Origin of the sequence: Lentzea sp. NPDC020367, assembly GCF_044387305.1 — a bacterium.
Classification (GTDB): domain Bacteria; phylum Actinomycetota; class Actinomycetes; order Mycobacteriales; family Pseudonocardiaceae; genus Lentzea.
Genome location: NZ_JBIRVV010000001.1, coordinates 1,123,360 through 1,231,281, shown reverse-complemented (window position 1 = coordinate 1,231,281; position 107,922 = coordinate 1,123,360). Strand labels below are relative to the sequence as shown.

The window sequence follows — 107,922 nt, the reverse complement described above, 5'->3', positions numbered from 1 at the left end:
ACTGGGCCGGGGAGTTCGACTGGCGGGCCGTGGAGGCGCGGCTCAACTCCTTCCCGCAGTTCGTCACCGAGATCGACGGCACGAACGTTCACTTCCTGCACGTCACGAGTCCGAACCCGGACGCGTTGCCGATCATGCTGATCCACGGCTGGCCCGGCTCGGTCATGGAGTTCGTGGACGTCGTGGAGCACCTGCGCGAGGACCACCACCTGGTCATCCCCTCGATCCCCGGCTTCGGGTTCTCCGGGCCGACGACCGAGACGGGCTGGCACTCCGGTCGGATCGCGAAGGCGTTCGCGGAGCTGATGGCGCGGCTGGGCTACCAGCGCTACGGGGTGCACGGCAACGACGCGGGAGCGATCATCGCGCCGCAGGTCGGGCAGGTCGACCCCGAGCACGTCGTGGGCGTGCACGTGACGCAGATCTTCTCGTTCCCCTCGGGTGACCCGGCCGAGATGGAGGGCCTGAGCGAGGACGACTACCGCCGGCTCGGGGTGCTGCAGAACTTCTGGGAGACGATGTCGGGTTACGCGAAGTTGCAGCAGGCGCGGCCACAGAACGTGGCGTTCGCGCTCGCGGACTCCCCCGTCGGTCAGCTCGCCTGGACGATGCAGCTGATGGGCGAGCCGGCCGTCACGAAGGACTTCCTGCTCGCGAACGTCGCGATCTACTGGTTCACCGCGACCGCCGGGTCGAGCGCGCGGTTGTACTTCGAGGACGCGCACCGCGAGGACCAGCCGACCGAGCCGACGACGGTGCCGATGGGCGTCGCGATCTTCCCCGACGACTTCCAGACCATCCGCCGCTTCGCCGAGCGCGATCACCACAACCTGGTGCACTGGTCGGAGTTCGAGACGGGCGGGCACTACTCCGGGCACGACTCGCCGGAGCTGCTGGCGGGCGACCTGAAGGTGTTCTTCGCCAAGATGTAGCGGTGCCGCAGTGGGTGGAAGCAGGGATCTGGGGACTGGCAGGCGGCGGGGCGCTCGTGGTGGGCGCGCTCGTCGCCTGGTTCCTGCGCGTGCCCCGCGACGTCGTGGCCGTGGTGATGGCGTTCGGCGCCGGGGTGCTGACCGCGGCGGCGGCGTTCGAGTTGATGGACGAGGCGGAGAAGACCGGCGGCCTGCTCGCCACCTCCGCCGGTTTCCTCGGCGGCGCGGTCGGCTACGTGCTGGCGAACCTGCTGCTGGCCCGGCACGGCGCGCGGCATCGCAAGCGCAGCAGCAACCAGCCGACCGAGACCGACCAGGCCGGCAGCGGCACCGCGATCGCCGTGGGCGCGCTGCTCGACGGCATACCCGAGTCGGTCGTGCTGGGCGTGTCCCTGCTCAGCGGCGGCGGGGTCGGGGTGGCGATGCTCGCGGCGGTGGTCATCTCGAACGTCCCCGAGGGCCTGTCCAGCGTCGCCGGCATGAAGCAGGCCGGGCGCGGACCCCGCTACGTGTTCGGGGTGTGGGGTGCGATCGCGGTCGCCAGCGGGCTGTCCGCGGCGGCCGGAAATCTGCTGCTCGACGGCGCGTCACCACAGCTCATCGCCGTGATCACGGCTGTCGCGGCGGGAGCGATCCTGGCGATGATCGCGGACACCATGATCCCCGAGGCCTACGAACGCGCCCGCCTCTACACCGGGCTGTGCACCACCGCCGGGTTCCTGACGGCGTTCGTGGTGGAACGGCTCGGCTGACCGGCTGGCGCGCCGCCCGCAGTGGCGGTAGGAGTGCGGTCATGGGTGTTCCGCTGGTGGACTTGTCCGGATGGTTCGACGGCACGCGCCGTGCCGAGGTGGCGGGCCGCGTCGACGCGGCGCTGCGCGAGTCGGGGTTCCTGCTGATCACCGGGCACGGCGTCCCGGACGAGCTGCGCGCGCGGACCCGAGCGCTGACCCGGGAGTTCTTCGCCCTGCCCACCCCCGACAAGCAGCCCTACGCGGTGCGCACGGGCGGGAGGGGCTGGTTGCCGCCCGACGTGCAGGCGACCGGACGCGCCGACGGGGCGATGGCACCGCCGGACCTGAAGGAGACGCTGGCGTTCGGCTCGGACGATCCAGCGGGCGGCGACCCGTTCTTCTTCCGCCCCAACGTCTTCCCCACCCAGGTCCCCGGCCTCGAGGCGGCCGTGACCGAGTACGTGGCGCGGATGCGGGCGCTGTCCGACGAGCTGCTGACGATCTTCGCCGTCGCCCTGGGCGACCCCGGGACCCTGTTCACCCGGCACACCGGCAACGCCTCGTACACGCTCAACGTCAACCACTACCCGCCGCTGCGGCAGGTCGGGTCCGCGGGGCTGGGGCAGTTCCGCATCGGCGAGCACACCGACTTCGGCACCGTCACGATCCTGGACCGCCAGCACGGCGTGGGCGGCCTGCAGGTCCGCACCCTCGACGGGGTGTGGGAGAACGCGCCGTTCGACCCGGCCGCCTTCACCGTCAACATCGGCGACCTGATGGCCCGCTGGACCTCCGACCGGTGGCGCTCCACCCCGCACCGCGTCCTGCCACCCGACGCCGCAGCACCCGACGAGGACCTGGTGTCGCTGATCTTCTTCTACAACACCGACCACGACGCGCGGATCGTGTCGCTCGACGGCCGCTACCCCGAGGTGGGCGGAGGCGAGTACCTGCGGGCCAAGCTCGACGCCATCTCGATCGAATGAGTTCGGCGGGCTAGACCCGCCAGACGGTGGCGCTGCGGGTCTCGGTGCTCTCCAGCGTCAACGGCACCGGCACCTCGTAGCGGGCCTGCGCGGTGAACAGGTCGCGGGGCAGGTGCGCGCGGTCCGGGTCGCCGAGCAGCACGAGCGCGCCCCGTGCGGCGGCCCTGGTCAGGAACGGCAGCACCAGCGCGGTGATCTCCGCGTCGTAGAAGACGTCGCCGGCCAGCACCACGTCGGCGCCGTGGGCGTCGCTGTCGAGCTGGTCACCGCCCAGGGTGCTGACCGTGACGACGTTGGCCACCGCGTTGAGCTCCACGGCCGCGAGCGCCAGGGGGTCGATGTCGTTCGCGGTCACCACCTCCGCCCCGGCGATGGCGGCGGCGATCGCGACCAGCCCGGAACCGGAGGCCAGGTCGAACACCTTCTTGTCGCGCACGAGCCCGGAGTGGTCGAGCAGGTGCCGGGCGAGGGCCTGGCCGCCCGCCCACGGGAACGCCCAGAACGGCGGCTGGTCGTGGTGGGTCAGTTCCCACAGGTCCATCGCCTCGGCCGCGCTGTGCAGCAGCACCTCGGGCACCAGCGGCACCGGGGCCAGCGTCGTGTTGGCGAGCACGAAGTCGGTGAGCGTGGGCGCGGACATGACGGAGAAGCCTACGGGCAGCGCGAACACCGCCCGCAGAGTCGAAAGGCCACACCTTCACATGCCGCCGGCGACCCGCAGGATCGTGCCCGTCGTGTAGGACGCCTCATCCGAGAGCAGCCACGCGATGGCGTTCGCGATCTCGTCGGCCTCACCGGGGCGGCCGAGCGGGATCCGGGAGGCGACGCGGTCGGGGCGGTCGGGCTGACCGGAGAGCTGGTGGATGTCGGTGCGGATCGTGCCGGGCTGCACGCAGTTGACCCGGATCCCGCGCGGCGCGAGCTCCTTGCCCAGTCCGATCGTGAGCGCGTCGACGGCGGCCTTGGTGGCGGCGTAATGCACGTACTCCCCCGGACTGCCCAGCGTCGCCGCCCCCGAGGACACGTTCACGATCGAGCCACCGGTCATCCGCCGCGCCGCCTCCCGTGCGACGAAGAACGCGCCGATGACGTTGACGTCGACCACGCGGCGCAGGTCCTCGGTGCGCAACTCGGCCAGCGGGCCGGACGGGGAGGTGATGCCCGCGTTGTTGACCACGCCGGTGATGTCGTCGCCGGCCGCGTCGAACAGACGCGCCACGTCGTCCTCGTCGGCGGTGTCGGCCCGCACGGCCAGCACGCCGAGTTCCTTCTCCAGCGCCCGCGCCTCGGCGGCGGCCTGGCGGTAGCTGATCACGACCCGGTGCCCGTCGCGCACGAGCCTGCGCGCGGTCGCGGCACCGATACCCCGGCTTCCCCCGGTGATCACCGTTGTCATGCCGCCCACCCTAACCCGTATACTCGGCGCCGGATATACGGGAGCGGATATGACGTTCAAGCGCACGAACCCCCTGGCCCTCGCGGTGCTGGCGCTGCTGTCGGAGCGGCCCATGCACCCCTACGAGATGGCGCAGACCATGCGGGAACGCCACCAGGAGGAGGTCATCAAGCTCAACTACGGCTCGCTGTACACCGTGGTGGAGTCCCTGACCCGTCACGAGCTGATCGCCGCCTCGGCCGTGCAGAAGGCCGGCAACCGGCCCGAGCGCACCGTCTACGCCGTCACCGACGCGGGCACGGCGGAGCTGCACGACTGGCTGCGCTCGCTGATCGCCGAACCGGCCAGGGAGTACCCGCGCTTCGAGGCCGGGATCTCGATGGTCGGGCTGCTGCCGCCGGCCGACGCGCTGGAGGTCGTGCAGCGCCGTGAGGCCGCCGTGGCCGAGCAGCTCACCGCGCTGGCCGTGCTGCTGGAGAAGCTCGCGGGCATGGGGCTGCCGCAGCTCGCGTGGATCGAACTCGACTACCGGATGGCCATGCTGCGCGCCGAACGCGCCTGGCTGTCCTGGTTCGCCACCGCCACCCGCGAGGGCACCGTCGGCGGCTACGACACCTGGGAGGACAGACACCGATGAGATTGCTCTTCGAAGTGACCGGCGTGGTGCACGCGCCGTTGGAGGACGTGCGCGCACGGATGTTCGCCGACGCCGGCGAGTCCGGGTCGCACCGGCTCGTGGACCGCGACCAGGGCGTGATCGCCTACTGGGGCGACTGGTGGTACCGCGGCGAGGACTCGCTGCACCCGCATCCCGAGGGCGCGCTGGTGCGGCACCGCGTCTACAACATCGCCAAGCAGGGCAACTGGGCGCCCTACCTGGCGAACAAGCTGTTCCTCGGCTACCGCGCCAAACTCGAAGCCTCGATGCGCGACCGCGTGCGGCGGCTCGAAGGCTAGAGCTGACCGAAGCGCACGCCGGCGACGAACACCGCGAGCGCGCACAGCACCAGGTTGACCGGCACCGTGGCGCCCTCGCCGCGCCGGATGTGCGTGATCGCGGCACCCACCTGCACCAGCGCGAGGCCGATGGCCGCGATCGGGGTGAGGATCGGCGCGATGCCGGTCAGCCACGGCAGCACAAGCCCGATCGCGCCCGCGACCTCGACCGCGCCGATGCCCTTGACCTGCCCGTCGGTGAAGTCCCCGACCCACGACATGCGCGGCTCGGCCAGCAGATCCTGTTTGGTCTTGAGCAGCTTGGTGAAGCCCGCCATGAGATAGAGGGCCGCCAGCAGTCCCGAGACGATCCACACCGCGAGGTTCATGAACGAAAACCTAGCCCTCGCTCCGCACGACAACCACTGATGTTCGAGGTCACACCGATTGAGTAAGGGTGTCCTTAGTCATCACCCGAACGGCCGTATAGGGTGTGCAGATGAGGTGCTCGATACTCTCCGACTTCGCGGGCGAACCGCTGGCCGGCACGGCCGCGACCGCGACCGCGTGGCTGTGCCTGGAACAGCCGGGCCCGTGGGGCCGCGACGCCCTGCTGGAGAGCCACCTCGACCCCGAACTGGGCGCCGAACTGCAGCGCCGCGCCGCCGGCACAGGCGTGCGCATCCTGCTGATCCGCCGCCCCGGCAAACACGCCGACACCCACGTCCCCGCGACCCGGCGCCTGTACCTGGCCTCGACGAAGCCCGGCGCCTCGTGGCTGGAACAGGCCGACCTGGCCACCCCGGAGGAAGCCCTCGAACTCGACTTCGAGGAACTGGGCGCGGGCCGCTCCACCGCGTTCGGCACCCCGGTCGCCGACCCGTTGCTGCTGATCTGCACCAACAGCAAACGCGACGTCTGTTGCGCCCTGTACGGCCGCCCGATCGCCACCGCGCTCAACCTGTGGGAGTGCACCCACACCGGCGGCCACCGCTTCGCCCCCACCGGCGTGCTGCTGCCCACCGGTCACCTGTACGGGCGAATCGACCACCAGTTGGCCCACCGCGTCGTCACCGAGGGCATCCTCGCCGACCGCTGCCGGGGCCGCTCCTGCTTCACCCCGCGGGGTCAGGTGGCCGAGGTCGCCGTCCGCTCGCGGATCGGCGAGACCCGCGACGTGCTCACCGTCGTCGGCGAGACCGCGGACTCCGCGACCGTGCGGCACGACGACGGACGGGAGTGGCGGGTGGCGCTGACCGAGCAGCCCGTGCCGCCGCGGCCGGCCAGTTGCGGCAAGTCGCCGGACATCGCGATCGCGCTGGTGGCGACGGCGATCGACGAGCTGGTGAGGGTGTGCCGCTAGCCTTGATCGAGTGCCTCGGCTGATCCACCTCAACGGCCCCACCGGCGTCGGCAAGTCCACACTGGCCGCCCGCTACGCCGCCGCTCACCCCAGGACCCTCGACCTCGACGCCGACGAACTCGTCCGCCTCGTCGGCGGCTGGCGCGAGGACTTCTACGGCGCGGTCGACCTCGTCCGCCCGCTCGCACTCGCCATGGCCGCCACCCACCTGGCCTCGGGCAACGACGTCGTGATGCCGCAGCTGATCATGCGCCACACCGAACGCGACAAGTTCGCCCACGCGGCCACCTCCGCGGGCGCCGGCTACGTCGAATTCGTGCTGCTCACCCCACCCGAGACCGCGATCGACCGCTACCGCAACCGCGAACACCACATCGACCACGTCGTCGACGCGCTGGGCGGCGAGACCGTCATCCGGCACAGCCACGAGCGCGTCACCGCCTACCTCACCCCCGGCACGACGGTCATCGACGCCACCGGTGATCTCGAACAGACCTACGCGGCACTGCTCGCCGAACTAAGTTGATCGAATGGGCACCTTGCGCAGCACTCACCTCGTCGGCACGGACCGGCGCCGTGTCCTGGGCCGCGTCCTGCTGGTCCTCTCGCTCGCGTGCGCGGCGATGGTCGCGCTGTCGTTCGTGATCGACCTCGACGGCGCCGAGAACGGGCTGGTCTTCGCGCTCATCCCGCTGGGGCTCAACGCCCCGGCCGCCTTCCTGCTGCTGCGCAAGGCACGCAGGCCCGAGGTGATCGAGCTCCACGACGACGGCATCGCGCACGTCATCGGCGGCGTGACCCGGTTCTGGAGGTGGGATCAGGTGAGCACGATCGACGCCACCGAGCAGCTCGAGCCCGACTGCACGCTGCGCTTCTCCGACGGCGCGATGCTGCACATCAGCGGCACCACGCAGAACAGCCGTCTCATCGTCAGCACGCTGACCACGCACTGCCTCGACGCCACCCGCGCACCGCTGCGCAGCAGGCACAAGCGGTACACGGCGGTGGTCCTCGGTGCTGTCACGCTCGTGACCGGCGCTGTCGCGGTGCTCACCGGGCCGACCGTGTTCACGGTGGCGTGCGGGGTGATGGCGGTGCTCAGCCTGATTCTGCTGATCTCCGTTCTGGTGACCGGCCGGCGTTAGGCACGGTCGCGGAGAACACGCCGATGCCCAGCGCGTAGGGGTCGTTGAGGCCGACGGTCTTCAGCGTTTCGGCCGGCAGGGCGAGCAGGGAGATCGCGACGCCCAGGAAGTAGGCGTCGAGCAGGCCCGTGTCGCGGACCGTGGACGGCAGGCCCGCCGCCTGTTGCAGGGCGGCGCCGGCCTCGGCGTTGGCGAGGACCATGCCCGAGAGCGCCTCGCGCACGCCGGGGCGGCGGACGGCCTCCAGGTAGAGCTCGACCATCGCGAGCATCTGCGTCGGGTCGTCGGCGACCGCGCGGCGCAGCAGGGCCGGGTAGAGCTCGGCGACGTCGGTGGCGGTGATGTCGGGCGGGGTGGTCTCGCGCAGGCGTTGCACGGCGGCCTGGTGCAGTGAGGTCATGCGGGCGGCGCACGCGGTGAGGACGGACTCGCGGGTCGGGAAGTAGTTCTTGGTGGTGCCGATGGGGACGCCGGCCTCGCGGTCGATCGCGCGGTGGGTCAGGCCCCGGCCGCCTTCCACCGCGAGGATCTGGATCGCGGTGTCGCACAGAAGCTCACGACGGCTCACGGTCCGGGACACTAGCAAGATCACCACGGCTGTGGTGTGCCGGGGCGAACGTGCTGGTCCCGGCGGTCGCGGTGAGGACGCCGCGTTCGAGCACGAGGAACAGGCCGCAGACGCAGCGCACGTAGGCGACCGGGCCGTGCGAGGAGACGGCGGTCGAGCAGGGCCAGTGGCAGGCGGGGCAGGTGGCGATCATGAGCCAAGCCTGATGTCATGGTCTAGTGCATTTCAACCCTTACGGCGGGGCGGCCGCCGAGCTCGCCGCGAAGCTGGTCAACGCCGATCCGGCCGATCGGCTGCTCGACGTGCTGAAAGCCTCGGACTACAAGCCGCTGGGCTCGCTCGACGCCCGCCAGGAACGTGACGTACGAGACTGGATCGAACGGCTGCGGCAGGTGTTCCGGGAGCCGACCGTGGAGCTGCTCAACGAGCTGCTGGCCCGATCGTCGACCACGCACTACATCTCCACGCACGACGGACGCGCCCCGCACCTGCACTACGCCCGTGAGGACGCGCCGACCGACGTGCGGCTGAAGGCCTACACGGCGGCGGGCATGGCGGCGTTGTTCTGCGAGGACGCCGGGCGCATCGGCTGGTGCGGCCGCGAGGGCTGCGACACGGTGTTCGTCGACACCAGCCGCAACGGCAGGCGCAGGTTCTGCTCGACCAAGTGCGCGAACCGCGTGGCGGTGGCGAACCACCGGAGTCGTCAGTCGGCGTGAACGCGGTGCCCGAACCGGGCGTTCTCGAACGACGACTCGCCCCCGAACGCGGCGTCCACGAAGTCCTCGCGGCCCCGGAACCACGCGCCCGCGAACGACGAGGCACCCGCGAACCAGGCACGGCGGAACACCGCCCGCCCACCGAAGCGCACCCGTGAGCAGTCCAGCTCGGAGCCGAACCGCGAGCAGGTGAAGTCCGCGCGCCCGGAGAACCGCGTCCCGCGCAGCACCGCCGGACCGGCGACGTGGATGTGCGACAGCTCGCCGTTGCCGCACACCGTCACCCCGCGCAGCCCCAGGCCACGGGCGAACACCGACCGTGTGAGCTGCACGTGCCGTGCGAAGAACGCGCCGCGCGCCTGAAACGTCCCGAGGAACGTCGACTGGTCGAACCGCGCGTCACCGAGGAACCGGGTGCCGTCGAACCGGGCGTCGCGCAGCCGGCACTCCGACAGGTCGAAGTCGACCAGCGTGGTGTGGCGCAGGTCCACGTCGCTGCCCAGCCAGAACCCAGGGCCCGGTCGCAGGCGCGCGGCCAGCGAGGCCTGCAGGACGCTGCGCCACCGCTGGTCGACCGCGGTGCCCGGCCACGGCAGCTCCCGCAGCGCCTCGCACAGCACGTCCAGCGCGGGCTGCCGGTGCTCGGCGCGGCTCTCCCCGTGGGCGACCCAGTCCCGCAGCCCGCCCAGGCGCACATCGGACTCAGGAGCGAGCAGCCGGGCGCGGATGTCCTGCAGCGGCGACAGGCTGCGCGGCGCCGGGCCGGGTGTCCGCCGTCGCCGGCCCCACGTCACCGCCGCGACGGTCAGAACACCGGAGGTCGCTGTGAGCCAGCGCGAGAGAAGGGACATGACTCGATGATGTGACCTGGGTCATCACCCCGGACAGTGGCGGAGTTCAACCCGGTGTTCAACGCCCAGCCCACCGGCCGTGACAGCCGGTGGGCATCAGGGGCGTCTCAGTCGATCACGTTGAGCAGCCGCCGCGGCCAGTAGTTGTCGGCCTGGGAGATGCCGTAGCGCAGGACGCGGTAGGTCGTGCCGTGGACGCTGCGCTGCTCGTAGGCGTGGTACGCGGTCCGGTAGGGGTCGGCCCACTTCTCGAAGATGACGACGTGCCGGCCGTCGGCGGTGTCCCCCGTGGTGTTGACGATGATGTCGCCCCACCGCAGCTCGGCCAGGGAGATCGGCTTGGAGTGCAGGCGGTCGGCGAGGTCGGTGGTGATCTTCCCGGGCTGGTCGATCTTCGCGGCCATCGAGACGTAGCCGGAGCAGTCCTGCCGGTAGCCCTCGAACCTCGCCTGCTGGCTGTAGGGGACCGGGCCGTGACCGGGGCCGGCCGTGAGCCACGACCTGGCCCGGTTGATCAGGTCGGCACGGGTGACGTCCGGGTAGGCGTGCGCGGGCAACGACGACACCAGGGTCGTGCTCACGGCGACGAGGACCGCGGCGGCCATCGCGAGGACTCTCATGCGTGCTACTCCCATTCCGTAGATCACCTGTGGGCGCTTAGGGTCGGTTCATGGAGCTGACGGAGCTGTGTTTCGCCGGGGCGGCCAGGCAGGCGCACGCCGTGCGGTCCGGCGAGGTGAGCGCGCGCGACCTGGTCGCCGAGCACCTGCGGCGCATCGAGCGGATCGACCCGCGGCTCAACGCGTTCCGGCTGGTCTTCGCCGAGCAGGCCCTGGCGGAGGCCACGAGGGCGGACGAACGCAGGGCCGCGGGCGAGGACCTGCCGCTGCTGGGCGTGCCGATCGCGGTCAAGGAGGACATCGCGCTGCACGGCCTGCCCACGACCAAGGGCACGAACGCCGCCCGCACCCCGCAGCCGGCGGACTCCGCGATCGTCACGCGGCTGCGCGAGGCCGGGGCGGTGATCATCGGCCGCACCCGCATGCCAGAACTGGGCCTGTGGCCCTACACCGAGAGCTCCTGGGCCGGTCCGACGCGCAACCCGTGGTCGCTGACGCACTCGCCCGGTGGTTCCAGCGGTGGTTCGGCCGCGGCGGTGGCGGCGGGACTGGCGGCGGCCGCGATCGGCACCGACGGCGCCGGGTCGATCCGCATCCCCGCGGCGGTGACGGGCCTGTTCGGGCTCAAGCCCCAGCGCGGCCGCGTCTCGCTGTCGCCGGAACCGGAGATGTGGGGTGGGCTCGTCGTGGCGGGGCCCATCACCCGCACGGTCGCGGACTGGGCGTTGGTGGCCGACCAGATCCACGGCGCCATGCCCGGTGACGCGCACGTCGCCCATCCGCCGCGCACGAGCTTCACCCAGGCCGCGCGCACCGATCCGGGCCGGCTGCGGATCGGGGTGTCGCTGCGGCCGTGGGGGCCGGGCATCGCCATCGCCGATGAGGTCCGCGACGTCGTGCAGGACACCGCCGCGCTGCTCACCGACCTCGGCCACGACGTGGTGCGCCTCGACCCGCCGATGCGTGACGTCACCGCCTCCACGCAGTTCGCGGCCCGGTACCTGCACAACGCCTATCTCGCGCGCACGGGGATGGAGTTCCCGGACCTCGTCGAGGCCCGCACGCGTGCGGTCGGTGAGCTGGGCCGCCGCATCCCGCGTGGCGCGGTGCGCTGGGCGGGCAAGGACGACGCGACGCTCACCGCCTACGCGAACCGGGTGTTCACCTCGGTGGACGTGCTGCTGACCCCGGCGCTGACCCGTCCGCCGATCCGCGTGGGCGAGTGGGACGGCCGCAACGTCGTCACGGCGCTGCTCGCGGCGTCGCACTACACGACGTTCCTGCCGCTGTGGAACATCGTCGGCAACCCGGCCGCCTGCGTACCCGCCGGCCGCACCTCGGCGGGCCTGCCGCTGGCGGTGCAACTCGTGGGCCGCCAGCACGACGAGTGCACGCTGCTGTCGGTGTCCGCCCAGCTGGAGCGTGCCCGGCCGTGGGCGGACCGGATCCCGTCCGGCCTCGATCATGCGAAATAGGATAGTACGAGTACGGACTATCCGAATCGGTATTGGTCAGAATCCGCGCCGGGACAACTCGTCGAGCAGTTCCCGGTCGGCCACGTGCCGCGACTTGATGTGGTCCAGGTAGTCGGCGAACGCGTCGGGCTGCAGGCCGCGTAGTTGTTCGAGCAGTTCGACCACCAGGTCCTGCTCCTCGATGCCGCGCCGAGCGAGCTCGACCTCGACGATGCGCCGGTAGACCTCGACCGCGAGGCGGCTGCCGTCGTGCACGAGGTGGTTCACCAGTTCCGCGCGCAACGGCGGCCACTCGTCGGTGTGCACGACCAGCGCGCGGATCTTGAGGTAGACGTCGAGGTTCGGGCGGGCGAAGAACGCCTCCCGGCACACCTCCACCGCCCGCTGGGGTGTGCCTCGGCGCAGGTGTTCCTCGACGGCGAGGTCGATCAGCCGCAGCGCCGCGCCTCGCCCGCCCACGGCGCGCAACCCGCGTTCGACCCACTCCAGGGCCTCCTCGGAGCGGCCGTTGTCCCGCAGCACGGTCGCGACCTGCAGGTAGTGCCAGCCCGAGGACAGGTCCTTGGACAGCACCAGCAGTTGCAGGTCGACGTCCTCGGTGTACTCGGCGAGCTCCTCCATGACGCGCAGCAACGCCCAGCGGGCGCGGTCGTAGCGGCCGGTCTCGCCGAACCCGATCACCGCCAGGGGCTCGAACAACGCCACCGCCCGCTCCCGGTACCGGGCGAGGCCGTCGTCGTCGAGCGAGTCGGCGTAGGCGGCGAGGCTGACGTCGGGCGCGTCGGGGTGGTGCAGCTGCAGGTCGAGCAGCCAGTCGGCCAGCCGCAGCGGGTCGGGCCTGGTCTCGGCGCACGCGAGGGCGTGGGTGCTCAGGACGCGATGGGCCAGTTCGGCGAGTTCGACGCGGTGCCGGCGGCTGCCCGCGACACCGTCGGCCAGCTGCGTGACGATCCGCTCGATCAACGCGACCAGCGCGGGGCCGGGATCGGTGACCAGCAACGACTGCAGCTCGACGGACACGGCGGTGAGCGCCTGCCACTGCACCGGCCAGTCGGTGCCCTCGCCGTCGGCCTCGGCGAGCGCGGAGGCCACGGTGGCGGGCAACGAGTCCATCACAACATCATTCACGCGTCACCTGGTCGAGTGCCACCGATGTCGCCCTAACGGATTTAAGGTTCACCGTCGGTGTTCGACTGCCTACAGTTCGGCCAGCTTCCGGGTCAGCACGGCACGCTCGCGTTCGTTGCCGCAGAGACGAATGGCCTGCTCCAGCTCGGTGCGGGCCTCCTGGACCCGGCCCAGACGGCGCAGCAACTCTCCGCGCACGCCCGGTAGCTGGTGCGAGTCCTTGAACGCGTCGCTCGACGCCAGCGAGTCGACGATCGGCAGGGCCGCGGCGGGCCCCTGGGCCATCGACACGGCGACCGCGCGGTTGAGGTCCACGACCGGGGACGGCGCGAGACTGCCCAGCCCCTCGTACAGGGCGACGATGCGGCCCCAGTTCGTCTCCTCGACCGAGGACGCCAGCGCGTGGCACTCGGCGATCGCGGCCTGCAGCCCGTAGTAGCCGTACCCGCGACCGGCGTCGGCGGCCTTCGCGAGCGCGGCCCGGCCCCGCGCGATGGCGGAACGGTCCCAGCGCCGCCGGTCCTGCTCCTCGAGCAGCACGGTCTCGCCGTCGGGACCGCGACGGGCCGGGAACCGGGCGGCGGTCAGTTCCAGCAGGGCCAGCAGGCTGTGGACCTCGGGTTCCTCCGGCATCAACCGCGACAGGATCCGCGCGAGCCGCTGCGCCTCCCCGGCCAGGTCGAAGCGGATGACCTCGTCACCGGAACTCGCGGACGAGCCCTCGGTGAAGATCAGGTAGACCACGCTCAGGACCTGGGCCAGCCGCGCGGGACGCTCGTCGACCGGCGGCACCTCGAACGGCACGCCGGCGGCGCCGAGGGTCTTCTTGGCGCGCGTGATGCGGGCCTGCACGGTCGCGGTGGGCACCAGGAACGCCCGCGCGATCTCGTCGCTGGTCAGGCCGCCGATGACGCGCAACGTCAGCGCCACCCCGGACTCGCGCGAGAGCACCGGGTGACACGAGGTGAACATCAGGGCGAGGGTGTCGTCGTCGATCTGGTCCGGGTCCCACAGCACGTCATCGGGTGCCGGGCCGGGCTCGGCACCGGTCAACGCGCCGCCCTCGGGCAGGTGGTGGGCCATCGCGGCGTACTTCTCGTCACGGGCGCTGCGGCGGCGGAACGCGTCGATCGCGCGCCGCCGTCCGACGGTGAGCAGCCAACCGGCCGGGTTGTTCGGCACGCCCTCGCGCGGCCAGGTCACCAGCGCTTCGGCCAGTGCCTCCTGCGCGAGGTCCTCGGCCAGCGCGAAGTCGCCGGTGTAGCGGGTGAGCGCACCGATGATCCTCGCGGAGTCGATGCGCCACACCGCGGCCACGGCCTTGCGTCCGGTGGGGTCGCTCATGAGGCCAGATCAAACCAAACGTGCGATCAGAGCTGGCCGGTGGACTCGCGCCACGCCCGTTCCTTCTTGATCCACTCGTTGTCCTGCGGGAACTCGTCGATCGTCGGGACGCGGCGGATCTCGGTCTTGAACCCGGCGGCGGTCATCGGGGTGCGCTTGGCCCACCCGATGGCGTCCTCGATGGTGGGGACGTTGATCAGGTAGAAGCCGTTGAACAGCTCCTTGGTCTCCCCGTACGGGCCGTCGGTGACGACGGGCGGTTCGGAGGAGAAGTCGACGACCACGCCCTCCTCGGCGGGAGCGAGGCCTTCGGCGGCGATCAGCACGCCGGCCTCGATGAGCTCCTCGTTGAACCTGCCGACGGTCTCGAGCATCTGGTCGAAGTCGATCTCACCGAGGTTGGCCCACGCCTCGTCGGAGGCCACTCGCCAGATCAGCATGAACTTCATGATGTGCTCTCCCAGTGGTTCGTGCGGGTCCGTTGTGGACCCTTTCACGCCAAGGTCGAACGGGCCGGGCGTTCGATCGACACAGCCACCGGATTTTCTTGAAGTTTTCTGTTTTCGCTGGTGAAACGACTGAGCGGCCCACCCCGGTGATCGGGATGGGCCGCTCGGCGTGTCTGTTGCCTCAGACCTGGTCTTCCGGCTGGTGCAACGACCGGGGCTGCTCGCTCTCGAACTCCGACCCGGCCAGTTCCGGCAGCGGCGCGGAACGGCCGACCGGACGCGGCATGCCGCTGAGCGGACCGGGCACCTCCTGACGGGCCACCGCCTCCGCGGCGGCGACGGCCTCGGCGACCTTCGGGTCGGACTTGAGGTCGAACCAGGCGGCGACCGACTCGTCCTCGTCCTCCGGGCGCGACGTCTCACCCTCCTCGGCGGCCGGCGGCTCATAGCGGAACACGCCGTCGTCACCGGGCGCGCCGAGCATGCGGGCGAACCCTTCGAGGGCCTTGCCGTAGTCGGACGGGATCATCCAGACCTTGTTCGCGTCGCCCTGCGCCATCTGCGGCAGCGTCTGCAGGTACTGGTAGGCCAGCACCTCCGGCGTGGGCTTGCCCGCCTTGATCGCGGCGAACACCTTCTCGATGGCCTTGGCCTGACCCTGCGCCTGCAGGTAGCGGGCGGCACGTTCACCCTGCGCCCGCAGGATCTGCGACTGCCGCTCACCCTCGGCCGACAGGATCGCGGCCTGCTTGCCGCCCTCCGCGGCGAGGATCTGCGACTGCTTCTGGCCCTCCGCGGTCTTGATCGACGACTCGCGCTGGCCCTCGGCGGTGAGGATCATGGCGCGCTTCTCGCGGTCGGCGCGCATCTGCTTCTCCATCGAGTCCTGAATGGACGGAGGAGGGTCGATGGACTTGAGCTCGACGCGGGCCACGCGCAGGCCCCAGCGGCCGGTCGCCTCGTCGAGGACGCCGCGCAGTTGACCGTTGATGTGGTCACGCGAGGTCAGCGTCTCTTCCAGGCTCATGCCACCGACGAGGTTGCGCAGCGTGGTGATGGTGAGCTGCTCGACACCGACGATGTAGTTGGAGATCTCGTACACCGCGGAGCGCGGCTCGGTGACCTGGAAGTACACGACGGTGTCGATGGACACCGTGAGGTTGTCCTGGGTGATCACCGGCTGCGGGGGGAACGACACGACCTGCTCGCGCAGGTCGATGCGGGCCCGCACCTTGTCGATGAACGGCACGATGATGTTCAGGCCGGGTGCCGCGGTGTTGCGGTAGCGGCCGAGGCGTTCGATGACGGCGGCCTGCGCCTGCGGGATGACCAGCACCGATTTGACGGCGATGGTCAGCACGAAGATCGCGATTACGGCCACGACCACAGCGGTGATCGGGTCCAACTCGGTTCACACCCTTCTGCGGGCGCTCACACCGCGGCTATCACCACGGCGACGGCGCCCGAGATCTCGACAACGGTGACGGCTTCTCCTGCTTCGACCACGGACCCGTCGAGGGTGCGCGCGCTCCAGGTGTCGCCGCCGATCTTCACCTGCCCGCCGTGCTCGTCCACCTTGGACAACGCGATGGCCCTGCCGCCCAGCAGCGCCTCGTGGTGCATCCTGATCCCCGAGCCGAGCTGCAGCCGCTTCTTGAGCAGCGGCCGGGCCCCGACGATCAGGCCCACCGACGAGGCCGCGAAGACGAGCACGCTCACCAGGTCGGCGGCACCCAGTGCGGACACGCCCGCCGCGGCCAGCGCGGCGGCGCCGAGCATGACCAGCACGAAGTCACCGGAGAGAACCTCGGCGACGACGAGCAGTATCCCGACGATCAGCCAGATCAGCGCGGCCATGAGCCCATACATACACCAACGGGGAGCACCGGGCTCCGAGATTCACCGTGCTGGGCCCCGGACCGTAACGAAATCGATCAACGGGAGATGATTCCGGCGAAGGAGGCGTGATGGCGAAGTCGGTGAAGTCGAGCAGGGGCCGGTTCGTGTCCGGGCTCGTCCTGGTCGGCGCGATCGTGGGGCTGGTGATCGTGCTGCAGTCCGCGGCCGAGCAGCGGTCCTGGGCCAGCGCCGAGGCGACGGTGCTCGAGCGGATCAAGTCCGGCAAGAGCGCCTCGCTGAAGGTCGAGTACCCGCTGCCCGATGGCGGCAGGCAGGTGCAGATCCTGTCGGAGAACGGGTCCAAGCACGAGCAGGGGACGCGCGTGACCGTGCGCTACGACCTGCGCGACGGCCGGGTCGTGGACGCGGCGCTGGCCGACAACGACCAGGTGTTCTGGGTGCTGGGCGTGATGCTGGGCGTCGTGGCGGTGGGCTCGCTCGGCATGAACCTCATCGCCTGGACTCGCGCGCGCAGGCCCGAGTGATCAGTCCTGGGGCACGGTGACGAAGTCGATGAGCCGTTCGACGGCGCCGAGCAGGTCGGACTCGATGTCGCGGTAGCTGCTCACCGAGTTCAGGACGCGCTGCCAGCCCTCCCACGTCTCGCCCCAGCCCAGCGCGGTGCACACGCCGGTCTTCCAGTCGACGCCGCGCGGGATCTGCGGCCACGCCTTGATCTTGACGGCCGCGGGCTTCACGGCCTGCCAGATGTCGACGTAGGGGTGGCCGGTGACGAGGACGTTGTCGTCGCGGATCTGGTCGACGACGCGTTGTTCCTTGGAGTTCGCGACGAGGTGGTCGACCAGGACGCCGAGGCGGCGGTGCGGGGCGGTGCCGAAGTCGTGGATGCGTTGCGGGAGTTCGTCGACGCCGTGCAGGGGTTCCACGACGATGCCCTCGACGCGCAGGTCGTGGCCCCAGACGCGTTCGACGAGTTCGGCGTCGTGCTTGCCCTCGACCCAGATGCGGCTGGCCTTGGCGGTCTGCGCGCGCAGACCTTCGACCTTGACCGAGCCGGACGCGGTGATCTTCGCCTGCTGCGGCTGCGGCATGGGTTTGACGAGGGTGACGGGCTTGCCGTCGATGAGGAAGCCGGCGGGGTTGAGCGGGAACAGCCGGCGCCGGCCGTGGCGGTCCTCCAGGACGACCTGGCCGTACTCGAACTTCACGACGGCCCCGCAGAAGCCGCTGGCGGGGTCCTCGACGACGAGGCCGGGTTCGGCCGTGATCTCGGGGACCTTCTTGCGCTTCGGGGTCGACAGGATGTCGCGGCCGTAGTCGTGGGAACGCACCGGGGAACCCTAACCGTAGAAGGGTTTGAAGGCGGTGAGCCACTCGTGGACGCGGTCCAGGTCGACGTCGGCGCCGTGCAGGTCGTAGCCGCCGTGCACGAAGTCCAGCCAGTCGACGGCCGGGTCGCCGACGCAGGCACGGGGGTCGATCGCGATCGGGCCGTCGGGGCCTTGCAGGACGTTGCCGGGGTGCATGTCGCCGTGCAGCAGCACGGGTTTGACGTCGTCCTGGGCGAGTTTGCGGGCGCGGTGGTGTTCGGTGGCGTAGTAGGTGCCGGTGCGGCGGGTGAGCACGGTTTCGAACAGGAAGTCGACGCGGGCCTTGAGCGGCGGGAAGCCTTTCGGGCTGGCCTCGTGCAGGTGCGGGACGACCTTGGCGGGGTCTGTGGCCGGGCTGCCGGGCTGGATTCTGCGCAGCAGCAGCGCGCCGCGGGCGAGGTCGGCGTCGAGGAGGTCGACCATCGCGGGGGTGCCGGACCAGGCGGCGAGTGCTCTGGCCTCGTGCACGGCGATGTCGTGGTCCGGGGTGAGCTTGAGGACCGCGGAGGTGCACAGGAACGTGGTGCCGGTGCCGCCGGGCAGGTGTTCGACCAGGGTGAGGCCCCAGCGGGCGGTGAGCGTGGCGACCAGGTCGGGCAGGGCGTCGATCCACCCGGTCACGCCGGTGCCGAAACGTCGGATCAGGCGGGCTCTGGCGGCGTCATCGATCACTCAACTCAGATTAGCGAGTTCGCTCCCGATTGGCGTCGGAACTGGTAGTCGGCCAGCGCTGGGCGCCACAGTCCGTTGGCGTCGAAGCACGTGGAGAGCAGCCGCAGATCGGCTCCGTCGCCGGCGATGGCGACCTTGCCGTCGACGACCCACCGGTTGACCGGCAGCAACGGCACGGGCCACCCGGCCACGACGAGCCGGTCGCACACCAGCCGCTGCAGGCGGCCGCCGTCGTTGTCGACGATGACCGCGGGCGTGTCGAGGTCCAGTTCGCGGACGGTGGCGTGCGGGTAGCGCCGGACCCCGATGCCGGCAAGCGTCGCGGCGCCGGGGCCGATCAGGTCAACGGGCCCGAACCGTCGCGCGAGGCACGAGGCCGCCCACGCGCCGAGTTCGGCGGCGCCCACCACGACAATCCGTTCGAAATAGGTCATGTCCACCGGTTCCCGCATTCACAATTCGAATGTTCACGCAGGTCAGAACGCCTCCAGAAGATAAGGGCACGATCATCCGCGCGTCAAACCCCGGCGGTATCTCAATACGCAAAAATCAATGGGCAAGGAATAGGTCGTGGATGACCGCCACCGTCAGTAGGTGACGGTGATCGTGCGGTCCGGGCCGTTGACCTCGATCGTGCCGCCCACCGGGATGATGACCTGCGGGTCGGTGTGGCCGAGGTCGACGTCGAACACGATCATCGTGTCGGGCGCGTACTGCGCGAAGGCCTGGAGCACCGCTTCGCGTTGTTCGGCGGTGTGGGTGGCGCGGTCGGTGTCCTGGTTGGTGAAGAACCAGGCCTTGGCCCGCCCTACCAAGACGGCCGCGAATCGCCGCAGCAGGCCGCGTTCACCCATGTTGCGCAGGATCCGGTAGACCTCGGTCGCGGACGGCATCTCCTCACTGGTCTCGAAGAACAGGACCTTGCCGTCGTAGTGCTCGGGGGCGTTGATCTCGCGGCCGGCCATCATCAGCCACGACAGGATCTCCAGGTTCCCGCCCCACGACGTGGCCTTGACCGTGGTGTGCGGCTGGTGCCAGATCCAGCCGCCGCTGGGTTCGAGGACGGGTTCCGTCTCGAACGCCCCGGGGTCCTCCCAGGCGCTGTCCTTGTCGCCGTAGGCGGTGGACTCGGTGAGCCGGTACTCCCCCGGCGTGAACAGCGCGGCCCGCAGCGAGTCGGCGGTGGCGGGGTGCATGGCGCCGGGCCGGCCGAACTGGACCATGACGCTGCCGCCGTAGAAGCCGACCATGCCGCGGTTCGCGAGCCACGTCAGCAGGTTGGTGTTGTCGCTGTGTCCGAAGAACGGCTTGGGGTTGGCCTTGATCAGGTCCTCGTCCAGGTGGGGCAGGACGGTGATCTGGTCGTCGCCGCCGATCGTGGCGATGACCGCCTTGATGGACGGGTCGGCGAACGCGGCGTGCAGGTCCGCGGCGCGCTCCCGCGGGGTGGAGCCGAGCTTGCGGGTCGCCGGGTACTCGACGGGGACCAGGCCGAACTCGGTCTTGAGGCGCTGCAGGCCCAGTTCGTGCGGGAGGGGGAACAGGCCCGGCAGGCCCGCGGCCGGGGAGACGATCGCCACGCGGTCGCCGGGCTGGGGCTTGGGCGGGTTGATCAACGACATGGTCGCTGAGCGTAGTAACGCCGGGCGCGGACAGTGCGTCCTTTGTCGCTGCCGGACGCAGATCACAGGAGCTGGTGGCCTGACCCAGAACGTTGGCTGGGCAATTCACGCTCAGCAGGACACCTCGCGACACCGCCCCCACGCCCCCGTACTAGAACGCGGGCCAGGGGATGGCGGGCCAGTCGCCGGACGGTTCGGGGTAGACCCCGGCGGCCAGCAGCTTGTCGGTGCGTTCCCCCACGGCCCGGACCTCGGCGCGGGTCAGGTGGTCGTGCAGCGACTCACCGAGGGCGCCGTCCAGTTCGGATCTCAGGCGGCGCAACGTGTCCACGGCGTGCTCGGGGAGGGGTTCGCGGGCCCAGCCCCACAGGACGGTGCGGAGTTTGGGTTCGGTGTGCAGGCAGATGCCGTGGTCCACGCCGTAGACGGAGCCGTCGAGGGCGTGCAGGACGTGGCCGCCTTTGCGGTCGGCGTTGTTGACGACGACGTCGAAGGCGGACATCTCGGCGATGCGGGGGTGGTCGGCGTGCACGAGCACGGCCGGGTCGCCGAAGCGGTCGTGGGCGTGGAAGACGGGGATCCAGCCGGGTTTGACGTCGTCGACGCTGATGATGTCGACGAGTTCGTCTTCCTCGCGGGTCTCGACCCAGAGTTGGACCATGCCGCTGCCGAACGGGCCGGGGCGCAGCACGGTGGGCGGCACGACGCCGAAGGACGCGGCGGAGATGAGGTAGGTGGCCACCTCGCGGCCGGCGAGCGTGCCGTCGGGGAAGTCCCAGAGCGGCCGTTCGCCTCGCACGGGTTTGTAGACGCACTGGGCGTCGACGCCGTCCAACGAGATCTTGCAGAACAAGGTGGCGTTGGAGGCGTCGACGAGGCGTCCTTCGACCTCGATGCGGCCGTGTTCGAGCAGGTGCAGGGCCGACGAGGTGTCCACGTCAGTCTTCTTCGGTGCGGCGGTAACCGTTTTGCCGCGGGCAGATGTGGCCGTCCGCGTCGAGCGGTTCGGCGCACAGGGGGCAGGGTTTGCGGCCGGCGTTGATGACGCGGTCGGCGCGTTCGGCGAAGGCGCGGGCGGCGGACGGCGACAGGAAGACCCGCACGGCGTCGGGGCCTTCCTCGGTGTCGTCGAGCACGACGGCCTCGTCGACCTCCTCCTCGGAGATCGCGAGGAGTTCGATGACGACCGCCTTGGACTCGGCGTCCCAGCCGAGGCCCATGGTGCCGACCCGGAACTCCTCCTCGACGGGCACGTCGAGGGGCTGGGTGTCGAGGTCGTCGGGTGGCGCGTCCTCGGGGACGTCGGCGCCGAAGCGGCGGTGCACCTCCTCGAGCAACGAGCCGATGCGTTCGGCGAGGACCTGGACCTGCTGCTTTTCCAGGGCGACGCTGATCAACCTGCTCTGCTCTGAGGCCTGCAGGTAGAAGGTGCGGTCGCCGGGCTGCCCGACGGTTCCTGCGATGAAACGGTCGGGTGCGCGGAATACGTGAATGACACGAGCCATGGCAGATACGACCCTAGGCCACGCGGAGATCGTCGGCAGGTCCTCCCCCACCAAACACTCCGCGTATAGGGTCGGGTTGTGGTGAAGATCGCTTCGTACGGGACCTGGACCTCGCCGATCACGGCCGGCGACACCTCCAAACCGGGGGGTGGGTTCCAGTGGGCCGACCTGCACGGTGAGCAGGTGTGGTGGGCGGAGAGCCGAGCGGCTCAGGGCGGCAGAGTGGCGCTGGTGCGCGACGGCGTCGAGGTGCTGCCCGCGCCGTGGAACGCCCGCAACCGGGTGCACGAGTACGGCGGCAGGCCGTTCGTGGTGCTCGAGCAGGACAGGGTGGCGTTCACGCACTGGAACGACCAGCGCGTGTACGTGTTCGACCCCGACGCTCCCGAGCCCACGCCGCTGACGCCCGAGCCGCAACGGCATCACGGGGTGCGGTACTCGGATCTGTCGGCGGGCCCGGACGGCGAGGTGTGGTGCGTGCGGGAGTCCGTCACGGGCGACGCGCGCACCGACGTGCGCCGCGACCTGGTGGCGATCACCCGCTCGGGTGAGATCCGGGTTCTCGGTGCCTCGCACCACTTCATGACCGGCCCGAAGATCAGCCCGGACGGCACGAGGTTCGCCTGGATCGGCTGGGACCACCCGCAGATGCCGTGGGACGGCGCCGAACTCTGCGTCGCCGAGATCGGCTCCTCCGAGCACGAGGTCGTGGCCGGGTCGCAGACCGAGGCGGTGTGCCAGTTCGAGTGGGAGGGCGACTCCCTGCTGGCGCTGACCGACCCCGACGGCTGGTGGAACCTGTTCCGCGTCTCCCCCGACGGCACGCGCAAGAACCTGGCGCCGTGCGAGGAGGAGCTGGGCGGTCCGATGTGGAGGCTGGGCAACCGCTGGTTCGCCACGCTGTCGCCGGGCCGGTACCTGGTGGTGCGGTCGGGACATCTGGCGGTGCTCGACGAACGGTCCGCGACGGTGACCGACGTGCAGACCGATCTGCCGACGTGGGCCGCGGACCTGTCGGTGCGCGACGGCGTGGTGATCTGCGGCGCGGCCGGGCCGACGTCGGACTACGCCGTGGTGCGCCTGGACCTGTCCAACGGCGAGCTCTCGTACCTGACCGGCGGCGAGCAGTCGCCGGAGTCGGCGTACCTGCCGGTGCCGGTGGAGCGGATGTTCGGCGAGATCCCCGCGTACGTGTACGCGCCGTCGAACCCGGACTTCGCCGGGCCTGAGGGTGAGTTGCCGCCGTACGTGGTGCACGTGCACGGCGGGCCCACGGGGCGTGCGTTGCCGAAGCTCGACACGGACATCGCGTACTTCACCAGCCGTGGCATCGGTGTGGTGGCGGTGAACTACGGCGGCTCCACCGGCTACGGGCGGGCGTTTCGGGAGCGGCTGCGCGAGCAGTGGGGTGTCGTGGACGTGGAGGACTGCGCGTTCGTGGCCCAGGAGCTCGCGAAGGAGGGCACGGCGGATCCGCAGCGCCTCGGGATCCGGGGTGGTTCGGCGGGTGGCTGGACGTCGGCGGCGTCGCTGACCTCGACCGGCGTGTACCGGTGCGGCATGGTGGCGTTCCCGATCCTGGACCTGGCCGGCTGGACGTCGGAGGGCGGCGAGACGCACGACTTCGAGTCGCGCTACGTGGAGGGCCTGGTCGGCACGCTGCCGGAGGCCGCCGACCGCTATCGGGACCGTTCGCCGTCGACGAAGGCGCGGTCGGTGTCGGGGCCGGTGCTGTTGTTGCAGGGCCTGGAGGACGAGATCTGCCCGCCGGAGCAGGCGGACCGGTTCGCCGCGGATCTGGCCGGGTCGGGCATCCCGCACGCGTACATCACGTTCGAGGGCGAGCAGCACGGGTTCCGGATGGCCGAGAACATCAAGACGGCGCTGGAGGCGGAGCTGTCGTTCTACGGGCAGGCGTTCGGGTTCGTCCCGCCCGGTGTGCCGGTGCTGGAACTCTCGGAGTGAGTCTGCTCTCCGCCGGGGATCGGGTCGCGCTGGTGTCCCCGGCCGGCCCGGCCCTGGCTTCGAAGATCGACGCGGGCGTGGACGTGCTGCGGTCGTGGGGCCTCGAGGTCACGGCGCCGGTGGTGCGGCCGTGGTCGTTGCCGTACCTGGCCGGGTCGGACGAGGCGCGGGCGGCGGAGTTCGTGTCGGCGTGGCGTTCGGACGTGTCTGCGGTGTTCTGCGTGCGCGGCGGGTACGGGTGTCTGCGGATGACGGACCTCGTGCCGTGGAAGGACTTGCCGCCGCGGGTGTTCGTGGGCTCGTCGGACGTGACGGTGCTGCACGCCGAGCTCAACGCCGTGGGCCAGCCGACGGTGTTCGGGCCGATGCCGGGCACCGCTGATTTCGTCGGCGATCCGCTGGCCCAGTCACGGCTGCGTGCGCTGCTGTTCGAGGGCACACGGTCGTGGACGACGGGCACGCCTGTGGTGGCGGGTACGGCGCGTGGGGTGCTCACGGGCGGGAACGCGGCGTTGCTGGCGGCGTCGGTGGGCGGGCCCCGCTGGGAGCCGCCCGCCGCGGGGGCGATCGCGTTGCTGGAGGACATCGGCGAGGAGGCGTACCGGCTGGACCGGATCCTGACGCAGTTGCTGCGGGCGGGCTGGTTCGAGCCGGTGTCGGGGATCGTGCTGGGGTCGTGGACGGACTGCGGTGACGTCTCGGCGGTGCTGGCGGACCGGCTGTCGGGTCTGGGGGTGCCGATCCTGGGTGACGCCGGGTTCGGGCACTGTCCGGGCTCGTGGTCGTTGCCGCTGGGTGTGCGGGCGGAGCTCGACGCGGGCGCGGGGACGTTGACGCTGGTGTGAGCGCGGGTCACCCGGTGGGCCGCGGCCGTCCGGGTGACGCCGGGTAGGCTTCCCGCCGCCATGAGACCCCAGCCTCAGTGGGCGGCGTTAGACGTCTACGCGTCCAACTCCGACCTCTACGCCGATCCCCGACTGGTGGAACGGGTGGACTACCGGCGTCGCTTCAAGCGGCACCGGCCCCGTACGCAGTCGGTCGTCCTCGCCCCGCACGGCGGCGGTATCGAGGTCGGAACGTCCGAGCTGTGCCTCGCGATCGCGGGTTTGCACCCCGGCACCCGCGTGCCGATCGGCCAGACCCACGACTACTGGATGTTCGAGGGCCTGCGCACGGCCTCGAACGACGAGCTGCACGTGACGTCGTCCAACTGCGACGACCGTGTGGCCCGCACGCTGGTGTCGGGGGCCTCGCACGCGCTGGGCCTGCACGGCTGCACGGCGGCCGCGGCGGGTCTGGAGGACCACGACCGGGCGGTGCTGGTCGGCGGGCGGGACGCGTTGCTGCGGCTGGAGCTGCTGACGCGGCTGCGGCGGGCGGGGTTCCACACGATCGACGCGGTGGACCACCCGATCCTGGGCGGCTTCGACCGGGCGAACATCGCGAACCGCACCCGTTCGCGCCAAGGCGCGCAGCTGGAGCTGACGACTCCCCTGCGCACGGCGATGTTCGAGGAGAACTCGCGCTCGGACCGGCGGCACACGACGACCGAGGTGTTCTGGGACTTCGTGCACGCCTGCCGTGCGGCTGTGGCGGCGCGTGAGGCCCTCAACAACTAGCGTCGACGCCGTGCGCCTCACGTCGGTCACGATCGGCACGTCACAGCCTCGCGAGCTCGCCGGGTTCTACGCCCGGCTGCTCGGCGCCTCGGTGGGGGCGGTGCAGGACGACTGGGCTCAGGTGCGGGTGCCGGGCGGGCTGACGCTGAACTTCGAGTTCGAGGCGTGTTTCCGCAGGCCGGTGTGGCCGAGCGCGGACGGTGCGCAGACGGCGTCGCAGCACCTGGACGTCGAGGTCGACGACCTGGGCGCGGCGGTCGAGCACGCGCTGGCGTGCGGGGCGGTGCTCGCGGCCGTGCAGCCGCAGGAGGACGTGCGGGTGCTCATCGATCCGGACGGGCACCCGTTCTGCCTGTTCCTTTAGACGCGCACGGCGAGCACGCGGCCGCGCCATGTGCCGTCCCGGGCGGTGAAGGCGGACACCGAGGTGAAGCCCTGCTGCTCGTAGTAGGCGACGAGACGGTGGTCCTCGCTGTCGTAGCAGTCGACGCGCAGCAGGCCGACCCCGGCGGCACGGGCTTCGGCGCGGGCGTGGGCCAGCAGTGCGGCGCCGACACCGTTGCCGGCATACGCGCGTGCGGTGACCAGCAGGGTCACGTAGTGCTCGGGTTCGTCGGCGGGCGGCACGTAGTCGTGCGGCGTGGTGGAGGTGATGATCACGCCCGCGGGCACGTCGTCGATCACACCGAGCCACACGGTGCCGGTGGTGGCGAGCCGGGTGATGCGTTCGGCGGTGGCCGGGGCAGCGGACCAGTGGTCGGTTCCCCACTGTCCGCTGCGGCCCTGCGAGGCGAGCCAGTCCTGCGCGTCGTCGAGCATTTTCAAGATCACCGGCGCGTCGGCCGGCCCGCCTCGCGTGACATCCATGTGTCTACAGGTACTTCTTGAGCTCCCGCTTGGCCAGCGACATGCGGTGGACCTCGTCGGGGCCGTCCGCGAGGCGCAGGGTGCGGGTGGCGGCCCACAGTTCGGCCAGCGGGAAGTCCTGGCTGACGCCGGCGCCGCCGTGGGCCTGGATGGCCTTGTCGAGGACCCATTCGGTCATCGAGGGGGTGCCGATCTTGATGGCCTGGATCTCGGTGTGGGCGCCCTTGTTGCCGACGGTGTCCATCAGCCACGCGGTCTTGAGGACCAGGAGCCTGGCCTGTTCGATGCGGACGCGGGACTCGGCGATCCACTCGTGCACGACGCCCTGGGCGGCGATGGGCTTGCCGAACGCGACGCGCGAGGAGGCGCGGCGGCACATCAGTTCGAGGGCGCGTTCGGCCATGCCGATCAGGCGCATGCAGTGGTGGATGCGGCCGGGGCCCAGGCGGGCCTGGGCGATCGCGAACCCTTCACCCTCACCGGAGATGAGGTTCGAGGCGGGAACGCGGACGTCGACGAACTCGATCTCGGCGTGGCCGCCGTGGGCGTGGTCGCCGTAGCCGAAGACGTGCATGGCGCGCTTGACGGTGACGCCGGCGGCGTCGCGCGGGACGAGGATCATGGCCTGCTGGCGGTGACGTTCGGCGTCGGGGTCGGTCTTGCCCATGACGATGAAGATCGCGCAGTTCGGGTTCATCGCGCCGGAGGACCACCACTTGCGGCCGTTGATGACGTAGTCGTCGCCGTCGCGTTCGATGCGGGTGGCGATGTTGGTGGCGTCGGAGGAGGCGACCTCGGGTTCGGTCATGCAGAACGCGGAGCGGATCTCGCCGTCGAGCAGGGGCTGCAGCCACTGCTTCTTCTGCTCGTCGGTGCCGAACATGGCGAGCACTTCCATGTTGCCGGTGTCCGGGGCGGCGCAGTTGAGGGCCTCGGGGGCGAGGTGGGGGCTGCGGCCGGTGATCTCGGCGAGCGGCGCGTACTGCAGGTTCGTCAGGCCCGCGCCGTGCTCGGGGTCGGGCAGGAAGAGGTTCCACAGGCCCTGACGGCGGGCTTCGGCTTTGAGCTCTTCGAGGATGGGCTGGCGTTCCCACGGGTCGGCGGCGTCGTGCAGCTGCTGCTCGAGGACCGCTTCGGCCGGGTAGACGTGCTCGTCCATGAACGTGAGGAGCTTGGTGCGCAGTTCCTCGGTCTTGGCGTCGTAGGCGAAGTCCATTAGAGCTCCTTGTGGGCGGCGGCGAGTCCCTGCCGCACGAGGGGAACGGTGAACGCGCCGAGCTTTTCGAAGCCGGCGCCGACGGTCTTGCCGCTGGCGAAGCGGAAGTGGATGCCTTCGACGATGACGGCGAGCTTGAAGTAGCCGAAGGCGATGTACCAGCCCAGGCCGGAGGTGTCGGTGCCGGTGCGGGCGGTGTAGCGGGCGACGAGCTCGTCGGCGGACAGGAACCCGGGCAGCGAGGTGACGCCGCCGGTGATGGGGTCGTTGTCCGCGCCCAGGCCCGCCCAGTAGACGTAGAGCAGGCCGAGGTCGGCGAGCGGGTCGCCCAGGGTGGCCATCTCCCAGTCCAGGACGGCGCTGATCTCGAGGGGGTCCTGGGTGACGAGCGCGTTGTCGAGGCGGTAGTCGCCGTGGATGATCGCGGCGCGCGGCGAGTCGGGGACGGTGTCGGCGAGCTTGTCGCGCAGTTCCTCGATGCCGGGCAGGTCGCGGCTGCGGGAGGCGTCGAGCTGCTTGCCCCAGCGCTTGACCTGCCGGGCGAGGAAGCCTTCCGGGCGGCCGAAGTCCTGCAGGCCCACGGAGGCGGGGTCGACGGAGTGCAGGTCGGCGAGCACGTCGACGAGACGTTCGGACAGCGTGCGCGCCTGCTCCGGGGTGATCCACGGGCACTGCGAGCGTTCCCGCAGGGCGGCGCCGGGCATCTCCTGCATGAGGTAGAACGGCGCGCCGATGACGGAGGTGTCCTCGACGAGCTGGTGCGCGCCGGGCACGGGAACGTTCGTGTCGGCGAGCGCGGAGATGACGCGGAACTCGCGGGCCATGTCGTGGGCGGTGGCGAGCACGTGACCCAGCGGCGGGCGGCGCAGCACCCACGTGCGGGTGCCGTCGCTGACGCGGTAGGTGAGGTTGGAGCGGCCGCCGCGGAACAGCTCGCCGGTCAGCGGGCCCGTGCCCAGGTGTGCGGCCAGTGCCCGCAGGTCGAGTCCGGGAAGGTCGGTCACAGGTTCACTCCGAGGGTGGCGAGGTGGGCGCGGGTGCTCTCAGCGCTCGTGTGGCGGAACGCGTGCATGCCGACGGACTGGGCGGCCTCGACGTTGATCGGCGCGTCGTCGAAGAACACCGCGCGCCCCGCGTCGACACCGACCTGCTCGAGGGTGTGACGGTAGATGCGCTCGTCGGGTTTGCGCAGGCCGATCCGGCCGCTGATCACGACGGTGTCGAACAGCTCGATCAGCAGGTCCTTCGGGTAGCCCTCGCCCCAGCTGTTGGACAGCAGCGCGGTGTGCAGGCCGGCGGCGCGGGCCTTGCGGACGAGCTCGACCATCGCCGGGTCGGGGCTCGCGCCACCGAACATGCGCTTGAGCAGCCCGTCCTCGTCGATCTTGGCACCGGTGGTGGTGATCAGCTCGGCGGCCAGCAGCCGTTCGAACTCGGGCACCGTCAGCTCGCCGGTCTCCAGGCGGAACACGGGGTTGTCCGGGAGCGCCTCGCGGCTGAGCCACTCGCGCATGATGCGGCCGTAGACGTCGCGGTCGATGGCCTCGGCGTGCAGCCAGGCGCCGACGAACTCGGGCACGGAGACCGTCAGGACGCCGCCCCAGTCGAAGATCAGCGCGTCGACCAGTGGCTGTTGCGGAAGCGTTGTGTCACCCACGACTCGGAGGGTACCGACCGGTCGGTATGTCGGCAACCGGGGAGCGCGACCGCGACTTTCGGCGGATGGGACAAGTTCTCTTTATGCGGTTTCCGGTCCCCTCGGACCCCGATACGTTCGAGCCCGAAGGGGGTCCACATGGCCAGGATCGCAACGGTGGCTTTGGCCGCCGCGATGACGCTCGCCGTCTGCCAGTTCCCCGCCGCTCAGGCGGACGGCGGACGGATCGTGAAGACCGACAAGGGCGCGGTCGCCGGGACGGTGACCAGCACGTACCGCACGTTCGGCAACATCCCGTTCGCCGCTGCGCCGGTGGGTGCGAACCGGTGGCGGGATCCGCAGCCCGCCGCGGCGTGGCAGGGGGTGCGGGACGCGACGACGCCCGCGCCGATGTGCGCGCAGGGCGCAGGGCTGGGGCAGCCGCCCTCGCAGACCGAGGACTGCCTCTACCTCAACGTCACCACTCCGGCGGGCAGTGCGGCGCGGCCGCGGCCGGTGATGGTGTGGATCCACGGCGGCTCGTTCACCAGCGGCGGCGCGTCCATGTACGACGCGCGGTGGCTGGCGACCAAGAACGACGCCGTGGTCGTGACGGTGAACTACCGGCTCGGGGTGTTCGGGTTCTTCGGCTACCCCGGACTCGCCGGCTCCGGGACGTTCGGGATCGCGGACCAGCAGGCGGCGCTGCGGTGGGTGCAGCGCAACGCCCGCGCGTTCGGCGGTGATTCGCGCAACGTGACGGTGTTCGGCGAGTCGGCGGGCGCGTTGAGCGTGTGCGCACAACTGGCGTCGCCGCGGGCGGCGGGGTTGTTCGCCAAGGCGATCATCCAGTCCGGGCCGTGCGGGGTCGACGCGCCCTCACCGACGGAGCCGGGGACGTTCGCGCACCTGTGGAAGCCGCGTGCCGAGGTCGAGCGGTCGGGTGTGGGCACGGTGGGCTGTGCCGACCTCGCGTGCCTGCGGGCGCAGCCGGTCGAGAAGCTGCTGACGGTGCACGACCAGTTCACCTCCCCCGCCTACGACACGGCGGTGTTGCCGATCGACCCGCTGGTGGCGCAGCGCACGGGCCGGATGCACCGTGTTCCTACGTTGGTGGGGTCGACGCACGACGAGATGACGTTGTTCACGCCGGAGGCCTTCCCTCAGCCCGTGCCCGAGGCCGCGTACGGAGCGACGCTGGGCGCGTTGTTCGGCGCGGACGCGGACAAGGTCGCGGCGCGGTACCCGGTGAACGGCAACGGTGACGCGCGGGACGAGATCGCCAGGCTGCTGACGGACAAGTCGTGGTCGTGCGAGTCGGCGGTGACGCGCAGGCAGCTGGACCGGCACGCGCGGGTGTCGAGGTATGAGTTCGCGGATCAGAACGTGCCGATGTTCTTTCCCGGCATGCCGCCGTTTCCCGGCGGCTACAAGGCGTTCCACGCCTCCGAGCTGCCGTTCCTGTTCGACTTCGGGCTGCCGTTGACGGCGGGGCAGCGGCAGCTGTCGGACTACATGATCTCGGCGTGGGGCCGGTTCGCCCGCACCGGTGATCCGGGCTGGCGGGCCGACGTGCAGTCGCTGGCCGCGGGCGCCGTCGGGCCGGCGGACTTCGCGAAGGACCACCAGTGCGAGTTCTGGGGGTCGCTGTGAGAACGATGCTGTCAGCGGTCGTGGCCGCCGTGATGGCGTGCGCGGTGCTGGTGAGTCCTGCCGCCGCGGACGGTGGCGCGGTGGTGCGCACGGACAAAGGCGCTGTGCGGGGCAAGGTGACCGAGGCGGTGCGGACGTTCGGGAACATTCCGTTCGCCGCTGCGCCGGTGGGTGAGAACCGGTGGCGGGATCCGCAGCCTGCCGCGCGGTGGCAGGGGGTGCGGGACGCGACGTCGCCCGCGCCGTTCTGCGCGCAGAACTCGCAGCTGGGGCAGCCGTCGTCGGACACGGAGGACTGTCTCTATCTGAATGTGACGACGCCGGCGGGGAGTGCGGCGAGACCGCGGCCGGTGATGGTGTGGATCCACGGCGGCGGGTTCACGTCGGGGGCGGCGTCGATGTACGACGCGACGTGGCTGGCGTCCAGGAACGACGCCGTCGTGGTCACCGTGAACTACCGGCTCGGGGTGTTCGGGTTCTTCGGTCATCCGGGGCTGGCCGGGTCGGGTGCGTTCGGGCTGGCCGATCAGCAGGCGGCGTTGAAGTGGGTGCAGCGCAACGCCCGTGCGTTCGGCGGGGACGCACGCAACGTCACGGTGTTCGGCGAGTCCGCGGGTGGACTGAGCGTCTGTGCGCAGCTGGCGTCGCCTCGGGCGGCGGGGTTGTTCGCGAAGGCGATCATCCAGTCGGGGCCGTGCGGGCTGAACCTGCCGTCGTTCACGGCGCCGGGTGAGTTCACCGGCGTGTGGCGCTCCCGGGCCGACACGGAGAAGGCGGGCGTCGGCGTGCTCGGGTGCGCGGACGTGGCGTGCCTGCGGGCGCAGCCGGTGTCCACGCTGCTCACGGTGCACGAGCAGTTCGCCTCGCCGTCGTACGACACGGCGGTGCTGCCGATCGATCCGATCGTCGCGCAACGCACGGGCCGCATGCACCACGTTCCGACGCTGGTGGGGTCGACGCACGACGAGATGACGTTGTTCGCGCCGTTGTTCTGGCCGCAGCCGCTGCCCGAGACCGCCTACCAGGACCAGCTGGCCTGGTTCTTCGGTGCGAACGCGGCCAAGGTCGCGGCACGGTATCCGGTCAACGGCAACGGTGACGCGCGCGACGAGATCGCCGAGCTGCTGACCGACAAGGGGTGGGCGTGCCCGTCGCAGACGGCGCGCGGTGAGCTGGGGCGGCGGGCCCGTGTGTCGGGGTACGAGTTCGCCGACCCGGACGTGCCGATGATCTTCCCGGACCTGCCGCCGTTCCCGGAGTACGGGGCTTATCACGGCTCTGAGCTGCTGATGCTGTTCGACATGGGCCAGACGCTGACGCCCGAGCAGCGGAAGGTGTCGGACTACATGATCGCGGCGTGGGGCCGGTTCGCGCGTACCGGTGATCCGGGCTGGCGGGCCGACGTGCAGTCGCTGGCTCCCGGAGCGATCGGCGGCACCGATTTCGCCCTGGATCACCAATGCGGGTTCTGGTCGTCCATTCTGTAGCTCATGCCCGGTTACCGCGGACTCGCCCGCGATCGCGAGTTCCGCACCCTGTTCGTGGCGCACGTGGTGTCGGTGGCCGGGGACCAGTTCGCCAGGGTCGCGCTGACGGTGCACGTCTACGACCGCACCGCCAGCGCGGGCCTCACGGCGTTGACCTACGCGTTGACGTTCCTGCCGGACCTGCTCGGCGGGCCTCTGCTCTCGGGGCTCGCCGACCGGTTCGCCCGCCGCAGCGTCATGGTGGCCGCGGATCTCGTGCGCGCGGCCCTGTTGGTGCTGATGGCGGTACCGGGGCTGCCGTTGTGGGTGCTGGCGGCGCTGCTGGTGACGGTGCAGCTCGCGGGCGCACCCCACGGGGCGGCGCGGGCGGCGGTGCTGCCCAACATCCTGCCCGACGAACGGTATCCGCTGGCCCAGGCCGTGCTGAGCACCGTCACGCAGGCCGCGCAGGTGGCCGGGTTCCTCGGTGGCGGCGTGCTCGTGGCCTCGCTGGGGCCGGGACCGGTGCTGCTCGCGGACGGGGTGACGTTCGCCGTGTCGGCGCTGCTGGTGGGGGTGTTCCTGCTCGACCGGCCCGCGCCGGGCCATCCGCACGTGCGGGCGTGGCCCGCGGATCTGCTCGGCGGGGCGCGGCTGGTGTGGGGTGACCGGCGGCTGCGGGCGCTGGTCGCGCTCGCCTGCGTGTCCGGGTTCTACATTCCCGCCGAGGCACTCGCCGCGCCGCTGGCCTCCCAGCTGGGGGCGGGTCCGGCGGCGGTGGGGGCGATCTTCGGCGTGGTGTCGGCCGGGACCGCGCTGGGCATGGTGGTGCTCGCGCGCGTGCCGGCCGGGCGGGGGCTGCGGTGGATGCCGGTGCTGTCGGTCGTGTCGTGCGCGGTGCTGCTGCCGATGGCGTTGTCTCCGGGTCTGGCGTGGACGTTGGTGCTGCTCGGACTGTCGGGCGCGGCCAGCGGGTATCAACTGCTCGCCAACGCGACGTTCGTGCGCTCGGTGCCCGACGCGACGCGCGGCCAGGCGTTCGGCCTGGCCGTCACGGCGCTGCGGGTGTCGCAGGGGCTGGGGATCGCGGCGGCGGGGGCGGCGGCCCACTGGTGGCGGGTACCGCACGTCATCGCGGCCATCGCGGGTCTGGGGGTGCTGGCCGCGGCCGGCGCGGCGTGGGAGTGGAAGCAGGCCTTCACGCAGGCCGGACACGCACAACCACAAACGTCACCGTGACGGTGGAGGGTGCCGGTCGGGGCACCCTCCTGCGCCACCACGGTTCACACAAGGCTCAGACGGTCCAGTCGGTCGACGCGAACGTCCAGTCCGTCGACGCCATGAACGTCCAGTCGGTCGAACCGGAGCTGAAGGTCCAGTCCGTCGACTTCGCGAAGGTCCAGTCAGTGGAGGTGAAAGTCCAGTCGGTGGACAGCGCGCGGTTCATCATGACCGTCTCCTTGTGGGAATGCGGGGTGTGCAATGAGGGGTGAAAACACGAGGACTACTCGGGGTGAGGTCCCCCACATGGAGCCACGACTTCGCGTGACCCGGTAGCTACAGTGGTTTGTTCCTGATGGTTTTCGGTGGGGGTGGCAGCGTGCCTAGGCTCGACCCGCGCCGGTGGAAGTTATGGTCCCTTCCTCCTGTCGTGCTGACCTACGTCGTGACGATTGCCGTGCTCGCGGCACTCGTCACGCTCGCGACCGCACGGCTTACCCCTGTCGAGGTGCGCCACTGGGCCTGGTTCGCGGCCCTCACCGCGGCAGCGCTCATTCATCTGGAAGCGGCGCGCGGAATCGAACGCATCCGCGAAATCTCCTCTGAGGGTGTCCCTCACGCGCAGATGCAATCGGTGTGGCAATTCGCGGGCGTGCTCGTTCTCCCGATGCCACTGGTCGTCCTGATGGTCGTGACCATCTACCTGCACGCGTGGCTGCGGGTGTACGAGCGCCGGGCTGTTCTCTACCGGAAACTGTTCTCCGCGGCCACTGTCGTACTTGGCTGTGCCGCAGCGCAATGGGTCCTGGCCATGTTCTCCGCCTCAAACCCGTCCGATCTGGACGGACCACGCGGCCTCACAGCACTCGTGATCGCGGGATTCCTCTACTGGTTCGTCAACTACGCCCTGGTCGTGGGCGCGATCATCATGACCAACCCCGAGAACCCGCTCAAGACGGCGCTCGGCCACGCCTCCGACGTCCTCATCGTGACCGCGTCGGTCGGCCTCGGTTCCGGCATCGCCATCATCGCCACCGCCCGGCCGTGGCTCTCGCCGATCCTGCTGCTCACCGTCCTGGCCCTGCACATGGGCCTGCTGCTGCCGCAGTTCCGCGTCGCCGCCCGCACCGACAGCAAGACCGGCCTGGTCGACGCCACCTTCTGGCACGACGTCGCCGAACGCGAGATCGCCCGCGCCCGCCGCCTGGTCTCCACCGTCGGGGTGCTGATACTGGACCTCGACCACTTCAAGCAGATCAACGACACCTACGGCCATCTCGCCGGCGACCGGGTGCTGCGCGCCGTCGCCGACGCCCTCAAACACGCCGTGCGGTCCTACGACCTGGTCGGCCGTTTCGGCGGCGAGGAGTTCGCGGTCCTGCTGCCCGGCGTCGGCACCACCGAGGTCCGCGCCACCGCCGAACGCATCCGCTTCGACATCGCCCGCCTCGAGGTCGAGGTCGTCGACCGCCTCGGCAACACCCGCGTCATCACCGGCCTGACCGGTTCCGTCGGCGCCGCGGTGTTCCCCGACATCGCCACCGAGCTCAGCCCGCTGCTGCTGGCCGCCGACGAGGCGCTGTACCAGGCCAAGAACAACGGCCGCGACCGCGTCGCCACCGCCGCCGCCCGCTAGCCCGCCGCGGAAACGATCTTTCCGCGCGAACTTCGCGAACCCGCCCGGCACGACGGCCGGCTGCGTCTAGGCTTCCCCCTCGATCAAATCCTGGGGGATTTCAATGGGCTACTGGGCCACGGCTTTCATGATGTTCAAAGCCTCGTGGCGGGTGCTGCGCACGCAACCGCGCATCTCCGCCTTCCCGATCTTGTCCGGGGTGACGGTGCTGCTCGTCGCCACCGCCGTCCTGACGCCGGCGTTCTCCGCCGCGCAACGACCCGGCCCAGCGGTCTGGGCGCTGCTCCTCGCGGGATGCTTCCTCGCGATCACCATGGTCACCACGTTCTTCAAGGCCGCGCTCATCTCCCAGGCCAACGTGGCGCTGTGCGGCGAGCACGCCCGCATCGGCGCCGGGCTGGTGGCAGCGGGACGGCGCTGGCCACGACTGCTGACCTGGTCGGTGCTGACACTCACCGCGTCCGCCGTGCTGCGCGCGATCGAGGGATACGCGGACTTCGCCCTGCGGTTCCTCGGAGTGCTCGCCGAGATCGGCTGGAACCTGATCGCCTACCTCGTGCTCCCCGTGCTCACGCTCGAAGACGTGACACTGCGCGACGCGCCGAAGCGCTCCGCCGATCTGCTGCGCCGGACCTGGGGCGAGAACATCGCGGGCTACGCCGGTCTGAGCCTGCTCGGGGTGGTCGCCGCCGTGGCGGGTGTCGCCGTGGTGATCGGCCTCGGCTCGCTGGTCGGCGGCACCACGGCCCTCTACGTCTGCGTGCTGCTGTCCGCGGCGTGGGTACTGCTCGTCGCCGTCGTGCTGGCCACCCTCAACGGGATCTACCAGACCGTCCTGTACCGGTTCGCCGCGCAAGGAACGGTGTCCGCAGTGCTCGGTGACCTCGATCCTCGCGAGTCCTTCCTGACCACCTGAGCTAGCCCGCCAGGAACTCCTCGATCCGCGACGACACCGTCTCGGGGTCCTCCACCCACGGGTAGTGCCCCACACCCTCGTGCACGAACAGCGTCGCGTCCGGGAACAACGCCGCCAGCTCCACACAGCGCCGCACCGGCGAGATCGGATCCACCTCGCACGCGTACACCAGCACCGGATGCCCGAAGTCCGCGATCGCCCGCCGCAGCACACCCGGCACGAACGCACCCTCGGCGTTGTAGCCCAGCGCGACCTCGTACTTCCACTGCCCCAGCTCCGCGTCCGCGTGCGCCCTGGTCCGCTCGTCCCACCGCGCGTACAGCAACGGCGACGCCGCCACCCGGTTGCGCACCGAGTCGTCCCCGGCCGCGTTGCGCTCCAGAGCCGCCGTCGCCACCTCGAACCACGGCTGATCGGCGCGGGTGGCCAGGAACGTGTCCCAGTCGCTCTGCTCCGGCGACAACCCGACACTGCGCAACGCCGGGGTGAGCAGCACGAGCTTCCCGACCCGGTCCGGGTAGTCCGCCGCGTACCCCATCGCGATCCCGGCACCCGCGGAGTGCCCCAGCACGTCGATCACGTCCAGGCCCAGGTGACGGCGCAGCATCTCCACGTCCCGCACCAGCATGTCCCGCCGGTAGGTGAACGGATCCGCCGGCTCGTCCGAGGAGCCCGTACCTCGGTTGTCCAGCACCACCAACCGCCGCGACGCGTCCAGCCCGCCCAGCGTCTCCAGGTACTCCGACGCCCGCCCGGGACCACCCGCCAGCACCACCAGCGGGACGCCGTCCCCTGCTTCTCGATAGGCGAGTTCGGTGCCGTCGAACGAGGTGAAGCGTGCCATGCTGCACATCATGCCGAAGATCGCCACGGCCGACCTCGTCGACCGGCCGCAGCTGCTCGAGTTCCTCGCAACCCGCCACCACGGCGTCCTCATCACCCGCCGCAGCAGCACCGACGGTGTGCAGGTCTCCCCCGTCTCCTGCGGCGTCGACACGCAGGGCCGCATCGTCGTCGCGACCTACCCGCAACGCGCCAAGGTCCGCAACGCCCGCCGCAACCCCCACGTCACCATGTGCGTGCTCTCCGACGACTGGAACGACGCCTACGTCCAGATCGACGGCACCGCCGAAGTCCTCGACCTGCCCGAAGCGCTGGAGGACTTCGTCGAGTACTACCGCTGCATCGCCGGCGAGCACCCCGACTGGGACGAGTACCGCGCCGCCATGCTCCGCCAGGGCAAGTCCCTCATCCGCATCACCATCGACAGCTGGGGCCCCATCGCCACCGGCGGCTTCCCACCCGAACTGGACGCCTGACCCGTGAAGCTCTGGATGAAGATCGTCCTGTGGGTCTACATCGCCTTCAACCTGCTCCAGGCCGTCGTGCTCACCTTCAGCCCCGAACTCACCGACCGCGCCTACCTCGGCGGCGAGATGACACCGACGCGCGCGTTCCAGTGGTACTCCGTCGCCGGCTACCACGTCCTCATCATCGCGATCACCATCATCGCCATGGGACTGAGCCGCGCGACCGACCGGCGCAAGCTCATCGTCCTCAACGCCCTGATGTACCTGTTCTGGGACGCGGGCTCACAACTCGCCTACTGGGGCCGCGAGATCGGCATGGCCACCTCCGACCTGCTGATCAACACCGGCGTCAGCATCGCCACCGGCCTCGTCCTGCTCGCCGTCGCCTTCCTCGACCGCGACCCGGCTAGCTAGACCACGTCCCGCCCCAGCCCGCCGGCTTCTCCAGCAACACGCACGAGCCGCCGTGCGGGCTCTCGATCGACGCGATCAACCCGGTCGGCACGGTCGTGGGCTCCAGCAGCACACGACCGTCCAACTCGGACACCTTCGCGCACGCCGCCGCGACATCGTCCACGGCGAAGTACGTCTGCCAGCCCCGCGCACGCGTCGTCGTCAGCCGGCCCGCGACCGAACGCGGATCACCATGCCGCGCCGACGTGAACAACACGAAGTCCTCCGTCGCCGGATCGACCTCCCAGCCCAGCGCCCCGGTCCAGAACTCGTCGTCCGGCGCCTCGACCATCAACTCGACCCAGCACGGCTCACCGTGCCGGGGAGGCGGCGCCCACGGACCGTGCAACACCCGGCCGGAGTCCACAGAGGAGTTCCCGATCAGGTCACGCGGCTCGTCACCACCGAAGAACACCCGCCAACCCTGGTCCCCCGCAACGACCTGAGCCGCGAGCCGATCACCCACCCAGCCCGAGAACGACCCACCGGGCTCCGCGATCACCGTCCACCCGAGAACACCGGCGAAGAAATCCACCGACGACTCAGGCTCGGCAACGCTCAACTCAAGACGACGAAGACCACAAGACGACACGGAAATCCCATCGGGCGCGGATCAGGAGCGCGCCCCATCCTCTGCTCCGACCACCTGAGACGACAATGCGCCATTCGGCGGCATGCGCTCCGCACTCACCACGTCACGCAGCGGGATCGGCTTGCCGAGGTGGAAACCCTGCCCCACCCGCACACCCAGCCGCTTCAACGCCTCCACCTGAGACGGCCGCTCCACCCACTCCGCGACCGCCGACAACCCCAGCCCGTTCGCGATCTGCACGATCCCCGACACCAGCACCGCGTCGGCGTCGTTGGTCTCGATGCCCTTCACGAACTCGCCGTCGATCTTGATACCCGTGATCGGCAGGTGCTTGAGGTGCACGAACGACCCGAACCCCGAACCGAAGTCGTCCAGGGTGATCCGGCAGCCGAAGCTGCGTAGCTGCGTCGCCAGCGTCACCGCGGCGTCGAGGTTGGTGACGGCCGCCGTCTCCGTGATCTCCAGACCCAGCCGGCCCGGCGCCACCCCAGCCGAACCCAGCTTGTCCAGCACGAAGTTCCCGAAGTCAGGGTCCTCGAGAGTCCGGCCAGAGACGTTGACGTTGAACCGCAACCGCGGATCCGGCTGCGCCACCAACGCGTCGATCGCCGTCGTCAGCACCCACCGGTCCACCTCGAGGATCAGGTTCGACCGCTCCGCCACCGGCAGGAAGTCCGCCGGACCCAGATACGGCTCCTGCTGGTCCTCCAGGCGCAACAACAACTCGTGCCCGAGCACCTGACCCGTCGTCAGCTCCACCATCGGCATGCCGTACAGCGCCAACCCGTTGCCCGCCAACGCCGCCCGCAACCGGTCCAGCACACTGACCCGCTTCACCGTGTCCGCGTAGTGGTTCGGCTCGTACACCGTCACCCGGTCCCGGCCCGCCGCCTTCGACGCGTACAACGCCAGATCCGCGTTCGCCAGCACCAGCTCCCACGAGTCACCAGGACCGAACTCCGCCAGCCCCGTGCTCACCGTGATCCGCGCCGGAGTCCCGATCCCCGCCAGCGGAAAACCCGCCACCGCGTCCCGCAACCCGTCCGCCACCTCGGACGCGTCCTTCGGCGACGCACCCGGCAACACCACCGCGAACTCGTCACCACCCAGACGAGCGATCAACCTGTCACCCAAACGGGACTGCAACGCCGACGCCAGCATCCGCATCACCCGGTCACCCACCGCATGACCACGCAGATCGTTGACATCCTTGAAGTTGTCCAGATCCAGCACCAGAAGCGCACCCGAACCGTTGTTCGCCAGCTCCTGCTCCAGCGCACGCGTCAACGCCCGGCGATTCGGCAGACCCGTCAACGGATCCTGCTCCGCCATCCTCACGAGCTCGTCGTGCACCCGCGACGACTGCGTCACGTCGTGCGCCGTACCCAAAGCCCGCAACGGAGTCCCGTCATCACCGACGACGACCTCACCGAAGCACTCGAACACCCGCTCCTTGCCGTCCGGCCGCAACATCCGATGCGTGTACGTGAACACCGAACCCGTCTTCAGCGCCGCGTCCAGCGTCTCCTCGATCATCGGCAGATCGTCCGGATGCACCAGCTGCGAATAAAGCTCGAAGTCGAACGCCGTCCCCGCCGAGAACCCGAACATCTCCAGCAGGGTGTCCGACCAGATCACCCGATCCTCGCGGATCGACCACTCCCACGTCCCCATGCGCCCCAGAGCCTGAGCCCGGCGCAACGCGTCCGCCTCCTGCGTCACCGTCAACTCACGATCACGCCACGCCGACACGTCCACGACCTCGTACATCAGATCGTCACCCAGCCGCGAGCACCGCACCTCGAGCCACTTCGGACCCGGTACCAGCACCTCACGAGCGGGAGCGGGCACCTCGGGCACCCCGGGGAGCAACGCCGGCAACGACCGGCCGTACGCCTGCTCGACCGGAACCCCCAGCACAGCACCCAACGCGCGGTTGCACCACAACAGGTTCCCGCGCGAATCCGTCACGGCATAGCCGACACCCGCTCGGTCCAGCACCGTGCGGCAGTAGGAGGTCACGCGCGTCATGATCGTCCGATCACCGGACGTAAGCAACCCGCTACGCCGGTCAGTTCGCTGTTGTACGAACGGCTATCTCAGCCGCTCCAAACCCTTCGCCGACTCCACCAGCTCCGCGGCCAGCTTCCTCAGCTCCTCGTTCTCGGCCCCGTCCTGCGCCGCCGTCACCACATCCTCCGCGGCGCACCGCAGCTGGAACAACCTGTCCTGCAGATCCGCCAGCTCGGCGGTGCTCAGCACCACCGCGTCCTCCGGCAGACCACCCCGCTGCAACGCCGCCCTGCGCTCGTACGCGCGCTGACGACACGGCTGCGCGCAGTACCTCCGCGGCCGGCCGATCCTCCCACTCCCCGGCAACCGCCTCCCGCACCACGCACAGTGCCTGGGCTCATCCGCCTCCATGGAGCGCTCCATGGCGCGCGACGGTAGCGAATAGCGGTGTGCGCCATCCAGCGACGCGCCAGAAAGCCAGACCTTCGTAGGGAACCGGACACTACCCGGCGGGCCGTTGGTGCCTGTTTTTGGAGGGGTTTGATCAACTTCCGTCGTTCCAGCCGACGAAAACCTTAGTTTCAGACCGCACTGAAGCAATAGAGAAAAAGAAGAAAGGGTGTCGCCACCCACCGTCCACTCGTGAGCCACCGCCGGAAGGCACACTCTTGTCACGTGACACATCCCTACCTCGCAGGCCCGCGCCCCCGCGCCTTCGCCCACCGCGGCTGGCACGTCGACGACCTCACCGGCATGGAGAACTCCCTGAGCTCCTTCCGCCGGGCCGTGCAGGAGGGCTACCGCTACATCGAGACCGACGTCCACGCCACCTCCGACGGCCACGTCGTCGTCCACCACGACCACACCCTCGACCGCACCACCGACGCCCACGGCATCGTCTCCGACCTGCCCTGGACCGAAGTCCGACACGCCCGCGTCGGCGGCCGCGAACCCATCGCCCGCCTCGCCGACGTCCTCGAAGAACTCCCCGACACGTTCTTCAACATCGACGTCAAGTCCGAGAACGCCGTCGAACCCATCATCACCCTGCTGCGCAAAGCCAAGTCACTGCACCGCGTCTGCCTCGCGAGCTTCTCCGACAACCGCCTCGCCCGCCTCCGCAAGATCGCCGGCCCCGAACTCCTCACCTCCATGGGACCCCGCTCCGCCGGCGCACTCTGGGCCGCCGGCCGCATCCCCCTCGCCGGACTCGCCGTCCGCGGCCAGGTCGCCCAGGTCCCCGTCAGCCAGGGACGCCTGCACATCGTCGACCGCAAGTTCGTCCAGGCAGCCCACCGCAGAGCACTCGAAGTGCACGTCTGGACCATCGACGACGAAGCCGACATGCGCGCCCTGCTCGACCTCGGCGTCGACGGACTCGTCACCGACAGGCCCGACGTCCTGCGCCGAGTTCTCCAGTCCCGCAACAGCTGGTAACAGCTTGGACAGCCGATCATCAGCCGCGTCGGCGGACAAGTACAGTCCGCCGACATGAAGGTCAAGGGCGACGACGCCGCCGACGCCAACAACGCCGGGCGCCGCAAGAAAGAACAACGCGGCTGGGTCTGGTACGACGTGGCGAACTCCGTGTTCCCCACGTCCGTGATCACCGTCTTCCTCTCGCTGTACCTCACGAGCATCGCGACCAACGCCGCCAAGGCCGACAGCGCGCTCAACGGGACCAACCCGTGCGCCAACGACAACGCCTTCGACCACTGCGACGTCACGATCCTCGGCCTGCAGTTCCCCTCCGGCTCGCTCTGGGGCTACCTGCTCTCCATCGCCACCGTGGTCCAGGTCCTCGTGCTGCCCGTCATGGGCGCCATCGCCGACCGCACCCAGAACAAGAAGAAGATGCTCGGCTTCTTCGCCTTCACCGGCTCCGCGGCCACCATCGCGCTCGCCACCGTCGAAGGCACCAACTGGAAGCTCGGCGTCGTCTTCTTCATCATCGCCAACATCTGCTACGGCGCCAGCGTCGTCGTCTACTACGCCTTCCTGCCCGAGATCGCGACCCCCGACGAACGCGACGCCGTCTCCAGCCGCGGCTGGGCCTTCGGCTACCTCGGCGGCGGCGTCGCCCTCGCCATCCAGCTCGGCATCACCCTGTCCGCCGACTCCCTCGGCATCACCTCCGGCGACGCCGCACGCATCGCGTTCGTCATCTCCGGCATCTGGTGGGCGGCCTTCACGATCATCCCGCTGCGCGCCCTCACCGAACACCAACGCCCCCACGGCGCCGAGCACGGCGCCTCGGTGATCTCCGCCGGCTTCAAGGAACTCGGCACGACCCTGCGGCAGGCCAAGGCCTTCCCGCTCACGCTCGCGTTCCTCGGCACCTACCTGATCTACACCGACGGCATCGCCACCGTCGCCAACGTCTCCGCCCAGTACGGCAGCGTCGAGCTCAAGTTCGAACAGCAGACGCTGATCACCGTGATCCTCATCGTCCAGTTCGTCGCCTTCGTCGGCGGCGTCCTGCACGGCTTCGTCGCCAAGCGCATCGGCGCCAAGAAGACGATCCTCGGCTCCCTGATCGTCTGGATCGTCGTGATCACCGCCGCCTTCTTCGTCAAGGCGGGCGACGAAACCTCGTTCTACCTCGTCGCAGCCGGCATCGGCATCGTGCTCGGCGGCACGAACGCCCTGTCCCGCAGCCTGTTCAGCCAGATGGTGCCCCCCGGCCGCGAAGCCCAGTACTTCTCGCTCTACGAGGTCGGCGAACGCTCCACCAGCTGGCTCGGCCCGCTGGTCTTCGCCGGCGTCGGCCAGGCCACCGGCAGCCTGCGGCCCGCCATCCTGGCCCTGATCATCTTCTTCGTCGCCGGGTTCGTCCTGCTGATCTTCGTGCCCGTCCGCCGCGCCATCAAAGCCGTCGGCAACAACGAACCCGCACTCGTCTGACGTCCACTCCACGGTCCAGGGCGGCGCTGCTTTCACCGGCAGCGCCGCCCTTTTTCACGCCCGGACCCGCTGCCGCCGCACCGGCGCCACCGCGGCCAGCACCAGCAACAACCCCAGCCCGGCCGCCGGCACGAAGATCTCGCTCCCCGCGACGACCAGGAACACCAACGGAACCAGTTGCAGCACCGCGAACAACGACAGCGCCCGCCCCAGCACGAAGTCACCACGCACGAACGCGAACACCCGCAACCCGACGGTGATCAGCCCGACCGCCAACAACCCCACCCCCGCGGCGAACCCGCCCAGCACCCCGAGCACCGCCGCTCCCCCACCCCACCAGAGCAGCCTGCCCGCGGGCGGCGTCGGCGCCTCCCGGTGAAAACCCAGGCACAGACACACGAACGTCACCAACGAAGGCAGCTGGAACACGCTCCACATCAACGCGTACTCCGGCTGCCCCAGCGACACCACCGACAACACCGCCGGAGCCGCCGCCGCGACCTTCGCGAGCGTCCGCCGCCCGTTCAGCAACGCCGGCAGCGCCACCAACGGCCCCAGCTCCAGCACCCTGACCGCCGAGAACGGACCACCGACGCCCGCCGCGAGGTTCACGATCGCCGCCACCGCGTAGAACACCCCGAGCAGCAGCCCGAGCATCCCCAGCGCCCGCACGACCTCACCGCGCCACACGACCTTCGCCGGCACGCTCGTGAGCGCCGCCCCCGCCGCGAGATGCGTGCGCACCGCGAGCCCGAGGATCGCACCCGTCTCCCCCCACCCCGGCCAGCTGTGCTCCAGGTCGAGGTCGTCGTCCCGCTCGGCCAGGAAGATCCCGACCATCTCCTCCTCGCGGTCCCGCCGGTACCACCGGGGCAACACCCTCAGCAGCACCCGGTACCGCCGCTCCAGATTGCTCACACCCGACCCGCCCATGCCTGGAGCCCCCTCCCCCTCAGCACCGCGCTCGCCGCCCGCACGTTCGCGCTCAGCCTCGCGACCTCCGCCTGCAACGCCCGCACACCGGAGTCGGTGAGCTTGTAGTAGCGCCGCAGCCGCCCCTGGTGCACCTCCTCGCGGTCGCGCTCGGCGAGCCCGTCCGCCACCAACCGGTCCAGCACCCCGTACAGCGTGCCGACCCGCAACACCATCCGCCCCTCGGACAGCTGCTCCACCGCCTGCACGATCGCGTACCCGTGCAGCGCCTCCTCCGCCAGCGCGGTGAGGACGAGGAACGTCTGTTCGGACATGACCCGACCACTCATGTCGTTGAATATAACGCGGCGCGAGCTATATCGGGAAGCGGAATGACACCGGAGGGTTGACTTCGGTCAACACTGAAGCAATAGAGGTAGCCGAGCCGGGTGGCTGGACGTTCGAACGCTTGGCGGGTGGCCGGGGCGTCCACCAAGTCCGCGGGCCGGATCGCGGGATCGCACCGACAGGGCTGCGCGGCGCCCGTCCCGCTCTCCCCTCACCCGACATGGATGCCAACCGGGCTGGGCGCCCCGTGCCGCGCCCTCTTCGCCCGACGACGGTCTCCCCTGCCGCACTCTCCACACCCGGCGTCGGCGACAACGCCCCACCGTCCCCGCACTCCCCTCGCCGACGTACGCGCCGACCACGCCGGTCCACCGCTCCCCCTCACCCGGCGCCGGGTGAGCCAACCTCCGCCGACCACGCCGGTTCCCCACTCCCCTCTCCTGTCGATGCGTTCTTGCCCGGTCCCGCGTGAAGCGCGGCCAGTCCGGGCGCCTTCGCCTCAGTCAACACTGAAGCTATCGAGTGATCCGAGTCGAGATGAGGTTTGGAACCCGCGAAAAGCGGCTATGCCGTCCCGAAATGGCTGGTCGCACTCGAACGACCCGACGAGGGAGAGGGGAGGACCGTGGGGATTCCTCATGATCGGGATCCAGGCACTAGGGTGACCCGCCGTGGACGCCCTTCCCGATCCGACAGACGCCCTCTCCGCTGTACCTGTCGCTGGTTCCCGGCGCTCGACGCCGGTGGTGGGGCACCTCAAGTTCTTCTTCGGTCCCATGGACTGCGGCAAGTCGACGCTCGCGTTGCAGATCGACCACAACAACTCGCGTCAGGGCAGGCGCGGCCTGCTGCTGGTGCGGCACGACCGGTCGGGCAGGCCGCAGATCTCCAGTCGCATCGGCATCACGCGCGAGGCCGCGGAGATCCGCGACGACGACCTCCGCGCACTGGTGAGGGCGGAGTGGGCCGAGGGCCGGCGCGTGGACTACCTGATCGTGGACGAGGCGCAGTTCCTCTCCCCCGCCCAGGTCGGGCAGCTGGCGGAGCTCGCGGACGACGTTCAGGTGGACGTGTACTGCTTCGGGCTCGCCACGGACTTCCGCGGCGAGATGTTCCCCGGCTCGCAGCGGCTGTTCGAACTGGCCGACGAGCTCAAGGCGATCCAGGTCGAGGTGCTGTGCTGGTGCGGGGTGCCCGGGCGGTTCAACGCACGGGTGCGGGCCGGCCGGGTGATTCGCGCCGGAGACACGGTTCTGGTCGCCGACACGGCTTCGGACACGGAACAGCACCGATCGGGTACAGAGAGCAACGGTGTAACCGAGGCCACGGAAACTACTATCCGTTACCAGGTGCTCTGCCGGCGTCACTTTAGGTTGGGCGACCTAGGCCCTGACGTCGCACAAAGTGGTCAACTTCGGTTGGCGTAGGCGACTACCCACAGGCCCCACTGGGCCATTAGAGTGATGCATGAGCGCAGGAGCTTGATAACGCGTCACGATCCTGTGGCGATCGCATCCATTAGTAGGAAGCCTTCGTTGACGAGTGAAAGACGTCACTGTGGGCGACCATGAGAGCGAACCGGAAACAAACGGAGCAATCCGGGCGTTGCACACGGTGAGCAAGAAGCCTGGGCCCCGGCCCTGAGCCGAGCGAAAGGACACCGCCATGGCCGACCGCGTTTTGCGTGGAAGCCGGCTCGGAGCAGTCAGCTACGAGACCGACCGCAACCACGATCTCGCTCCGCGCCGGGCAGCGCGGTACGCCTGCCCGAAGGGACACGACTTCGAGGTCCCGTTCTCCGACGACGCCGAGTTGCCGCCGACCTGGGAATGCCGTCTCCACGGCACCGAGTCGAAGATCATCGACGGCGTCGAGCCGGAGGTCAAGAAGATCAAGCCGCCGCGCACGCACTGGGACATGCTCCTGGAGCGCCGGTCGATCCCCGAGCTCGAGGAGCTGCTCGACGAGCGGCTCGAAGAGCTTCGCGGACGCCGTACCCGCACGGCCTGATCCAAGGGCCAGCCAGGTCGCAGACGCTTCAAGCCGTCCCGGTCTCCCGCCGGGGCGGCTTTTTGCGCACCTCTTCCGGGCGTCTAGGAGGCCCGTACGGCCGCTGTGATCAAATTCCGGCCCCACCACACGCCCACGGCCGCCAGCACGGCCCAGATCGACAACGCGACGATCGAGCGCGGCGAGCCGAGATCGCTCAGCGCGTCCCCCAGCACGGCGGCGAGCACGGTCGAGGGCACCAGTCCCAGCGCCGTGCCGAGCGCGAAGTCCCTGCCCCTGACCGACGTGACGCCCGCACCGTAGTTCGCCAGGGCGAAGGGCAGGATCGGCAACAATCTGATCACGAGCGTCGCCTCGACTCCCCGGCGCGCGAAGACCTGTTCGAGCACCGCCAGTCGCTCGCCCAGCCAGCCCTTGACCGTGTCGCGGCCGAGTCCGCGGGCGATCGTGAACGCGATCATCGCGCCCGCCGTGAACCCCGCGATCGCGAGTGCGCTCCCCCACCCCACCCCGAACAGCAGCCCCGCGGCCGTCGCGAGGACCGGTTTCGGGAAGAACACCGCCGTGCCGAGCGCGCACACCGCCACGAACGCGACCGGAGCCGCGCTCCCCGCGCCGTCCACCAGTGCGCGCAGCCGTGCGCCGTCGGGCAGGTCCACGAGTTGTGCCGCTACCGCCAGCGCGACGACGAGCAGCACCAGGAGGATCAGGCCCGCGCGTCGCATCAGCCCAACGTACCGGGCAGGCTGGGGCACATGACCGTGCTGCTCCCCTCCGGCGAGACCGTTCCCGCGCTCGGCATGGGCACCTGGATGATGGCCGAGGATCCCGCAAGGCGCGCCGCCGAGGTCGACGCCCTGCGGACCGGCCTCGACCTCGGGCTGAGCCTGATCGACACCGCCGAGATGTACGGTTCCGGCGCGTCCGAGACGCTCGTGGGCGAGGCGGTGGCCGGTCGGCGCGACGAGGTGTTCCTCGTGTCCAAGGTGCTGCCGTCCAACGCGTCCGCGAAGGGGACGGTCCGGGCGTGCGAGGCGAGCCTGCGGCGTCTGGGCACCGACCGGCTCGACCTGTACCTGCTGCACTGGCGCGGCAGCGTGCCGCTGGCCCAGACCCTGGACGGGTTCTCGGCGCTCCTGGAAGCGGGCAAGATCCGGCACTGGGGCGTCAGCAACTTCGACCTGGCGGACATACGCGAGGTGACGGCGTTGCCGGGCTTCTGCCAGACCAACCAGATCCTCTACAACCTCACCCGCCGCGGCCCCGAGCACGACCTGCTGCCGTGGCACGCCTCCACCGGCATCCCGATCATGGCCTACTCCCCCGTCGAACAGGGCAGGCTGCTCGGCTCCCCCGCGCTCGCCGCCGTGGCTCGGCGGCACGACGCCACTCCTGCCCAGGTCGCGCTGGCGTGGGTGCTGCGGCTGCCTCAGGTCTGCGCGATCCCCAAAGCCGGTTCGGCCTCGCACGTGCGGGAGAACGCCCTGGCGCTGGAACTCCGTCTCACGCCCGAGGATCTCGCCGATCTGGACCGGGCCTTCCCTCCCCCTGCCGGGCCGTCGCCGCTCGCCATGCTTTAGTTCCGGCCGTGAGCTGGACCGACATCGAGACCTGGATCGGCGAGAACTCCCCGGCGCTGTACGCCGTGTTGCTGCCGCCGTCGTCCGCTGTGGACATCGCGGACGCGGAGGAGAGCATCGGCTACGCGCTACCCGCCGAGCTCGTCGCGTGGTGGCGGCACTTCGGTGGCATCGGCGAGACGTACGCGCGCTGGGCCGTCATCCCTCCGATGTGGCAGCCGCACGGCCTCGACAACGCGTTGCGCCTGCGCACGGTGATGATGCAGGCGATCAGCGGCATCGCGTTCCGCACGCTCGGCGAGGAGAAGGACTACGAGGCGGCCGCGCTGCGCGAACCAGCCGGCACGCCGTGCGTGGACATCTGGCTGCCCGCGTGGCTTCCCGTCGCCGCGGACGGGTCCGGGCACGAGCTGTTCGTGGACCTGCGCGGCGGGGACCGGCACGGGTGCGTGATGGAGTGGGACAAGTACAGCGGCGCGGACCGCGATCCGTTGTGGCCCAACGTGACCGCGATGCTCGACGACGCGTTGAGCGCGCTGCGGGGCGAGACCGACCATCGTCTGGTGTTCGAGCGCAACGACTTCCGCTGGGAATGAGACGCGCGTCCCACTCTCACCCGGGCCTCACGTCCGGTTCGGTAGCGTGACTCCCCGGTCTTACCAACCAGACACAAGGAAGCGAGGTGAGCGACACATGCCAGGCGACAGTAGCCGGCGCAGGTCTTTCACCTCGCACGCTCGCAGTTCTGGCGTGTGACGCACACCCCTGCAACACAAGGGGAGTCACACGATGCACGTCTTCGACATGACGCTGCGCATTGCCGAGAGCATGGGCCTCGGCGCGTTGATCGGTTTCGAGCGGCAGTACCGCTCGCGCATGGCAGGCCTGCGCACCAACGCCCTCGTGGCGGTGGGCGCCGCACTGTTCGTTCTGCTGTCCGCACAAGGCTTCGACGGCCAGGGCGACCCCACGCGCGTCGCCGCACAGGTGGTGTCCGGCATCGGGTTCCTCGGCGCGGGCGTGATCCTGCGCGACGGCCTGTCGGTGCGGGGACTCAACACCGCGGCCACGCTGTGGTGCGCGGCCGCGGTGGGGTCACTGGCGGGCGCCGGGCTGCACGTCGTCGCGGCGGCCGGCACGGTGGCGATCATCGCGGTCAACGTCGGCCTGCGGGAGCTGGGCCGGGCCGTCGACCGCAAGGAAGAGGACTAGCGCGGCTGGTACGTCAGGCAGTTCGCGAGGTGGTCACCTTGGCCTGCGCCGACTCGCACACTCTGCGCCGTGCACTCCAGCGAGGCGTTGTGCGTGCAGTCGGTGCGGGAACAGGCACCCACCTGCGCGACGACCTTGTCCAGGCCGCCCTTCGTGCCCAGCGGGATGAACGTGCCGCAGTCGGCGGCGCCGTTGTCCCCGCGCACGGTGATCGCGAAGGCGTGGCAGCCGTCGTGGTTGTAGGAGCAGTCGCTCACGGAGCAATCGTGGACGGCGGGCATCGCCGGGTTCTCGAGGGTGGTCATGTCCGCTCCTGCCGTGGTGGGAAAGGTTCGGTGATTCGGACGATGCCACCACGGCAGAAGGCCCGCAATTCGAGCGGAATTAGGCGAGCCTATCCTTTTGGGATTCCGCCGCGCCTATTTCCGTCAGCCGATCCAGCCACGGATGCGTGGGCAGGCCGAGCAGGATCGCGTCGGCCAGCCACCGTCGTTGCTCCGCGCTGAGCTGCGGCAACGCCGCGTCGAAGTCGGCTTCGTCCTTCGGGCGCGGCGAATTCGCCTTGTAGAACAACTGGATCTCCGGCGCCAGGTACGGGATGCCCGCCGGGCTGACGCGGGTGAGCGTGTCGATCCGTCGGCGCACGCGTGGATCGCGCCGGGAAACCCAGTCTTCGCCGGCGGATTCGTCGAGCATCACCTGAACTCGCCATTGTTCGGACCCGGCCGGACGGCACCAGATGTCGTGCACTTCGGCGGGGAGCAGTTCGCCGGGCCGCCACGGGCGCAGCGTTCCCGGCGGGTCGGCGGCCCACCACTCCCAGCCGGCGAGTGCGCGTTGCGCCGCGAGCTGGTCGCGGCGCAACAGCAGCACGTCGATGTCGGCGTGCGGGCGCACCGGGCGGCCGGCCGCCAGTTCGACGGCGTGGCCGCCCGCGATCCACCAGGGAGCCTCGGTGAAGAGCGCCGCGACCTCGGCCGGGCTCAGCGGCTCCCACGGAAGCTCCGTCAGGTTCACCCGTGGTCGAGAACGCGCCGCAGGAACCGTTGCGTGCGCTCCTCCCGCGGCTCCGCGATCACCTGCGCGGGCGGCCCGCTCTCCACGATCACGCCGCCGTCCAGGAACAGCACCTGGTCCGCGACCTTCTCGGCGAACCGGATCTCGTGCGTCACGATGACCGTCGTCCACCCCTGCGACGCCAGGTCCTTGATGACCGCCAGCACCTCCCCCACCAGTTCGGGGTCGAGTGCGGATGTCGGCTCGTCGAACAGCACGACGCGTGGCTTCAACGCCAACGCACGGGCGATGCCGACGCGTTGCTGCTGGCCGCCGGAGAGCTGGTACGGGTAGGCGTCGGCCTTGTCCGCCAGTCCCACCTGGTCCAGCAGGACCCTGGCCTCCGCCACCACCTCGTCCACCGGGCGTTTCTGGGCGACGACCGGGCCCTCGGTGAGATTCTCGAGGACCGTGCGGTGCGGGAACAGGTTGTGCGACTGGAACACCATGCCGCTCTGTGCGCGCAGGCGCTGGCCCTCGGTGCGGCCCGCCTTGCCCGCGGGCAGTGCCGAGAAGTCGACCGACACGTCGTCGATGCGGACGACGCCGCTGTCCGGCGTGTCGAGGACGTTCAGAGAGCGCAGCAGGGTGGTCTTGCCGGAGCCGGACGGGCCGAGCAGGACGGTGGAAGTACCGCGCGGGGTGGTGAAGTCGATGCCGCGCAGGACGTTCAGCTCACCGAAGGACTTCTTGAGCCCGGTGACCTCGATGCGGATGTCGCTCATGCGATCACGTACCTGTTCAGCCTGGTCTCCAGTCGTTTCTGCCCGGCGGACAACGCCACGCAGATCACCCAGTAGTAGAGCCCCGCGAACGCGTAGAGGGCGAGGAACTCGTTGCTCTCGGCCGCGGCCAGCTGGGACTCGCGGAACAGCTCGGTCAGCAGCACGACCGAGCCGAGGGACGTGTCCTTCAGCAACGACAGCAGCGTGTTGGACAGCGGCGGCACGGCGGTCCTGGCCGCCTGAGGCAGGACGATGCGGCGCAACGTCTGCGCGTAGCCGAAGCCGATCGTGGACGCCGCCTCGAACTGGCCGCGCGGCACGGACAGGATCGCCGAGCGGACGACCTCGGCCGCGTAGCCGGCGACGTTCAGCGAGAACGCCACGACGGCGGCGGTGAAGGGCGGGAACTTCAGGCCTATCTGCGGCAGGCCGTAGAAGACGATGAACAGCTGCAGCAGCAGCGGGGTGCCGCGGATGACCGAGATGAACGCCCGCGCCAGGCCCGACAGCACGCGGTACGGCGAGATCCGGGCGAGGGCCACCAGCAGCGCCAGCGCCAGGCCGATGGCGAACGACAGCGCGGTCAGCGGGATGGTGACCTTGACCAGGCCCACGAACATCGGCCACGCGGTCGAGGCCAGGATGTCCCACGTGCTGCGCGGGCCTCGACCCTGCGACAGGTCCGCCGCACCTCCGTCCTGAACGGACACGTCGGCCTTGAAGTACTTCTGGGAGATGCCGCGCAACGTGCCGTCGGCCTTCAGCGCGTCGATCGCGGTGTTCGCCTGGGTCAGCAGCGCCGAGTCGGCCTTGCGCAGCGCCAGGACCTGCTCGCTGCCGGAGTCGCCCGCGTTGCCGGCGATCTCGACGTCCTTCGAGCCGGTGGACGCGAGGTAGTCGAGCACGGCGATGTTGTCGTTGACGATGGCGTCCACGCGGCCCTGCTGGAGCAGCGCGGCGGCCTGGGCGAAGCCCTCGACGGCCTCCACGTTGGCGCCGGCGTCCTTGGCGACCTTGGCCCAGTTGCTCGTGCTGGACTGGGCGGTGGTCTTGCCGCTCAGGTCGGCGAGCGACTTGATCCGGTCGTCGCCGGTGCGGCGCACGACCACACCGCGCGAGAACGTGTAGGTGCTGGACAGGCCGTACTTCGCGGCCCGTTCCTCGTTGCGCGACACCTGGTTGGCGATCAGGTCGATGCGGCCGGAGTCGAGCGCGGGGAAGATCGCGTCCCACTGCGTCTCGACGAACTCGAGCTTCCACCCGGCCTTCGCGGCGATCGCCTTGACGACCTCGATGTCGTAGCCGGTCAGTTCCTGGCTCTGGGGGTCGTGGAAGGAGAAGGGCGGGTAGGTGCCCTCGGTGCCGACCTTCACCACCGGTGGCTGTTGTTGCGCCATCGCAGGTGCGGGGACGACGATCAACAGCAGCAGGAGCAGCACCGCGCCCCTGAACACTTGTCGCATTCGGGCAGGGTAGAGCGAACAGGGCGACCGGCGCTGATGATCCACTATGCGGGACGAGGTGTACGGCATGGCTGCGGTGACCACCGCCGACGGGCAGTTGGTGTCCTATGTGGACCACGGCGGTGACGGCCCCGCGGTCGTGCTGCTGCACAGCTTCCTGATGGACGTGACGATGTGGGCGCCGCAGGTCAAGGCGCTGGGCGACCGCTACCGGCTGATCGCGATCGACGAGCGCGGCCACGGTGCCACGCCCGCCGACGCGCCGTTCGACCACTGGGACGTCGCCCGCGACACCCTCGCCGTGCTCGACGAGCTCGAGATCGGCCGCGCGGCCGTGATCGGCACCAGTCAGGGCGGGTTCGCGGCGCTGCGGATGGCGTTGCTGGCACCGGAACGGGTCATGGCGCTCGCGCTGCTGGGCACGTCCGGGGAGCCGGAGGACCAGCAGGTCTCCGACGCCTACCAGCAGCTCGCGGAGGTGTGGATCGCGCAGGGACCGGGATCGGTGATCGAGGCCGTCGCGAAGATCTGCCTGGGCGACTACGACCCGTCCGAGTGGACGCCGAAGTGGAGCGAGGTCGAGCCGGAACGGCTGCGGCTCATCATGAACGCCCTGGTCGGCCGTGAAGGCGTGCTGGACCGGGCCGCGCAGATCGAGGCTCCCGCGCTCGTGCTGCACGGCACCGCGGACCTCGCCTATCCCGTCGCGAAGGCCGAGGCCCTGGTCGCGGCGCTGCCCAAGGCCGAGCCGCTGGTCCTCGTCGAGGGTGGCGCGCACTTCCTGAGCCTCACGCACGCCGCCGAGGTGAACCCGCACCTGGAGCGGTTCCTCAGCGCGACCCTCTGACGGCCCACGCCTTGGCGGTCAGCTCGATCGGACCTTCCGCGGGCAGACGGGAGCGGAGCAGGTCGCGCACGGCGGCGAGCTGCTCCGGTGGCAGCGTCGCGGCGTAGGCGGGTGCCGCGCCCGTGCCGCCCAGGAACGGTTCCCATAAGTCCGCGAAGTCCCGGAAGACCGTCGGCACGACGATGCCGGTCACCTGGACGTCGCGCAGACCGGCGCCGGTCCACAACGCGCGCAACGGGTCGGCGCCGCTCACCTCGCTGAACCGCAGGCCCTCGTCGTGCGAGGCGGCAGCAGGGTCGACGTCCTTCGCGGCGTCCCAGAACAGCCGCATCATCTGCATGCCGCTCGTGTAGTCCCACAGGTACGAGCCGACGTACGACCCCGCGCGAGCGAACTCCCCCACCGCCTGGGCCGCGTCGGGCACGAACGTCAGCACGAGGCCGCTGATCACGACGTCGGCGGTGCGTCCACCCAGGTCGGTGGCGTTGCCGACCTCGAAGGTCGCGCCGGGCACGCGCTGCCGGGCGCGTTCCAGAAAACCCTCCGACGGGTCGACGCCGGTGATAGCGGCCGGCTGGGCGTGCGCCAGGACGGTCTCGGTCAGCGCGCCCGTGCCGCAGCCGACGTCGAGCCACGTCCGGCCGGGCGGCGCGTCCAGCCAGCGCAGGAACTCCACCGCGACGGGCCGGCTCCACCGGCCGACGTAGCGCTCGTAGGCGTCACCGAAACCCCACACGCGTTGAAGGTACCCTCCGGGAATAACCGGGGGCTGGTCCGGTTAAGCTAGGTGATACGTCAACTAGCGAGGTCGGGTGTGCTGTGAAGATCGCTGTTCTCGGTGCGGGCCACGTCGGTCCCGTCCTCGCGCGCCTAGCCCTGGCCGCGGGTTACGAGGTGGGCATCGCGGGCTCCGGTGATCCCGCGCGGATCGAGATGATCATCGAGTTCCTCGCGCCGGGTGCCGTCGCGCAGTCCGCCTCCGACGCCGTCGCGGACGCCGATCTCGTCGTGCTGGCCATCCCGTGGCACCGGTTCGCCACGCTCGACCCGCGGCTGTTCGCGGGCAAGGTCGTCGTCGACTCGATGAACCACTGGCCGCCCGCCGCGGAGCCGTTGGGCACGAGCGAGGAAGTGGCGGCGCGGCTGGTGGGCGCGCAGGTCGTCAAGTCCCTCAACCACGTCGCCTACCAGGACATGGAACCCGCCGGAGGCCGCGCCGTCGGCCTGGCCGGTGACTCGCCGGCCGCGCTGCAGGCCGTGGCGGCGTTCCTGGAGCGCGTCGGGTTCGACCCGGTGCCGGTGGGACCGCTGGCCGCGGGACGGCTGCTGGAACCCGGCGGCCCGGTGTTCGGCGTCGCGACTCGCAGGCAGGAATTCGAGAACCTCATCAAGGAGCAGTCATGACCACGTTCGGACTCGACACGTTCGGCGACGTCACCCACGACGCGTCCGGCACCCCGCTGTCGCACGCCCAGACCATCCGCAACCTGGTCGAGCAGGGCGTGCTGGCCGACCAGGTCGGGCTCGACTTCTTCGGCATCGGCGAGCACCACACCCCGGACATGCCGTTGTCGGCGGCCGACGTGGTGCTGGCCGCGATCGCCGCCCGCACCTCGAAGATCCACCTCGGGTCGGCGGTGACGGTGCTCAGCTCGGACGACCCGGTGCGCGTGTACCAGCGGTTCTCGACGCTCAACGCGCTGTCGGACGGCCGCGCGGAGGTCATCCTGGGCCGCGGGTCCAGTGTGGACTCGTTCCCGCTGTTCGGCTACGACCTCGCGGACTACGAGGACCTGTTCGAGGAGAAGACGCACCTGTTCGCCGAGCTGCTCAAGGGCGGCCCGATCACCTGGCAGGGCAAGACCCGGGCGGCGCTGCACGAGCAGGACGTCGTGCCGTTCACCGAGCCGTTCCCGACGTGGATCGGCGTCGGCGGCAGCCCGCAGTCCGTCGTGCGCGCGGCGTCGTACGGGTTCTCGCTGATGCTCGCGATCATCGGCGGCCACCCCGCCCGGTTCGCGCCGTTCTCGGAGCTCTACCTGCACGCGCTGGAGAAGTTCGGCCGCGAGCCGTTGCCGATCGGGATCCACTCCCCCGGCCACGTGGCGCCGACCGACGAGCAGGCGCGCGAGGAGTTCTGGCCGCACTACCTCGACGTGATCGGACGGCTCGGCAAGACGCGCGGGTTCTCCACGCCGACGCCGGAGTCCTACGCGCACGAGGTGGGGCCGCACGGCGCGCTGTTCGTCGGGTCGCCGGAGACCGTCGCGACGAAGATGGCGGCCACCATGAAGAAGCTGGACGCGAGCCGGTTCGACCTGAAGTACGGGATCGGCGGGCTGTCGCACGAGTCGCTGACGCGGACGATCGAGCTGTACGGGACGCAGGTCGTGCCGCTGGTGAAGGACATGCTCGCGTGAGGTGAGGGGGCTGGGGTTCCAGCCCCCTCGTGTCACTTCTTGGACGAGGCGATCTCGCACTCCTTGGCGTGTTCCAGGCCGAGTGAGATCGACGCGGCGTCGTTGTTCGGACCGCCCAGCGCGTAGCTGACGATGGTCGAGCCCGGTTCGTTGAGCACCTCGACGTAGCGGACTCCCTTGCCGCGCAGGCACTGCACGACGCGGTTGGCGAAGTCGACGGCCTCGGGGTTGGTGACGTCCTTCTCCCACGGCGGCAGCGGCGACTTCGACTCGCACGCCTGCAGCGCCTTGTCGAGCTCTTCCTTCGTGGGTTCCGGGCGGCCGCTCCCCTCGGCGGAGCGGCCCTTCTTGTCCAGGCCGAAGCTCGCCAGGCACTGGTCGTAGGGGGCGTTGAGCGCGTCGAAGTCCTCCGGGGTCATGTCGAGGCGTTCGCGGGGCCGTTGCTCCTGGGCGGCCGACGTCGCCGCGGCGCTGCTCGGCGGTGTCGAGATCGAGGCGACCTGGGGCTGGGCCTCGGGCTTTCCGCACGCGGCCAGCAACAGCAGCAGGGCCAGGGTGGCCTTCTTCATCGCGGGATTTCCTTTCGTCACGCGGCGAGCGCCTGCGTCGGGGTGAGCCGGGCGGCGCGGATGGAGGGGTAGAGGCCGGCGGCGGCGCCCACGACGAACGCGGCGAGCACACCGGAGGCCAGGACTTCGAGGGGGATGACGAGCGGCCAGCGGTGCAGGGTCGCGTAGCCCGCGACCCCGAGCGCTCCCAAGGCCGTGCCCGCCAGTCCTCCCAGGCCGGACAGCAGCACGGCTTCGGTGAGGAACTGCGCGCGGATGTGGCCGCGGGTGGCGCCGAGCGCGCGGCGCAGGCCGATCTCGCTGCGGCGTTCGAGCACGGAGATCACCATCGTGTTCGCCACGCCGACGCCGCCGACCAGCAGCGCGACACCCGCGAGCCCCAGGAACAGGGCGCTGTAGGAGCTTTGCGTGGCTCGCTTGGCCGCCAGCGCGTCGGACGGGCGGCTCACCTGGACCAGGCCCGGGATCTCGCCGTGGAGCGTCGCGGGCAGGATCGCGCGGACGTCCTCAATGGACTCCTCGCGGGCCTTCACGTAGACGACGGTCGGGTGGCCGTCGAACCCCAGCTGCGTGCGGGCGGCGTCCCAGCCGACCAGCACCGACCGTTCGATGTCGGGCGCGAGCGGCATCGGGCCCAGGACTCCCGTCACGGTGAACCACTTCTCCCCCACGAACACGGCGGGGTGTTCGCCGACGTCCGGGATGCCCAGCCGTTGGGCGGCGACGTTGCCGAGGACGACGTTCGGGAAGTCCGGTCGTGGCAGGAAGTCTCCGCTCTGGACGTGGCCGTTCACGGCGTCCAGGAGGCCGGGGGTGGCGGCGAGGACGGTGATGTCGGAGCTGTGGCCGGGGTCGAGCAGGTCGTTGCGGCGCACACGGGTGTGGGTGTTGGCGACGGCCGCGGCGGCCGTGACCGGGCCGATGCGCTGGACCATCGCGACGGAGGACTGCGGGAACAGCACCGGGTCGTCCTGGCGTGGGGCGGGCTGGGCGCGCAGGAGGTTGGTGCCGAGGGCGGTCAGTTCGTCGAGCAGGGCCTGCTGGCTGGAGGCCGGGATGCCGGTGACGACCACGACGGTGGCTATGCCCAGGGCGATGCCGAGGGCGGACAGGGCGGCCCGGAGTCGGCGGGTGCGCATGCCCAGCGAGCCGAGGGACAGGAGGTCGACGGGTGAGAGACGGGTCATCGCTCGGCCCTCGGGAACCGCACGGTCTCGGCTGCCTGGTCCCCGGTGTCCGCGATGATCCGCCCATCCCGCAATTCCACTCGACGTGGCAACGAGGCGGCGATGTCCCGGTCGTGCGTGATCAGCGCGATGGTCGTCCCCTGGCGGTTGAGCTCCCGCAGCAACTCCAGCACGGCGAGCCCGTTCGCGGTGTCCAGGGCCCCGGTCGGCTCGTCGGCCAGAACCAGCGCCGGGTTGTTCACCACGGCGCGGGCGATGGCGACGCGCTGGCGTTCGCCGCCGGAGAGTTCGGACGGGCGGTGGTCGGCGCGGTGCCCCAGGCCAACGCGGTTCAGCGCCTCCACAGCGAGCGGGCGGCGGTCCTTGTGCCTCACGCCCGCATAGAGCAGGCCGGTGGCGACGTTCTCCGTGGCGGTGAGGCCGTCGGACAGGTGGAACTGCTGGAACACGAACCCCAGCCGGCTGCCGCGCAGCGCGGACAGGCGGCGGTCCGGGAGGCGGGAGACGTCCTGGCCGTCGATCTCGACCGTGCCGGACGAGGGCAGGTCCAGGGTGCCGACGAGGTGCAGCAGCGTGGACTTGCCGGAGCCGGACGGGCCCACGATCGCGAGCAGCTCACCCGCGGCGACCTGCAACGACACTTCGTCGAGAGCCGTCACGCCGCCGGGGTAGCGCTTGGTCACCGAGCGCAGGGCGAGTACCGGGGTCATTGGGCCGTCACCACTTCCAGGCCGTCGGTGACGCCGTCGCCGGAGATCTCGACCTTGTCCTGCGAGTAGAGGCCTGTTCGGACGGCCTTCAAGCCGCCGGAAGGCAACTGGATCGCGTAGCCGCCCTCTTTCAGCGCCACGAGCGCCGCCAGCGGGACGGTCAGCACGCCAGTGCGGCTTTCGGTCGTGATCGTGAGGCGGACGGGAGCGGTGTCCAGGTCCTCGACGTCCGCCGGGTTGTCCGGGGTGACCACGACGTCGGTCTTCGGGCCACCGCCGCCGTTCTCCGCGGTGGTGGCCACCTGCTTCACCGAGGTGACCTTGGCGGGGACGGCGCGGTTGTCCGGGCGCACGATCGTGACCGGCAGGTCCGTCTTCAGCACGCCCGCCTCGGAGACCGGCACCTGCACCGAGACCAGGCGGGTCGTGGGCGTGACCTCGAAGAGTTCCTCCGTGGCGGGCTCGCCGAGTTGGGCCTTCACGGTGCCGACGCGCATCGGGCGGTCCAGGACGAGCACGCGGCCGGGGGCCAGGACGCCGGACTGGTCGACGCCGAGGGCCTTCTGCCACTTCTTCAGGGCGTCGACCACGCGCGGGGTGAGTTCGGCCTTGGCGGCGTCGTTGGGACGGGTGCCGACCGAGTAGCCGAGAGCGGCGAGGTTGTCCATCACCACAGCGACGTCCGAGCCCTTGAGGCCGGGGGTGTCGAGGGCGCGGAACAACGGGGTCGCGCCGAAGAACACGACGACGGGCTGGTCGTCGACGCGGTAGAGCTCCTTGCCCAGTTCGGTGGTCTGGCCGGTCGCCGGGAGCTTCGTGACGGTGCCCGCGGCACCCTTGACAGGACGGGCGACGCCGAAGCCCAGCTGGGCCTGGAGCGTGCGGGTGTTCGTGAGGTCTCCCTTTCGCACGGTCGTGGTCTTCACCGCTGGTGGCGGGGCCGCGGCGGGCTCTGGTGGCCGGGCTCGCACCACCAGCACCACGGCGATGGCGACCACGACGAGCACGGTGGCCGCGATGACTGTCCTGCGCATGCTGTGGATCTTCGGAGGCACTTGTGAGGATCCTGTGTCGAACCGGTGATCGCCGTGAGGGCGTCCTTATGATCGGCCGGTGAGCGCTCTCATCCTGGTCGCGGAGGACGACGAGAACCAGGCCGAGCTGGTGCGCCGGTACCTGGAGCAGGACCATCACCGCGTGCTCGTCGTCCACGACGGACGGGACGCGCTCGACGTGGTCCGCGATCGGCAGCCGGCGTTGGTGGTGCTCGACCTGATGCTGCCGGGACTGGGCGGGCTGGACGTGTGCCGGGCGTTGCGGGCCGGGTCGGACGTGCTGGTGCTGATGCTGACGGCGCGGTCCACTGAGGACGATCTGCTGCACGGGCTCGGGATCGGCGCGGACGACTACATGACCAAGCCGTTCAGCCCGCGCGAGCTGGTGGCGCGGGTGCGGACGTTGCTGCGGCGGGTGCCCGCGGAGAAGCCGGCACCGGTGCTGGAGGTCGGGCCGATCGTGGTCGACCAGCCGCGGCACGAGGTGCGGGTGCGCGGCGAACTGGTCGAGTGCACGCCGGGCGAGTTCGGGCTGCTGGAGGTGCTGGCGTCCGAAGTGGACAGGGTGTTCAGCCGCGAGCAGTTGCTGGAGCGGATGCACGGCATCGACAGCTTCCTGACCACGCGCACGATCGACACGCACGTGAAGAACCTGCGGCGCAAGATCGAGACCGACCCGCGGGTGCCCGCCCACCTCGTCACCGTCTACGGCATCGGCTACAAGCTCACGGCCGGACGCGCTGATGCGCCGTAGCGTCTTCACGCGGCTGCTCGTGGTCGTGGTGCTGATCGCGGTCTGCTCGATCGCCGCGACGGCGTGGCTGGCGACGCAGCTGACCAAGGCGTCGATCGCCCGTGAACAGGGCCGCGAGCTGGCGTCGGACAACACGATCTACACGACTCTGCTCGCCTACGCTGCCGGGCACCGCGACTGGTCCGAAGTGGACGGTTACGTCGAGTCGCTGATGACCGAGCACCCCGGCCGGCGCCTCGTGCTCGTCACCAAGGACGGCCGCACGGTCACCGATCGCGGCGGGGACGGCGGCGAGTTGCCGGCCAAGGCGGCGGCCGTGGTGGATCCGCTGGCGGTCGACCCGGTGCTGGTGCCGGGCGCGCCCGCGGACCGGATCGACAAGCGCGTGCTCGGGCCGTTCCGCACGCCGATCGACTTCCGCGACCGCGAGGACCCCACCGGATCGCTGTTCTGCCTGCGGATGGTCAAGAAGGAGCAGACGCGGCTGGACTGCCGGGAGCGGGACCTGCCGTTCGACACCGCGGCCGACTTCTACGCGTTGCTGGACCTGGAGGACCTGGTCGCCACCTGCCTGGCGCGCCGGTCGCTCCCGCCGGTCGACCTCGATCCCGACTACACGCCGGCGCTCAAGCAGTCCACGGGCGTGCCGCCGCCGGACGAGCCCGCCGTCGCCGCCTGTGTGGCCGCGTCGCGGAAAGAGCAGCTCACGCCGTACGTGGCGCCGCCGGTCCTGCTGTACCTGACGAACCCGACGGGCACGCCGACGACCGCGATCTCGTTGTCGGGCAACGGCTGGCAGGTCGTGGGGGCCGCGGCGGCGGTGCTGCTGGCGGCGATCGGGGTGGCGGCGTTCGCGGGAGCGCGGATCACCCGGCCGCTGCGGGCGTTGACGGCGGCCGCCCAGCACATGTCCGGCGGGGGCGACATCCCGCCGGTGCCGGTGCGCGGGCAGGACGAGATCGCGGGGCTGACCAGGGCGTTCAACACGATGGCCGCCACCAGGGCGCAGGTCGAGCAGGCGCGCAAGGCGATGGTCAGCGACGTCGCCCACGAGCTGCGGACGCCGTTGAGCAACATCCGGGGCTGGCTGGAGGCGGCCGAGGACGGGGTGAGCGACCTCGATCCGGCGCTGATCACGTTGCTGCTCAAGGAGGCGCTGGTCCTCCAGCACGTCGTGGACGACCTCCAGGACCTCGCGGTGGCCGACGCGGGCTCCCTGCGCCTGACGCTCGAACGGGTGAACGTCGCCAGCGCGTTGGAACAGGTCCAAGCGGCGCACGACGTTCGTGCCACGCAGGCGGGCGTCACGCTGGCGGTGTCCGCGGACGCCTCGCTGACCGTGCGGGCCGATGCGCTGCGGTTGCGGCAGATCCTGGACAACCTCGTCGCGAACGCGCTGCGCTACGTGCCCGCCGGAGGGTCGGTGGCGGTCGAGGCCGCGGCAGAGGACGGCGAGATCGTGTTCACGGTGACCGACACCGGTTCGGGCATCTCGGCGGACGATCTGCCGCACGTGTTCGACCGGTTCTGGCGCGCGGACAAGTCCCGCAGCCGCACCACGGGCGGCAGCGGGCTGGGTCTCGCGATCGTCCGCAAGCTCGTCGAGGCGCACGGCGGTACGGTCGGTGTGACCAGCACAACAGGTGTCGGAACCACGTTCCGCGTCCGATTGCCGGAACTCAGCTGATACACCCAGCGTTAGTTCGCTGGAGAGGAAACCGGTGATTGTTCCCATGCCCACGAGCGCGCCCCGTCGCACGGGCTCGTTCGTACTGACCGAAGACGTGACCGTCCGGGTGACCGGGCAGGCGCGCACCGCGGCCGCGATGCTGCGCGAGCACATCTTCCGGCAGACCGGCTACCTGCTGGCGGAGTCGCCCGACGGCATGCTGATGGTGTCGCACGACCCGGCGATGCGCGGGCTCGGCCCCGAGGGGTACGCGCTGCTGGTCAGCAACGACGCGGTGATGCTGCGCGCGGGCACCCAGGCGGGGCTGCGGCACGGCGTGCAGTCGTTCCGGCAGCTGATGACCCGCGACGCGACGGTCCGCGCGGCCGACCTGCGCGACTCCCCCGCGTTCGCGTGGCGCGGTGTGTCGAGCGCGCTGCTGCCGCCCGCCGAGATGCGCAAGGCCATCGACCGGATGGCCGCCTACAAGCTCAACGTCCTGCACGTCTTCCCGGAAGGCGATCCGGACGCGTTGCGCGACCTCGTCGAGTACGGCCGCGATCACGGCATCACGGTCGTGCCCGAACTGAGCCCGGCGACGATCGAGTTGCTGGAGCTGTTCCCGAGCCGCTGGGTGCACATCGGTACCGCCAAGCTGACGACCAGGTTCGCCGGTTTGCTGGAGCGGCACGGCAAACTGCCGGTGCGCTGGCACGACGGCAGCACGGACGTCCTGGGCCCGCACGGCAAGCTCGCCGAGGGGGACGACGGGCTGCGCGCCGTCGCGACCGCGGGCTGGGTCGGCGGCCTGCGCACGACCTCGGCCGTGGCGCCCGCCTGGTAGCCGTTCACAGTCGTGGTGTGACCGCAGGTCAGACGGGGCCCGCGGTTCACATGTTTATCTTTGGCCTGCGGTGAACATGTCCATTCGCTGTTGTCGCACCGCGATCACCTGGTTCGGCGCAGTGATCACGTGCGATCGTGGTCGCTGTGCGGACCTCTTCGAAGTTCCGGCCGATCCATCCGTTCCGGTTGCTGCTCATCGACGACGACCGGGAGCTGGTGGAACTGCTCGCCGCGGTGTTGCGCGGCGAGGGATATGACGTCGACGTCGCCTTCGACGGACAGCGCGGACTGCATCTCGCGCTCACCCGGCCCTACGACGTGGTGGTGATCGACCGCGCGCTACCGGTGATCGACGGCCTGGACCTGTTGTCCCGGTTGCGTTCCCGGTCCGTGCGGACGCAGGCGCTGATGCTCACCGCGATGGGGTCGGTGCACGATCGGATCGACGGCCTCGACGCGGGCGCGGACGACTACCTGACCAAGCCGTTCGACCTGCGCGAGCTGACCGCTCGACTGCGGGCGCTGTGCCGGCGGGCCGCCGAACTGGCCGCGGTGCTGCGCATCGGCGCCGGCCGCCTGGAGCTCGAACAACACCTGGTCGTGCTGCCCGACGGCGAGAAAGTACCGCTCACCACCAGGGAGTTCGCGCTGCTGCGGGTGCTCGCCACGCATCCCGAGACCGTGCACACGCGGGCGGCGTTGCGGCGCACGGTGTTCTGCGACGCACCCTCTCAATCCATTGTGGACACTTACGTGCACTACCTGCGTTCGAAGGTGGGACGTTCGGTCGTGCAGACGGTTCAGGGCATCGGCTATCGGTTGGGGGCTCTGTGAGGTCGTGGGTGCAGGCGGAACGTGCGGAGGTCCGGCGCGCGCGGTTGCGGGTCAGCGTGCTGGTGGGTCTGGCGATCACGCTGATGATCACGTTCGTGGGGGTGATCGCGTACGTCGTGATGGTGCACGCGCAGGAGACCCAGGTGTCGCGCGAACTCCGCTACAACGCCCAGTACGGCGTGCCGGGCATCGCGCCCCGGTGCGCGTGGGTGTTCGTGCTGGAGGACGGCGTGCTGCACCTGGGTCCGCTGGAGGTGCCGGGCGGGTTCCCCCTGCGCTCTGACATCGATGCCGTGCACGCGTCCGGCGCGCCCGTGTCCCGTGACGTGACCGCCAACGACACCGAGTACGTCGTGCTCACCGCTCCCGGCGCGAACGGCACGACGGTGCAGTCGGTGTTCGACATGCGCTACCAGCTCTCCGACCGCTCGCACCTGGTGCAGGCACTGGCGATCGCGCTGGTGGCCGGCCTGCTCGTCGCGGCGCTGATCGGCCTGGGCGTCAGCCGCCGCACCGTGGGCCCGTGGGCGGAGGCGCTGGCGAGACAACGCCGGTTCGTCACCGACGCGAGCCACGAACTGCGCACCCCGATCGCCCGCGCCTACCTGCGCGCCCAGCTCCTCGCGGCCGCCGCGGACCTGCCCGACGACCAGCGCACCAACCTCGACGCACTCGCCCGGTCGATCCGCGGCCTGGCCGACGTCGTGGACGACCTGCTGGCGTCCGCGCAGCTCCACCAGCGCCTCGATGGCAGACCCGTCGACCTGGCCGACGTCGCGGAGGCCGCGGTGGTGGGCGAGACCGAACGGGCCGCCGAGCGCCGGATCACCCTGTCGCTGGACCATCCCGGGCATCCGGTGGTGGTGAGCGGGATCGAGACCGGGTTGCGGCGGGCCGTGGACGAGCTGCTGGCCAACGCCGTCCGGCACACGCCTGAGGGTGGGCGGATCGCGGTGCGCGTGGGGGTGGTCGGCGGGCAGGTGGAGCTGGTGGTGGAGGACAACGGGGCGGGGTTCGAGCCGGGTGAGGCGTCGCGGTTGTTCGACCGGTTCCATCGCGGGGCCGGTGAAGGGCGGTTCGGGCTGGGGTTGTCGCTGGTGCGGGAGATCGTGACCGGGCACGGCGGGACCGTGGAGGCGGTGGGGCGGCCTGGGCTGGGGGCGCGGTTCACGTTGCGGATTCCGGTGTCGGAGCGGGACGTGGTGGCGGTGCGGGAGCGGATCACCACCGCCTGGCGGTGAGTCCGGCTCTCACCACTGCCCGACGATCACCGCCACTTGGCCGCGGGTCTGGCACTCACCTCTGCCCGACGTTCACCAGCGCCTGGCCGCGGGTCTGGCACTCACCTCTGCCCGACGTTCACCAGCGCCTGGCCGCGGGTCTGGCACTCAGCACTGCCCGACGATCACCGCCACTTGGCCGCGGGTCTGGCACTCAGCACTGCCCGACGATCACCACCACTTGGCCGCGGGTCTGGCACTCAGCACTGCCCGACGATCACCACCACTTGGCCGCGGGTCTGGCACTCAGCACTGCCCGACGATCACCACCGCCTGACCGTGTGCGCGCCTCGTGAAGGGCCACGTCGCGACGGACGGCTGGTGGCTCCCGCCCGCCGACAGCAGGCGGGAGCCACCACCACGGCCGGCCGCCACCGCCGACCGCGCCCCTCACCACTCCCCCGAGACCACCACCTCTGCCGCGACCCGCACGTCCACGTCCAGCGGCCTGTCCGGATCGACCGGCTCGATGGCCGCGGCCAGGGCGTCCAGCAGTGCGGCGCACCGGGGCGCGGTCGGGCGGCGGCCTCCCACGTGCACCGCTTGGCGTAGCCCCAAAGCGAGCGAACCGCACAGCAGGCGCAACAGCTCCGCGAGGTCGTAAGCGCGCAGGGCGGCCTGGGTGCCGAACGGCACCACGTCCTGGTTGTGCAGGTTGGTCGGCAGGCTCTGGGTGCTGGCGGGCAGGACGCCGCGTCTGATCTCGGCGATGAACGCGGTCGTGGCCAGTTGGACGCCCTGCAATCCGTGTTGCTGACCGGGGCCGGCGGCGAGCATCGGCGGCAGGCCGGTGTTGCGGGCCGGGTCGACGAGCAGATCGAGCTGGCGTTCGGCCAGGTTGCCCAGAGTGGCGGTGACCATGGCCAGGACGTCGGCGGCGAAGGCGGCCGGTTGGCCGAAGAAGTTGCCGCCGTGGGCGACCAGGTCGTCGCCGGGGAAGAACAGCGGGTTGTCGCTGACGCCGCCCAGGTCCGCCGACACGACGCCGTCGACGTAGCGCAGGGCGTCCTCCGCGGCGCCGAGGAGTTGGGGTGAGCAGCGGATGCTGTACGGCTCCTGCAACGCGCGCAGACCCGTGGGCGTGGTGCCGTCCAGCATGGAGCGCATCCAAGACGCCACGGTCACGGCGCCGGTGTGGCCGAAGGCGGAGATCAGGCGCGGGTCGGTGAAGCCGGGGTCGGCGCCGAGGACGTCCACCAGCAGGCAGGTCAGCTCGGCCAGGGCGCGGTGGGAGGAGCGGACCGACGACTGGGCCAGCGCCAGGGCGGCGGTGGTGACGGAGGTGCCGTTGACCAGGGCCAGCGCGTCGCGGCCGTCCAGTTGCAACGCCGTCAGGCCGGCCGAGGTCAGGGCTTCGGCGGCGGGCAGGCGGACGCCGTCCAGATAGGCGTGGCCGCGGCCGCGCAGGGCCTGGGCCGCGTAGGCGAGCGGGATGAGGTCACCGCTGGCGCCGACGGACCCGTAGCGCGGAATCGCTGGGACGAAAGTCGTCGCGAACATCTCGGACAGACCCGAGACGACGTGCGCGGACACTCCCGACAAGCCTTGTGCCAGCGACCAGGTCCGCACGAGCAACGCGGCTCGGGCGACGTCCAGGGGCAGGTCGGGGCCTTGGCCCGCGCCGAGGTGTGCGAGGGTGTTGTCGCACTGGTCAGCTTCCGAGGCACGGCCCGCGAAGCCCACCAGAGCGCCGAAACCGGTCTTGGCGCCGTACACCGGGCGCTCGTCGTCGGCCAGCACCGTGCGCAGGTAGGCGCGGCCGCGGTCCACCCGGTCGCGGACGCCGGTTCCGACGAGCACGTCCAGTGGCGCGGACGCGCGCAGCAGGTGCGCTGGAGTCAGGGGCGAACCCAGGTCCACGGACGTGTCTGAAGCGGTCGTGGTCACCGCACGGACGGTAGGCAGCCGATCTCAGAAAGTTCTGAGATCGCGTGGGTAGCTTCCCCGTCCATGGCTCACGACTACCTGATCATCGGCGCGGGACCGGCCGGTTTGCAGCTCGCCGCACTGCTCGAGCGGGACGGTCGCGACTACGCGGTCCTCGAACGCGGCAGCGGGGCCGGCACGTTCTTCACCCGTTATCCGCGGCACCGCAAGCTCATCTCCATCAACAAGGTCCACACCGGGTTCACCGACCCGGAACAGCGGATGCGGATGGACTGGAACTCGCTGCTGCTCGACGACCCCGAGCTGTTGTTCACCCGCTACACGCCCCGGTACTTCCCGGACGCCGACGACATCGTGCGCTACTTCCAGGACTGCGCGGAGGGGCTCAACGTCCACTACGACATCGATGTCACGCGAATCTCCCGCGACGACAACGGGTTCACCGCAGCGGACCACAGTGGACAGACGTGGCACGCCAGGAACCTCGTGATGGCCACCGGGGTCTCCCAGCTGCACGTGCCACCGATCCCCGGCATCGAGCACGCCGAGCGCTACGACACGTTCGACACGGACCCCGAGTCGTTCACCGACCAGCGGGTGCTCGTGATCGGCAAGGGCAACTCGGGCTTCGAGACCGCCGACGCGCTGGTCGAGACCGCGGCCGTCATCCACGTCGCCGGGCCGCACTCGGTGAAGCTCGCGTGGCAGACGCACTACGTCGGGCACCTGCGGGCGGTGAACAACAACTTCCTCGACACCTACCAGCTCAAGAGCGAGAACGCGGTCATCGACGGCTCCATCGAACGCATCGAGCCCAGGCCGGAAGGCGGGTTCCGGATCCAGTTCCGGTACGCGCGCACGGTCGAGAAGCTGCGGGAGCTGGAGTACGACCGGATCATCGCGTGCACCGGGTTCCGGTTCGACGCCTCGATCTTCGCCGACGACTGCCGGCCCGCGCTGATCATCAAGGACCGCTTCCCGCAGCTGACCTCGGCGTTCGAGTCGACGACCGTGCCCGGGCTGTACTTCGCGGGCACGATCACGCAGTCGCGTGACTTCAAGAAGTCGACCAGCGGGTTCATCCACGGCTTCCGCTACGGCGCCCGCGCGCTGCACCGCGTCCTGAGCGCACGCAACCACGGCACCCCCTGGCACGGCGCGGATCTGGAGCTCTCGCCCGAGGCGATCAGCGACTCGCTCATCGCCAGGCTGAACAGGTCTTCCTGTCTGTGGCAGCAGTTCGCGGTCATGGGAGACGTCGTCACCGTCGACGACAACACTGCGCGCTACAACGAGGAAGTGCCGGTCGCGTACGTGGCGGACGGCGGCCTGGGCCCGGCCGAGCACCGGTTCGTCGCGACGCTGGAGTACGGGCCCGACCACGACACCGTGGACCCGTTCGACATCACCATCCCGCGCGTCGCCGAGAACGACCCGGTCAACGCGGCCGACGCGAGCTACCTGCACCCGGTGGTCCGCTATTACCGGCACGGCGTGCTCGCCGCGACCCACCACCTGGCCGAGAACCTGGAGAACCACTGGGACATGCCGGAGGTGCACCAGCAGCCGCTGGTGGTGTTCGTGAAGGAATGCCTTGCCGGCGCGTGACGAGCCGTTCCCGCGCGCCCTGCTCGACGTGCTCGCCGCCGCAGCGGACCGGCCGGTGTTCGAGCACGGCACCCGCGTGGTGACCGGTGCCGAGATGCTCGACCTGATCGCGCGGATCGCGACGGGGTTGCGCGCCAACGGGATCGGGCCGGGTGCTGGGCTCGCGTTGCTGCTCGGGGTGAACGCGGAGGCGTTCGCGGCGATCCTGGCCGGGCACGTGGTGGGCGCGCGGGTGGTGGGGGTGCGGCCGGGGCTGACGGACGCCCAGGTGGAGCACCTGCTCGGCCTGGACATCAAGCTGGTCGTCCGCGACACCGACGACCTCACCGGGCATCCAGCCGAACCGCTGCGCTGCCAGGGAAAACCCGACGACATCGCCCGCCTCATCCACACCAGCGGCAGCACCGGCACACCCAAGGCGTGCGCGCAGACCTACGCGTCGATGACCAACGCCTGGACCGCCCGGCCCGACGCCTGGCCTCCCGCGGTCCGGGACCTGGCCACGAGACTCGACCGCTACCTCGTGTTCGGGTCGCTGTCGAGCCAGGTGATGTTCGAGTACGCCGTGCTCACGCTGACCGCCGGAGGCACGATCGTCGTGGCCGGCAACCCGGCCGACGCGATCACCCGTCTGAAAGCCACCGCGCGTGTGATCACCGTGCCAGGACTGGCCAAGCTCGTCGCCGCGCAGAAACGGGAGCCCGCCGACCTGTCGACGTTGAAGGCGTTGCTGGTGTCGGGCTCTCCCCTGACTCCTGACCGGCACAGCGAAGCCCTCGACGTCCTGGGACCGGTGCTCTTCCACGGCTACGGCCAGACCGAGACCGGCATGATCTCGATGGCCACGCCGACCGATCCTCCCGGCACGGTGGGAAGACCGCCGGTGGACGTGGAGATCCGCGACGGCGAGCTCTTCGTCCGCACACCGGGACAGGCCTGCGGCTACTGGGGCAACGCCGAGGAGTCGGCCGAGGTGTTCGTGGACGGCTGGGTCCGCACGCGCGATCTCGGCCGGTTCGACGCCTTCGGCTACCTGCGCCTGACCGGCCGGGTCCGGGACGTCGTGATCGTCAACGCGAACCTGCACTACATCGGCCCGATCGAGCAGGTCGTCGCCGAGCACCCGGACGTCGCCGAGGCCTACGTCGTCGCGGTGCCGGACGACGAGACCGGCGAGGCCGTGCACGCCTTCGTGGTCCCCAAAGCCGATCGCGTCCCCGAACTCGAGGAATTGCGCGAGCTCGTGACCGAACGGCTGGGCGCGGCCTGCGCTCCCGTGCAGGTCACGGCCATCGCCGAGATCCCCGTCGCCCCGAGCGGCAAGCCCGACAAGCGTCAGCTGACTGCGTGAAGGAGAACGTCGTGTCCAGCGAGGTTTCGACCGAGTATCTCGTGATCGGCGCCGGTCCGGCGGGGTTGCAGGCGTCCTACCTGCTCAAACAGGCCGGGCGCGAGCACCTGGTGCTGGAGGCGGGTGAGGCGGCGGGGACGTTCTTCACCCGCTTCCCCCGGCACCGGCAGCTGATCTCCATCAACAAGGTCTACACGGGCTGGGACGACCCGGAGCTGAACCTGCGCGTCGACTGGAACTCGTTGCTGTCCGACGATCCCGCGCTGCTGTTCACCGGCTACACCCCGCGCTACTTCCCCCACGCCGACGACATGGTCCGCTACCTCGGGGACTTCGCGGTCAAGAACGACCTGCCCGTCCGCTACGACACCAGGGCCGTGTCGGTGACCCGGCCGGACGACTTCGTGGTGCGCGACCAGCACGGCGTCACCTACCGCACGAAGCGGATCATCGTGGCGACGGGCGTCTCGCAGCAGTACGTGCCGGACATCGACGGTGTCGAGCACGCCGAGCACTACTACGACGTCTCCGTCGAGCCGCAGGAGTTCGTGAACAAGAAGGTGCTGATCATCGGGCGCGGCAACTCCGCGTTCGAGACCGCCGACGCACTGGTCGAGACGGCGTCGGTCATCCACGTCGCCGGGCCCGGTTCGCTGAAACTGGCCTGGCAGACGCACTTCGTCGGGCACCTGCGGGCGGTGAACAACAACTTCCTCGACACCTACCAGCTCAAGTCGCAGAACGCCGTGCTGGACGGGCACATCGCGGGCATCCGCCGCGACGGCGACGACTACCTGGTGAAGGTCAGCTTCCAGCGGGTCAACGAGGTGATCAAGGAGATCCGCTACGACCGGGTGATCCTCGCGACCGGGTTCCGGTTCGACGCCTCGATCTTCGCGCCGGAGTGCCGGCCGCAGCTGACGATCAAGTCGCGGTTCCCGGACCAGACGGCGGCGTGGGAGTCGGTGAACGTGCCGGACCTGTTCTTCGCGGGCACGATCACGCAGGCCAGGGACTTCAAGAAGTCGACCAGCGGGTTCATCCACGGCTTCCGCTACGGCGTCCGCGCGCTGCACCGGATCGTGGAACAGCGCTACCACGGTGTGGACTGGCCGAGCCGGTCGGTCGAGGACGTCACCGACGCGATCATCGAACGGGTCAACCGGACCTCCGCGCTGTGGCAGCTGTTCGCGTTCATGTCGGACGCGGTGCTGACGTTGCGGGACGGCACGGTCCGCTACGTCGAGGAGGTGCCGGTCGCGCACCTGCACGAGGCCGTGGGGCGCGGCGAGTTCGGCGACGTGGAGTCGTACCTGACGGTGACGCTGGAGTACGGCGCGGACCACGACAAGGTCAACCCGTTCGACATCACCGCCGGCCGGAACTCCCAGCAGGACACCAGCGGGCTCGACGGCCGCTACCTGCACCCGGTCGTGCGGAGGTTCCGCGCCGGTGAGCTGCTCGACGAGCACCACGTCACCGAGAACCTCGAGAACGAGTGGGACAGCGAGACCGTCCACAAAGCACCGTTGCGGGAGTACCTGCGGTGAACCCGGTGCTCGCGGAACTGCACGACAAGGCACGCGCGGTGCTCGACCCCGTCCACTACGACTTCTTCGCGGGCGGGGTCGGGGACGAGGTCGTGCTCGCGGAGAACGAGGCCGCGTTCCGGCGCCTCGCCCTGCTGCCCAGGGTGTTGCGGGGCGAGGAGATCAGCGACGACTTCCCGTTGCTGATCTCGCCGACCGCGTTCCACCGGCTCGCCCATCCCGACGGCGAACTGGCGACCGCGCGGGCGCTGTCCGGGACGACCCTGGTGTCCAGCATGGCCTCGACCGTGCCGATCGGCGACGTCGTGGCGGCCGCGACCGGACCGGTGTGGTTCCAGCTGTACGTGCAGCCCGACATGGACGTCACGGAAGTGCTGGTGCGACGGGCGGAACGGGCCGGGTGTGCGGCGTTGGTCGTGACGGTCGACTCCCCCGTGTTCGGGCGGCATCGGCGGGACATCGCGCACGGCTTCCACGACCTGCCCGCCGGGCTGACGGCCGAGAACATGCGGGACCTGGCCGGGGAGGCGCTGCGGAACATCGAGATGTCGACGGCGATCTCCTGGCGGCACGTCGACCGGATCCGGGAGATGACCGCGCTTCCGTTGTGGGTCAAGGGGGTTCTGCACCCGAAGGACGCGGTGATCGCGATCGAGCACGGCGTCGCGGGGATCGTCGTGTCCAACCACGGCGGCCGTCAGCTCGACCTCGTGCCGGCGGCGCTCGACGCGCTGCCCGCCGTCGTCGACGCGGTGGCCGGGCGAGTGCCGATCGTGCTCGACGGTGGCGTTCGCGGCGGAGGGGACATCGCACTGGCACTGGCGCTGGGCGCGTCGGCGGCCGGGATCGGCAGGCCGGTGCTGTGGGGGCTCGCGGCGGACGGCGAACAGGGCGTGCGGCGGGTACTCGACGTGCTGCGTGACGAGTTCCTGCACGTCTTGGCGATGTGCGGCGGCGAGCTGACCCGCGACATGGTGGTGGCCCGGTGCTGAACTGGTTGCCCGCACGGGTGGTCGCGTTGCGCGCCAAGGTGTTCGAGAAGGTCAACGGGGACAACGCCATCACGTTCCCGAACGCCCAGGTCGGCCCCGACCGCTTCCAGGAGCTCTACAGCCACCCCGCCGCGAACGGCCGCAGCCGGGGCGCCGGGCTCTCGGATCTGTTCTGGTACTGGCTCGCCCCCGGCCCCGAGGTGCACCAGGAGCACCTGGAGGCCGGGCCGCGCTACGACGACGTGGCTCGCGCGACCCGCACCTTCCTCGCCGGTCCGAGCGACGCGCTGTCAACGGCGGCGACACGCTGCACCGCGAAGGTGCTGGACGAGGTGCTCGGCGGCCGCGTAACCGCCGTGCGGCTGCGCGACCTGATGATGCCGGTGTGGGCCGAGTACTTCTACGAGCTGGTGTTCGGCGAACCGTGTCCCCGCCTCGCGCGTGACCTGATCGTCGGACACGCCACCGACGTCGTGAACTCGTTGAAGTGCACCAGCCTGCGCCACCCGGCCCGCCGCGACCGCCTCACCCGCTACCTCAAGGTGCGGCTCGCGGACGTCCGGCACCCGATGCCCGAGACGTTGTCCGAGGCCGAAAAGGTGCACTACCTGCAGGGCACCTACTTCAACACCGCCGTCGTGCAGATGGCCGAGGCGATGGCGCACCTGCTGCTCGCGCTGGCACAACATCCCGAAGCGGCGCGACGGGTCGACGACGACCGGTACTTCGCCCACGTGCTGGACGAGACGTTCCGACTCTTCCCGTTGTTCGGCATCGCCCACCGCATCACGACAGCGGACATCGAACTGGACGAGCACACGTCGTTCCCGGCTGGTTCGGTGCTGTGCTTCAGCTATCCCGCCTACCACGCCACCGGCTACGAGAACCCGCACGAGTTCGACCCCGGCCGCTGGGAGAACACGGCGGCACGCAACGAGCACCACATCCCGTTCGGCGTCGCCGCCAACCGCCCCTGCCCGGCCTGGCGGCTCTCCCCCATCGCGATGCGCGCGTCAGCCCGGGAGGTGCTGCGCCGCGTCTCGCTGCACTCCTCGGTGACGCACACCCGCTCGTTGCCCAGCCGAGGGCCGTGCCTGCTCGTCCGCGACGGCGCAACGCCACGACGGCGTCTGGCGCTCATGCGCGTGCGCGACCGCTGGGAGGACGTCTGGCGCAGCGTCGTCCAGCTCGTGCTCGGCACCGCGATGGTGCTGCACGCCCACCGGCTCCGGCCGGCCGGGCGCTATTTCGACACGCACGACACGCAGGGTTGCCCGGTCCGGCACTGACCACAGGAGATGCCCGGTGAACCAGATCCACTTCGCGTTGCAGGTCTTCGCCGCGCTGGCGCTCGTGCTCGCCGCGACCACGCTGTGCGGACGACTCGCCATGCTCATCAAACAACCCAGGGTCGTCGGCGAGATGGTCGCCGGCGTGCTGCTGGGCCCCGCGCTGTTCGGCGCCATCGCACCCGGCGTGCAGGCCCAGATCTTCCCCGCCGACGTCAAGAGCACGCTGTACGTGCTCAGCACGATCGGGCTCACGTTCTACATGTTCCTCGTCGGGTCCTCTTTGGACCACGGACTCACCACGGGTGCCAACGCGCGCAAGGCATCGATCCTCGCCGTCTCCGGCATCGTCCCCACGTTCCTGCTCGGCGCGGGCGCCGCGGTGCTGTTCTTCGACACGCTGAGCCCCGAGGGAACGCAGCTCTGGGTGTTCATGCTGTTCATCGGCGGCGCCCTGTCGATCACCGCCTTCCCCATGCTCGCGCGGATCCTGCAGGAACGCGGCATCGCGAACACCCCGATCGGCGGCCTCACCCTGGTCGCCGCCGCCATCGACGACGCGGTGGCGTGGGGCTTCCTCGCGCTGATCATCGCCGTCGGCACGTCCGGCAGCCCGTCCGGCGCGCTGCGCACGATCCTCGGCGCGGCGATCTTCGCGGGCCTCATGCTCACGGTGGGCCGCAAGTGGCTCGCCAAGCTCGGGGAACGCGCCGAACGCGACGGCAAGCTCAGCCGCGACATGGTGGCGGTGATCCTGCTGATCGTCCTGCTCGCGGGCTGGTACACCGACCTCATCGGCGTGTTCTCGGTGTTCGGCGGCTTCATCACCGGCCTCGCGATGCCCAAGTCGAAGATCGTGCGCCAGGAACTCGAAGCCAAGCTCTCCGACCTCAACTCGATCCTGCTGCTGCCGGTGTTCTTCGCGTTCAGCGGCCTCAACACGCGGGTGGACGGCTTCGGCTCCGGTGGCGCGCTGTGGTTCCCGCTCGCGGTGATCATGCTGGCCGCGTTCGCCGGCAAGTACCTGGGCTGCGGCCTGGTGGTGCGGGCCCAGGGCTACTCCTGGCGCTACGCCTCCGCGGTCGGCGGCCTGATGAACGCCCGCGGCCTGATGATCCTGATCTTCATCAACATCGGCCTGGCCTACGACCTGGTGACGCCCGAGATGTTCGCGATCCTGGTCGCCGTCGCGATCGTGACCACCGCCGCGGCCATGCCGATCTACCGCGCCTCCCTGCCCGAACACCTGGAGGCGCAGGCCGACGTCAAGACCCCTGCACCAGTTCGCTGAGCCGTGCGACCACGGCGGCCGGGGCCGGCATGGCCGCGATCTCGGCCGCCGTGGCAGCGGCGACCTCCCGTGCGGCCGGGTCGTCGAGCAGATGGCCCGCTTTTGCGGCGATGGCGTCGGCGGTGATCTCCTCGCCCACGAGCTTCGCCCCCGCACCGGTCTCGGCGAGCACGTCGGCGTTGACGAACTGGTCGGCGCCCTGCGGCAGCACCAGCTGCGGCAGGCCGGCCGCGAGCGCGCCCAGAACCGTGCCCGTTCCGCCGTGGTGCACCACGAGATCGGCCTGCCGCAGCACCTTCGCCTGCGGCACAAACCCGGCGACGCGCACGTTCGCCGGCACGTCACCCAGCAGCGCCGGATCGCCGGGGCCGACCGCCACCAGAACGGTGACCGGCAGCCGGGCGAGGCCGTCGATCGCCTGCCGCAGCACGGCGGTCTCGCTGAACGACACCGTGCCGAGCGTCAGGTACACCAACGGTTTCGTCGTGACGATCTCCGGCATCGGCACGTCCAGGTCGAACGCCGTCGGCCGCTGCCGCAACACCGTGGGCAGCGCCGCGACGACCGGATCGCGGACGGTGTCCGGCCACAGGTCGATCGCGACGTCCCCCATCATCAGGTCGGCGGGCGCGGCGCCGTCCCACATCCACGCCATCTCCCCCGCCGCCATCCGCTGGATCGCGGGCGGCATGGACCGTCCGATCACGTGCGAGACGAACGGGATCCCGGCGTCACGGGCGGCCTTCGCGGCACCGGTGTCGCTCTGCTCGTAGACGACCAGATCCGGCTCGATCCGCGGCAGCAGGACGCCGAGGTCGCGGACCGTCGCCCGCGGCAGCACGTCCGCGAACATCGTGATCAGCAGCCGCGGCACCTCCGCGTCGCCGTGCCGCCTGCGGGCCTCGGTCTCGGCCTCCCCGATCGAGATGCCCGACGCGTGCGCCTCGAAACCCAGCTCCCGCGCCTTGTCCACGAAGCTCGGGCCGATCGCGAACACGACCTCGTGTCCGGCCTGCTGTGCCGCACGGGCGAGCGGGACCAGCGGAAACAGGTGCCCGTAGGCGGGACGGCACGAGAAGAGGATGCGCACCCCGTCCAGATTAGCGATCTTCAGTGCTGGTAGCTCTTGTAGACCGCTTCCAGGCTGTAGCCGTCCGGGTCGACCACGTTCGCGGCGTAGTAGCGCGGGTCGTAGTACTCGCGGGCGCTGGGCGGGCCGTTGTCCTTCGCCCCCGCCTCGATCGCCGCGGCGTAGAAGGCGTTCACCTCGTCCTGGCTCGTCGCGACGAAACCGACGTGCGCCGCCCTCGCGTCGGCCTCGCCCTCGCGCAGCCACAGGAACAACCTGCCGTCGCGGCCGAAGCCCTTGAGGTCCGGGTGCCCGGCCGGGCCGTCGGCGCCGTCGAAGTCGGCGAGGTCGCCGATGCCCAGCGGGGCCAGTGCGCGTTCGTAGAAGCCGATCGAGCGTTCGATGTCGGAAACCGTCAGAAACACGTGGTCAAGCGTCATGTCCCTGAAGGTAGGTCCCTATCCGGACGCGATCGGTCCGCATTGTGCTCGGCGAGTTCCAGAGCACGCCGCCGGACCTCCGCGCGCACCTCGTCCGGAGCCAGCACGGACAGCGGAATGCCCAGGCGCAGCAGGAATCCGGCGATGGAACCGGCGTCCGTGCCGCCGATCTCGACGATCGTCGCTTGTGGACCGTCCGCGCGGTGCTCGCCGGTCGTGGGCGGGATGAGGGTGATCACTTCGGCGAGCGGTCGCGGGATGCGCACGGTGGCGTAGAGCGGGTAGGCGCTCGTCAGGGTGCTCGCCACGAGTTGCGCGGCGTCCGGCGGGTTGTCGAGGCGCACCACGCGGCCCGTTGGGCGGGCCTCGGTCACCCGGTCCGCTCGGAACGTCCGCCACGCGTCCTTCGCGACGTCGCGCGCCACCAGGTACCAGCGGTGGCCGGTGTGCACCAGGCGGTGTGGATCGGCCTCGCGGACGCTCTCGCGGCCGTTCATGTCCCGATAGGACAGTCGGATGCGCTCGCTCTTGCGGCACGCCATGGCCAGCACCGCGAGCGTGCTGAGCGAGACCTCCCCCGCCGGGGTGGTCTGCTCCACCGCGTCGTCGATCGCGCCGAGCTTCGTGATCGCCGTGGCGGGCAGCCGGACGACCTCCGCCAGCTGGTAGCCGCCCCAGCGGCCGGGATCGGAGCGCACGTCGTAGCCGAGGTCGCGCAGCCTGGTGATGTCGCGGCGCACCGTGCGTTCGGTGATGCCGACCCGGCCGGCCAGTTCCGCCGCCGTCCAGCTAGGCCGGGACGACAGGACCGTCAACAGCTGCAGTAGCCGGGACGAGGTGGTGAGCACGAGTCCATTGTGGCGCGTCGGATTGACTTTAGTCTGCACTGAAGTTATAGATAAGCTCATACCCAACTATTGAATGAACGTTCATTTGACAGCGTCGGTGCGTCGTGCCACCTTGTAAATGAATGAACGTTCATTAGGAGGCAGACATGGGCCACTCCACGACACAGCGGGCCACGACGCGGTGGTCCCCCGACGACATCGGCGACCTGAGCGGCCGGACCGCGCTGATCACCGGCGCGAACAGCGGGATCGGACTGGAGACCGCCCGCGTTCTCGCTGGTCACGGCGCCCGCGTCCTCCTCGCCGGACGCAGCCTGGACAAGCTGGGCGCGGCGGCCGATTCCCTGCTCGCGGCCCAGCCCGGCGCGAGGCTGGACACGCTCGTGCTCGACCTGGGATCGCTGGCCTCCATCGCCGCGGCGGCGGAGCGGCTGGCCGCGACCGAGACGATCGACCTGCTGCTCAACAACGCCGGTGTGATGAACGTGCCCAGCCGCCGCACCACCACCGACGGGTTCGAGCTGACCTTCGGCACCAACCACCTCGGGCACTTCGCGTTCACCGCCGGCGTCCTGCCCGCCCTGCGCCGAGCGGAGTCCGCCCGCGTGATCACGGTCAGCGCGCTTGCCGCCGCGTGGCCGAACGGCAAGCTCACCGACCTCATGAGCGAGAAGCGCTACGGCGCGATGACCGCCTACGCCAAGTCCAAGCGCGCCAACGTCGTGTTCACCCAGGAACTCGCACGGCGTCTGGAAGGCACCGCCATGACGGCCGCCGTGGTGCACCCCGGTTCGGCCGTCACCAACCTGCAACGCCACAGCGAGGGCCTGCTGGCCAGGGCCGGGGTCGCGCTGCTGCGCCGCGTCGCCATGGGCTCGCCCGAAGGCGCGGCCTGGCCGTCGCTGTACGCGGCGACCTCGCCCGAGGTCGTCAACGGCGCCTACTACGGGCCGGCCGGCACCGACCAGACGTCCGGCGCACCGAAGCAGGTCAAGCTGCCGCGCGGTGCGGGCGATCCGGCCGAGGGCGCGGGTCTGTGGCACGAGAGCGAACGGCTCACCGGCATCCGCTTCACCATCTGATCCCGAAAGGACTCACGCCATGCCTGCCATCGGCTCACGTGTCACCGGCATCGATCCCGCCGTCCTCGACGCCCAACGCGCCGTCAACGCGGCGCTCGCGACGATGCCCCACCCGGACGTGCGCACGCCGGACGGACTTGCCGCGTTGCGCGCCGGCACCACGCACAACCTCGGTACACCCCAGCTGACACCGGCCGACCGCCACGTCGACGGCCTGGTCCGCCTTCGCGTGTTCGTTCCCGAACAGCCGCGCGCGGTGCTGTACCGCGTCCACGGCGGAGGGTGGGCCGCCGGCTCCCCCGAGGACGACGACCTGCTCAACGACCTCATCGCCCGCGCCACCGGCGCCGTCGTGGTGAGCCCGGACTACCGGCTGACCCCCGAGGTCACCGTCGTGGACCAGATCCAGGACGTCGTCGAGGGCGCGCGCTGGCTCGGCCGGCACGCCGAGGCCGAGTTCGGCACGGACACCCTCCTCATCGGCGGGATCTCCGCCGGAGCCCACCTCGCCGTCACGAGCCTGCTCGCGTTGCGGGACATGGGGGATCCGGTGTTCGGGAAGTTCGCCGGAGCCGTGCTCGACTGCGGTTCCTACGACCTCGCCATGTCCCCCAGCGCCGCGGCCGCGACCGACGACACCCTGGTGCTGACCCGGTCGTGGCTGGACGGCCTGCTCGACCTCGGACTGCCGGACCACACCGTCGCGCAGCGCCGTGACCCGGCGCTGTCCCCCGCGCTGGCCGACCTGAGCGGCCTGCCTCCGGCCCTGCTCACCGTGGGCGAACTGGATCCGCTGCTCGACGACTCGATCCTGCTCGCCGCCCGGCTGCGGCTGGCGGGCACCGAAGCCGACCTGGACGTGTGGCCGGAGGGCGCGCACGCGTTCACCAACATGGGCACCCCGCTCGGTGAGGTCGCGGCGCACCGCACCACCTCGTGGATCAACGCTCTCCTCGACCGCGTGCCGCGCAACGATCCCGCAGCGGTCGTGCACGGGTTCGTGAACGAGGTTCTCAACGGCGGCGACATCGATGCTGTCGACCGGTTCTGGCACTACGACCTGAAGTGGCACGCGGGCAGCATCGGTGACATCAAAGGCATCGACGACTACCGGGCCTCACTGCGGGCCGCCGTCGACGGCGCGTTCACGGGCATGCACCTGACCGTCCACGACACACTGGTCGACGGTGACACGGTCGTGCTGCGCTTCACCAACAGCGGCACGCACAACGGCCCGTTCCTCGGCATCGAGGCGAGCGGCAAGCACGCCGCGTGGGACGGGATCGGCATCTACGCGGTCCGCGACGGCAAGATCGCCGAGGCGTGGTTCGGCGAGGACGCCCTGGGCATGCTCCTGCAGCTCGGCGCCGTCACGCTGCCCGGCTGAGCCCGTTTGTCGAATGAACGTTCACTAGGGATAGTGGTGCGGTGCGGACCCGAGACCCCGAACGCAAGCGGCAGCAGCTCCTGGAAGGCGCGCTGGCCGAGTTCGCCGAGCACGGCATCGGCGGCGCGCGCGTGGACCGCATCGCCACACGGGCCGGAGTGAGCGCGGGCCTGGTCTACTCGTTCTACGAGAACAAAGAGGGCCTGTTCGAGGCCGTCTACGACTCGATCGTCGAGCAGACCGTGACCGCGATGCCGATCGACGCCGACAACCTCCCCGAGTACGCGGGCGGCCTGTACGACGCCGGCCTCCAGCATCCCGAGGTGATGCGGTTCGTCGCCTGGTACGCGCTGGAACGCGGTGACTCCGGCCAGGCCGAACGGCCGAGCGTCGCCAAGTCCATGGCCGCCAAGACCGCCGCCATCGAGGACGCGCAACGCCGGGGCGTCGTGACCGGCGACCGGAGCGCGGCCGAGCTGCTCGCCCTCGTCCTGACCGTGGCGAACATGTGGCAGCGGCTGGGAGAGGACGTGCGCGGCCTGGTCGCGGAGACCGAACGCCGCCGCGTCGTCGTGGACACGGTCAGGCAGCTGGTCACGCCCTGATCCGGGGGATGATGGGGACATGACTGAACCGGACTACACCGAAGACGGCGTGCCCACGTTCGACTACGTCCGCGACAAGATCGAAGGCCGGAACCTCACCAGCGAGGCCGCCACCGAACTGGCCGGCGATCCGCAGAACACCCAGGACCAGTTCGACCGGCGCGAGGAGGCGGGCCGCGACCGGCTGGAGGAGATCCGCAAGTCGTTGCGCGGCGAGTGATCGGGGGCCTCCCCCACTGCCGAGGTGTGGCCCGCACCAGCACGGATCGGCCGGGTGGCCTGATCGTCGTGCGGCCGGGGAATTCCTAGGGTTCTCGCCATGGTCAAGCACCTGAATCCCCTGTGCCGCAAGGCGATCGCACTTGGTACCGGAGTTGTCGTCGCCGCCTCGCTGCTGGCGTGCTCGGCGCCGAACGCGGCGAGCAGCCCGTCGTCCGGCACCTCCGCACCCGCCCCGGCCGCACCGGCTTCGAAGACGCACAAGGTGACGAACGCCGAGCACGAACTCGTCTTCCACGTCGTCGACGGCAAGCTGCCCGCCCTGGTCCTGGACGCGGGCGGCGGGCTGAGTTCGTCGTACTGGAAGGAGCTGGCGCCGCGGCTGGCGAAGGCCACCGGGTCGAAGGTCATCACCTACGACCGGGCGGGCGAGGGTGAGAGCGCCGAGGTCTCCGGGCCGTGGAGGGTGGAGAACGCGGTGTCCGACCTGGAGGCCGGGCTCAGGGAACTGGGCGTCACGAAGAACGTGGTGCTGGTCTCGCACTCGATCGCGGGTGAGGTCGCCACGAACTTCGTGAACAAGAACCCCGGCTGGGTGTCCGGCGCGGTGCTCGTCGACGCGAACGTGCCCGACTTCTTCAGCGACGAGATGCTGACGGCGTTCGAACCGGTCATCGAGAAGCAGCGGGCCGCCCTGCTGACGCAGCCTTCGACCAAGAAGAACCGGCAGCTGCTCGCCGTGATGGTCGACTACGCGCCCGTCCACCGCGTCTTCCACCGGCTCGCCTGGCCGAAGGACGTGCCGGTGACCGCGATCGTCGCGTCCGGGACCCCGTTCACCGACTCCCCCGAGGCGGCGCAGCTGTGGCGGGACGCCCAGGTCCGCTTCGCGCAGGGCCCGAACCGCAAGCACGTGCTCGCCGAGAACACGACGCACGAAGGCATCGTGACCGAACGCCCGGAGATCATCGCCGGTGCCGTCGACGACGTGCTGAAGACCATCCGCTAGAGCGGTGATGTCAGGAGGCCGCGCACGACGGGACGCCGAACCTGGCCCGCACTCCCGGTGAGTACAGCACGCTCATCGGCTCGCCGGAGACCGGAATCTCCGCCGAGGCCACCAGGTCGTCGTCGCAACGAACGATCGTGGCGCGGTGGAGGTCCCACGGGGCGTGGTCGTTCGGCAGGTACGCGGTCCGGCCGAGCCAGGACGTGTGCAGTCCCCACCTGGCCGTCAGGAACTCCTCCAGCGGGCTCGGCCGGGTGATCCTCTCCCCTGGCCGCACGGTGAAGGTGCTCGTCGCGTCCGGACGATGAGGCCACTTGCGCCTGCAGGTGTAGGTGACCTCATCGCCGTCGCGGCGCACCGTCGCGTCCGACCACATGTACGGCAGTCCCGCGAGGGCTCGTGCGCTCAGCACGAACGGCAGGTTCGAGGCGTCCATCGAGAGGAACACGACGCCGCGCCGGCCCTGCCCGTCGATCGTGTAGAGGCGCACGTTGGTCTCGGGAAAGCTCCAGCGGTCCGTCAGCGCGGGCCAGCCCAGCGGGCACAGGCGGAACGCGATCAGCCCGACGAACGTGTCGCCGCCGACCACGTCCGGCCTCGTGCCCGCGGGCAGCAGGTGTTCCACCGCCCCAGGAGGAACCCGCCAGTGCAGGAACGTCACGTCGGTCCACCACTGCGTCAGCACCGAGCGGTCGATGCGCCGCGGTGAACCGAAGGTCATGGCCACGATTCAAACGCAGCACACCTGAGAGTCCTGGCCGAGTTCCTCAAGATCCAGTGGCTCTGCGGCCCTTCCCGCGCGACCAGTCCGAACTGTCCTGGCTGTAGCGGATCAGGTACCGGGCGAACTGGTCGCGGTCGGCACCCGCCCACCCTGCCGTGATGGACTCGAAGGCCTCGCGCTGCTCGGAGGCGAAGCGGCCGCGTTCGGCCTCGCCGGCCTCGGTGAGTTCGAGGACCGTGCGGCGGCCGTCCGCCTGCGAGACCGCGCGCCGGAGCAGGCCGTCCGCGATGCAGGCGGCCACGGTCCGGCTGGCGACGGGCTGGGCGACCCCCATCTCGGCGGCGACCCCGCCCACCGTCATCTCGCCGGGATCGTCGTGGACCACGTTGAGCACGAGGTTGCGGGTGAGGTCCCCGCGTCCACCGGCGGTCCGGCGACGCAGCCGGGACAGCGCGGGCCCGACCTGGTCGAGCAGGCCTTCGTCGTCCCCAGGCCGAGGCGAGTCGCTCATCCCGTCACTCTAGCAACTGCACATCGGAAAGCATCTACATACCTAAGAATATTTACATGACTGAAGGTATGTGATTCAGTGGGGCCATGACCACGACCACCATCACCGGCGCCAGGGTGTTCGACGGCGAGAAGACCCTGGGCGTCACCACCGTGTCCATTGAGGACGGAAAGATCGTTCAGGTCGGAGGCGAGGTCCCCGCGGGAGCCGACGTGGTCGACGGGACCGGCGCGACACTGCTGCCCGGCCTGATCGACGCGCACGTCCACACCGGACCGGAAGCCCTCGCGCTGGCACTGCGTTTCGGCGTGACCACCGAACTGGAGATGCAGGGCGTCAACACCCGCGACCGGCGTGCCGCCATCAGCGAGAACGACGCGCTCGCGGACGTGCGTTCGGCGGGCTTCGGCCTCACGCCACCCGGCGGGCATCCCAGCGAACTGTTCCCGCCGGGCTTCACCCCCGGCGGCGGTGGAGATCGGACGGGCGAACCGCCGTTCCAGCCGGACGCCACGAGCCCGGAGGGCGCCGCGGCCTCGATCCCCCAGCTGCTCGCCCACGGCTCGGACTACGTCAAGTTCATGATCGACGACGGCAGCGTCGAGGGACACCCGGGACTGCCGATGATCGACCAGGCCACCCTGAACGCGGGCGTGGCCGAGGCCAAGCGGTACGGCGTCCTCACGGTCGCCCACACGTTGACCGTCGACGCCACCAGAATGGCGCTGGAGGCCGGAATCGACGGCCTGGCGCACCTGTTCGTCGAACCCCACGACGACGAGATCATCGCCCTGATCAAGGACTCCGGCATGTTCGTCGTGCCCTGCGCGATCCTCAACGCCTCGCTCATGGGCATCACCGGTGGCGAACTCGCCGACGACCCGCGGGTGTCCTCCCGGTTGCCGGAGGACTGGGACGAGACTCTGCGCTCCAGCTTCGACTGCTACCCGCAGGGTGAGATCAAGGACGTCCTGGCGACGATCAAGGCGCTCAGCGACGCCGGCGTCGACGTCCTGGTGGGCACCGACGCGTCCGTTCCGGTGCCGTTCCTCGGTGGCCTCGCCCACGGCGCGAGCGTCCACCACGAACTGCAGTACCTGGTGAAGGCCGGACTCACCCCGGCACAGGCACTGCGTGCCGCGACCGCGACGACGGCCCGCCGGTTCGCGCTGTCCGACCGCGGCCGCATCGCCGAGGGACTGCGCGCCGACCTCCTGCTCGTCGACGGAGATCCCACCACCACGATCTCGGACACGCTCAACACGCGGGCCGTCTGGCGCCGGGGCACCCTCGTTCAGGAAGCCAGCCGGCCACTGAGCTGAGGGACTCCGTCACCGCTGAGGTCGGCGAGGAACGCGTCGCGCCCCGCCATCACCATGACCAGCGACAGCAACGGCCCGCGCACCTCGGGACCACTACCCGCCTGGAAGCCGGCATCGGTGGCCCGCAGCGTCAGGCCCTTGACCAGGGTCTTGCTGTTGACCGCGAAGTCCTTCGAGGCGAAGAACCGGGCCACGGCGAGCAGGCCGTCGGCGTCGGGGGTGTGCCGCAGTCCCAGCGGCCTGCGGATGTCCTCGGCGTGGACGATCACCTCGCCCAGCCCTGCCGGGGACGACTTGACCGGCAGCGCGATCGTCCCGATGTGCCGGAACCGTTCGAGCGTCTCCTGCGGGGTGGCGCCGCGGAACTCCTCGAGGCGCCGCCGGTTGTGCAGGTCCGCGTTGAAGCGGGCACCGGCCATGCTGCGGATCCACTTCGGCAGGTTCAGCCTGGTGGCCGCGCCGAGGTGGGCGAGGGTATCCTCGACGTCCCAGTCGCCGCACAACGTGGCCGTGCGCCACTGCGACGGGTCGAGCGCGCTCAGGTCGTCGGCCAGTGCGGCGAGTTCGCGCTCCTGGATCTTCGTCAGGTCGGGCACGGCGTGACGATAGCCGTGGTCACCGATCGGTGAGGGACGGCAGGATCTTGGCGGTGATCTCGCGGAGGCGGGCGACGTCGTCGTCGGTCAGGTGGTCGAAGACGAGCCGGCGGACCTCGGCGACGTGACCGGGGGCGGCGGAGCGCAGGAAGCTCCAGCCGTCGTCGGTGAGCCGCGCGATCTGGCCGCGCTTGTCGGTCGGGCAGGCGGACCGCTCGACCCAGCCGCGTTCCTCCAGCACGGACACCGCGTGCGAGAGCCGGGTGGTGGTCGTGCCCGTGCTGCGGGCGAGCCGCGTCATCCGCATGCTCCCGTCCTGCTCGGCGCTGAGCATGGCCAGGATGCGGTAGTGGGCGTGCGTCAGGCCCGCGTCGTCACGCAGTTGCCGGTCCAGCGCGGTCGGCAGCAGCATCAGCACCTGCGTGACGTTCAACCAGGCGTCCATCTCGGCGGCGGTCAGCCATCGTGGTTCCGCGGTGGTGTCGGGCAGAGGTCGGGCTTCGGTCACCACGTCATCCTCCCTCCTGCGGCCGCACCGGCAGCAGGAGTTCGCCGACGGACAGGCGGACGCGTTCGGCGGTTTCGCGCTGGGCGAAGGGCTCGGCCAGCCGGGCGGGCTCGTCGCGCAGGCCGACGGCGACGACGACCAGCGGGGTCACGTCGGCCGCCGCGAGCACGGTGGTGAGGCGGTCGCGGTCGAAGCCGCCCATCTGGTGCACCGCCAGTCCCTCGGCCTGGGCCTGCACGGACAGGTGCGCCACGGCCTGGCCGGCGTCGTAGACCGCCCACGGCTGGGCGGCGCCATCGGTGCCCGTGGTCCGCGCCGCCACGACGACCAGTGCCGACGCGTCCCGCGCCCACGTCTGGTTGCCGCCGGCCAGGGTGTCGAGCACCGTGGCGTGCTCGGTGGTGCCGCGCCTGGTCACGGCGAACCGCCACGGCTGGGTGTTGGAGGCGCTCGGCGCCCACCGGGCCGCTTCCAGCAGGGCCGTGAGCTGCTCGTCCGTGACCTCGTGGTCCGGGTCGAACGCTCGCGAGCTCCATCGCCTCGCCAGCAGCGGATGCAGTGGCACCACCGTCGCCGCGGCCTTGTCCACAGTGGATTCCAGCGTGCTCATGTCGGTCCTCCCGGGAGGGTCAGCCGGCCAGCGGCAGGTCGAGGGTGTGGTGCGTGTGGCTGACCTTGGCGGCCAGGTACGCGGCGTTGGCGCCGGTCAGGTGCACGCCCGTGGGAACGCGGTCAGTGACCTGCACGCCGAGCGCGTCGAGCTGGAGCGCCTTGTCGGGGTTGTTGCTCAGCAACCGGATCCGGTCGACGCCCAGCGCGTGCAGCATCTGCGCCGCAGCCGAGTAGTCGCGCTCGTCCTCGCCGCGCCCGAGCGCCAGGTTCGCCTCGTAGGTGTCGAGGCCGGCGTCCTGCAGCGCGTAGGCGTCGAGCTTGGCGTACAGGCCGATGCCGCGGCCTTCCTGCCTCAGGTAGAGCAGGAACCCGCCGACGTCGGCGATGCGCTCCACCGCCTCGCGCAGCTGAGGGCCGCAGTCGCAGCGCTGGGAGCCGAACACGTCGCCGGTGAGGCACTCGCTGTGCGGCCGCACCAATGGCGCCGTCTCCCCTGCCGCGCTGCCGGCCACCGCGGTCCGCCAGTCGCCCAGTCCCAGCGCCAGGTGCTCACGGCCGTCAGCGAGACCGGTGAAGGTGAACACCTCCGCGGTGGTGGCGTACCCGTCCGGGAACTCCAGCGGCACCGTGACCTGCGTGCGCACCGTCGCCTTCAGCTCCGTGCTCGTCATCCGGGCCTCCGCGTTGTTGAACTTTCACATATGAGTCTGCAACTTCAGTATTGAAACTTCAACAAAACTGGCGGTGCTCCTGATCACAGGAGATGTCTTTACACAAAGCTATCTTCAAAGCTAAGTTGCCGCGGTGGCAGAGCGCGAGGAGACAGACCTGGTCGGCGGAGTGGTGGCGTGGTGGGCACAACACGCTCCTGAGCTGCCGCTGCGGACGATCGAGTTCACGAAGCGCGTCGCGCGGATGCACGCCCTGACCGACCGGGTCACGGTCGCCGTGCTGACGGGCTTCGGCCTCAGCCGTGCCGAGTACGACGTCCTCGGCACGCTTCTGACAGCAGGCGACGTGCACCTGAAGCCGTCAGAGCTGTCATCCCGATTGCTGCTCACGACCGGTGGGCTGAGCAACGTGCTGCGGTCGCTGGAGCGCCGCGGTCTCACCTCGCTGACGTCGGACGCGTCGGACGGGCGCAGCAGGCGCGTCGCCCTGACCACCGAGGGCAAGGACGTGGCGGAACGAGTGGTCCGTGAGGTCGTCGCCGCTCAGCACGACCTGCTGGGCAAGGCCGGTGACGCGGACGTTGACGCTGCGGTCGCGGCACTTGCCGCCGTCCTCCAGCCACTCGACGGTCGGGAGGGGTGACATGTCGCGGTTCACGCTGACCAACGTCCACCTGTTCACCCCTGAGCACACCTTCGGGCCGCTCACCTCGATCGGCGTCGAGAACGGCGTGATCACCGACGACACCGGCGGCGAGGTCGTCGACGGGCGGGGCGGCTACCTGCTTCCCGGACTCATCGACACCCACGTGCACATCGGGCACGCCGACGAGCTCGCCGCCGGGCTCCGCTGGGGCGTGACGACGATGCTCGACATGGCCACGACCCGGTGGGACGAGCTCCGCGCGTTGCGGGACAACGAGTCCGACGACCGCGCCGACGTCCGTGGCGTCTCCTATCCGGCGTGCGCGGTGCGCGGCCGGGCCGTGCGCAGGATGGGTTTCCCCGCCTCCACGGCGGTCAGCGGGCCGGAAGACGCCTCGCGGTGGGTCGCCGAGCGGCTGCGCCAGGAACCGGACCACCTCAAGATCGTGCTGGAGGACAAGGTGCTGCCGTTCCAGCCGAAGCCACTCAGCCCCGCCACGGTCGCAGCCCTCGTGACCGAAGCGCACCGGGCCGGCAAGAAGGTCGTCGTCCACGCCACGTCACCGCAGGCCTACGCCACCGCGCTCGACGCGGGCGCCGACGTGATCACGCACGCGCCCGTCAGCGCCACGCTGTCCGCCGACCTGGCCGCGCGGGTCGCCTCCTCGGGCACCGCCGTGTCCCCCACCCTCGTGATGATGCGCGGTGTCCTGGAGAACCTGCGCATGCCGTTCCGGCCGAAGTCGCTGCACTTCGGCCAGACGCTCGCCTCGACCACGGCGCTGAACGACGCGGGGGCGACGATCGTCCTCGGCACCGACGCGAACTCCGACGAGACCTCACCGGCCCGCGTCGCCCGCGGGAGCGCCGTCCACGAGGAACTCGCCCTGCTCGTGGACGCCGGACTCAGTCCCGCCGACGCGCTCGCCGCGGCGACGTCCCGTGCCGCGGCGGTGTTCGCGCTGCACGACCGCGGTGTGCTCGCCGAGGGCAAACGCGCGGATCTCCTGCTGCTCAACCGGAACCCGCTCGAGGACATCGCCGCCAGCCGCGACATCGCCGGCGTGTGGAAGCGCGGTGTCACACGGTGATGACGACCTTCGCGCGGGGATGGTCGGTCTCGACGTACCGGACCGCGTCGGGCACCTCGGCCAGCGAGTAGGTGCGGTCGACGACCGGTGTGAAGCCTCCGGACTCGGCGAGGTGCCGCAGTGTCGCGAGGACCTCCCCGTCCGGCGCCGTGGTGAGCACGAGCAGCCGGTCGCGGACGAACGGCGCCTGCAGCTTCGCCCTGATCATGAGCCACATCGGCCCGACGAGGCTGCCGCCGCGGAAAACTCCCCCGCCGGACAGCACGATCGTCCCGCCGGGGGCGAGCGCGCGCCGCAGCCCGGTCAGCGAGTGGTTGCCGACCAGGTCGAAGACGAGGTCGTAGTGTTTGCCGTTCTTGGTGAAGTCGCGTTCGGTGTAGTCGATCACGTGATCAGCGCCGAGCGATGCCACCAGTTCGACGTTCCTCGTGCTGCACACACCGGTCACCGTGGCGCCCATGGACTTCGCGATCTGCACGGCGAACGTGCCGACGCCGCCGGACGCTCCGTTGACCAGAACGTGTTGTCCCGCCTGGAGCTTTCCGGCGTCACGCAGCCCCTTCAGCGCGGTGAGGCCGGCCAGCGGCACTGCGGCGGCCTGCTCGAACGTGAGGTTGGCGGGCTTGGTCTCGACGAGGTCCTCCGGCGCGCACACGTACTCGGCGAACGCCCCGTCGGCCGTGCCCAGATCGCCGTACACCTCGTTACCGGGCCGGAAGCGTCGCACGTCCCGGCCCACCGCCTCCACCGTGCCCGCGAAGTCGCGGCCGCGGATCTTCCGGCCGGGACCGGTGACGCCGACCCCGGTGAGCCTGGCCAGGTAAGGATCTCCGCGCATGACGTGCCAGTCGTACGCGTTGACCGAGGCCGCGCGCACCCGCACGAGCACCTCGTCGCCCGAGGCCGAGGGCGGCTCCACGTCGCGGAACTCCAGCGCGTCCGGTGATCCGTACCGGTCCTGCACGATCGCCTTCATCGGGTCTCCCTGAGCGTGGCGCCGACCTGGACGGTCGCGCGGGACGGTCGCGTCCGGCGTCGGATGATCCACTCCGCGACGGCGAGGTTGATGAGCCAGGAGGCGAGCATCAGCAACGCCTTGGCGAGCCGGTCGGGCGGGCCGACGGCCACGAGCCACGCGCTCAGCGTCACCGCCTGGGTGCCGGCGCCGAGCCCGATCGCGAAACCGCGGATCATCCAGGCGCGGTGCGCGGTGACGTCCCGGCGGCGGATGGCGGTGAACCCGAGGACGATGAACGCCGCCCAGGCCGTGCCGACCACCAGCCGGGTGCCGGTGAGCAGCACGCCCACGTCGGCGGGTTTGGGGTAGAACACGGTCATCCACAGACCCGACAGCGCGCCCAGGAGTCCACAAAGGACCAGGATGCGCCCTGCCGCCCGGTGCCACGCCGGTCTGCGGCGCCGGAAGCCGGGAGCGAACTGGAAGGCGCCGAGGAGGCAGTACACGCTGGCGGTGATGGCGTGAATCACCACGGGAACGGGTGAGGCGAAGAACCGCGCGTTGTCCGGCGTGATCTCCGCGCCGCCGCCGAGCTCGCCCAGCCGAAGGGCGCCACCGAGCACCGGGATCACGCTGAACACGATGATCGCGGCCGGGATCAGCCTGTCCCACTTGGTCGAGGAGGTCATGCACCAGATCGTGGCGCTCGCGGTGGTGTCACCTCATCGGAAGAAGGGCCGCGATCAGCCTGGCCGATGGTCCGGTGCGCTCGTCGTACTTTCGGCTGACCGCGGCCGGAAACCGCTCCGGACCCGCTTGGTCTCGTAGGCCCAGATGGCCATCTCGACCCGGTTCCTGGCACCGATCTTGGCCATCAGGCTGGCGATGTGGGACTTCACGGTGCTCAGCGTGATGTACAGCTCGCCGGCGACCTCGCTGTTGGTGCGCCCGCCCGCGACGGCGGCGAGGACCTGCTCCTCCCGTTCGGTCAGGGGCTCGATCGGCTGCACGACGCGGCCGGCGGGCTCGACGTCCGCGAACGCCTCGATCAACCGGGCGGTGACGCTGGGGGCGATCAGGGCGTCGCCGGAGGCCGCGGCGTGCACCGCCTGGGCGAGCAGCGCGGGTCCGGCGTCCTTGAGCAGGAAACCCCTGGCACCGGCGCGAAGCGCGGCGTAGACGTACTCGTCGAGGTCGAACGTGGTGATCACGACGACGGCGATCGGGTCGGCGACGCCGGGCCCGGCGAGCAGGCGGGTCGCCTCGATACCGTCGATCCCGGGCATCCGGATGTCGAACAGGCACACGTCGGGCCGCAGGCGCCGGGCCAGTTCCACGGCCTGCCGTCCGTCCGGCGCCGCACCGACGACCTCGATGCCGGGCTGGGCGTCCAGGATCATCGAGAGTCCTGTTCGGACGATCTCCTGGTCGTCGGCGACGATGACGCGGACGCTCATCGGCGCGCCCCGGTCAGCGGCAGCACGGCGGTCACAGTCCAGCCCCGGCCGGCGTTCGGTCCCGCCTCACAACTGCCACCGAGCAGGTCGGCGCGCTCCATCATGCCGATCACCCCGTGGCCGGGCACCGCGGTACCGCCGGCGTCGCCGTCGTCGCTCACCCTCACCCGCACCGACGAGTCTCCGACGACCACCGACACCTCGATGCGCGTGGCGTGCCGGGCGTGCCGGCGCGCGTTGGTGACCGACTCCTGGGTGAGCCGGTAGATCGCGGTTCCGACCGACTTCGGGAGGTCGTCGACCGACCCGTCGATCCGCACCTCCACCTCGGGCCCCGGCCTGCCGGGACTCGCGAGGAGTGCGACGTCGGCGACCGTCGGGCTGGGCGCCAGGTCCGCGGACTCGTTGTGCCGCAAGGCTCGCACCATCGTGCGCATCTCGGCGAGCGCCCGCGACGCCTCCGACTCGATCAGACCGAGTGCCTCGGTTGCCGCCTCCGGTCGCGACGCCGCCGTCGCGATCCCCGCCTGGGCCCGGATCGCCATCGCCGACACGTGGTGCGCCACCGTGTCGTGCAGATCCCGTGCGAGTCGTTCCCGTTCCAGCAGCTTGACCTGGTCGAGCTCCCGTGCCCGCGCTCGTCCCCGATACCGCACGGCGGCTCCGATCGCGCACGCCGTTCCCAGCACCGCGCTCCCGCCCACCGCCTCGCCCGCGCTGATGAATCCGAGCACCGCCGACAGCCCGACCTTGCCGAGCATGATCGCCAGCCCGAGCACCGCCTCACGCCCGGAACCCCACCGGAACAACGAGAACGGGAAGAGCACCATGAACACAGTCACGTTGAGCTCTGGCTCGCCCCCGAACACCAGCGAGGCGACCGCGGCCACGCCGAACGCGACGGCGACCGCGAGCAGCGGCCTGCTCCGGCGCAGCAACAGCAGAGGCAGCAGCACCACCGCGACGACCAGCGAGCCCACTCGTGAGCCCAGGTCCGTCCGCAGCACCGTCTCGAGCACCGCGACCAGCAGGAGCACGGCGACCAGCGCCCAGTCCCACCACAGCCGCGCCGCCCCGCGCGGCGGCCGGGGCTCGTCCCACACCGACCGCAGATAGGCGAACACGACGTCATCGTACGAGAGCAAGGGCCACCGCAGATCCGTCCAAAGAACGAGACCTGAGCCCTGAAGCCGGGCACCGAAACGCGGGCCGGCGCCGCCACCCCCTGGTGACGGCGCCGGCCCACTGCGTCCCCCGCTGCTGACTACACCCGCTCGGCGTCGACCTTCGTCGCGGGCGCGGGCGCGCTGCCGGGCGTCCTGCGGTCCTCCAGCGCGATTCCGCACTTGCCGACCAGCGCGACACCGGCACCGATCGTGGTGGCAACCGGAGCGGCGAAGGCCGCCACCAACCCGAGGGCCACCGGCACCTCGAGCACCACGTCGTCCTTGCTGTCCCGCACGACGACACGACGGTTGAGGCCCTCGCTGACCAGTCCGCGCACGGCGTCGACCACCGAGTCGACGGGGTTGCGGGTGGGCTCGGACTTGGATTCGCTCATGTCTCTCCTCGAACTGGGACATCCCCTTGACGACTTCCAGCGTGCCCGTGTTCAGCTGCCGTGCCATCAGGGTTTTCCCCTGACCTCCGCCTGATTTACCCCTCAGGCCGGGAAACCCGTTCCGACCTTCGGTGATAGGTGATGCGCATCACGCACTCAGGAATGCGCAGCGGGAGTTCTGGGAATTGCCCCACGAGGAATTGCTCAACGACGTCCGGTGGCCAGAACGACGAGGAACTGGCCGCCGCCCGCCTCGACGGTGGCGGTCACGGGCAGCCCCGGCACCAGCCGGGAGAACCGGTCCGCCAGCCAGTCCGCCGTCTCGTGGGCGTCCTGCTTCGTCGGGCAGCGGGCCACCATCTCGCGGCCGCCCTTGCGCTCCAGCCGGCCGGCCACGGTGATCAGGGGCGCGGGTTCGGCGACGTGCAGGCGGTCCGGCCAGGCGATGACGACCTTGACCGCGCCCTTGCGGCTGTTGCACCCGCGGTGCGCGAGCCGTTCGGTGATCTTCGCCTTCCGGTCGGCGGTCCGGCTGTCGACGCTGGGCCCGCGCGCGTCGTTCACCGACATTCCCGGGTCGACCGGTTCGTCGCACACCCAGCATCGCCAGCCGTCGCGTTCGGCCACGTCGTCGAGGAGACTCACCGGGGCAAACTAGCCTGCCCGCGTTCGGGGCTCACGGGACGGTGACGAGCACGCGGCCGCGACCGCCCGCGTCGACCCGGTCGTGGGCCGCCGCGATCTCGGCGAGCGGGAACAACTGCCCGACCTTCACCTGCAGAGCGCCCATGGCGGCCGCGGCGGTGAGGTCGCGGGCCGCGGCTCGTTTCGCGGCCGCCGGGAAGTCGTCGCTGCCGAACAGCCTGACCGTGGCGTTGGCGAACAGCAGTGGCCAGAACGGGATCTCCGTGCGGTCTGCGCGGGTGCCGTAGGCGGCGATGATGCCGTCGTTCGCGAGGACGGCGACGTCCAGGTCCGCGTTGTCGGACAAGGACACCTCGATGATCCGGTGCACGCCGTCCGGTGCGTTCGCGCGAATCTCGTCGGCCGCGCCGGGGCTGTCGAGGGCCACCGCGTGCGAGACGAACTCGGGGTCGACGAGGTCGAGGTCGCTGGTCCTGGTCACGGTTCCCACGACGGTGGCGCCGCCCCAGCGCGCCAGTTGCGCGGCGAGGGAGCCGACGCCGCCGAGCACGCCCTGCACCAGCACGGTCCGTCCGTCGACCGGTCCGTCGGCGAACACCGTGCGGTGGGCCGTGATGCCGGGGATGCCCAGGCTCGCGGCCAGTTCGTCGGTCACGTGATCGGGCAGCGGCACGGCCAGGTGCTCGGGCACGACCACGTACTGCGCGGCCGTGCCGGACGCCCGGTAGGACTGCGCGCCGTAGACCCACACGCGCCGTCCGAGCCTGTTCTTGTCGACGCCGTCGCCGACCGCGTCCACCACTCCGGCGGCGTCGCTGTGCGGGATGACCTTCGGGTAAGGCATCGAGGAACCCAGCCAGCCACGCCGTTTCTTCGTGTCACCGGGGTTCACCCCGGACAGTCGAACCTCGACCCGCACCTCACCGGGGCCGGGCTCGGGATCGGGTAGCTCGCCGACGTGCAGCACGTCGGTGGCGGAGCCCTGCCGGTCGTACCAGGACGCGAACATGGTTCTCCTTCAGCCGCAACGGGAAGTCGGTCGTCCTTTTCAGACGGTCGGCCCGGTCAGACGCCAGCCACTCTGCCAGGTCCAGCCGTTGCGCGCGTTGAGGGAGATGTTCAGGAAGGCCAGTTCCTCGAGCGACCGGGCCATCCGCAGGCCACCCGCGTCGATCGGCCGGAAGCCCAGCGAGGTCAGCAGTTCCGCCACGACCTGCTTCGCCGCCTCGTCGTCGCCGGCGTAGTACCCGTCCAGCGGAAGGCCGTCCTCGCTCGCGGCACCCAGCCGGGACGCGAAGAGCGTGTTGAACGCCTTGACGACCCTCACTCCCGGCACGGCGGAGGCCAGTTGTTCCGCCTGGCTCGTGCCGCCGGTCGTCAGGTCGCTGTAGGTCTCGTTGAGGGGGTTGGTGGCGTCCACGACGACCGCGGTCGTGCCCTTGATCTCGGCCAGCACGTCGGCCGCGACGCCGGCGGGCACCGCGAGGACCACCACGTCCGCGCCCTGGGAGGCGTCCGCGGCGGACACCGCGGCCGTTCCGCCTGCCTGCTCGGCCACCTTGACCGCGTTCTCCTCGTGGGCGGCGGCGACGGTGACCTGGTGTCCCGCGGCGACGGCAGCGCCGGCGAGCCCGGATCCGACGTTGCCCGCACCGATGATCGCGACGCGCATGACAGCCTCCAAAATAGTTCAAGTTTGAACTTTCTGTCTCCGACACTAGGAGCGAATGGTTCAAGCGTCAAGTAAATTGGGGGTGTGACCCCGGACTCGCAGGAACCGCGCTGGCTGACGGCGGAGCAACGGCTGGCCTGGCTCGACATGGTGCGCGTGCTGACGCGGCTGCCCGCGACGCTCGGCGCCCAGCTGGAGCGCGACGCCGGGCTGACGTTCTTCGAGTACCACGTGCTGTCGATGCTCTCCGAGATTCCCGGCCACGCCCTGCGCCTGAGCCGCCTCGCGCAGCTGACCAGTTCCTCGCTGTCGCGCCTGTCGAACGTCGTGAAGCGCCTGGAGTCTCGTGATCTGCTGCGCCGCGAGCCCGATCCCGCCGACGGCCGGGCCAGCCGCGCGGTCCTGACCGACGCGGGCATGGCCGCCGTCGAGCAGGCCGCGCCCGGTCACGTCACCCTGGTCCGCGAGCTGGTCGTGGATCCCTTGGACGCCAAGCAGCTGAACCAGCTGCACGCCGCCCACGAACGCATCCTCGACCGGCTCGACCCCGCCTCGTCCACCCGGCCGGAATGGCTGGAGACCTGAGTCAGAGCGCTGCCTGCTCCTGCCACCGCGCCAGCACGCCGAGCGCCCTCGCGAGCACGGGCGAGTCGTCGTCGGCGCGTACGGCGGCCAGGAGGTCGATGCCCTGCTTTCCGGCCAGCGGACGGTAGGTCGTGCCGGGCACCCCGAGTTCCGCCACCGGTTCCGGAACCACGGCCACACCGAGTCCAGAAGCGACGAACGTGACCAGGGTCGAGGTCTCCGCCACCTCGTGCCGGATCCGCGGCTCGAACCCGGCCGCGCGGCACAGGTCCGTGACGATCCCGTGCATGACGGAACGGCCGTGGGACGCGTGCACGATCAGGTCTTCCTCGCGCAGATCCTCGATCTTCAGCCGCTTCCGCCGGGCGAGGCGGTGGTCCTCGGGCAACGCCACGATGAGCCGGTCGCGGCGCACGGCGGTCACCCGCAGCCCGGCGTGCTCGACCGGTGGGCGCAGCAGTGCGAGGTCGATGCGGCGATTGAGCAGGGATTCGAGCTGGTCCGGTGCCAGCATCTCGCCGCGGAACACGAAGTCGACGGCCGGCAGCTCGTCGCGGAGTACGCGTGCGAACGCGGGCAGCAGGCTGTAGGTGGCCGAGCCGACGCACCCGACGACCAGCCGGCCCTGCCTGCCCTCGGCCACCCGCCGCGCCTCCGCCGCCGCATCGTCCACAGCGGACAGCACGGCTCGCGCGCGGTCCAGGTACACCAGCCCGGCGTCGGTGAGGTCGACCCTGCGGGTGGTGCGGTGCAGCAACGTCACCCCGAGCTCGGCCTCCAGCTGCTGGATCTGCTGCGAGAGCGGCGGTTGCGCCATGTGCAGGCGTTCGGCGGCACGCCCGAAGTGCCGTTCCTCGGCGACCGCCACGAAGTACCGCAGATGACGAAGTTCCACCGATTGATACTCGCAGAGTCTCAGCAGACGTTAAATGAGTATTTCTCGATATCACCGGACCGCCCTAGTGTCGAGGACATGACCGACGTCGTGATCTGCGAACCCCTCCGCACCCCGGTCGGACGGTTCGGCGGGGCGCTCGCCTCGCTCAGTGCCGCCGACCTCGCCACCGTCGTGCTCACAGAACTGGTGCGCCGCACGGGGCTGAGGGAGGGGGATGTCGACGACGTCGTGCTCGGCCAGAGCTACCCGAACGGCGAGTCACCGGCGATCGGCCGGATCGCGGCGCTCGACGCGGGCCTCGGCATCGGCGTTCCCGGCCTCCAGATCGACCGGCGCTGCGGATCCGGGCTGCAGGCCGTGCTCTACGCGGCGGGTCAGGTCGCCACCGGTGCGGCGAAGGTCGTCGTGGCGGGCGGCGCGGAGTCGATGTCGCAGGTCGAGCACTACGCGCTGGGGCTGCGCACGGGTGTCCGCAGCGGCGGCATCCAGCTCGTCGACCGGCTCGACCGGGCCAGGGAGACGGCCGGTGGCCGGTTCCACCCGGTGCCCGGCGGCATGCTGGAGACGGCCGAGAACCTCCGCCGCGAGTACGGCATCTCGCGCGCCGAGCAGGACGAGTTCGCGGTGCGGTCGCAGCAGCGCTGGGGTGCCGCCGACCAGGCGGGCAGGTTCGCCGACGAGCTCGTGCCGGTGACCGTCCCCGGCCGCGGCGGCAAGCCTGACGTCACCGTCGGCCGCGACGAGCACCCCCGCCCGGACACGACGCTCGACGACCTCGCCGCGCTGCGCCCGGTCCGGCTGAAGCTCGACCCCGAGTCCACGGTCACGGCGGGCAACGCCAGTGGTCAGAACGACGGCGCCGCGTTGTGCGTGGTCACCACCCGCGACGAGGCCGAGAAGCGCGGGCTGCGGCCCGTGCTCGCGCTCAGGTCGTGGGCCGTCGCCGGGGTCGGGCCCGAGGTGATGGGCATCGGACCGGTGCCCGCCACGGCCGCCGCGCTCGACCGGGCCGGGCTCACCCTCGACGACATCGACGTGATCGAACTCAACGAGGCGTTCGCCGCCCAGGTGCTCGCCGTGCTCCGCGAGTGGAAGGTCGACGCCGCCGACGACCGGCTCAACCCCAACGGGTCCGGCATCTCGCTCGGCCACCCGGTGGGCGCGACCGGCGCCCGGATCCTGGCGACGCTCGCGCACGAGATGCGGCGCCGCGGCAGCCGCTACGGCCTGGAGACGATGTGCATCGGCGGCGGCCAGGGACTCGCGGCCGTCTTCGAGGCGGTGCGCTGATGGTGCACCACGTCGTCACGGGCAGGCCGGACGGCCCGGTCGTGGTGCTGTCCAACTCGCTCGGGTCGACGCTGGAGATGTGGGACGCCAACGCCGGCGCGCTCGAAGAGCACTTCCGGGTGGTCCGCTACGACACCCGCGGCCACGGCCGCTCCCCCGTCGTGCCCGGCCCGCACACCATCGACACGCTCGCGGGCGATCTCGTCGGACTGCTCGACCGGGTGGGCGTGAAGAAGGCGCACCTCGTCGGGCTGTCGCTCGGCGGCATGACCGCGCTGCGCGTCGCCACGCGCAGTCCCGAGCGCGTGGACCGGCTCGCGGTCCTGTGCACCAGCGCCTGCCTCGGACCGGCGGCGAACTGGACCGACCGGGCCGCGCTCGTCCGCGCACAGGGGACGAAGGCGGTCGCCAAGGCCGTCGTCGAGCGCTGGTTCACCCCCGCGCACCAGGACCGCGCGCGGTGGGAGGCGATGGTGTCCGCCACCCCGGCGGAGGGCTACGCGGGCTGCTGCGAGGCGATCGCCACCATGGACCAGCGCGCGGACCTCGCCAGGATCAGCGCGCCGACGCTCGCGATCGCCGGAGCGGACGATCCGGCGACGCCGCCCCACCACCTCGAGGAGATCGCCACCTCGGTCCAGGACGGCCGGCTTCTCGTCGTCCCCGGCGCCGCCCACCTCGCCAACGCCGAGCAGCCGGACGTCGTCACGGCGGCGCTCGTCGACCACCTCACGAAGGAGAGCCGTTCATGAGCCTGGACAAGGTGGCCGGCGGACCGGCCGAAGCCGTGGCGGGCATCCGGTCCGGCGCGAGCGTCGCGGTCGGCGGGTTCGGGCTCGCGGGCATCCCGTGGTTCCTCATCGAGGCGTTGCTGGAGCACGGTGCGGACGACCTCACGATCGTCTCCAACAACTGCGGCGTCGACGGCGCCGGTCTGGGCCTCCTGCTCGAACACCGCCGCATCAGCCGGGTCGTCGCGTCCTACGTCGGCGAGAACAAGGAGTTCGCCCGGCAGTACCTGGCGGGCGAGCTGACCGTCGAACTCACTCCACAAGGGACACTCGCGGAACGGCTGCGCGCCGGTGGTTCGGGCGTGGGCGCCTTCTACACGCCCACCGGCGTCGGCACGCTCGTGTCCGAGGGCGGCCTGCCGTGGCGCTACAACTCGGACGGCACCGTCGCACTCTCCTCCCCTCCCAAGGAAGTCCGCACGTTCCACGGCAAGGAGATGGTCCTGGAGGAGTCGATCGTCACCGACGTGGCACTCGTGCGCGCCGCGATCGCCGACCGCGCGGGCAACTGCGTCTTCCACGCCGCCGCCCGCAACTTCAACCCGGCCGCCGCGATGGCGGGCCGGTTCACCGTCGTGGAAGCCGAACGCGTCGTCGAGGTCGGCGAGATCGACCCGGACCACGTGCACCTGCCCGGCGTGTTCGTGCAGAGCGTCGTCGCGCTCACCCCGGACCAGGCCGCCCGCAAGGACATCGAGAAGCGCACCACCCGCGCCCGCCAGGAGGCGAACTGACATGGCCTGGACCCGCGACCAGATGGCCGCCCGCGCCGCGCTCGAACTGCGCGACGGCGAGTACGTCAACCTCGGCATCGGCCTGCCCACGCTGATCCCCGACCACTTGCCGGCCGGCTCCACCGTCACGCTGCACGCGGAGAACGGCATCCTCGGCGTCGGCCCGTTCCCCTACGACGACGAGGTGGACCCCGACCTCATCAACGCGGGCAAGCAGACCGTCAGCGTGCTGCCGGGAGCCTCGTTCTTCGACTCCCCCACCAGCTTCGCGATGATCCGCGGCGGCCACATCGACACCGCCGTGCTCGGCGGCATGCAGGTCTCCGCGCACGGCGACCTCGCCAACTGGATGGTGCCGGGCGCGATGGTCAAGGGCATGGGCGGCGCGATGGACCTCGTCAGCGGCGCCCGCCGGATCATCGTCCTGATGGACCACGTCTCGCGCGCCGGCGACCCGAAACTGGTCGCCACCTGCACCCTGCCGCTGACCGGACGCCGGGTCGTGTCCCGCGTCATCACCGACCTGGCCGTGCTCGACGTCGCAGACGGGGCCTTCCGCCTGGTCGAGCTCGCACCGGGCAGCACGGTCGAGGACGTGGTGGCGAGGACGGGCGCGCCGGTGCTCGACGGCGTGCGGGCGTGATCACGCCCGCTACTCGATCTTCGACGCCGGCTCCACCGACATCGCGTCGAGCCGGCGGGCGTTGATCGGGTCGGGGGCGCGGAGGTGCAGCTGCCGTGCCGAGTCGAACGCGCGCTGTGCCGCGCCGAGGTCACCCGCCTCGGCGCGAACGGCTCTCAGGTCCAGATAGGCGGCGACGGCGAGGTGCACGTCGTCCGTGTCGTGGTAGAGCCTGGCGGCCAGGGCGAACTCGTCGGCCGCGGCGGCGGTGTCGCCGACGGCGCGCAGGCTGTGGCCGAACTCGCGGTGCGCGAGGGCTTCGCTCATCTTGTTGCCGGCCTCCACGACCGGCGGCAGCGCGGAACGGAAGATCCGGACCGCGTCGGCGTGCCGCTGCGCCCGTGCGTGCGCCTGGCCGAGGGACAGCAGGGAATCCCCTTGCTGGCCGACGAGATCGTCCTCGCGGGCGATGGCCAGGGACCGTTCGTGATGCTCGACCGCCCCGCCGAAGTCACCGAGCAACGACTTCGCGTCGCCGATGTTCTGCAGCACGATGGCCATGTAGCCGCGGTCGTCGAGCGCCTCGAACAGCGCGAACGCCGCTTCGTACGAGGCGAGGGCACCGGCGGTGTCGCCTTGCTCGTGGTGCATCCAGCCGAGGTTGTTCAGCGTCGCCGCTTCCCGGCGCGTGTTCCCGGCCTCCCTGGCGATGGCGAGGCACCGTTGCTGTTCCCGCACCGCCTCGGCGACCCGTCCCACGTGGACGAGGGCGATCGAGACCTGCGACCTGGCCAGGCATTCGAGGTCGGGGGCGTCGAGCTCCATCACGGCGTCGACCGCGGACCGCAGCAGGCGCACGCCGAGCAACCACGTGCCGCGGTGCTCGAAGTAACCGCTCATCAGGAACGGGACCTGCCACGCCGCCTCGTGCCGCCGCGTCGACACGGCGTGGTGGACCAACGCGGACAGGCTGGACTTCTCGGCGTCCAGCCACGCCAACGCGTCCAGCGCGGTGTCGAACGGCGCCACCGGATCGGCATCGACCACGGCCGGGCGGTAGGGCACGAGCAACCGGTCCGCCGCGGCCAGCCTGCCGACGTACCAGGCGCAGAGCCGGTCGAGCGCCGCCTCACGGCCAGGCCGGTCCTCCTCCGCCTCGGCGAGTTCCCTGGCGTACAAATCGATCAGGTCGTGGAAGGAGTAACGGCCGGGTGTCCGGCAGTCCAGCAAGTGCGCGTCGTGCAGCACCTCCAGCAGGCGAGCGCTGCCCTCGGCGTCGAGTGCGTCGGCGGCCTCGGGGGTGACGTCGAGGTCCGGCACCAGGCCGAGCCGCCGGAACAGCCTGCGCGCCGCCGGTTCGAGGCGCTCGTACGACAGCGCGAACACCGACCGCACGGCCGCTTGGTCGTCGTCGGAGACCGCGAGCGTGCTCAGCCGGTTGCGGGCCAGGTCGGATGCGAAGGCGGCGAGCCGGCGACGCGGCTGGTCCAGCAGGTTCGCGGCGGCGATCCGCAGTGCCAGTGGCAGGTGGCCGCAGGCCTGGGCGATCTCGGCCGCGGCGTCCGGTTCGGCGTCCACCCGTTCGCCGCCGAGGAGGGTCACGAGCAGTTCGTGTGACTCCTGCGGGCGCAGCGGAGCCAGCAGCAGGCGGCGTGCGCCGTTGATCGCGACCAGACCGGCGAGCCGGCTTCGCGACGTCACCAGCGTCACGGTCGTGGACGTGCCGGGCAACAGCGGCCGGACCTGGTTCACGTCGTGCGCGTTGTCCAGCAGCACCAGGACCCGCCGGTCGGCCAGCAACGACCGGTAGAGCCCGGCGGCGCTCTCGAGCTCCTGCGGAACGTGTTCGGCCGGGACGCCCAGTGCGCGCAGGAACTCCCCCAGCGCGTGCGCCGCGTCGACCGGGTGCGCGGTGGCCGCTCCGCGCAGGTCGACGTAGAGCTGGCCGTCGGGGAAGTCGTCACGCCTCTGCTGCGCCCATCGCAGTGCCAGCGCGGTCTTGCCGACACCGGCGGCACCCGCGATCGCCGAGATCGTCACCAGCCCCGCTCCGCCCGCGACCACGTCGTCCAGCTCCTTCAGCTCGTCCACCCGTCCGCTGAAGTCGCGTGGCGCGGCGGGCAGCTGCGCCGGCCGGGGACGGCTCGGCCGCGCCGGGAGGTCCAGCGCCGGATCAGCCCGCAGCACCTCCTGGTACCGGGCGCACAGGGCGTCGGACGGATCGACTCCCAGCTCGTCGCTGAGCACCTCCCTCGCCTGGTGGTAGGTCGCCAGGGCGTCCGCCTGCCGGCCGCACCGGTAAGGGCCACCATCAGCTGAGCGCGAAACCGTTCGTGCAACGGGTGCCGCGCCACCACCTCCGTCAGCTCCGCCACGAGATCGTTGTGCCGGCCGAGTTCCAGGTCGACGTCGAAGCGCTCCCCCAGCAGTGCGAGCCATCGGTCGGTCAGCGCGTCCGACGTCGTCAGCACGGCGGGTACGCCGGCGAACTCGGCGAGTGGCACACCGCGCCACAACGCCAACGCGTCGCGCAGCACCGCGGCACGCCGGCCCGGATCAACGGTCGCGTGGGCGTCCGCGACCAGCCGCCGCATCTCGTCGGCATCGCACTCGCCCGGTTCCACGACGAGCCGGTAACCGGCGGGACCGTGCGTTATCCGCGCCGGATCGCGGAGCTTCCTGCGCAGCCGATGCACGTACAGCTGCAGGGTTTTCCTTGCGGACGCGGGCGGTTTCGTCTCCCACAACGCGTCCGCGAGCGCCTCGGCGGACACCGGAGAGTTGGCGGCGCAGAGCAACAGGGCCAGCAGACGCCGGAGCATCGGTTGATCCAGATCGACGTCTTCCCCTTCCACCGCAACGCGAAGTGGGCCGAGCACGCCGAACGCCGTCTTCATGGTCGCCTCCCGCCGGACGACGGTGGCACCACCCCCGATGAAACCGTCGTGAAACCGGTCGAGTTCACGGTGTTGGCGTAACCGCGGGAGCGCGGGACAACGCACCAGGAGGGGGAATTACATGCGAACGGGGAAAGTCGCACACAAACTCAGGACCGCCGGCGTGGTCGTGGCCGCGCTGGGCGCCGCTCTGGCGGCGGGGCAACCGGCCACCGCGGATCCGGGCGCGCTGGCCGCCAAGTCGTGCACCGTCACCACCCAGTGGATCTGCGCGACCGCGCCGCTGTGGGTCAGCAGCGGCGCGAACCCGCATCTCGCGACGGTGAACATCCCGTGGACGGCGCCGTTCGAGCCCGGCACGCCGGACCCGATCAACTCGTTCGTCCTCATCCGGTACCTCGACGCCCCTGGCGATCCGGAGATCCTCCGCGACAACAAGAGGCGGGGACTCGAACACGACTTCTGGGACAAGGAGTGGACGCCCGGGAACTACCGGGCGGAGCTGCACTGCCCGTACTCGTACCAGGGAGCCACGCTCTACTTCGCCAACTGACCGGGGGACGACCATGAGATCGGTTCGCGCGGCACTCGCCGCCACAGCGGTTCTGGCCGCGGTGATGCCCTTGGCGTCGCCGGGCGTCGCGCAGGCGGCACCGTCCTGCAACAGCTTCACGACGTACTCCGTCACCGGCGGGTTCATGCGGGTGCCCACGATCGGTTGGGACACCGGCGCCTACAACTGCGACCTGGGCAGGGGCAACTTCGGTGACGCCGTCCGGGTCATCCAGGTGTCCATGCGGCGGTGCATGGGCCAGAACATCGCCGACGACCGGGATTTCGGCCCGAAGACCGAACAGGCGGTGAAGAACGTCCAGACCAGGCTCAACGAGTGGTACGACGCCGGTCTCGCGGTCGACGGGCGGTACGGCCCGCTGACCCGGCGAGGTGGCTTCGCGTTCGCCGTGTTCCCCACCTTCGCCACCTGGATCCCGAGGGAGGACGGGTACTGCTACTACAGGATCGATCCGTGAGGTGCCGCCGGCGCGGAGGGTCACCCCACGGATGCGCGAGGACATGATCACCTGCATCATCTGTCCATGCGCAGCTCACTGTTCAACCACGCGGAACGGCCCGTCGAGCCGGGAAGCTTCCAACTGCAGAACGAACGCATGCTCAAGGTGGACCTCACCGGCAGCGGCGGGTTCTTCTTCGCCAAGCAGGGATCGATGGTGGCCTACCAGGGTGACGTCGACTTCGCCTACGAAGGCAGCGGTGGTCTCGGCAAGCTGTTCAAGAAGGCCTTCACCGGTGAGGGCATGTCGCTGATGAAGGTGTCGGGCAGTGGCGACGTGTTCCTCGCCCAGGACGCCGACGAGATCTTCGTGCTGTACCTGGAGAACGAAGGCGTCACGGTCAACGGCAAGAACGTGCTCGCCTTCGACAGCAGCCTGAAGTGGGACATCAACCGCACCGAGGGCGCGTCGATGCTCAGCGGCGGGCTGTTCAACACCACGTTCACGGGCACCGGCGCGCTGGCGGTCACCGCCTACGGGACGCCGGTCGTGCTGAACGTGGACGTGCCGACGTTCGTCGACATGCAGTCCGCGGTGCTGTGGTCCACCTCGCTGCAGTCCTCGATCCGCAAGACGGCCAAGCTCGGCGCCGTCATCGGCCGCGGCTCGGGCGAGGCCTACCAGCTCGCGCTGCAGGGTCAGGGCATCGTCGTCGTGCAGGCGTCGGAAGGTCACCCCGTACCGGCCACGCCGTAACGCTCGGGTGATCGTCGAACGGAAGCGGCGCCGGTCTCGCACCGCGCCGCTTCCGTCCGTCCGGAGCATGATCTTCCGGCGGGACCGATGAGTTCACGCGGCCCCCGTGGTCCACATGCCGACCAAGAGCGGAAGGAAGCCCATGACCCAGCTGGTGAAGGTCCAGAACTTCGTCGTGTCGCGGGACGGGTTCGGTGCCGGTGAGGACCAGACCCTCGACCGGCCGTTCGGCCACGCCGACCCCGGCACGATGTTCGCGTGGGCGGGCGCCACGGCGAGCTGGCCCAACCGCACCGACCCCGGTGGCAGCCGCGGCCTCGACGACTACCTGACCCGCGACTTCGCGCACAACATCGGCGCGGAGATCATGGGCGCCAACAAGTTCAGCCCGCACCGCGGCCCCTGGGAGAACCACGACTGGCAGGGCTGGTGGGGCGACGAACCGCCGTTCCACACCCCGGTCTTCGTGCTCACGCACCACGAACGGCCGTCGTTCACCCTCTCCGACACGACGTTCCACTTCGTGAACGGCGACCCGGCCGAGGCTCTCGCGCTCGCACTCGAGGCCGCGCAGGGCAAGGACGTCCGGATCGGCGGCGGCGCCACGACCATCCGCGCGTTCCTCGACGCCGACCTCATCGACACGCTGCACGTCGCGGTGGCGCCGGTCGAGCTCGGCCACGGGGTGCCGCTGTGGAAGTCGCCCGACGAGCTGCTGGACCGGTTCCACGTCGACGTCGTGCCCAGTGCGAGCGGTGTGACCCACCACCTGTTCTGGAGGAAGTGACGTTCTGGCGGGTCCACTTCTCCGAGCAGGGCGGTGGATCCGTCACGGCAGTGTGCCGTTGCGGCGCAGGTGGTTCCGCGCGTGCTCGATGGCCTCGGGCGTGCTGGCGAACGTGCGCACGCCATGGGTTTCCAGCTGGTGGCGGTGCTCGTCGCGCACTCCGGAGAGCAGCACGGTGATGCCCCGGTGCTCCAGTCTCTCGACGGCGTCGCGCAGGACCAGCACGCCGGTGCCGTCCATCGTGGACACCCGGGACATGCGCAGGATCACCACGGAGACCGCCGCGATCTCGGTGAGCTCCAGCAGGAAGCGATGTGCCGCGGCGAAGAACAGCGGTCCGTCCAACCGGTAGGCGACGATGTGCTGGGCGAGCAGTGCGTGCTCCTCGGCGGTGTGGTCGCCGGGCTCCAGCGGTTCCTCGTCGATCCTCGCCGAACTGGCGACGGCTCGCAGCGCCAGCGCTCCCGCGACGACGAGGCCGATGATGACGGCGGTGACCAGGTCGAGTGCCAGCGTCGCGATCGCGGTGAGCGCGAGCACCACCGCGTCGGAGCGGTTCGCGCGCATCAGGACCCGGACCGAACCGACCTCGACCATCCGCACCGCGGTGGCGAGCAGAACACCGGCCAGCACCGCCAACGGGATGCGTCCGACCACCGGCGCCGCCGCCAGCATGATCACGGCGAGCGTCACCGCGTGCACCAGTGCCGCCAGTCGCGAACTCGCGCCGGACCGGACGTTGACCGCGGTCCTGGCGATCGCCGCGGTCGCGGGCACGCCGCCGAACATCGGCGTGATGACGTTCGCGACGCCCTGGCCGAAGAGCTCGCGGTCCGGGTCGTGCCGCTGGTTCACGCTCATGCCGTCGGCGACCGTCGCGGACAGCAGGCTCTCCAGGGCGGCGAGCGCGGCCACGGCGATCGCGGACGGCAGCAGCGACCACAGCGCGTTCAGGTCCAGGAAGGACAGTGACGGCGCGGGGAGCAACGCGGGCAACGTGCCGATCCGGGGCACGGGCAGGGACCAGATCTCCGCCGCCACCGTGCCCACCGCGACGGCGAGCAGCGAGAAGGGGACCGCCGGTTTCCAGCGCGCGCCGGCGAGCATGATCACGACGACTCCGCCGGCGAGGGCGACGGCGGGCAGAGCGGGGCCGGATCCGAACGCGCGGATGGCGTTCACCACGACGTTGTGCCCGTCAGGTGTGGGCACGCCGAGTGCCGCGGGGATCTGCTGCAGCGCGATGACCGCGGCGATGCCGAGGGTGAAGCCCTCGACCACCGGAGCCGGCACGTACCGCATGTAGCGCCCGGCTCGGGCCGCCGCCAACGCGAGGAGCAGCACGCCCGCGAGCAGGCCGACGGTCAGCACGCCGCCCGGCCCGAACGCCGCGACGATCGGCACCAGCACCACCGTCATCGCGCCGGTGGGCCCGGACACCTGCAGGCTGGAGCCGCCGAAGACGGCGGCCAGGGTGCCCGCCACGATCGCGGTCGCCAGTCCCGCGGCGGCGCCGAGGCCCGACGCCACGCCGAATCCCAGTGCCAGCGGTAACGCCACGACGGCGACGGTCAGCCCCGCGACGACATCTCTCGGCGTGGCGGCCGTCCAGTCGGCCTTCGCGGGCAGGAAAGCTCTCATGCGGAGTCCTCGCGCAGCTGCGCGAGCAACTCGTTCTGCCCGACCAGCAACTCCGTGAGGATCCTCCTCGCCGCCTTCATCAGATCGGCCACGTCCGCGCCCGCGAGCGCGTACACCACCGTCGAACCGTCGCGGGTCGCCGTCACGATGCCGGACCTGCGCAGCACGGCCAGCTGCGCGGACAGGTTGGACGCCTCGACCTCGATCTCGGCCAGCAGATCACGCACCGCCTTCGGGCCGTCCTGCAACAACTCCAGCACCCGGATGCGCACGGGGTGGCCGAGCATCCGGAAGAACTCGGCCTTCGCCTGGTACAGCGGAACCGGCACCGCTCAGCCCTCCTCTGGAGCGTCGACCGAGACGCCGTGCTCGGCCGCCAGGCGCCTCAGGTTGGCCAGATCCGCGCGGTGCACGTCCGCCGCGTACTCGTCCTGCCGCTCCTCCGCCTGCCGCACCGCTTGCTCCGCCTGCTCGACGCGGATGAGCAGACTGTCCTCGAACTCGTTCACGAGACCACGACCTGTCGAATTGAAGAATTCTTCAATTCGACACTCTACGACTCCGTCAACCGCGGCGCGCCCGCCGGCCGACCGTCGTGCCGGCGGTGCCCCGCAGGAGTCCCTCGGCGTCGGCGAGCGCTCCGATCGCGGCGGTCGATCCCGTCGCTTCGACGAACCGGCGGCACGCCTCGATCTTCGGTCCCATCGAACCGGCGGGGAAGCTCAGGTCCCCGAGGTCCGCCACGTCCAGGTGGCGCAACGGTGCGGCGGTCGGCATGCCGTAGTCGGACATCACCGCGGGCACGTCGGTGAGCAGGAGCAGGTGGTCCGCCTTCAACGAGATCGCCAGCGCGGCCGAGGTGAGGTCCTTGTCCACCACCGCCTCGACACCGTGCAGCCGGCCGTCGTCGACCACCGGCGCTCCCCCACCACCCGCGCAGACGACGATCGTCCCGCTGTTCACGAGCTGCTCGACGGACTCCTGTTCGACCAGCCGCAGCGGCTCGGGCGATGGGACGACGCGGCGCCAGTGCGGACCGTCCGCCGCCACGGTCCAGCCGTTCCGCGCGACCAGCCGGTCGGCCTGGGCGCGGTCGTAGATCGGGCCGATGAACTTCGTCGGCGCGGAGAACGCCTGGTCGGACGCGTCGACGACGGTCTGGGTGACGACGGCGAGGACCGGTTTGCGGACGCCCGCGTTGCGCAGCGACTGCGCGAGCCAGTAGCCGATCATGCCCTGGGTCTCGGCGCCGAGGGAGTCGAGCGGGTAGGGGCGGCTCAACGACGGGTCGGCCTCGCTTTCGAGTGCGAGCAGGCCGATCTGGGGGCCGTTGCCGTGGCACACGATGAGTTCGTGTTCTTCGGCCAGCGGCGCGAGTGCTCGCGCCGCTGTTTCGACGTGGCGGAGCTGAACTGAGGCGTCGGCGCGTTCGCCGCGCATGAGCAGGGCGTTGCCTCCGAGTGCGACGACGATGCGCATCAGGCCGGCCGAATCTGGACGGGCGTGGCCGGTCGCTTCCCGAACCGGGCGCGTCGCGGCAGGTGGTCCGGCTGCTTCTGCGCTGATGGCGAACTCCTCACTCCGATGTGGACAGCCCACGCGACCGTCACCTGCAGAACAGCCGGCCACGCGGGAGATCTCCGCTGCAACGGGGTGAGATCACTCCACCGCTTCCTTGCCATCGTCAGC

123 protein-coding genes and 2 pseudogenes (2 of these 125 cut by a window edge) are annotated in these 107,922 nt (G+C 70.6%); 61 read left to right on the top strand and 64 right to left on the bottom strand.

Translation table 11 applies throughout. From position 1 onward, the window contains the following. The 3 genes in view from ACH413_RS05635 to ACH413_RS05625 are tightly spaced (at most 41 nt apart) and all read left to right on the top strand, a layout consistent with a single transcriptional unit that may run on beyond the window. Positions 1–932, top strand: the 3' portion of a protein-coding gene (locus tag ACH413_RS05635; protein ID WP_360036467.1) for an epoxide hydrolase. The gene continues 154 nt to the left of window position 1, outside the view; only the last 932 of its 1,086 coding nucleotides appear in the window; its start codon lies off the left edge, out of view; it ends in the stop codon at positions 930–932. Between the two features lie 2 nt (positions 933–934). After that, entirely contained in the window at positions 935–1,684 is a 750-nt protein-coding gene (locus tag ACH413_RS05630) for a ZIP family zinc transporter (RefSeq protein ID WP_360036465.1), read from the top strand. Positions 1,685–1,725: 41 nt separating this feature from the next. Continuing rightward, positions 1,726–2,652 carry a 2-oxoglutarate and iron-dependent oxygenase domain-containing protein gene (locus ACH413_RS05625; protein ID WP_360036463.1) on the top strand — a complete coding sequence of 309 codons (927 nt, stop codon included), beginning with the start codon at positions 1,726–1,728 and terminating at the stop codon, positions 2,650–2,652. 10 nt (positions 2,653–2,662) lie between these two features. Here the strand turns inward: ACH413_RS05625 and ACH413_RS05620 are convergent, their stop codons facing one another. Beyond that, positions 2,663–3,292, bottom strand: a complete 630-nt coding sequence (locus tag ACH413_RS05620; protein WP_360036462.1) for a 50S ribosomal protein L11 methyltransferase — start codon at positions 3,290–3,292, stop codon at positions 2,663–2,665. Positions 3,293–3,349: 57 nt separating this feature from the next. Continuing rightward, entirely contained in the window at positions 3,350–4,048 is a 699-nt protein-coding gene (locus tag ACH413_RS05615; protein WP_360036460.1) for an SDR family oxidoreductase, read from the bottom strand. A 49-nt stretch (positions 4,049–4,097) separates the two neighbouring features. On the opposite strand from ACH413_RS05615, the gene ACH413_RS05610 reads away from it, so the two are divergent. Both ACH413_RS05610 and ACH413_RS05605 read left to right on the top strand, forming a co-directional pair. Next, complete coding sequence (locus ACH413_RS05610; RefSeq protein ID WP_360036457.1) at positions 4,098–4,685, top strand: PadR family transcriptional regulator; 588 nt, start codon at positions 4,098–4,100, stop codon at positions 4,683–4,685. Beyond that, positions 4,682–5,005, top strand: coding sequence for a hypothetical protein (locus ACH413_RS05605; RefSeq protein WP_360036454.1), 324 nt, complete (start codon positions 4,682–4,684; stop codon positions 5,003–5,005). Before ACH413_RS05610 ends, ACH413_RS05605 begins: the two co-directional genes overlap by 4 nt. On the opposite strand, the gene ACH413_RS05600 is transcribed toward ACH413_RS05605, so the two are convergent. Continuing rightward, positions 5,002–5,373 (bottom strand): DoxX family protein, encoded by a 372-nt coding sequence (locus tag ACH413_RS05600; RefSeq protein WP_360036451.1) that lies wholly within the window; start codon positions 5,371–5,373, stop codon positions 5,002–5,004. The two genes, ACH413_RS05605 and ACH413_RS05600, sit on opposite strands and share 4 nt — an antisense overlap. A 110-nt stretch (positions 5,374–5,483) precedes the next feature. Between ACH413_RS05600 and ACH413_RS05595 the strand changes: the two genes are divergently transcribed. From ACH413_RS05595 to ACH413_RS05585, 3 genes are read left to right on the top strand one after another with little or no spacing between them, the layout of a single operon-like run. Then, positions 5,484–6,347 (top strand): sucrase ferredoxin, encoded by an 864-nt coding sequence (locus tag ACH413_RS05595; RefSeq protein WP_360036448.1) that lies wholly within the window; start codon positions 5,484–5,486, stop codon positions 6,345–6,347. 10 nt (positions 6,348–6,357) lie between these two features. Further along, entirely contained in the window at positions 6,358–6,873 is a 516-nt protein-coding gene (locus tag ACH413_RS05590; RefSeq protein ID WP_360036446.1) for an AAA family ATPase, read from the top strand. 4 nt (positions 6,874–6,877) lie between these two features. Beyond that, positions 6,878–7,492, top strand: coding sequence for a hypothetical protein (locus ACH413_RS05585; RefSeq protein WP_360036443.1), 615 nt, complete (start codon positions 6,878–6,880; stop codon positions 7,490–7,492). Here ACH413_RS05585 and ACH413_RS05580 read toward each other — a convergent pair. After that, complete coding sequence (locus tag ACH413_RS05580; RefSeq protein WP_360036440.1) at positions 7,446–8,060, bottom strand: TetR/AcrR family transcriptional regulator; 615 nt, start codon at positions 8,058–8,060, stop codon at positions 7,446–7,448. The genes ACH413_RS05585 and ACH413_RS05580 overlap by 47 nt on opposite strands. Then, positions 8,047–8,253, bottom strand: a complete 207-nt coding sequence (locus tag ACH413_RS05575) for a hypothetical protein (RefSeq protein ID WP_360036437.1) — start codon at positions 8,251–8,253, stop codon at positions 8,047–8,049. Before ACH413_RS05575 ends, ACH413_RS05580 begins: the two co-directional genes overlap by 14 nt. A 25-nt stretch (positions 8,254–8,278) precedes the next feature. On the opposite strand from ACH413_RS05575, the gene ACH413_RS05570 reads away from it, so the two are divergent. Continuing rightward, positions 8,279–8,779: a CGNR zinc finger domain-containing protein gene (locus tag ACH413_RS05570; RefSeq protein WP_360036433.1), complete on the top strand. Its 501-nt coding sequence runs from the start codon at positions 8,279–8,281 to the stop codon at positions 8,777–8,779. On the opposite strand, the gene ACH413_RS05565 is transcribed toward ACH413_RS05570, so the two are convergent. Both ACH413_RS05565 and ACH413_RS05560 read right to left on the bottom strand, forming a co-directional pair. Then, entirely contained in the window at positions 8,767–9,630 is an 864-nt protein-coding gene (locus tag ACH413_RS05565; RefSeq protein WP_360036430.1) for a pentapeptide repeat-containing protein, read from the bottom strand. The two genes, ACH413_RS05570 and ACH413_RS05565, sit on opposite strands and share 13 nt — an antisense overlap. Positions 9,631–9,737: 107 nt before the next feature. After that, entirely contained in the window at positions 9,738–10,250 is a 513-nt protein-coding gene (locus ACH413_RS05560) for a hypothetical protein (RefSeq protein ID WP_360036427.1), read from the bottom strand. A 50-nt stretch (positions 10,251–10,300) separates the two neighbouring features. On the opposite strand from ACH413_RS05560, the gene ACH413_RS05555 reads away from it, so the two are divergent. After that, positions 10,301–11,725, top strand: a complete 1,425-nt coding sequence (locus ACH413_RS05555; RefSeq protein WP_360036424.1) for an amidase — start codon at positions 10,301–10,303, stop codon at positions 11,723–11,725. Positions 11,726–11,761: 36 nt separating this feature from the next. Here the strand turns inward: ACH413_RS05555 and ACH413_RS05550 are convergent, their stop codons facing one another. The 5 genes from ACH413_RS05550 to ACH413_RS05530 form a co-directional block, all read right to left on the bottom strand. Next, positions 11,762–12,853 (bottom strand): hypothetical protein, encoded by a 1,092-nt coding sequence (locus tag ACH413_RS05550; RefSeq protein WP_360036421.1) that lies wholly within the window; start codon positions 12,851–12,853, stop codon positions 11,762–11,764. Between the two features lie 69 nt (positions 12,854–12,922). Continuing rightward, positions 12,923–14,197: an RNA polymerase sigma factor gene (locus ACH413_RS05545; protein ID WP_360036418.1), complete on the bottom strand. Its 1,275-nt coding sequence runs from the start codon at positions 14,195–14,197 to the stop codon at positions 12,923–12,925. A 26-nt stretch (positions 14,198–14,223) separates the two neighbouring features. Next, positions 14,224–14,646 carry a YciI family protein gene (locus tag ACH413_RS05540; RefSeq protein ID WP_360036415.1) on the bottom strand — a complete coding sequence of 141 codons (423 nt, stop codon included), beginning with the start codon at positions 14,644–14,646 and terminating at the stop codon, positions 14,224–14,226. 181 nt (positions 14,647–14,827) lie between these two features. Then, positions 14,828–16,042 (bottom strand): SPFH domain-containing protein, encoded by a 1,215-nt coding sequence (locus ACH413_RS05535; protein ID WP_360037256.1) that lies wholly within the window; start codon positions 16,040–16,042, stop codon positions 14,828–14,830. A 35-nt stretch (positions 16,043–16,077) separates the two neighbouring features. After that, positions 16,078–16,503 carry an NfeD family protein gene (locus ACH413_RS05530; RefSeq protein ID WP_093603168.1) on the bottom strand — a complete coding sequence of 142 codons (426 nt, stop codon included), beginning with the start codon at positions 16,501–16,503 and terminating at the stop codon, positions 16,078–16,080. Positions 16,504–16,613: 110 nt separating this feature from the next. On the opposite strand from ACH413_RS05530, the gene ACH413_RS05525 reads away from it, so the two are divergent. Next, entirely contained in the window at positions 16,614–17,030 is a 417-nt protein-coding gene (locus ACH413_RS05525) for a DUF3592 domain-containing protein (protein ID WP_360036412.1), read from the top strand. Here the strand turns inward: ACH413_RS05525 and ACH413_RS05520 are convergent, their stop codons facing one another. From ACH413_RS05520 to ACH413_RS05495, 6 genes are all read right to left on the bottom strand, one after another. Continuing rightward, a complete protein-coding gene (locus ACH413_RS05520; protein ID WP_360036409.1) occupies positions 17,031–17,837 on the bottom strand; it encodes a DUF3097 domain-containing protein in 807 nt (268 codons plus the stop codon). 9 nt (positions 17,838–17,846) lie between these two features. Next, complete coding sequence (locus ACH413_RS05515) at positions 17,847–18,548, bottom strand: aminoglycoside phosphotransferase family protein (protein WP_360036406.1); 702 nt, start codon at positions 18,546–18,548, stop codon at positions 17,847–17,849. A gap of 5 nt (positions 18,549–18,553) precedes the next feature. Then, complete coding sequence (locus tag ACH413_RS05510; RefSeq protein WP_360036403.1) at positions 18,554–18,982, bottom strand: hypothetical protein; 429 nt, start codon at positions 18,980–18,982, stop codon at positions 18,554–18,556. Positions 18,983–19,135: 153 nt separating this feature from the next. Beyond that, positions 19,136–20,170: a S66 peptidase family protein gene (locus ACH413_RS05505; RefSeq protein ID WP_360036400.1), complete on the bottom strand. Its 1,035-nt coding sequence runs from the start codon at positions 20,168–20,170 to the stop codon at positions 19,136–19,138. 151 nt (positions 20,171–20,321) lie between these two features. Further along, positions 20,322–21,107: an SCO1664 family protein gene (locus ACH413_RS05500; protein WP_360036398.1), complete on the bottom strand. Its 786-nt coding sequence runs from the start codon at positions 21,105–21,107 to the stop codon at positions 20,322–20,324. A 1-nt stretch (position 21,108) separates the two neighbouring features. Beyond that, entirely contained in the window at positions 21,109–21,675 is a 567-nt protein-coding gene (locus ACH413_RS05495) for a DUF3090 domain-containing protein (protein ID WP_360036396.1), read from the bottom strand. A gap of 78 nt (positions 21,676–21,753) precedes the next feature. On the opposite strand from ACH413_RS05495, the gene ACH413_RS05490 reads away from it, so the two are divergent. Genes ACH413_RS05490 through ACH413_RS05475 form a run of 4 tightly spaced genes read left to right on the top strand, consistent with a single transcriptional unit; the run spans position 21,754 to position 25,623 of the window. Beyond that, positions 21,754–23,640 (top strand): prolyl oligopeptidase family serine peptidase, encoded by a 1,887-nt coding sequence (locus ACH413_RS05490; RefSeq protein ID WP_360036393.1) that lies wholly within the window; start codon positions 21,754–21,756, stop codon positions 23,638–23,640. Then, on the top strand, positions 23,637–24,485 hold the full coding sequence (locus ACH413_RS05485) for an LD-carboxypeptidase (protein WP_360036390.1): 849 nt from the start codon (positions 23,637–23,639) through the stop codon (positions 24,483–24,485). The genes ACH413_RS05490 and ACH413_RS05485 overlap by 4 nt, the downstream gene beginning before the upstream one ends. A 60-nt stretch (positions 24,486–24,545) precedes the next feature. Further along, the gene (locus ACH413_RS05480) at positions 24,546–25,259 is read left to right on the top strand and encodes a poly-gamma-glutamate hydrolase family protein (protein WP_360036387.1); all 714 of its coding nucleotides are present in this window, start codon (positions 24,546–24,548) and stop codon (positions 25,257–25,259) included. Between the two features lie 10 nt (positions 25,260–25,269). Next, positions 25,270–25,623 carry a VOC family protein gene (locus ACH413_RS05475; RefSeq protein WP_360036385.1) on the top strand — a complete coding sequence of 118 codons (354 nt, stop codon included), beginning with the start codon at positions 25,270–25,272 and terminating at the stop codon, positions 25,621–25,623. Here the strand turns inward: ACH413_RS05475 and ACH413_RS05470 are convergent. Genes ACH413_RS05470 through ACH413_RS05455 form a run of 4 tightly spaced genes read right to left on the bottom strand, consistent with a single transcriptional unit; the run spans position 25,620 to position 28,999 of the window. Continuing rightward, a complete protein-coding gene (locus ACH413_RS05470; protein WP_360036383.1) occupies positions 25,620–26,126 on the bottom strand; it encodes a GNAT family N-acetyltransferase in 507 nt (168 codons plus the stop codon). The two genes, ACH413_RS05475 and ACH413_RS05470, sit on opposite strands and share 4 nt — an antisense overlap. A gap of 4 nt (positions 26,127–26,130) precedes the next feature. After that, positions 26,131–27,342, bottom strand: coding sequence for an acyl-CoA dehydrogenase family protein (locus ACH413_RS05465; RefSeq protein ID WP_360036380.1), 1,212 nt, complete (start codon positions 27,340–27,342; stop codon positions 26,131–26,133). Beyond that, the gene (locus tag ACH413_RS05460) at positions 27,342–28,346 is read right to left on the bottom strand and encodes a phosphotransferase family protein (protein ID WP_360036377.1); all 1,005 of its coding nucleotides are present in this window, start codon (positions 28,344–28,346) and stop codon (positions 27,342–27,344) included. The genes ACH413_RS05465 and ACH413_RS05460 overlap by 1 nt, the downstream gene beginning before the upstream one ends. Then, the gene (locus tag ACH413_RS05455) at positions 28,343–28,999 is read right to left on the bottom strand and encodes an HAD family phosphatase (protein ID WP_360036374.1); all 657 of its coding nucleotides are present in this window, start codon (positions 28,997–28,999) and stop codon (positions 28,343–28,345) included. The genes ACH413_RS05460 and ACH413_RS05455 overlap by 4 nt, the downstream gene beginning before the upstream one ends. A 138-nt stretch (positions 29,000–29,137) precedes the next feature. Between ACH413_RS05455 and ACH413_RS05450 the strand changes: the two genes are divergently transcribed. The 3 genes from ACH413_RS05450 to ACH413_RS05440 are packed head-to-tail and all read left to right on the top strand — an operon-like array spanning position 29,138 to position 33,336. After that, positions 29,138–30,631 carry a carboxylesterase family protein gene (locus ACH413_RS05450; protein WP_360036371.1) on the top strand — a complete coding sequence of 498 codons (1,494 nt, stop codon included), beginning with the start codon at positions 29,138–29,140 and terminating at the stop codon, positions 30,629–30,631. Between the two features lie 5 nt (positions 30,632–30,636). Next, the gene (locus ACH413_RS05445; protein ID WP_360037253.1) at positions 30,637–32,118 is read left to right on the top strand and encodes a carboxylesterase family protein; all 1,482 of its coding nucleotides are present in this window, start codon (positions 30,637–30,639) and stop codon (positions 32,116–32,118) included. Between the two features lie 3 nt (positions 32,119–32,121). Further along, on the top strand, positions 32,122–33,336 hold the full coding sequence (locus ACH413_RS05440) for an MFS transporter (RefSeq protein WP_360036368.1): 1,215 nt from the start codon (positions 32,122–32,124) through the stop codon (positions 33,334–33,336). A 55-nt stretch (positions 33,337–33,391) separates the two neighbouring features. On the opposite strand, the gene ACH413_RS05435 is transcribed toward ACH413_RS05440, so the two are convergent. Then, the gene (locus ACH413_RS05435) at positions 33,392–33,547 is read right to left on the bottom strand and encodes a hypothetical protein (protein WP_360036365.1); all 156 of its coding nucleotides are present in this window, start codon (positions 33,545–33,547) and stop codon (positions 33,392–33,394) included. Between the two features lie 150 nt (positions 33,548–33,697). Here ACH413_RS05435 and ACH413_RS05430 point away from each other — a divergent pair, with 150 nt between their 5' ends. Together ACH413_RS05430 and ACH413_RS05425 are read left to right on the top strand one after the other, a co-directional pair. Next, positions 33,698–34,954: a GGDEF domain-containing protein gene (locus ACH413_RS05430; RefSeq protein WP_360036362.1), complete on the top strand. Its 1,257-nt coding sequence runs from the start codon at positions 33,698–33,700 to the stop codon at positions 34,952–34,954. Between the two features lie 103 nt (positions 34,955–35,057). Beyond that, positions 35,058–35,870: a DUF6159 family protein gene (locus ACH413_RS05425; protein WP_360036359.1), complete on the top strand. Its 813-nt coding sequence runs from the start codon at positions 35,058–35,060 to the stop codon at positions 35,868–35,870. Position 35,871: 1 nt separating this feature from the next. On the opposite strand, the gene ACH413_RS05420 is transcribed toward ACH413_RS05425, so the two are convergent. Next, positions 35,872–36,714 (bottom strand): alpha/beta hydrolase, encoded by an 843-nt coding sequence (locus tag ACH413_RS05420; protein WP_360036356.1) that lies wholly within the window; start codon positions 36,712–36,714, stop codon positions 35,872–35,874. 10 nt (positions 36,715–36,724) lie between these two features. Between ACH413_RS05420 and ACH413_RS05415 the strand changes: the two genes are divergently transcribed. Both ACH413_RS05415 and ACH413_RS05410 read left to right on the top strand, forming a co-directional pair. Further along, on the top strand, positions 36,725–37,189 hold the full coding sequence (locus ACH413_RS05415) for a PPOX class F420-dependent oxidoreductase (RefSeq protein WP_360037250.1): 465 nt from the start codon (positions 36,725–36,727) through the stop codon (positions 37,187–37,189). Positions 37,190–37,204: 15 nt separating this feature from the next. Continuing rightward, positions 37,205–37,594 (top strand): hypothetical protein, encoded by a 390-nt coding sequence (locus tag ACH413_RS05410; protein ID WP_360036354.1) that lies wholly within the window; start codon positions 37,205–37,207, stop codon positions 37,592–37,594. On the opposite strand, the gene ACH413_RS05405 is transcribed toward ACH413_RS05410, so the two are convergent. The 3 genes from ACH413_RS05405 to ACH413_RS05395 all read right to left on the bottom strand — a co-directional run bounded on the left by ACH413_RS05405 (position 37,587) and on the right by ACH413_RS05395 (position 40,661). Beyond that, a complete protein-coding gene (locus ACH413_RS05405; protein WP_360036351.1) occupies positions 37,587–38,225 on the bottom strand; it encodes a VOC family protein in 639 nt (212 codons plus the stop codon). The genes ACH413_RS05410 and ACH413_RS05405 overlap by 8 nt on opposite strands. A 21-nt stretch (positions 38,226–38,246) precedes the next feature. Beyond that, positions 38,247–40,247, bottom strand: coding sequence for an EAL domain-containing protein (locus ACH413_RS05400; protein ID WP_360036348.1), 2,001 nt, complete (start codon positions 40,245–40,247; stop codon positions 38,247–38,249). Positions 40,248–40,319: 72 nt separating this feature from the next. After that, positions 40,320–40,661 (bottom strand): hypothetical protein, encoded by a 342-nt coding sequence (locus ACH413_RS05395; RefSeq protein ID WP_030475304.1) that lies wholly within the window; start codon positions 40,659–40,661, stop codon positions 40,320–40,322. 252 nt (positions 40,662–40,913) lie between these two features. On the opposite strand from ACH413_RS05395, the gene ACH413_RS05390 reads away from it, so the two are divergent. Then, positions 40,914–41,675 (top strand): glycerophosphodiester phosphodiesterase, encoded by a 762-nt coding sequence (locus ACH413_RS05390; protein WP_360036345.1) that lies wholly within the window; start codon positions 40,914–40,916, stop codon positions 41,673–41,675. 54 nt (positions 41,676–41,729) lie between these two features. Continuing rightward, positions 41,730–43,142 (top strand): MFS transporter, encoded by a 1,413-nt coding sequence (locus ACH413_RS05385; RefSeq protein ID WP_360036342.1) that lies wholly within the window; start codon positions 41,730–41,732, stop codon positions 43,140–43,142. A 54-nt stretch (positions 43,143–43,196) separates the two neighbouring features. On the opposite strand, the gene ACH413_RS05380 is transcribed toward ACH413_RS05385, so the two are convergent. Together ACH413_RS05380 and ACH413_RS05375 are read right to left on the bottom strand one after the other, a co-directional pair. Then, a complete protein-coding gene (locus ACH413_RS05380; protein ID WP_360036339.1) occupies positions 43,197–44,060 on the bottom strand; it encodes a hypothetical protein in 864 nt (287 codons plus the stop codon). After that, complete coding sequence (locus ACH413_RS05375; RefSeq protein WP_360036336.1) at positions 44,057–44,404, bottom strand: PadR family transcriptional regulator; 348 nt, start codon at positions 44,402–44,404, stop codon at positions 44,057–44,059. Before ACH413_RS05375 ends, ACH413_RS05380 begins: the two co-directional genes overlap by 4 nt. A gap of 669 nt (positions 44,405–45,073) precedes the next feature. Between ACH413_RS05375 and ACH413_RS05370 the strand changes: the two genes are divergently transcribed. Then, positions 45,074–45,829: a thymidine kinase gene (locus ACH413_RS05370; protein WP_360036333.1), complete on the top strand. Its 756-nt coding sequence runs from the start codon at positions 45,074–45,076 to the stop codon at positions 45,827–45,829. Positions 45,830–46,067: 238 nt separating this feature from the next. Further along, positions 46,068–46,412 carry an RNA polymerase-binding protein RbpA gene (locus ACH413_RS05365; protein ID WP_065919117.1) on the top strand — a complete coding sequence of 115 codons (345 nt, stop codon included), beginning with the start codon at positions 46,068–46,070 and terminating at the stop codon, positions 46,410–46,412. Positions 46,413–46,495: 83 nt separating this feature from the next. On the opposite strand, the gene ACH413_RS05360 is transcribed toward ACH413_RS05365, so the two are convergent. Beyond that, the gene (locus ACH413_RS05360; protein ID WP_360036329.1) at positions 46,496–47,137 is read right to left on the bottom strand and encodes a TVP38/TMEM64 family protein; all 642 of its coding nucleotides are present in this window, start codon (positions 47,135–47,137) and stop codon (positions 46,496–46,498) included. Positions 47,138–47,167: 30 nt separating this feature from the next. Here ACH413_RS05360 and ACH413_RS05355 point away from each other — a divergent pair, with 30 nt between their 5' ends. From ACH413_RS05355 to ACH413_RS05345, 3 genes and pseudogenes are all read left to right on the top strand, one after another. Then, on the top strand, positions 47,168–47,992 hold the full coding sequence (locus ACH413_RS05355) for an aldo/keto reductase (protein ID WP_360036327.1): 825 nt from the start codon (positions 47,168–47,170) through the stop codon (positions 47,990–47,992). Between the two features lie 8 nt (positions 47,993–48,000). Beyond that, a complete protein-coding gene (locus ACH413_RS05350; protein ID WP_360036324.1) occupies positions 48,001–48,588 on the top strand; it encodes an SMI1/KNR4 family protein in 588 nt (195 codons plus the stop codon). A 193-nt stretch (positions 48,589–48,781) separates the two neighbouring features. After that, a pseudogene (locus ACH413_RS05345) lies at positions 48,782–49,198 on the top strand (MgtC/SapB family protein); the annotation flags it as partial. A 2-nt stretch (positions 49,199–49,200) separates the two neighbouring features. Here ACH413_RS05345 and ACH413_RS05340 read toward each other — a convergent pair. The 4 genes from ACH413_RS05340 to ACH413_RS05325 all read right to left on the bottom strand — a co-directional run bounded on the left by ACH413_RS05340 (position 49,201) and on the right by ACH413_RS05325 (position 52,448). Beyond that, a complete protein-coding gene (locus ACH413_RS05340; protein WP_360036321.1) occupies positions 49,201–49,509 on the bottom strand; it encodes a DUF1540 domain-containing protein in 309 nt (102 codons plus the stop codon). A gap of 79 nt (positions 49,510–49,588) precedes the next feature. Beyond that, positions 49,589–50,221 carry a nucleotidyltransferase domain-containing protein gene (locus ACH413_RS05335; protein WP_360036319.1) on the bottom strand — a complete coding sequence of 211 codons (633 nt, stop codon included), beginning with the start codon at positions 50,219–50,221 and terminating at the stop codon, positions 49,589–49,591. Further along, positions 50,218–50,985, bottom strand: a complete 768-nt coding sequence (locus ACH413_RS05330; protein ID WP_360036316.1) for an amino acid ABC transporter ATP-binding protein — start codon at positions 50,983–50,985, stop codon at positions 50,218–50,220. The genes ACH413_RS05335 and ACH413_RS05330 overlap by 4 nt, the downstream gene beginning before the upstream one ends. Continuing rightward, a complete protein-coding gene (locus ACH413_RS05325; RefSeq protein ID WP_360036313.1) occupies positions 50,982–52,448 on the bottom strand; it encodes an ABC transporter substrate-binding protein/permease in 1,467 nt (488 codons plus the stop codon). Before ACH413_RS05325 ends, ACH413_RS05330 begins: the two co-directional genes overlap by 4 nt. 67 nt (positions 52,449–52,515) lie before the next feature. Between ACH413_RS05325 and ACH413_RS05320 the strand changes: the two genes are divergently transcribed. Beyond that, a complete protein-coding gene (locus tag ACH413_RS05320) occupies positions 52,516–53,295 on the top strand; it encodes an alpha/beta fold hydrolase (RefSeq protein ID WP_360036310.1) in 780 nt (259 codons plus the stop codon). On the opposite strand, the gene ACH413_RS05315 is transcribed toward ACH413_RS05320, so the two are convergent. After that, positions 53,279–54,031: a class I SAM-dependent methyltransferase gene (locus tag ACH413_RS05315; protein WP_360036307.1), complete on the bottom strand. Its 753-nt coding sequence runs from the start codon at positions 54,029–54,031 to the stop codon at positions 53,279–53,281. The two genes, ACH413_RS05320 and ACH413_RS05315, sit on opposite strands and share 17 nt — an antisense overlap. Before the next feature lie 83 nt (positions 54,032–54,114). On the opposite strand from ACH413_RS05315, the gene ACH413_RS05310 reads away from it, so the two are divergent. Continuing rightward, positions 54,115–54,699: an NAD(P)-binding domain-containing protein gene (locus ACH413_RS05310; protein ID WP_360036304.1), complete on the top strand. Its 585-nt coding sequence runs from the start codon at positions 54,115–54,117 to the stop codon at positions 54,697–54,699. After that, entirely contained in the window at positions 54,696–55,715 is a 1,020-nt protein-coding gene (locus ACH413_RS05305) for an LLM class flavin-dependent oxidoreductase (protein WP_360036301.1), read from the top strand. The genes ACH413_RS05310 and ACH413_RS05305 overlap by 4 nt, the downstream gene beginning before the upstream one ends. Before the next feature lie 32 nt (positions 55,716–55,747). On the opposite strand, the gene ACH413_RS05300 is transcribed toward ACH413_RS05305, so the two are convergent. Genes ACH413_RS05300 through ACH413_RS05285 form a run of 4 tightly spaced genes read right to left on the bottom strand, consistent with a single transcriptional unit; the run spans position 55,748 to position 59,215 of the window. After that, a complete protein-coding gene (locus tag ACH413_RS05300) occupies positions 55,748–56,284 on the bottom strand; it encodes a hypothetical protein (RefSeq protein ID WP_360036298.1) in 537 nt (178 codons plus the stop codon). 17 nt (positions 56,285–56,301) lie between these two features. Then, positions 56,302–57,471: an ABC transporter permease gene (locus ACH413_RS05295; protein ID WP_360036295.1), complete on the bottom strand. Its 1,170-nt coding sequence runs from the start codon at positions 57,469–57,471 to the stop codon at positions 56,302–56,304. Beyond that, a complete protein-coding gene (locus tag ACH413_RS05290) occupies positions 57,468–58,181 on the bottom strand; it encodes an ABC transporter ATP-binding protein (protein ID WP_360036292.1) in 714 nt (237 codons plus the stop codon). Before ACH413_RS05290 ends, ACH413_RS05295 begins: the two co-directional genes overlap by 4 nt. Further along, positions 58,178–59,215: a peptidoglycan-binding protein gene (locus ACH413_RS05285; RefSeq protein ID WP_360036289.1), complete on the bottom strand. Its 1,038-nt coding sequence runs from the start codon at positions 59,213–59,215 to the stop codon at positions 58,178–58,180. The genes ACH413_RS05290 and ACH413_RS05285 overlap by 4 nt, the downstream gene beginning before the upstream one ends. A 79-nt stretch (positions 59,216–59,294) precedes the next feature. On the opposite strand from ACH413_RS05285, the gene ACH413_RS05280 reads away from it, so the two are divergent. From ACH413_RS05280 to ACH413_RS05260, 5 genes are all read left to right on the top strand, one after another. Further along, positions 59,295–59,990 (top strand): response regulator transcription factor, encoded by a 696-nt coding sequence (locus ACH413_RS05280; RefSeq protein ID WP_360036286.1) that lies wholly within the window; start codon positions 59,295–59,297, stop codon positions 59,988–59,990. Continuing rightward, a complete protein-coding gene (locus tag ACH413_RS05275) occupies positions 59,980–61,677 on the top strand; it encodes an ATP-binding protein (protein ID WP_360036283.1) in 1,698 nt (565 codons plus the stop codon). The genes ACH413_RS05280 and ACH413_RS05275 overlap by 11 nt, the downstream gene beginning before the upstream one ends. Next, the gene (locus tag ACH413_RS05270; RefSeq protein ID WP_360036280.1) at positions 61,634–62,503 is read left to right on the top strand and encodes a glycoside hydrolase family 20 zincin-like fold domain-containing protein; all 870 of its coding nucleotides are present in this window, start codon (positions 61,634–61,636) and stop codon (positions 62,501–62,503) included. Before ACH413_RS05275 ends, ACH413_RS05270 begins: the two co-directional genes overlap by 44 nt. Before the next feature lie 146 nt (positions 62,504–62,649). After that, on the top strand, positions 62,650–63,339 hold the full coding sequence (locus tag ACH413_RS05265; protein WP_360036277.1) for a response regulator transcription factor: 690 nt from the start codon (positions 62,650–62,652) through the stop codon (positions 63,337–63,339). Between the two features lie 8 nt (positions 63,340–63,347). After that, positions 63,348–64,580, top strand: coding sequence for a HAMP domain-containing sensor histidine kinase (locus ACH413_RS05260; RefSeq protein ID WP_360036274.1), 1,233 nt, complete (start codon positions 63,348–63,350; stop codon positions 64,578–64,580). Between the two features lie 429 nt (positions 64,581–65,009). Here the strand turns inward: ACH413_RS05260 and ACH413_RS05255 are convergent, their stop codons facing one another. After that, on the bottom strand, positions 65,010–66,506 hold the full coding sequence (locus ACH413_RS05255; protein ID WP_360036271.1) for an aromatic amino acid ammonia-lyase: 1,497 nt from the start codon (positions 66,504–66,506) through the stop codon (positions 65,010–65,012). 63 nt (positions 66,507–66,569) lie between these two features. Here ACH413_RS05255 and ACH413_RS05250 point away from each other — a divergent pair, with 63 nt between their 5' ends. From ACH413_RS05250 to ACH413_RS05225, 6 genes are read left to right on the top strand one after another with little or no spacing between them, the layout of a single operon-like run. Continuing rightward, positions 66,570–68,114: an NAD(P)-binding domain-containing protein gene (locus tag ACH413_RS05250; protein WP_360036268.1), complete on the top strand. Its 1,545-nt coding sequence runs from the start codon at positions 66,570–66,572 to the stop codon at positions 68,112–68,114. Then, complete coding sequence (locus tag ACH413_RS05245; protein ID WP_360036265.1) at positions 68,101–69,465, top strand: fatty acid--CoA ligase family protein; 1,365 nt, start codon at positions 68,101–68,103, stop codon at positions 69,463–69,465. Before ACH413_RS05250 ends, ACH413_RS05245 begins: the two co-directional genes overlap by 14 nt. Before the next feature lie 11 nt (positions 69,466–69,476). Beyond that, complete coding sequence (locus tag ACH413_RS05240; RefSeq protein WP_360036262.1) at positions 69,477–71,015, top strand: NAD(P)-binding domain-containing protein; 1,539 nt, start codon at positions 69,477–69,479, stop codon at positions 71,013–71,015. Then, complete coding sequence (locus tag ACH413_RS05235) at positions 71,012–72,007, top strand: alpha-hydroxy acid oxidase (RefSeq protein ID WP_360036259.1); 996 nt, start codon at positions 71,012–71,014, stop codon at positions 72,005–72,007. The genes ACH413_RS05240 and ACH413_RS05235 overlap by 4 nt, the downstream gene beginning before the upstream one ends. Continuing rightward, complete coding sequence (locus tag ACH413_RS05230; RefSeq protein ID WP_360036256.1) at positions 72,001–73,296, top strand: cytochrome P450; 1,296 nt, start codon at positions 72,001–72,003, stop codon at positions 73,294–73,296. Before ACH413_RS05235 ends, ACH413_RS05230 begins: the two co-directional genes overlap by 7 nt. Before the next feature lie 16 nt (positions 73,297–73,312). Continuing rightward, positions 73,313–74,587: a cation:proton antiporter gene (locus ACH413_RS05225; protein WP_360036253.1), complete on the top strand. Its 1,275-nt coding sequence runs from the start codon at positions 73,313–73,315 to the stop codon at positions 74,585–74,587. Here ACH413_RS05225 and ACH413_RS05220 read toward each other — a convergent pair. From ACH413_RS05220 to ACH413_RS05210, 3 genes are read right to left on the bottom strand one after another with little or no spacing between them, the layout of a single operon-like run. Beyond that, the gene (locus tag ACH413_RS05220; RefSeq protein ID WP_360036250.1) at positions 74,562–75,677 is read right to left on the bottom strand and encodes a glycosyltransferase; all 1,116 of its coding nucleotides are present in this window, start codon (positions 75,675–75,677) and stop codon (positions 74,562–74,564) included. The genes ACH413_RS05225 and ACH413_RS05220 overlap by 26 nt on opposite strands. Positions 75,678–75,697: 20 nt before the next feature. Beyond that, positions 75,698–76,096, bottom strand: a complete 399-nt coding sequence (locus ACH413_RS05215) for a VOC family protein (RefSeq protein ID WP_360036247.1) — start codon at positions 76,094–76,096, stop codon at positions 75,698–75,700. Continuing rightward, positions 76,093–76,944, bottom strand: a complete 852-nt coding sequence (locus ACH413_RS05210) for a WYL domain-containing protein (protein WP_360036244.1) — start codon at positions 76,942–76,944, stop codon at positions 76,093–76,095. Before ACH413_RS05210 ends, ACH413_RS05215 begins: the two co-directional genes overlap by 4 nt. 146 nt (positions 76,945–77,090) lie before the next feature. On the opposite strand from ACH413_RS05210, the gene ACH413_RS05205 reads away from it, so the two are divergent. From ACH413_RS05205 to ACH413_RS05185, 5 genes are all read left to right on the top strand, one after another. Continuing rightward, positions 77,091–78,026, top strand: coding sequence for an oxidoreductase (locus tag ACH413_RS05205; protein WP_360036242.1), 936 nt, complete (start codon positions 77,091–77,093; stop codon positions 78,024–78,026). 19 nt (positions 78,027–78,045) lie between these two features. After that, the gene (locus tag ACH413_RS05200; RefSeq protein ID WP_360036239.1) at positions 78,046–79,413 is read left to right on the top strand and encodes an alpha/beta hydrolase fold domain-containing protein; all 1,368 of its coding nucleotides are present in this window, start codon (positions 78,046–78,048) and stop codon (positions 79,411–79,413) included. Positions 79,414–79,454: 41 nt separating this feature from the next. Next, positions 79,455–80,018, top strand: coding sequence for a TetR family transcriptional regulator (locus tag ACH413_RS05195; RefSeq protein WP_360036236.1), 564 nt, complete (start codon positions 79,455–79,457; stop codon positions 80,016–80,018). 19 nt (positions 80,019–80,037) lie between these two features. Next, a complete protein-coding gene (locus ACH413_RS05190; RefSeq protein ID WP_360036233.1) occupies positions 80,038–80,238 on the top strand; it encodes a hypothetical protein in 201 nt (66 codons plus the stop codon). A gap of 99 nt (positions 80,239–80,337) precedes the next feature. Then, positions 80,338–81,246: an alpha/beta hydrolase gene (locus tag ACH413_RS05185; RefSeq protein WP_360036230.1), complete on the top strand. Its 909-nt coding sequence runs from the start codon at positions 80,338–80,340 to the stop codon at positions 81,244–81,246. A 10-nt stretch (positions 81,247–81,256) separates the two neighbouring features. On the opposite strand, the gene ACH413_RS05180 is transcribed toward ACH413_RS05185, so the two are convergent. After that, entirely contained in the window at positions 81,257–81,967 is a 711-nt protein-coding gene (locus tag ACH413_RS05180; protein WP_360036227.1) for a DUF2071 domain-containing protein, read from the bottom strand. Positions 81,968–82,013: 46 nt separating this feature from the next. Further along, the gene (locus ACH413_RS05175; RefSeq protein ID WP_360036224.1) at positions 82,014–82,481 is read right to left on the bottom strand and encodes a MarR family winged helix-turn-helix transcriptional regulator; all 468 of its coding nucleotides are present in this window, start codon (positions 82,479–82,481) and stop codon (positions 82,014–82,016) included. An 86-nt stretch (positions 82,482–82,567) separates the two neighbouring features. Between ACH413_RS05175 and ACH413_RS05170 the strand changes: the two genes are divergently transcribed. Then, complete coding sequence (locus ACH413_RS05170; RefSeq protein WP_360036220.1) at positions 82,568–83,803, top strand: amidohydrolase family protein; 1,236 nt, start codon at positions 82,568–82,570, stop codon at positions 83,801–83,803. Here the strand turns inward: ACH413_RS05170 and ACH413_RS05165 are convergent. The 4 genes from ACH413_RS05165 to ribA are packed head-to-tail and all read right to left on the bottom strand — an operon-like array spanning position 83,776 to position 86,190. Continuing rightward, positions 83,776–84,399, bottom strand: coding sequence for a maleylpyruvate isomerase family mycothiol-dependent enzyme (locus ACH413_RS05165; RefSeq protein ID WP_360036217.1), 624 nt, complete (start codon positions 84,397–84,399; stop codon positions 83,776–83,778). The genes ACH413_RS05170 and ACH413_RS05165 overlap by 28 nt on opposite strands. 19 nt (positions 84,400–84,418) lie before the next feature. Continuing rightward, complete coding sequence (locus tag ACH413_RS05160) at positions 84,419–84,907, bottom strand: MarR family transcriptional regulator (RefSeq protein WP_360036214.1); 489 nt, start codon at positions 84,905–84,907, stop codon at positions 84,419–84,421. A gap of 4 nt (positions 84,908–84,911) precedes the next feature. Next, on the bottom strand, positions 84,912–85,517 hold the full coding sequence (locus tag ACH413_RS05155; protein ID WP_360036211.1) for a nitroreductase family protein: 606 nt from the start codon (positions 85,515–85,517) through the stop codon (positions 84,912–84,914). A gap of 19 nt (positions 85,518–85,536) precedes the next feature. Next, a complete protein-coding gene (ribA, locus tag ACH413_RS05150) occupies positions 85,537–86,190 on the bottom strand; it encodes a GTP cyclohydrolase II (protein WP_360036208.1) in 654 nt (217 codons plus the stop codon). 133 nt (positions 86,191–86,323) lie between these two features. On the opposite strand from ribA, the gene ACH413_RS05145 reads away from it, so the two are divergent. Together ACH413_RS05145 and ACH413_RS05140 are read left to right on the top strand one after the other, a co-directional pair. Beyond that, positions 86,324–86,833, top strand: coding sequence for a MarR family transcriptional regulator (locus ACH413_RS05145; protein WP_360036205.1), 510 nt, complete (start codon positions 86,324–86,326; stop codon positions 86,831–86,833). A 1-nt stretch (position 86,834) separates the two neighbouring features. After that, entirely contained in the window at positions 86,835–87,926 is a 1,092-nt protein-coding gene (locus tag ACH413_RS05140; RefSeq protein ID WP_360036202.1) for an amidohydrolase family protein, read from the top strand. Here the strand turns inward: ACH413_RS05140 and ACH413_RS05135 are convergent. From ACH413_RS05135 to ACH413_RS05100, 8 genes are all read right to left on the bottom strand, one after another. Then, positions 87,916–88,902 carry an NAD(P)-dependent alcohol dehydrogenase gene (locus ACH413_RS05135; RefSeq protein ID WP_360036199.1) on the bottom strand — a complete coding sequence of 329 codons (987 nt, stop codon included), beginning with the start codon at positions 88,900–88,902 and terminating at the stop codon, positions 87,916–87,918. The genes ACH413_RS05140 and ACH413_RS05135 overlap by 11 nt on opposite strands. Beyond that, a complete protein-coding gene (locus ACH413_RS05130; RefSeq protein ID WP_360036197.1) occupies positions 88,899–89,573 on the bottom strand; it encodes a DUF2306 domain-containing protein in 675 nt (224 codons plus the stop codon). Before ACH413_RS05130 ends, ACH413_RS05135 begins: the two co-directional genes overlap by 4 nt. Before the next feature lie 54 nt (positions 89,574–89,627). Continuing rightward, positions 89,628–90,341, bottom strand: a complete 714-nt coding sequence (locus ACH413_RS05125) for a response regulator transcription factor (RefSeq protein ID WP_360036194.1) — start codon at positions 90,339–90,341, stop codon at positions 89,628–89,630. Then, the gene (locus ACH413_RS05120; RefSeq protein WP_360036191.1) at positions 90,338–91,465 is read right to left on the bottom strand and encodes a histidine kinase; all 1,128 of its coding nucleotides are present in this window, start codon (positions 91,463–91,465) and stop codon (positions 90,338–90,340) included. The genes ACH413_RS05125 and ACH413_RS05120 overlap by 4 nt, the downstream gene beginning before the upstream one ends. A gap of 140 nt (positions 91,466–91,605) precedes the next feature. After that, a complete protein-coding gene (locus tag ACH413_RS05115) occupies positions 91,606–91,902 on the bottom strand; it encodes a DUF4342 domain-containing protein (protein WP_360036188.1) in 297 nt (98 codons plus the stop codon). A 204-nt stretch (positions 91,903–92,106) separates the two neighbouring features. Further along, positions 92,107–92,547 carry a hypothetical protein gene (locus tag ACH413_RS05110; RefSeq protein WP_360036185.1) on the bottom strand — a complete coding sequence of 147 codons (441 nt, stop codon included), beginning with the start codon at positions 92,545–92,547 and terminating at the stop codon, positions 92,107–92,109. A 31-nt stretch (positions 92,548–92,578) separates the two neighbouring features. Continuing rightward, complete coding sequence (locus ACH413_RS05105; RefSeq protein ID WP_360036183.1) at positions 92,579–93,556, bottom strand: NADPH:quinone reductase; 978 nt, start codon at positions 93,554–93,556, stop codon at positions 92,579–92,581. A gap of 39 nt (positions 93,557–93,595) precedes the next feature. Further along, on the bottom strand, positions 93,596–94,219 hold the full coding sequence (locus ACH413_RS05100; RefSeq protein ID WP_360036180.1) for an NAD(P)-binding domain-containing protein: 624 nt from the start codon (positions 94,217–94,219) through the stop codon (positions 93,596–93,598). A gap of 84 nt (positions 94,220–94,303) precedes the next feature. On the opposite strand from ACH413_RS05100, the gene ACH413_RS05095 reads away from it, so the two are divergent. Next, positions 94,304–94,804: a MarR family transcriptional regulator gene (locus ACH413_RS05095; protein ID WP_360036177.1), complete on the top strand. Its 501-nt coding sequence runs from the start codon at positions 94,304–94,306 to the stop codon at positions 94,802–94,804. Between the two features lies 1 nt (position 94,805). Here the strand turns inward: ACH413_RS05095 and ACH413_RS05090 are convergent, their stop codons facing one another. Next, a complete protein-coding gene (locus ACH413_RS05090; RefSeq protein WP_360036174.1) occupies positions 94,806–95,699 on the bottom strand; it encodes a LysR substrate-binding domain-containing protein in 894 nt (297 codons plus the stop codon). A 78-nt stretch (positions 95,700–95,777) separates the two neighbouring features. Here ACH413_RS05090 and ACH413_RS05085 point away from each other — a divergent pair, with 78 nt between their 5' ends. Genes ACH413_RS05085 through ACH413_RS05070 form a run of 4 tightly spaced genes read left to right on the top strand, consistent with a single transcriptional unit; the run spans position 95,778 to position 99,160 of the window. Next, on the top strand, positions 95,778–96,992 hold the full coding sequence (locus ACH413_RS05085) for an acetyl-CoA C-acetyltransferase (RefSeq protein ID WP_360036171.1): 1,215 nt from the start codon (positions 95,778–95,780) through the stop codon (positions 96,990–96,992). After that, positions 96,992–97,744, top strand: a complete 753-nt coding sequence (pcaD, locus tag ACH413_RS05080) for a 3-oxoadipate enol-lactonase (RefSeq protein ID WP_360036169.1) — start codon at positions 96,992–96,994, stop codon at positions 97,742–97,744. The genes ACH413_RS05085 and pcaD overlap by 1 nt, the downstream gene beginning before the upstream one ends. Further along, the gene (locus ACH413_RS05075) at positions 97,741–98,517 is read left to right on the top strand and encodes a CoA transferase subunit A (protein ID WP_360036166.1); all 777 of its coding nucleotides are present in this window, start codon (positions 97,741–97,743) and stop codon (positions 98,515–98,517) included. The genes pcaD and ACH413_RS05075 overlap by 4 nt, the downstream gene beginning before the upstream one ends. 1 nt (position 98,518) lies before the next feature. Then, complete coding sequence (locus tag ACH413_RS05070; RefSeq protein ID WP_360036163.1) at positions 98,519–99,160, top strand: CoA transferase subunit B; 642 nt, start codon at positions 98,519–98,521, stop codon at positions 99,158–99,160. 12 nt (positions 99,161–99,172) lie between these two features. On the opposite strand, the pseudogene ACH413_RS05065 reads toward ACH413_RS05070, so the two are convergent. Next, positions 99,173–101,949: pseudogene (locus tag ACH413_RS05065) on the bottom strand (BTAD domain-containing putative transcriptional regulator); the annotation flags it as partial. A gap of 15 nt (positions 101,950–101,964) precedes the next feature. Between ACH413_RS05065 and ACH413_RS05060 the strand changes: the two are divergent. The 5 genes from ACH413_RS05060 to ACH413_RS05040 all read left to right on the top strand — a co-directional run bounded on the left by ACH413_RS05060 (position 101,965) and on the right by ACH413_RS05040 (position 104,592). Then, complete coding sequence (locus ACH413_RS05060; protein WP_360037287.1) at positions 101,965–102,117, top strand: hypothetical protein; 153 nt, start codon at positions 101,965–101,967, stop codon at positions 102,115–102,117. A 40-nt stretch (positions 102,118–102,157) separates the two neighbouring features. Continuing rightward, entirely contained in the window at positions 102,158–102,589 is a 432-nt protein-coding gene (locus ACH413_RS05055; RefSeq protein ID WP_360036160.1) for a hypothetical protein, read from the top strand. Between the two features lie 13 nt (positions 102,590–102,602). Beyond that, a complete protein-coding gene (locus ACH413_RS05050) occupies positions 102,603–103,067 on the top strand; it encodes a peptidoglycan-binding domain-containing protein (RefSeq protein ID WP_360036157.1) in 465 nt (154 codons plus the stop codon). Positions 103,068–103,133: 66 nt separating this feature from the next. Beyond that, positions 103,134–103,805 carry an AIM24 family protein gene (locus ACH413_RS05045; RefSeq protein ID WP_360036154.1) on the top strand — a complete coding sequence of 224 codons (672 nt, stop codon included), beginning with the start codon at positions 103,134–103,136 and terminating at the stop codon, positions 103,803–103,805. Between the two features lie 142 nt (positions 103,806–103,947). Further along, entirely contained in the window at positions 103,948–104,592 is a 645-nt protein-coding gene (locus ACH413_RS05040) for a dihydrofolate reductase family protein (protein WP_360036152.1), read from the top strand. Positions 104,593–104,634: 42 nt separating this feature from the next. On the opposite strand, the gene ACH413_RS05035 is transcribed toward ACH413_RS05040, so the two are convergent. The 5 genes from ACH413_RS05035 to ACH413_RS05015 form a co-directional block, all read right to left on the bottom strand. Continuing rightward, positions 104,635–106,233, bottom strand: coding sequence for a SulP family inorganic anion transporter (locus ACH413_RS05035; protein ID WP_360036149.1), 1,599 nt, complete (start codon positions 106,231–106,233; stop codon positions 104,635–104,637). Continuing rightward, positions 106,230–106,562: a metalloregulator ArsR/SmtB family transcription factor gene (locus tag ACH413_RS05030; RefSeq protein WP_360036146.1), complete on the bottom strand. Its 333-nt coding sequence runs from the start codon at positions 106,560–106,562 to the stop codon at positions 106,230–106,232. The genes ACH413_RS05035 and ACH413_RS05030 overlap by 4 nt, the downstream gene beginning before the upstream one ends. A gap of 3 nt (positions 106,563–106,565) precedes the next feature. Then, positions 106,566–106,742, bottom strand: coding sequence for a hypothetical protein (locus tag ACH413_RS05025; protein ID WP_360036143.1), 177 nt, complete (start codon positions 106,740–106,742; stop codon positions 106,566–106,568). 55 nt (positions 106,743–106,797) lie between these two features. Next, the gene (locus ACH413_RS05020) at positions 106,798–107,712 is read right to left on the bottom strand and encodes a carbamate kinase (protein ID WP_360036140.1); all 915 of its coding nucleotides are present in this window, start codon (positions 107,710–107,712) and stop codon (positions 106,798–106,800) included. Between the two features lie 205 nt (positions 107,713–107,917). Further along, on the bottom strand, positions 107,918–107,922 hold the 3' end of the coding sequence (locus tag ACH413_RS05015) for a CBS domain-containing protein (RefSeq protein ID WP_360036137.1). Its footprint extends 616 nt past the window's final position; only the last 5 of its 621 coding nucleotides appear in the window; its start codon lies beyond the right edge, outside the window — the gene reads right to left on this strand; it ends in the stop codon at positions 107,918–107,920.

What these genes read in the sequence shown, in the direction of transcription:
- ACH413_RS05070 (WP_360036163.1), top strand. Translation starts at nt 98,519, where the DNA reads ATGGCCTGGACCCGCGACCAGATGGCCGCCCGCGCCGCGCTCGAACTG.
- ACH413_RS05180 (WP_360036227.1), bottom strand. Translation starts at nt 81,967, where the DNA reads ATGACCTTCGGTTCACCGCGGCGCATCGACCGCTCGGTGCTGACGCAG.
- ACH413_RS05100 (WP_360036180.1), bottom strand. Translation starts at nt 94,219, where the DNA reads ATGCGCGTCGCGATCATCGGTGCGGGCAACGTCGGATCCGGGCTCGCC.
- ACH413_RS05050 (WP_360036157.1), top strand. Translation starts at nt 102,603, where the DNA reads ATGAGATCGGTTCGCGCGGCACTCGCCGCCACAGCGGTTCTGGCCGCG.
- ribA (WP_360036208.1), bottom strand. Translation starts at nt 86,190, where the DNA reads ATGACGAGCACGGAGCTGAAGGCGACGGTGCGCACGCAGGTCACGGTG.
- ACH413_RS05605 (WP_360036454.1), top strand. Translation starts at nt 4,682, where the DNA reads ATGAGATTGCTCTTCGAAGTGACCGGCGTGGTGCACGCGCCGTTGGAG.
- ACH413_RS05620 (WP_360036462.1), bottom strand. Translation starts at nt 3,292, where the DNA reads ATGTCCGCGCCCACGCTCACCGACTTCGTGCTCGCCAACACGACGCTG.
- ACH413_RS05185 (WP_360036230.1), top strand. Translation starts at nt 80,338, where the DNA reads ATGGTCAAGCACCTGAATCCCCTGTGCCGCAAGGCGATCGCACTTGGT.
- ACH413_RS05495 (WP_360036396.1), bottom strand. Translation starts at nt 21,675, where the DNA reads ATGGCTCGTGTCATTCACGTATTCCGCGCACCCGACCGTTTCATCGCA.
- ACH413_RS05595 (WP_360036448.1), top strand. Translation starts at nt 5,484, where the DNA reads ATGAGGTGCTCGATACTCTCCGACTTCGCGGGCGAACCGCTGGCCGGC.
- ACH413_RS05320 (WP_360036310.1), top strand. Translation starts at nt 52,516, where the DNA reads ATGGCTGCGGTGACCACCGCCGACGGGCAGTTGGTGTCCTATGTGGAC.
- ACH413_RS05040 (WP_360036152.1), top strand. Translation starts at nt 103,948, where the DNA reads ATGACCCAGCTGGTGAAGGTCCAGAACTTCGTCGTGTCGCGGGACGGG.
- ACH413_RS05365 (WP_065919117.1), top strand. Translation starts at nt 46,068, where the DNA reads ATGGCCGACCGCGTTTTGCGTGGAAGCCGGCTCGGAGCAGTCAGCTAC.
- ACH413_RS05175 (WP_360036224.1), bottom strand. Translation starts at nt 82,481, where the DNA reads ATGAGCGACTCGCCTCGGCCTGGGGACGACGAAGGCCTGCTCGACCAG.
- ACH413_RS05425 (WP_360036359.1), top strand. Translation starts at nt 35,058, where the DNA reads ATGGGCTACTGGGCCACGGCTTTCATGATGTTCAAAGCCTCGTGGCGG.
- ACH413_RS05510 (WP_360036403.1), bottom strand. Translation starts at nt 18,982, where the DNA reads ATGACCTATTTCGAACGGATTGTCGTGGTGGGCGCCGCCGAACTCGGC.
- ACH413_RS05525 (WP_360036412.1), top strand. Translation starts at nt 16,614, where the DNA reads ATGGCGAAGTCGGTGAAGTCGAGCAGGGGCCGGTTCGTGTCCGGGCTC.
- ACH413_RS05585 (WP_360036443.1), top strand. Translation starts at nt 6,878, where the DNA reads ATGGGCACCTTGCGCAGCACTCACCTCGTCGGCACGGACCGGCGCCGT.
- ACH413_RS05035 (WP_360036149.1), bottom strand. Translation starts at nt 106,233, where the DNA reads ATGAGAGCTTTCCTGCCCGCGAAGGCCGACTGGACGGCCGCCACGCCG.
- ACH413_RS05215 (WP_360036247.1), bottom strand. Translation starts at nt 76,096, where the DNA reads ATGACGCTTGACCACGTGTTTCTGACGGTTTCCGACATCGAACGCTCG.
- ACH413_RS05135 (WP_360036199.1), bottom strand. Translation starts at nt 88,902, where the DNA reads ATGAAGGCGATCGTGCAGGACCGGTACGGATCACCGGACGCGCTGGAG.
- ACH413_RS05075 (WP_360036166.1), top strand. Translation starts at nt 97,741, where the DNA reads ATGAGCCTGGACAAGGTGGCCGGCGGACCGGCCGAAGCCGTGGCGGGC.
- ACH413_RS05395 (WP_030475304.1), bottom strand. Translation starts at nt 40,661, where the DNA reads ATGGAGCGCTCCATGGAGGCGGATGAGCCCAGGCACTGTGCGTGGTGC.
- ACH413_RS05305 (WP_360036301.1), top strand. Translation starts at nt 54,696, where the DNA reads ATGACCACGTTCGGACTCGACACGTTCGGCGACGTCACCCACGACGCG.
- ACH413_RS05285 (WP_360036289.1), bottom strand. Translation starts at nt 59,215, where the DNA reads ATGCGCAGGACAGTCATCGCGGCCACCGTGCTCGTCGTGGTCGCCATC.
- ACH413_RS05105 (WP_360036183.1), bottom strand. Translation starts at nt 93,556, where the DNA reads ATGTTCGCGTCCTGGTACGACCGGCAGGGCTCCGCCACCGACGTGCTG.
- ACH413_RS05290 (WP_360036292.1), bottom strand. Translation starts at nt 58,181, where the DNA reads ATGACCCCGGTACTCGCCCTGCGCTCGGTGACCAAGCGCTACCCCGGC.
- ACH413_RS05440 (WP_360036368.1), top strand. Translation starts at nt 32,122, where the DNA reads ATGCCCGGTTACCGCGGACTCGCCCGCGATCGCGAGTTCCGCACCCTG.
- ACH413_RS05275 (WP_360036283.1), top strand. Translation starts at nt 59,980, where the DNA reads ATGCGCCGTAGCGTCTTCACGCGGCTGCTCGTGGTCGTGGTGCTGATC.
- ACH413_RS05340 (WP_360036321.1), bottom strand. Translation starts at nt 49,509, where the DNA reads ATGACCACCCTCGAGAACCCGGCGATGCCCGCCGTCCACGATTGCTCC.
- ACH413_RS05470 (WP_360036383.1), bottom strand. Translation starts at nt 26,126, where the DNA reads ATGGATGTCACGCGAGGCGGGCCGGCCGACGCGCCGGTGATCTTGAAA.
- ACH413_RS05055 (WP_360036160.1), top strand. Translation starts at nt 102,158, where the DNA reads ATGCGAACGGGGAAAGTCGCACACAAACTCAGGACCGCCGGCGTGGTC.
- ACH413_RS05465 (WP_360036380.1), bottom strand. Translation starts at nt 27,342, where the DNA reads ATGGACTTCGCCTACGACGCCAAGACCGAGGAACTGCGCACCAAGCTC.
- ACH413_RS05420 (WP_360036356.1), bottom strand. Translation starts at nt 36,714, where the DNA reads ATGGCACGCTTCACCTCGTTCGACGGCACCGAACTCGCCTATCGAGAA.
- ACH413_RS05600 (WP_360036451.1), bottom strand. Translation starts at nt 5,373, where the DNA reads ATGAACCTCGCGGTGTGGATCGTCTCGGGACTGCTGGCGGCCCTCTAT.
- ACH413_RS05560 (WP_360036427.1), bottom strand. Translation starts at nt 10,250, where the DNA reads ATGAGAGTCCTCGCGATGGCCGCCGCGGTCCTCGTCGCCGTGAGCACG.
- ACH413_RS05130 (WP_360036197.1), bottom strand. Translation starts at nt 89,573, where the DNA reads ATGACCTCCTCGACCAAGTGGGACAGGCTGATCCCGGCCGCGATCATC.
- ACH413_RS05250 (WP_360036268.1), top strand. Translation starts at nt 66,570, where the DNA reads ATGGCTCACGACTACCTGATCATCGGCGCGGGACCGGCCGGTTTGCAG.
- ACH413_RS05575 (WP_360036437.1), bottom strand. Translation starts at nt 8,253, where the DNA reads ATGATCGCCACCTGCCCCGCCTGCCACTGGCCCTGCTCGACCGCCGTC.
- ACH413_RS05435 (WP_360036365.1), bottom strand. Translation starts at nt 33,547, where the DNA reads ATGATGAACCGCGCGCTGTCCACCGACTGGACTTTCACCTCCACTGAC.
- ACH413_RS05610 (WP_360036457.1), top strand. Translation starts at nt 4,098, where the DNA reads ATGACGTTCAAGCGCACGAACCCCCTGGCCCTCGCGGTGCTGGCGCTG.
- ACH413_RS05625 (WP_360036463.1), top strand. Translation starts at nt 1,726, where the DNA reads ATGGGTGTTCCGCTGGTGGACTTGTCCGGATGGTTCGACGGCACGCGC.
- ACH413_RS05330 (WP_360036316.1), bottom strand. Translation starts at nt 50,985, where the DNA reads ATGAGCGACATCCGCATCGAGGTCACCGGGCTCAAGAAGTCCTTCGGT.
- ACH413_RS05115 (WP_360036188.1), bottom strand. Translation starts at nt 91,902, where the DNA reads ATGAGCGAATCCAAGTCCGAGCCCACCCGCAACCCCGTCGACTCGGTG.
- ACH413_RS05355 (WP_360036327.1), top strand. Translation starts at nt 47,168, where the DNA reads ATGACCGTGCTGCTCCCCTCCGGCGAGACCGTTCCCGCGCTCGGCATG.
- ACH413_RS05295 (WP_360036295.1), bottom strand. Translation starts at nt 57,471, where the DNA reads ATGACCCGTCTCTCACCCGTCGACCTCCTGTCCCTCGGCTCGCTGGGC.
- ACH413_RS05385 (WP_360036342.1), top strand. Translation starts at nt 41,730, where the DNA reads ATGAAGGTCAAGGGCGACGACGCCGCCGACGCCAACAACGCCGGGCGC.
- ACH413_RS05530 (WP_093603168.1), bottom strand. Translation starts at nt 16,503, where the DNA reads ATGGCCGCGCTGATCTGGCTGATCGTCGGGATACTGCTCGTCGTCGCC.
- ACH413_RS05325 (WP_360036313.1), bottom strand. Translation starts at nt 52,448, where the DNA reads ATGCGACAAGTGTTCAGGGGCGCGGTGCTGCTCCTGCTGCTGTTGATC.
- ACH413_RS05170 (WP_360036220.1), top strand. Translation starts at nt 82,568, where the DNA reads ATGACCACGACCACCATCACCGGCGCCAGGGTGTTCGACGGCGAGAAG.
- ACH413_RS05540 (WP_360036415.1), bottom strand. Translation starts at nt 14,646, where the DNA reads ATGAAGTTCATGCTGATCTGGCGAGTGGCCTCCGACGAGGCGTGGGCC.
- ACH413_RS05300 (WP_360036298.1), bottom strand. Translation starts at nt 56,284, where the DNA reads ATGAAGAAGGCCACCCTGGCCCTGCTGCTGTTGCTGGCCGCGTGCGGA.
- pcaD (WP_360036169.1), top strand. Translation starts at nt 96,992, where the DNA reads ATGGTGCACCACGTCGTCACGGGCAGGCCGGACGGCCCGGTCGTGGTG.
- ACH413_RS05505 (WP_360036400.1), bottom strand. Translation starts at nt 20,170, where the DNA reads ATGTCGTTGATCAACCCGCCCAAGCCCCAGCCCGGCGACCGCGTGGCG.
- ACH413_RS05555 (WP_360036424.1), top strand. Translation starts at nt 10,301, where the DNA reads ATGGAGCTGACGGAGCTGTGTTTCGCCGGGGCGGCCAGGCAGGCGCAC.
- ACH413_RS05615 (WP_360036460.1), bottom strand. Translation starts at nt 4,048, where the DNA reads ATGACAACGGTGATCACCGGGGGAAGCCGGGGTATCGGTGCCGCGACC.
- ACH413_RS05415 (WP_360037250.1), top strand. Translation starts at nt 36,725, where the DNA reads ATGCCGAAGATCGCCACGGCCGACCTCGTCGACCGGCCGCAGCTGCTC.
- ACH413_RS05140 (WP_360036202.1), top strand. Translation starts at nt 86,835, where the DNA reads ATGTCGCGGTTCACGCTGACCAACGTCCACCTGTTCACCCCTGAGCAC.
- ACH413_RS05205 (WP_360036242.1), top strand. Translation starts at nt 77,091, where the DNA reads ATGGGCCACTCCACGACACAGCGGGCCACGACGCGGTGGTCCCCCGAC.
- ACH413_RS05200 (WP_360036239.1), top strand. Translation starts at nt 78,046, where the DNA reads ATGCCTGCCATCGGCTCACGTGTCACCGGCATCGATCCCGCCGTCCTC.
- ACH413_RS05125 (WP_360036194.1), bottom strand. Translation starts at nt 90,341, where the DNA reads ATGAGCGTCCGCGTCATCGTCGCCGACGACCAGGAGATCGTCCGAACA.
- ACH413_RS05360 (WP_360036329.1), bottom strand. Translation starts at nt 47,137, where the DNA reads ATGCGACGCGCGGGCCTGATCCTCCTGGTGCTGCTCGTCGTCGCGCTG.
- ACH413_RS05445 (WP_360037253.1), top strand. Translation starts at nt 30,637, where the DNA reads ATGCTGTCAGCGGTCGTGGCCGCCGTGATGGCGTGCGCGGTGCTGGTG.
- ACH413_RS05155 (WP_360036211.1), bottom strand. Translation starts at nt 85,517, where the DNA reads ATGAGCACGCTGGAATCCACTGTGGACAAGGCCGCGGCGACGGTGGTG.
- ACH413_RS05190 (WP_360036233.1), top strand. Translation starts at nt 80,038, where the DNA reads ATGACTGAACCGGACTACACCGAAGACGGCGTGCCCACGTTCGACTAC.
- ACH413_RS05375 (WP_360036336.1), bottom strand. Translation starts at nt 44,404, where the DNA reads ATGAGTGGTCGGGTCATGTCCGAACAGACGTTCCTCGTCCTCACCGCG.
- ACH413_RS05020 (WP_360036140.1), bottom strand. Translation starts at nt 107,712, where the DNA reads ATGCGCATCGTCGTCGCACTCGGAGGCAACGCCCTGCTCATGCGCGGC.
- ACH413_RS05545 (WP_360036418.1), bottom strand. Translation starts at nt 14,197, where the DNA reads ATGAGCGACCCCACCGGACGCAAGGCCGTGGCCGCGGTGTGGCGCATC.
- ACH413_RS05045 (WP_360036154.1), top strand. Translation starts at nt 103,134, where the DNA reads ATGCGCAGCTCACTGTTCAACCACGCGGAACGGCCCGTCGAGCCGGGA.
- ACH413_RS05085 (WP_360036171.1), top strand. Translation starts at nt 95,778, where the DNA reads ATGACCGACGTCGTGATCTGCGAACCCCTCCGCACCCCGGTCGGACGG.
- ACH413_RS05565 (WP_360036430.1), bottom strand. Translation starts at nt 9,630, where the DNA reads ATGTCCCTTCTCTCGCGCTGGCTCACAGCGACCTCCGGTGTTCTGACC.
- ACH413_RS05480 (WP_360036387.1), top strand. Translation starts at nt 24,546, where the DNA reads ATGAGACCCCAGCCTCAGTGGGCGGCGTTAGACGTCTACGCGTCCAAC.
- ACH413_RS05410 (WP_360036354.1), top strand. Translation starts at nt 37,205, where the DNA reads ATGAAGATCGTCCTGTGGGTCTACATCGCCTTCAACCTGCTCCAGGCC.
- ACH413_RS05450 (WP_360036371.1), top strand. Translation starts at nt 29,138, where the DNA reads ATGGCCAGGATCGCAACGGTGGCTTTGGCCGCCGCGATGACGCTCGCC.